Origin of the sequence: Aeromonas sp. 97A (assembly GCF_051919185.1) — a bacterium.
Taxonomy (GTDB): Bacteria; Pseudomonadota; Gammaproteobacteria; order Enterobacterales; family Aeromonadaceae; genus Aeromonas; species Aeromonas veronii.
This window is the reverse complement of record NZ_JBQBFF010000001.1, coordinates 3,780,001-3,895,343: the sequence shown is the minus strand read 5'-3', so window position 1 is coordinate 3,895,343 and position 115,343 is coordinate 3,780,001. Positions and strand designations below refer to the sequence as shown.

Sequence of the window (115,343 nt, the reverse complement as noted above, 5' to 3'; positions counted from 1 at the left end):
AGGTGGCAGGCTCGCCCCGTTTGAGCGGCTGCAGCACGGCGGGCATCCCCTCGCGGGCCACTCGCGCCTCGGGCTCCTCATCGACCGGGCCATGATATTTGATGGTGCTCTCGGCAAGCACCGGCTCGCCCACCAGCCCCTCCTCTTTAAGCTGCAGCCAGATCAGCCCCCAGCCCGCCAGCACGCACTGGCTGTAGACACTGCCGGCAAACATGCTGCCATGCACGTTGAAGTTGGCCGCCAGATTGGCCTTGAGGTGGAAAGTCTGGCCATCGTAGTGGCTGATGTGCATCCCCATCTTCTCGCTGATGGGTACCCCGCGCGACCAGCGGGTGGTGAGATCCTGACACCACTCCGGCCGGTACTGGATAGTCTGCAACGGGCTCAGGGATTTGATCATCTGGCGATGGGGAATCCGACCAAAGGAGACGGGGCCGCCCCCCACTTCGAGAAAGCCGCACTTGCGATAGAACTCCACCGCTTCCTGACGGGCGTTCATCACCAGCCGTTTCACCTTCTCGCTGCGGGCCAACTGCTCGAGATCTTCCACCATTTGGGCACCCAGCCCCTGGCCGCGATATTCGGGCCGCAGCGCCATAAAGCGGATCTGCGCCTCGTCACCGCCGATAAAGAGGCGGCCTACCGCGATGGGAGTGCCATCGGGTGCCAGCATCAGCCGGTGAATGGCGACCGTATCGTACTCGTCCCGCTCGGAACCAACCGGCAGATTGAAGGGCTTACGCAGAAGTTCCCAGCGCAACTGGTAGTAGGCATCCAGCTCGGCGACTGTCTGAGGGGTGACTACCCGGTACATAGTTTCATCCTTGAGTTACACTGGTCGGAAACCATCTTGCCGTGCAAATTCATGGACTTCAATCTGCAAGCGTACCAAGCCGATCACTTGTTGCACCTCAGCGTCAAACCCCAGCGCCGCCTCACGGTACAGGAAAATGACCAGCACCGCTGGCTGGAGATAGACGGCGTGGTGCAATCCGCCATGTCGCTCGCCGACCCCGCGACCCTCTGTCTGCCCCATCAACGGGTCATCGCCTGCCTGCTGCCGGAGCAGGCCACCCGGATCCTAGAACTGGGTCTGGGGGGCGGCGATCTCACCCGCCATCTCTGCCAACGCTGGCCAGATGCTCGCCACGAGTGCGTCGACCTCGACGAAGAGGTGCTGACCGTTTATCAGCAGTTTTTCCAGCATCAGGAGAGCGATGAACGCGCCGCTCCGGCACTCCATCAAGCCGATGCCCTCGCCTTTCTGGAGCAGAGCGAACAGCAGTACGATCTCATCCTGCTCGATCTCTTCAGTCAGGATGGCAACCCGCTGCTGCTGTTTCAGGAGCGGATCTACCGGGCGCTGGCACCCCGGCTGAACGGCACTCTGGTCATCAACCTGTTGCCACGCACCGAACTGGAGCTAACCCACGCCCTGACACTGATAGAACAGTGGATTGGCCCCGCCACCCCCTATCCGGTTGCTGGGCTTATCAACGTGATCGTCCACGTCACACCGCGGGACGACACATCCTCAGACCTGTAGCCAGAAGGTCGTTGGCCCCTCGTTGACCAGCGCCACCTTCATGTCGGCGGCAAAACGGCCGGTTTCGGTCGGGATGCCGCTGGCTGAAGCCTTGGCCACGAAGTAGTCATAGAGCCGCTCGGCCTCGCTCGGGTGAGCACCGCAGGAGAAGCTCGGGCGCATCCCTCGCTTGGTATCCGCCGCCAGCGTAAATTGGGAGACAACCAGCAGACTGCCGCCGATCTGGCCGACATTGAGGTTCATCTTGCCCTCCTGATCCGGAAAGATGCGATAACCACTGACCCGATGCAGCAACTTGTCGGCCTTGGCCTCGTCATCCCCCTGCTCTACCCCGAGCAGTACCAGCAATCCCTGACCAATGGCGCCGGTCACCTCCCCCTCGACAGTCACGCTGGCCTCGCTGACCCGCTGAATCAATGCAATCACATCCCTCTCCTCTCAAAACAGAACGACCGCCCCCTCGCAGGGGCGGTCGTCGATGCTACCAATAAACCGGTGGGCAAGGCGATGGCTTAGCCCAGCTCTTCACTGGCTGGCTTCTCGTATTCACCGAGGCAGGCCGTGGTTTCAGCCCCCAACAGCACCACCAGCCAACTCAAATAGACCCAGACAAACAGGATCGGGATGGTGGCCAGCGCGCCGTAGATGGCCTGATAGGAGGGGAAGTTGGTGATGTAGATGGCAAAGCCGCGCTTGGCCAGCTCGAACAGGGTCGCCGCTACCAGTGCGCCGATAAAGGCGTGGATCAGCCGCACCTTGCAGTTCGGCACCACGGTATAGACCAGCAGGAAGGTGAGCACCGAGAAGAGGAACGGCAAACCGCGCAGCAGCAGATAACCGATACCGAACAGGCTCTCGGCGCCAAACAGCCGTAGCGAGAAGATATAGGAGGAGATGGCGATACTGGCCCCGATAAGCACGGGCCCCAGGGTCAGGATCATCCAGTACATGGCAAACGCCTGCGCCAGCGGGCGGCCCTGGGTCGAACGCCAGATGTAGTTGAGGTTCTTGTCGATGGCGGAGATCAGCATCAGCGCCACCACCACCAGCGCCCCTATCCCCACAGCCGTGGTGTTGGTTGCATTGGCGACGAAGCCGTCGATGTACTCCTTGAGCATATCGCCCGCGGTCGGCACGAAGTTGTGGTAGACGAACTGCTCCATCGCCTGCTTGAGGCTCTGGAACACCGGGAAGGCGGACATCATGCCAAAGACCACGGCGATCATCGGCACCAGCGAAAGCAGGGTGACATAGGCCAGATAACCGGCGGTAACCGTCAATCTGTCCTGCTGGAAACGGCCCCAGACAAACTGGGCAAAGTGGCGACCATCATGGCGCAAGAAGGAGAGGGCGTGGGCCAAACGGCCGCTGACAGGCTGCTGCATCTTGATTCTCGTTAGCGTCATAGTGGCAATATTGTGTCAGAGGAGAGCGCTGTTTGACCACCTTTGAACCCGATTTGCCTCCATCTGCCCCAACCTGTTACCCGGCTGGCGTCTCTGGCTGTCGCCAGAAGCAGAGATAAAAACGGCCCCGCTATGGGGCCGTTTGCAACGCCGGATTACAGCATGTAGTCCGCGGGCAGCTCGATGCGGGCGACGCCGGAGGCGACCGCTGCCAGCGCCACGGCGCGGGCTACGCACGGCAGCAGACGGGCATCCATCGGCTTGGGAATGACGTAATCCTTGCCGAAGGCGAGCTCGCTCACCCCGGCGGCGGTCAGCACCTCGACCGGCACCGGCTCCTTGGCCAGTGCGCGGATCGCCTCGACCGCAGCAATCTTCATGGCATCGTTGATGCGGCTGGCGCGGGCGTCGAGGGCACCGCGGAAGATGAAGGGGAAACAGAGCACGTTGTTGATCTGGTTCGGGTAGTCGGAGCGACCGGTCCCCATGATGAGGTCGCTGCGCACCGCGTGGGCCAGCGCAGGCTTGATCTCCGGGTCCGGGTTGGAGCAGGCGAAGATCACCGGGTTGGGCGCCATCAGGGCGACCGCTTCGGCGGGCAGCACATCGGGGCCGGAGACGCCGACAAACACATCCGCCCCTTCGATGACATCCATCAGGGTACGCAGCGGGGTCTCATTGGCGAAGCGCTGCTTGTACTTGTTGAGATCGCTGCGGCCGGTGTGGATAACACCCTGACGATCCAGCATGAAGATGTTGTGCGCCCTGGCGCCGCACTTGATCAGCAGGTCCATGCAGGCGGTGGCGGCAGCCCCCGCTCCCATGCAGACGATGCGGCTGTCACTGATCTGCTTGCCTTGCACTTCCAGCGCGTTGAGCAGACCGGCGGCGGTGACGATGGCGGTACCGTGCTGGTCATCGTGGAACACCGGAATGTCGCAGCGCGCGATCAGCGCCTCTTCAATCTCGAAACACTCCGGCGCCTTGATATCTTCCAGATTGATGCCACCGAAGGTATCGGCGATGGCCGCCACCGTGTCGATGAACTGCTGGCTGGTCTCGTGCTTCACCTCGATGTCGATGGCGTCGATACCGGCGAAGCGCTTGAACAGCAGGGCCTTGCCCTCCATCACCGGCTTGGAGGCGAGCGGCCCCAGATTGCCCAGACCCAGAATGGCGGTGCCGTTGGAGATGACGGCCACCAGATTGCCCTTGCCGGTATAGCGATAGGCATCGGCCGGGTTGGCGGCGATCTCGCGCACCGGCTCGGCAACACCCGGGCTGTAGGCCAGCGCCAGATCGCGGGCGGTTTCGGCAGGCTTGGTCAGGGCGATGGCAATTTTGCCCGGTACGGGCTGGGCGTGGTAATCGAGTGCTTCTTGACGCAGATCGGACATGGGGGACCCCGATGTGGTTGGTGCAAATGAGGTGCCGACAGGGGGCACGCAGAAGGGCGGGGATCATAAAAGAAAGCAGGGGTCATTCCCAGCAGATCATGCTACCGCCAGCCAGATCAGACCAGTTATTTCAGCACCTTACCCCACCCAAACCTACCACTTTAGTTATAGATCCTGCTGCATGGGGGTAAAAATGGCACAAAAAGGGCGGCAAGTTGGCCTTGCCGCCCTTTCTGTCAGAGCTGTAGACCTGACTCAGTTGCCCAGATAGACCGGCAACAGATTTGCCATCGACAGGAAGTGGAACAGCGCGGTCGCCAATCCGAACAGGATCAGCAGCCAGGCCATCAGCTTGCCACCAGGGGTAACGAAGTGGGGTGTCACTTCGCCCCGCTCGGCCCGCGCCCGGGTGCGCAGCACCAGCAGTGCCGGAATGATGCAGGTCCAGATGGTGGCGGCGGCACCGGCATAACCGATGGCCAGCAGGAAGCCGAACGGGAAGAGCAGGGAGAGCAGCAGCGGCGGCAGGAAGGTGACCGCCCAGGTCTTGCAGCGACCGGCGCGGCTGTTGTCGAACTTGAACAGATCGGCCAGATAGTCGAACACCCCGAGCCCCACCCCGATAAAGGAGGAGAGAATGGCCGCCATGGAGAAGCCGTTGATGGCGCTGGCCACCTTCTCCGATTCGATCACCCCTGAAAGCGCGGAGAGCAGCACACTCACGTCCCCCCCTTGGCAATCACGGGGGCAAAATCCTGACGGGGCAGGTTGCCGAAGATCCCCAGCAGCCAGAGCACGTAGAGCGCCAGCGCGATCAGGGTTCCCCCCAGAATGGCCCACTTTGCCTGCCGCTCGTTCTGGTAGTAGGCGCGCAGGGAGGCGACCGAGTGGTGATAGCCAAACGAGGTGAGCGCAACCGGCAGCATCGCCATGGCATAGGGGGCGTAGTGACTCTCACCACCAGCCAGATCGAGCAGGGTCGGCAGCTTGATATGGCCGAGCAGACCGGTCACGCCGAGGGCGAAGCTGATGATCATGAAGGCGATCAGCACCACAGAGATGCGGTCAACGGCGCGGGTCGAGTGCCAGACCACCAGCGAAAACAGCGCCACAAACAGCACGGAAGCGAGCTTGCTGTCGATCCCCAGAATCCCCTGCAGGATGGCGCCGGAGGAGGTGATGTAGGCGTAGAGCAGAATGCCGCCGACAAAGTAGACCGAGAGATTGTTGAAGAAGTTGAGCCGCTCCCCCAGCAGTTCGCGGGTCACGGTATTGAAGGAGACGCGCATGTCGTGGTGCTGGAAGGCTTCCAGCAGCATCCAGCCGGAGAGGGTCATCATCACCATGGTGACGGTCAGTGCCAACACCGACCAGAGGGTCCAGGCCCCCGCCCCCGAACTCGGCAGACCGAGCATGCCAGCCCCCACGCAGACGCTGGCGATAATGCAGGCGCCCCCCAAAATTGATGGTTTTTTCTTCATAATCCCTTCTTTTTCTGACTGGTTATCTATCCGCGGTAAACAAGACCGCGGCATGATGCCAGCCTTTGCCCGGGGAAGCACCTCAATATGGGCCAAAGGGAGGGCCTGACGTGTACAGCCAGCGCCATCCGAGCGAAGAAAGGAGGCTCAATCCATTACGGGGATACCGGCTTTTGCCTCCGCCTCTCTGGCGATGGCCTCGGTCATCCCCTGAAAGATGAAGAGGTGGAACGGCAGCATGGCAAGCCAGTAGGCCAGCCCCCATGCGCCCTGCGGATGCCAGTGAGCGGTGACCCGGATGCGGGTCAACCCGGACTCCTCCGGCAGGATGTTGAACTCCAGCCGGCCGACGCCCGGGGCCTTCATGTTGAACAGCAGATCGAGCCTGCGCCCCTCATCCACCCCGAGGATCTGCCAGGAGTCGAGCATGTCACCTTTCACGAAGCGATCGGGATTGCTGCGACCACGGGTGCGGGCCGGACCACCGATAAGATGATCCATCCATTCGCGCACCACCCACAGCTGGTTCATGTAGAAGTAGCGCTTCTCGCCCCCCAGCTGCTGCAACACCTGCCACACCACCTCGGGAGAGGCGAGGCAGATGGCCTCGCCGCTGGCGGTACGGTCATAGAAGCCATATTCGGGATGGCGCCAGCGCAGGCCGAGCGGCGTCTCCTGCCCCTGCTGTTCGGCACCCAGCTTCTGCTCCAGCGCCAGACTCTCCGCCAGCGCTTCGTCGAAGCTGAGCAGAGTCTGGGGCAGCAGGGCACGCAGCGGGCCGTCGTCGGCCGGGATATCGTGCTTGAGACCGCCCACCAGCGCCTTGGCCACCGGCTGCGGCACCGAGGTGACAAATTGCAGCCACCAAGCGGAGAGGCGCGGACTCAGAAACGGGATGGGAATGATGGGGCAGCGCTTGCCGATATGGGCGGCGAACTTCTGCAACTGCTGCTGATAGCTGAGCAGCTCGGGGCCGACCGCATTGAAGATGCGTCCATCCACCTCGTCGGCTTCCACCAGCCCGCCCAGATAGTGCAGCAGGTTGGACAGCGCAATCGGCGGCGTGCGCGAGCGCACCCATTTCGGCGTCACCATCATCGGCAGGTTGAACACCAGATCCCGCATCACCTCGAAGGCCGCCGAGCCCGGCCCTATGATGATGCCGGCGCGCAGCTCCACCGTCGGCACACCCGAGTCACGAAACAGCTCACCGCAGTGGCGGCGGGAGTTGAGATGGCGGCTGTTGCACTGCTCGGGCTGGATCGCCCCCAGATAGATGATGCGGCGCACCCCGGCGGCACGGGCGGCGGCAGCGAAGTTCTTTACCCCCTGCTGCTCCAATCGGTGAAAATCGGCCCCCGCCCCCATGGCATGCACCAGATAGAAGACGGTATCTATGCCCGCCAGCGCAGGCAGCAAGGTGATCGGCTTGAGGCTGTCGGCGAGGCGAAACTCCACCCCCTCAGGCAAGCGACAGGGACGGCGCGCCCCGGCAATCACCTTGTAGCCGAGGGTCTGCAGGTGGGGCACCAGATAGGAACCGATATATCCTGCCGCTCCCATCACCAGACAATTACGCATGAGTGCAGCCCTCAGCATCATTGATGCAAGGGGCGCCAGACAGGAATCCACCATGGCCCGCCACGTCCATCACCAGACAATTTTCATGTAATTCTCCCTATCCTTACCGATGCTGCTTGTCAGTCAGCGTGCGCAGCGCTACCTGAAAATGTTCAACTAGAGCGCCACCATCCAGTCTCTTGCCATCCTGCCACGCCACCACCTTGCAACCTAGTACTAACCACCTCTCTGATTAGTCCGATTTGGTGTTAAGCCCTGCTCATTGACTGGTCGATAACTGACCAGATGTATAGCACCGAGGGCGAACGTATGCGCATCGATCACTACGACCTCCAGGGGGAGGTGCAATACCGGCAACAGCAGGCCCAGAGCCGCAAGGTGCGCAACCTCGGGCCAGTGCCACCCGCCGTCAATCCACCGGAGGGCAACAACACGGCCGCGGCCGGCGAACGCAGCAGCACCCTGACCCTCACCAGCGCCCTGACGCTGCAAACCGCGAGGCAATCCGCCACCAGTCAGCAAGCAGCAACACCTCCCGCCCCGCCCGCAGCGGACGTCGGCAAAGAGCAGGATGGTATTCCCGACGATGGACTGGATAACCGCCAGCGGCTGATCAAGCTGATGATTGAGGCGATGCTGGGCCACGAAATCGAGCTGCCCAAGCCGATCAAACCCTCCGAAGAGGGAGGCGATGGAGTGACCCAAGGAGACGCCGCGGCTCAAGCCGCCGAGACGGATCAACTGGTGGAGGTGACTGACACCCTGCTGCAACAGGAGCAGCTCAACGTGGTGGCATCGGCCAGCGTAGCGACTCGGGATGGTCAGACTATTCAGCTCGATCTCGGCTTTGTGCTCGACTGGCGCCAGCTGGAGGTGAGCCAGCGGCGCACCACTCTCAATGCCCTCAAGGATCCGCTGGTACTCAGTCTGGATGGCAAGATCGCCGACCTGACCGAGGCTCGGGTCACTTTCGATATCGATCAGGATGGCAAGGAGGATAGCCTGCCGGGCTTGAGTGAAGGCAGCGGCTTTGTAGCGCTGGATCGCAACGGCAACGGCGCCATAGACGATGGCGGCGAGCTGTTCGGGGCCCGCTCCGGCAATGGCTTCGGCGAGTTGGCCACCCTGGATGAGGATGGCAACGGGGTGCTGGATGAGGGGGATAGCCAGTTTTCAGCGCTGCAGTTCTGGCATCCGGAGCACGCACCTATCGCACTGGTCGAACTGGGGATCGGCGCCATCCTGCTGCGCCCCCTCGACACCCCCTTTAACCATCTGGGGGAGAACGGCAATCAGGGGGTGCTGCGCCAATCCGGCCTCTATCTCACCGAACAGGGTAAAGGAGGCTGGGTGCAGCAGATCGATCTGCGGGTCTGAGCCTTTAAACGGAATCAGCAGCCCGGTCGCTGACGAGCTCTGCCAGCGACCGGCTCCGGCACCATCAACTCAGCTCGGTGGGGTCGATATCCAGACTCCAGCGCACCCTTTTGGTCTCAGGCCAGCCTTCCAGCTCCTTTACCGCCCAGTCCAGCAGTTGTGCCAGCGGTGCCCGGTTCGGCCCCTGCACCAGCAACTGCATGCGAAACTTGCCCGCCTTGCGCTCCATAAAACCGCTGATGGGCCCCAGCACCTGAACATGGGGATAGCGGGCACTACGCAAGGTATCGGCGAGACGGGCGAGGAACAGCTGCACCTCGTCACGACCGTTGGCCTCGGCCCGAAACAGCCCCTGATAGCTGAAGGGCGGCAGCCCCAGCAGGCGGCGCTCTTTCAGCGCCGTATCGGCGAAGTGGCCGTAACCGTTCTGGGTCAGATCCTGCAGCAAGGCGTGCTCCGGATGGTGGCTCTGCAGCACCACCAACCCGGGTTTGCTGGCGCGACCGGCACGGCCCGCCACCTGGGTGTAGAGCTGGGCCAGTTTCTCAGCAGCGCGAAAATCGGCGCTGAACAGGGCACCATCCACATCCAGCAGGCCCACTAGCGTCACATCCGGGAAGTGGTGGCCCTTGGCCAGCATCTGGGTGCCGATCAGGATCTTGTACTTGCCCGCCTTGATGTCGCCGAGATGGGTCTCCAGCTCCCCCTTGCGGCGGGTGTTGTCCCGATCGATGCGCACCACCGGATATTGCGGGAACACCGTCGTGAGCAGCTGCTCCAACTGCTCGGTGCCCACTCCCGATCCGATCAGTTCGTTGCTGCCACATTCGGGGCAGTGGTGAGGCAACGGGCGCACGCTGTCACAGTGGTGGCAGTGCAGCCGTCGTCCGGCCTGATGCCAGGTGTACCAGGCATCACAGCGCTCACAGGCGGCGCTCCAGCCACACTGGTGGCAGATAAGAGCCGGGGCATAGCCACGGCGGTTGAGAAACAGCATCACCTGATTGCCCGCCGCCAGATGCTCCGCCATCAGCTGCTCCAGCTGGGGGGAGAGCCCGGCCTGCAACCGCACGTTCTTGATATCCAGGATCACCTGACGGGCGGTCTGGGCGTTACCGGCACGGCGAGTCAGGGTGAGATGGTGATACTTGCCGGTGCGGGCGTTGTGCAGCGTCTCCAGGGACGGGGTGGCCGAGCCAAGCAGGATGGGGATACCGGCACGATGAGCCCGCATCACCGCCAGATCCCGCGCGTGGTAGCGAAAACCGTCCTGCTGCTTGAAGGAGCCGTCGTGCTCCTCGTCGATGATGATGATGCCGAGGTTGTGAAACGGGGTGAACACCGCGGAGCGGGTACCGATCAGGATGGCGGCGCCGCCGTCGCGACAGGCGAGCCAGGCGTCGAGCCGCTCCCTGTCGTTCATGGCGGAGTTCATCGCTACCACCGGCACGTTGAAGCGGCGCCGGAAGCGGTTGATGGTCTGCGGGGTGAGGCCGATCTCCGGCACCATCACCAGCGCCTGTTTGCCCGCCTTGAGCAAGGGCTCGAGGATGCTTAAATACACCTCGGTTTTGCCGGAGCCAGTGATGCCATCCAGCAGAAAGGCGCCGAACTTGTCGCTCTGGCTGGTAACGGCGGAGACGGCCAGTGCCTGCTCGCCGTTGAGGCGCAGCCCCTCCCCCGGTTCAAAGCGGGCAGCCCAGTCGCCATCGTGGCTCGGCTCCAGCGAGCGCTTCTCCAGCAGCCCCTTCTTCTCCAGCGCGGTGAGAGCTGCGCTCTGGATCTCCTCCTGCTTGAGGGCGGAGGGGGTCTGCGGCCCCTTGCGCAGCAAGGCGAGCGCCTGCTGCTGCTTGGCCGCCCGCTTGAGCTCGTTAAGGTCGATGGCCATGCCAGCCTCGGTGGCAAACCAGAACTCCAGTTCGCGATAAGCGGCAGGCTCCCCCTTGCGCACCAACACCGGCAGGGCGTGGGGCAGCACTTCCCCCAGCGGATGCTGGTAGTAGCTGGCGCTCCAGTTCATCAGCGCCAGAATATCCGGCCCCAGCACCGGAGCCGTGTCCAATACCCGTTTGATGGGCTTGAGCTTGTTGCGGGGCACTTGGCTGTCGGCCGGATGATCCACCACCAGCCCGACCAGGGTTTGGGGACCGAAAGGGATCTCGACCCGGCAACCGGGGGCAGGTAACGGCAGGGGAGAGAGATAGTCGAAGTGACGGCGTAACGGTACCGGGACAGCGACACGAACCAGATCCAGCGTTTGGGAAGAATTCACCAGGGGTTGCCTATTTTTTCTGCGAAGCCACTTGCCTGATCTCAGGCATTTCCTATATTATTCGCAGCCTTTGAAACTGTGTTCAACAATCGTGTGGTGTCCGACAAGAGATCGGATGGCGACACGGCCTATTAATTGAGGTTGTCCATGAAAGCTGGTATCCATCCTGACTACGTAGCCATCACCGCCAAGTGCTCTTGCGGTAACGTCATCAACACTTTCTCTACCATCGGTAAAGATCTGAACCTGGACGTGTGCTCCGAGTGCCACCCGTTCTACACCGGCAAGCAGAAAGAAGTTTCTAGCGGCGGCCGCGTAGACAAGTTCAACAAGCGTTTCGGTGCGATGACCACCAAGAAGTAATTTTACTTCTGAAGAATTCTGAAAAAGGCGCCCAATGGGCGCCTTTTTTACGATCCCTGTTTTTCATCCTTCATGTTCCCGCAGCCAGACGCACTCTCCCCTACTGGCCAAACCCTTTGGAACGACGCAAATAGACATACCCCTCACCCGGGCTACCCCAGCGCGGACTCCCTGCGTTGTCATAGGCGCGATCCAGCAGTCTGACGCTGTCGGGGCCAATCCAGATATGCTGCACCAGCGTCGTGGCACCACCAAAATCGGTAGAGCAGTGGCCCACCCGGGTATGACCGGCATATTCGCCGGAGGGGGTACGGGTCAGCCAGATCTCGCAACCGTGGCGCAAGGAGAGCTGCTGTGGGGTCAGACTGTCGAGCAGGGCGGGATCATGCCAGGCACCGGCAAAATCGGTGGCTCGGGGCATGGTCAGCTCTGCCATCAGGATCCGCCCGTCAGGGGCGGGGGAGAAGCGATAGATGCGCTGGCGGAAAGGACGGACGGAGCGCATGCTCAGGTACTGCTCGGCATAGACCCAGCGATAGCCCTGATAGCCGGGCCAGATCTCCATCAGGCGCAGCTCGGCACTGGTAAAGCGGCTGTCGTAACTGGCCTGCTCCCGGCTCGTAAATGCCCCGTTGAACCAGCTGAGTAGCGGCTCCATACCGGGCTTGAGTGGGGTAGCCTGGGGCGCCGAACCTGCCAACACCAGACAGGAACAGAGCAGCCCGAATACGGCCACCAGCAACTTTGCCATCGAATCCTTCCGAATCATCATAGTGGCGGCGATTATATGAGCGAATTACCCCAATAACAGCCATTACGATCAAATCATTGCCACTCTGGTGCAAAAACCTCACAAGGATGCCAGTCTGCTCACTAAACCCGATATTTTGCCACTGCCTTGTTGAGCAGCTGGGCCTGCTCGTTGAGGCCCTCGCTGGATCTCGCATTTTCCTCCGCCATGATGCTCGACTCCTGGGCGATGTCGCGGATGTTGTTGACGTTGCGGTTCACCTCGTTGGCCACCAGACTCTGCTGTTCGATGGCGGCGGCAATCTGGGTGCTCATGTCCATGATGTGGGTAACATCCTGAGTGATCTGCCCCAGCAACTCCCCTGCAGTACTGGCCTGATCCGAGCTGCGGTTGCCCTGCTCGCGGCAGGTTGCCATCACCTCGACGATGCTGCCGGTCTGTTTCTGCAGCGAGCTGATGATGCCGGCAATCTCCTGGGTCGATTTCTGGGTACGGATGGCCAGATTACGCACCTCATCGGCCACCACCGCAAAGCCGCGCCCCTGATCCCCTGCCCTGGCTGCTTCTATAGCCGCGTTGAGGGCCAGCAGGTTGGTCTGCTCGGCAATGCCGCGGATCACGTCAAGCACGGAGCCGATGGTCTCACTCTCTTTTTGCAGCTGGCTCACCTCGCGAGATGAGCTCTCCAGATTGCCCGCCAGCGAGCGGATCTGCTCGACAGTATTCTCGACCGCAGCCCGCCCCTCCATCGCCTTGTTGTTGGTTGCCTGCGCATTGTTGGCCGCCTGCTCGGTGTTGCGGGCGATCTCTTCGATGGTGGAGCCCATCTCGGTGGAAGCGGTCGCCACCATATCAGTCTCCTGCAGCTGGCGCGCCGCCCCTTCACTGGTGCGCTTGACGTTGGCCGAGAGGTGATCCGCCGCTTCGGTCAGGGTGTGCACGCTCTGCTTCACATCGCCAATCAGGTTGCGAAACCCGCCCAGCATCACGTCGAGATTGCCTGCCAGCTGGGCCATTTCATCGGCACCGCGCAGCTCTATCTTCAGGCGCAGGTCATTATCCTGACGAATGCGGTTGACGGTGTCATTCACCTGAGTAATGGGACGGTCGATGCTGCGCCCCAGCAACACGCTCATGATGCCGATCAGCACCACAATCACCCCACCACAGACCAGCATCAGGCTGTTGAGGCGAGCGCTCTGCCGCTCCAGCTCAGCGACAATGTGCTGATCGACGGCGGCAAACCCCTGTTCGGTCTGATGCACCAGATCCCGCATCTGGTTGCGCAGCCCCTCATCCTCTTTCAGCCCCAGTACCTGCATCCCCTGCACCAGCGCCACAAAGTCCTGCCGGTACTGCTTGCTGGCCTGCTCCAGCTTGCCGCGATCCGCCTCCGGCAAAGTGGCAAGGCTATCCTGAAAACTCTTGTGCAAGGTTTCAAAACGCTCCAGATACTGGATATCGGAACGCAGCATGAAATCTTTCTCCGCCCGCCTCAGTTGCAGCATGGTGATGAGCAGCCCCTGCTGATCCAGCTGCTTGAGCCCATTCTCCACCTCATGCACCGCCGCCCGCAGCTTGCCATAGAGCCCCTCCTCCGGCCCCAGACCAATCTTCTGCTGCTGGGCCACCAGATCGTTGAAGGCTTTGCCATAACCGCTGATCTGCTGATCCAGTCTGGTCAGCTCCCCCTCGACAGCCGCCAGATTGTCATCGGTCACCAGCTCCCGATTGTGCTGGTGAAAGTCTGACAGCCCCTGATTGAAGCGCTCGACGAAGGTCATATCCTTGCGGATCAGAAAATCCTTCTCGGCCCGCCGCAGGTTGAGCATGGCGATCTCCAGCTGGTCGATATTACGCTGGGCTTCGGTCAGATGACGGTGCACCTGGCTGGAGTAGATAAACAGGCCGCTCAGTACCAGCATGGCAACGGCAACCAGCACGGTATTCAGGATCAACTTATGACGGATAAGCACGATGGACCTCTCGCAAACTGGCAGTGAACTGCATTGAGCTTATGCAGAAAAGCGGCGACAGGTGATCTGTGCAAGGAATATTCATTGAAATGCCACACCCACTCCTTATACTGGTTGCACCTGTTTCCAGCCGTGGATTTGACACTATGGAATACAATACTTCTGAACTGTGCGACATCTATCAGGACATGGTGGATGTGCTTGAACCCATGCTCTGCTCCTTCGGCGGCCGCGCCTCTTTCGGCGGCGTCATCACCACCGTCAAATGCTTCGAATCGAATGGTCTTATCCGTGAACTCGTCAAAGAGAACGGACTGGGACGCGTCTTGCTGATCGATGGCGGTGGCTCCATGCGCCGCGCTCTGATCGACAGCGACATCGCCACCACGGCGGCCGAGAATGATTGGGAAGGGATTGTCTGCTACGGCTGCGTCCGCGAAGTCGATATTCTGGAAGATCTGGATATCGGCATTCAGGCACTGGCAGCCATTCCGGTCGGTGCCGACAGCAAGGATGTAGGGGAGACCGATCTGCCGGTCAACTTCGGTGGGGTGACCTTCCTGCCTGATGACCACCTCTACGCCGATACCACAGGGGTGATCCTCTCCCCCGAGGCACTCGATATCGAGTAAGCCATAGACAGCGTGACGACGGGAGCCTTGGCTCCCGTTTTTTATGCCTGCAACTTGCTGAAAAATGACAAAAAAAGAGGGCCAGATAAACTGGCCCTTAACTGGAAGCAATGTGAGCAATGTCGTGCCTTCACAAGAAGTCCATCACGTTGGAACGAATGAAGTCTTTCCCGGAAAACAAGTTAACAATAATCATTCTCATTTAACTAGGCAAGCGCTATTTGCAGAAAGTGCAAAAAAATTGACCACCGCGAAGGGTGGTCAATCTGGTCAGGCTTGCCGGGTGGCCGCTTGCAGGCTGGATAATCCGGCCTCGCCCACCAGCTTGCGGCTGAGGTAGCGCAGCAAGACACCGTAGAGCGGCACGAACAAACCAAGGCTTATCAGCAACTTGAATACGTAATCGACGGTTGCGATCTCGACCCAGTGCTCTGCCATGAAAGGATCTGTGGTGCGCCAGAAGGCCACACTGAAGAAAGCGATGGTATCAACCAGATTACCGAACAGGGTGGAGGCCGCTGGCGCAATCCACCACTGCTTGAGCAGACGCAGGCGGTTGAACACCACCACATCCATGAACTGCCCTACCAGATAGGCCATAAAGCTGGCCAGCGCGATACGAGCCACGAACAGGTTGAATTCAGCCAGATGACCAACGCCCTGAAAGCTCCCTTCGAAGAAGAGCACGGAGAGCGCATAGGAGACCGCCAGCGCTGGCAGCATCACGGTCTGGATAATCTTGCGTGCCAGACCGGCACCGAAGATCCGCACCGTCAGGTCAGTGGCCAGGAAGATAAACGGGAAGCTGAACGCACCCCAGGTGGTATGGAAGCCAAACACGGTGATCGGCAGCTGCACCAGATAGTTGCTGCTGGCAATGATCAGGATGTGGAACAACGACAGGCGAACGAGCGCCGTTTGGTACTGCGCAGGGGTCAGATTCATCTTGTGACCTTTTTGGTTAATGGGGTTAGGGAACCCATATCGCCACCATTGGCGATAATCGAGGGGCGAGATTATACGCCCCCAAACCGATAGTTCAATCTTTATGCGATTACGCTTGTCCAGGTTGGCCAGCGGCAGAGCAGGCCTTGCAGGCGATAGTCACACCTTGTGCTGTCTGGCGAGCCAGAGCAGCGCCTCCCGATCCGCCGGGCGCACCGCCTCCAGCCAGCAGCCGCTGTAGTGTTCGTACTCCAGCCGAAACTGGCTCCCTCAAACTCCAGCAACCAGCTATGGCGGTCGGCACCCGTATCCTGCTCGAGCGGCTGCAGCTCCCACTCTCGCAGCAAGGTCTGCGCCAACAGCGGGAACGTGTCCCAGTCGAGTGCCGGACAATCCAGCGTCACCACGCCAGCTTCGCTATCTGCCTGTTTGATTTGCCAACTCATTCCCTGTCTCTCAGCTACTGCAGGAGAGCTCACCACCGCAATACCATGCCGGAGTCGGGGTGGCGAGATCCTCATATTCGGGTTGTTCATCATAGGGGTGCTGCAAGGCGGCGAACAGCCGCTCGAACGGCTGCATATCCCCTACGTCGGCGGCGTCGATCACCTGCTGGGCCAGCGCATTGCGCAGCACATACTTGGGGTTGATGGCATCCATCTGCGCCTTACGCACAGCATCCTCGCTGCCTTCGCGCATTAGCCGCGCCCGATAGCGTTCCAGCCACTCCTGCCAAACACCAGGTTCAGACAACAGGGCCAGCAGAGACGCAGGCCACGCCCCCTCTTGCGTTACCTCACCGAGACGACGAAGGAACAGGTGGTAATCCACCTTGTGGGCCGCCAGCAACCGGAACAGCTCGCGGAACAGAGCCGGGTCATCCTCCTCCCACACCGCCAGTCCGAGCTTGGCCCGCATCAGCTCGGAGTAGTGCAACATCAGCTGCTGCTCGTACTGGGCCAACGCTGCAGCCAGCGCATCACCGTCTACATGGCCAGCCAGCGCCTGCGCCAGTTTTTGCAGATTCCAGTAACCGACCGCAGGCTGCTGATCCAGCGCGTAGCGGCCCGCCGGATCCGAGTGGTTGCAGACAAAGTCCGGCACATAGGCATCGATAAAGCCGTAGGGGCCGTAATCCAGCGTCAGGCCGAGCAGCGACATGTTGTCGGTGTTCATCACCCCGTGACAGAACCCCGCAGCCTGCCATTTGGCAATCAGCCGTGCGGTACGACGCACTACCTCGGCAAACAGTTCGGCACCACTCTCCAGCTCGGAGAAGTGGTGGCGCAGCAGATAATCGATAACCAGCGGGATCTTCTCCCCCTGCCCGCTCCAGGCGAAATACTCGATATGACCGAAGCGCAAGTGGCTCGGGGCGGTGCGCAGCACGGTCGCCCCCGTCTCTACCTGTTCGCGGTAAACGGGCTCTTGGCTGCCCACCAGCACCAGCGCCCGGGTGGTCGGGATGTCGAGGGCATGGAGCGCCTCGGAGGCCAGATACTCGCGAATGCTCGAGCGCAATACGGCGCGGCCGTCACCAAAGCGGGAAAACGGGGTTTTACCTGCTCCCTTCAGGTGCAGATCCCAGCGCTGACCATCCGGCGCCAGCTGCTCACCCAGCAGCAGTGCGCGACCATCACCAAGCCGCGGGCTATAACCCCCGAACTGATGGCCCGCATAGACCTGCGCTACCGGCTGCATGCCTGGCAGCACTTTTCCCTCGCCACAACAGGCGATCCAGTCAGCCTCGCTGACGCCTCCCAATCCCAGCTCATCCAGCAAAGTCCGGTTGAGATGAAGCAACCGGGGTTGCTGCAGCGGCTGGGGGACCACGGGTTCACAGGCCCAAGGCAGCTCGGTCGCAAAAGTGTTGATCAACTTCATGGTTGTGCCATTCGTCCCTGCGTATGCTCGTGTCACTCTTTATACTGCCGTCAGCCATGCTTGTGCTCACTGGCAACCATCATTTTTCAATTCAAGGAGAAGAAGATGCAAAAATGGGTATATGCCCTGCCCTTGCTGGCACTGGCGTGGGGTCATCAGGCCAAGGCTGCAGATATCGAGGCAGGCAAGGCCAAGGCGGCGGTCTGTGCCGCCTGTCACGGCGTAGAAGGCAAGGCGATGATCCCCAACTATCCCCATCTGGCGGGTCAGAATGCCGCCTATCTGGTGAAACAGTTGAAAGCGTTCAAGGATGGCACTCGCAAAGAGCCCTTGATGGACCCCTTCATGGCGCCGCTGACCGATGCGGATATCGACAATCTGGCGGCCTTCTACGCCAGCCTGAAATAACCTCGCGTCTGACCCCAGGTTCTTCCGAGCCGCGCTTACCGTGGTCGATTAGGCTGCCTAATCGACCCTAACGACGGCAGTAGTCGATGATCAGGTCCATAAAGGCTTCGCCAAAACGTTCCAGCTTGCGGTGACCGACACCGTTGATGGCCAGCATCTCGTCCTCGGTCATCGGCATCAGCTGTGCCATCTCCACCAGGGTCGCATCGTTGAACACCACGTAGGGCGGCACCTCTTCATCCTCGGCAATCTGCTTGCGCAGACCGCGCAGCTCCTTGAACAACCGCTTGTCATAGTTGGCATTGTCGAGCAGACCGTTGCGCTTCTCCTTGCGGCTGGAGATAGGCTGCAGGCGGGGTACAGCCAGTTCCAGCTTCACATCGCCACGCAGTACCGGACGGGCCGCTTCGGTCAACTGCAGCACCAGATTGCGAGTGATGTTCTGAGTCAGCAGCCCCTTGTGGATCAGCTGGCGGATCACGCTCATCCAGTATTCGTGGCTCTGATCCTTGCCTATGCCATAGGTCGACAGCTTGTCATGGCCGTGATCCTTGATGCGCTGGTTGAGGGAACCGCGCAGCACCTCCACCACATAACCCACCCCGAAATTCTGCCCCACCCGCCAGACGCAGGAGAGCGCCTTCTGGGCATCTTCGGTGCCGTCATAACTTTTGGGCGGATCGAGGCAGATATCGCAGTTGCCGCACGGCTTGTCGTTGTACTCGCCGAAGTAGTTGAGCAGCACCTGACGGCGGCAGGTCTGCGCTTCGGCAAACGCGGCCATCACGTTGAGCTTGTACTGCTCCACCTGCAGCTGCTGCGGGTTCTCGATGTTGTCGAGCAAGCGGCGCACCCGGCCGATATCGGCGGGATCGTAGAGCAGCAGCGCCTCGGCGGGGGTGCCATCGCGACCGGCGCGGCCGGTCTCCTGATAGTAGGATTCGATGTTCTTCGGAATGTCGTAGTGCACCACGAAGCGCACATTGGGCTTGTCGATGCCCATACCGAACGCCACCGTCGCCACCACAATCTCGATGTCATCCTTGAGGAAGGCATCCTGGGTCTGCTGGCGCTGTTCGAGCGGCAGCCCCGCATGATAGGGCGCCGCCTTGCAGCCGTGGCGGGATAGCCGCTCGGCCACCTCCTCCACCCGGTTGCGGCTGGAGCAGTAGACGATGCCGCAGTTGCCCTTCTGGCTCTGCACGTAGCGCAGCAGCTGCTCAGCCGCCTTGAACTTCTCCACCAGGCTGTAGCGGATATTGGGACGATCGAAGCTGGCGGTGTGGATGAAGGGATCGTTCAGCTCTAGGCGGTGCAGCATGTCGCTGCGGGTCGCCTCGTCGGCGGTGGCCGTAAGCGCTACCACCGGCACCTGCGGGAACCACTGCTTGAGGCGCCCCAGCGCCGCATACTCAGGCCGGAAATCGTGGCCCCACTGGGAGACGCAGTGCGCCTCGTCGATGGCAAACAGCCCGAGCGGCAGCTCGGCCAGCCGATCCATAAACTCGTGCTGCAACAGTCGCTCGGGGGAGACATAGACCAGCTTGATCTCGCCGCGGCGCATGGCGGCGAAGTTCTGGATCATCTCCTCCCGACTGAGGGCCGAGTTGATGTAGACCGCCGCTACGCCGTTGGCGCGCAGGCTGTCGACCTGATCCTTCATCAGCGAAATCAGGGGAGAGACCACCACCCCGAGCCCGGGCCGCAGCAGTGCCGGGATCTGGTAGCAGAGCGACTTGCCGCCGCCAGTGGGCTTGAGCACAAGCGCATCGCGCCCCGCGACGATCTGCTCGATGATTTCGAGCTGACCCGGCCGAAACTGCTGATAGCCGAAGACCGCCTGCAGCAGGGCAAGCGGACTCTCTGGCTGAGGATCTGGCAGGGTTTCGGCAATCGCGGTCATGGGCTCTCCTTTGGGGTCGCCATTCTAAAGCAGCCGCCGCCCACAATAAACCTGCCATTGCGACTGTTAAGGAACTGTTGCAGACTGGCTGGAGTTTTTACTCGGCTTTGATGACAAGGATTGGGATCAGAGAATGAAACAGATGCTCAAGAAGATGGCGCTCAGTGGCATTGCCAACCTGTTTGCCGAGAAGATGCCCTTCAACAAGCTGATCGGCATGCAGGTGACCCACTACGACTTCGACAAGGTGGAGTTGCGCATCAAGATGGACGAGAAGCTGATCGGCAACCCCTTCCACAACATCCTGCACGGCGGCGTCACCGCCACGCTGCTGGATGTGGCGGGCGGCATGATCGTCGCCGCATCCTGCATCGACGAGCTGGAGGAGTTCTCCCCCAGCTATCTCAAGGAGCGCTTCGCCCGCCTCGGCACCATAGATCTGCGGGTGGATTACCTGCGCCCAGGACGCGGCAACGAGTTTATCGCCACCGCCCACATCATCCGGGCTGGCAGCAAGGTGGCCGTCGCCCGGATGGAGCTGCACAACGAAGAGGGCACCCACATCGCCTTCGGCACAGGTACCTATCTGGTGGGTTGAACCAAGTTAGTGCATAAAAACCACGCGGCTAATCCACTTTTAATCATTAGATTCCTTACCCCCTCTGGCCGAACAAGGTCCATACTGATAGTCGGGATTGTGTGCAGAGGGAGGATTGCAGGCGATGAGTGCGAAACTGGCCATCAAACCATCCAGAGCCTTGTTGACACAGCTCGAGTCCATGCTCGACGAGGTGCAGACACCCGAGTGTCGCCACTGGTTGGAACAGGAGCTTGAGGGGTATTCTCTCTCCTCACCCTTGCCTTGGTATCGCATCGTTCCCTGTCGGCAACGCGGCCACTTTCTGGATCTGAAAACGGGAAAATATTTGACCTGTCACATCAACAGTCAAACGCTATGCCAACGCGATCTGGCCCAAATTCAGTTCATTTATGCCCGTGAACCCGCCGCCCACTATTTGCTGCAACGCAATTCCGGTATTGAACCCTGGCCAGAACAGCTGCTGGAAGATTATCAGGAGCAGTTGATCCCCGGCCATCTATGCCTGCAAGCCTGGCATGAGCCCGTTATTTCATTACGTGCACAACTGATGGAGGGAATAGAACATTTCATTAGTGAGTACCCCAAGCACGCGGCCTTGCTGCCTCAACACAGTTTCAAGGCTTTGCGGCATCAGCACTGGCATATCTGAGTAAGCGCCTGGCGCGCAAGGAGGGCACCATAGACAAGACCCATAGCGAGATTGCCACAATCTAGAGTGCCGGAGTCAGGATCAGACTCCACCGATGGGCCACCGAGCGGTGGCCCTTTTAATGTTTGTGGTCTTGCTTCGCCCCTGCATACTGCAAGTCAGATCACTTGGCCAGGTAACAGGTCAGCAGCTAAAGAAAATCGGGAAAACAGGAAGGATAAATGCAAAAAGGCCGCTCTATTGAGCGGCCTTTTCAAATTTGGTCGGTGTGAGAGGATTCGAACCTCCGACCCCTTCGTCCCGAACGAAGTGCGCTACCAAGCTGCGCTACACACCGATGTCTGCGGGACGGGAATTTACCGAAAGCCCAGACCCGACACAAGCCTTTTTTGCGTTTGGCAGGAAAAAAAGTGCCGTTCGCTCAACTATTCAGCACTCTTTTCATCCGTTTACCGGGCTGCAGCCAGCTGGTGACATTCCGGCAACCGGCCGTCAGGCCAGGCGCAGGGATGCCGGCCCCAGCAGACGGCGCTGCCAGTCAGCCACAGTGCCATGCTCCAGCCAGTCGGCTGCATGCTGGCGCCAGTTGGGCGAGAGGGCCGGATTTTCCAGCAACAGCAGCAGATCCGCTTCATTGCGCACCTGATTGAACAGGATATCCGCCGTGCGCTTCACCGTCAGTTCGGGATAGGGTCTGTCTACCAGCTCCATGGCCGTATCAAGCGCGATCATGCCCTCCTCCAGCACCCGTAGCAGCCAGCCACAACGGCCATTCAGCTGCATCACCTGGGACATCTGGCCATAGCCAAAGCGCTGGTTGAGCTTGAAGCAGGGGGATCTCGGCTGGCTGATCTGGATCAGCGCCTCGCCGAGTCGATAGACATCGCCAATGCAGGCTTGCGTCTCGGTCAGCCCGATACCGGAGAGGTTCTCGCCAAAGGCGGCAGGTTGCCAGGGTGTACGTGGCGCAGGCAAGTCCAGCGCGGTTTGCCAGGTATGCCACCAGAGATAGTGATCGGCAGGATAGTAGTGGAGCGCCCGATCCGGGCCACCGTGGTGGCGCAGGTCACACTGCTCATCCCCTTCCAGACCGGCAAAGGTACAGCGAACTGGTGCAGAGATCGGTTGCTTGTGAATGGCGCTGGTGAGGCCGGGCACCAGCTCGGTGCCACGACCGCTAAAAAGGGAGATCCGCATACTCATCCTCCAGGTTGACGAGAGTAGGCGGATCTTATCATGGCGTCAGACGACGGCCTGCATCTGGGTGGTCATGGCGATCTCGGCACGACGGCGCTTCTCCGCCTTGGCCATCAGATACCAGCTGCCGAAGGTAAAGAGCGATACCGACAACAGGATCAGGCTGGCCACCGCGTTGATCTCGGGTTTCACCCCTAGCCGCACCGCCGAGAAGACCTCCATCGGCAACGTGGTCGAGCCCGGGCCGGAGACGAAGCTAGCCAGCACCAGATCATCCAGCGACAGGGCGAACGACATCATGCCGCCTGCCGCCAGCGAGGGGGCGATCATCGGGATAGTGATCAGGAAGAACACCTTCCACGGCTTGGCGCCGAGATCCATCGCCGCCTCCTCGATGGAGAGATCCAGCTCCCGCAACCGCGCCGACACCACGATCGCCACGTAGGCGGTACAGAAGGTGGTGTGGGCGATCCAGATGGTCAGCATGCCCCGCTCGGCGGGCCAGCCCACCAGCTGGGCCATGGCAACGAACAGCAGCAGCAGCGACAGACCGGTGATCACCTCGGGCATCACCAGCGGCGCCGTCACCATGCCACCGAACAGGGTGCGACCACGGAAGTGGGGAATACGGGTCAGCACGAAGGCCGCCACCGTCCCCAGCGCCACCGCGGCGATCGCGGTGTAGAAGGCGATCTCCAGCGAGCGGAACACAGACCCGATCAGCTGCTTGTTGTCGAGCAGGCCGAAATACCACTTGAGCGACCAGCCACCCCACACCGTCACAAGCTTGGAGGCGTTGAAGGAGTAGATCACCATGATGATCATGGGCAGGTAGATAAACAGCAGCCCCAGCCAGAGCATCAGTTTGGCAAAACCGAAACGCTTCATCATGCCTTGCCCTCCAGCTCTTTGGCCTGGTTACGGTTGAAGAGGATGATCGGAATGATCAGCACCGCCAGCATCACTACCGCCAGCGCAGAGGCAACCGGCCAGTCGCGGTTGTTGAAGAACTCCTGCCACAACACCTTGCCGATCATCAGGGTCTCCGGGCCGCCCAGCATTTCTGGAATAACGAACTCCCCCACCACCGGAATGAACACCAGCATGCAGCCGGCGATGATGCCGTTCTTGGAGAGCGGTACCGTGATCTGCCAGAACCGGGTCAGGTTGCGGGCCCCCAGATCGGAAGCGGCCTCCAGCAGGCTCTGATCGTGTTTGACCAGATTGGCGTAGAGCGGCAGCACCATGAAGGGCAGGTAGGAGTAAACGATGCCGATATAGACCGCCAGGTTGGTGTTGAGGATCTGCAGCGGCTCGTCGATCACCCCGATCCCCAGCAAGACGCTATTGAGCAGGCCGTTGTTGCTGAGGATCCCCATCCACGCGTAGACCCGGATCAGAATGGCGGTCCAGGTCGGCATCATGATAAGCAGCAGCAAAACGGTCTGGGTCTCCTTGTTGGCCCGGGCGATGGAGTAGGCCATCGGATAGCCAATCAGCAGGCAGAGCAAAGTGCTGACGAAGGCCATCTTGAGGGAGCCCAGATAGGCCGCGATATAGAGCTCATCCTCCTGCAGCAGCAGGTAGTTGCCCATATTGAGCAGGATGGTGAGCTGATTGTCGGCCCAGCTCACCACGTCGGTGTAGGGCGGGATCGCCACATCCGCTTCCGCAAAACTGATCTTCACCACAATGACGAAGGGCAGCAGGAAGAAGAGGAACAGCCAGAAGAAGGGGATGCCGATCACCAATCGGCGCCCCCCGACCCGCTTCAGTCGTTGCAAGAACTTCATGATTGCAGCACCACGCCGCTGTCATCTTCCCAGTAGAGGAACACCTGGTCATCCCAGGTTGGCCGCTTGCCGTGGCGTTCGGCATTGGCGATGAAAGCCTGAACGATTTTGCCCGAGGGCAGCTGAATGTGATAAACCGAGTGACCGCCCAGATAAGCGATGTCATAGACCTCACCCTTGGTCCAGTTGAAGTCCGGGTGCTCGATCTCCTCCGGCTTTTGCAGACTCATCAGCAGTTTTTCCGGCCGCAGGGCGTAGGTCACCTTCTTGTTCTCGGCGCGGGAGCTGATGCCGTGGCCCACATAGATGGGCTGCTCCAGATCGGCGCAGGCGATGGTGGCGTGGTCCTGCTCATCCTCCACCAGCAGGCCGTCAAACAGGTTGACGTTGCCGATGAACTCGCACACCAGCCGACTGGCCGGAGTCTCGTAGATATCCATCGGGCTGCCGATCTGCTCGATGCAGCCGAGGTGCATGATGGCGATCCGCTCCGCCATGGTCATGGCCTCTTCCTGATCGTGGGTCACCATGACGCAGGTAACCCCGACCCGCTCGATGATCTCAACCAGCTCCAGCTGCATCTTGGATCGCAGTTTCTTGTCGAGCGCCCCCATGGGTTCATCCAGCAGCAGCAACTTGGGACGCTTGGCCAGGGAACGAGCCAACGCCACCCGCTGACGCTGGCCACCGGAGAGCTGATGCGGTTTGCGACGGGCATACTGGGTCATCTGCACCAGCTTGAGCATCTCCTCCACCCGGGCGTCGATCTCGGCCTTGGGCAGGCCATCCTGCTTGAGGCCAAAGGCGATGTTCTGGGCCACCGTCATATGGGGGAACAGGGCGTAGGACTGGAACATCATGTTGATGGGGCGTTCATAGGGGGGCATGTCGGTGATGTCGACCCCGTCGAGGAACAGCCGCCCCTCGGTCGGGCGCTCGAAACCGGCCAGCATCCGCAGCAGGGTCGATTTGCCGGAACCGGACCCGCCGAGCAGGGCGAAAATCTCTCCCTTGTGAATATTGAGAGATACGTTATCGACCGCCAGCGTTTCGTCGAACTGCTTGCTTACCCGATCAATTTTCACCAGCACTTCTTTGCGCTGCTGACTGCCCTCGAGGGCTTTCTTGTAGGCACTGGAGGCTATCGCCATTACCAAACTCCCCAACGTGATACCGGCCTTGCGGCCGATCCATAAAAGCGATTTGGCGCCCCCGAACGGGCACCAAGGTTAGGTACCGGACTTGATCTTGGTCCAACTCCGGGTGATTAGACGCTGTACCGAGCGGGGATGTGCTTCCTGCACATAGAGTCGCTCCAGCACGGCTTGAGGGGGATATACCTCCTCATTGTTGCGCACCGCCTCATCCATAAACTCGCCCGCCCTTGAGTTGGGATTCGCGTAGCCCACATAGTCGCTGACCTTGGCGATCACTTCGGGCTGCAGGACGTAGTTGATGAGAGCGTGCGCCTCTTTGACATTGGTGGCATCGGACGGGATCGCCATCATGTCGAACCAGAGATTCCCCCCCTCTTTCGGAATGCCGTAGGCAATTTTCACCCCCTTGCCAGCTTCATCGGCGCGGGCAGCGGCTTGCAGGATGTCGCCGGAAAAACCGGCCGCCACGCAGATGTCGCCATTGGCGAGATCGCCGATGTATTTGGAGGAGTGGAAGTAGGCCACATAGGGCCGCACCTTGAGCAGCAGCGCCTCGGCCTGCTTGATATCCCCCGTCGCATGACTGTTGGGATCGAGTCCGAGGTAGTTGAGGGCAGCAGGGATCATCTCGTCGGCAGAGTCGAGAAAGGCGACGCCACAGCGAGAGAGTTTCGCCATATTTTCCGGTTCGAAGATGGTGGCCCAGGAGTCAATCTTGTCGACCCCCAGCACCGCCTTGATTTTGTCGACGTTGTAGCCGATGCCGTTGGTCCCCCACAGATAGGGCACCGCGTACTGATGACCCGGATCCACCTTGTCGAGCTGCTTGAGCAGCACGGGATCCAGGTTGGCCAGATTGGGCAGCAGGGATTTATCCAGTTTCTGGAAGGCTCCCGCCTTGATCTGCTTGGCCAGGAAATTATTGGAGGGCACCACCAAATCGTAACCGGTCCGCCCCGTCAGCAACTTGCCTTCCAGGGTCTCGTTGGAGTCAAACACGTCATAGACGGTCTTGATCCCGGTCGCCTGCTGGAAATCGCTGAGGGTGGTCTCGCCGATATAGTCAGACCAGTTGTAGAAGTGCAGCACAGGGGCAGCCTGGGCCACATTCGCCAATCCCATGGTCAGCGCTATGGTTAGCAATCTGGTTGTATTCACGGTGTCAGTTCTCCTGTTTCAGTGGTTGACCGTCTGCGCATCCATTCGCGCGGCCCATCCGGATGGATGGCATCACTACCCTCCCGGCCGAACTGCGGACCGGGAGGGGCATTCGTTACTTACTTGCCGGACTTGATCTTGGTCCAGCTGCGGGTCATCAGACGCTGCACCTTGGCCGGCAGATCCGGGAAGGTGTAGATCTTCTGCAGGGTCGCCGCATCGGGGTAGATACCCGGATCGGTGCGGATCGCCTCATCCACCAGCGGGGTCGCCGCCTTGTTGCCGTTCGGGAACTGCACCACGTTGGTGATGTTGGCGATCACCTCGGGCTTCATCAGGTAGTTGATGAAGGTGTGGGCCGCCTCGACGTTCTTGGCATCCGCCGGAATGGCGATCATGTCAAAGAAGCTGCCTGCCCCCTCTTTCGGAATGGTGTAGGTGAGCGCGACGCCATTCTTGGCCTCGGCTGCCCGCGCCTTGGACTGCTGCAAGTCACCGGAGTAACCGACCGCGACGCAGAGGTTGCCGTTGGCCAGATCCGAGATGTACTTGGAGGAGTGGAAATAGGCGGTATAGGGACGGATGGAGAGGAACAGCTCCTCAGCCTTCTTCAGCTCGGCCGGTTTCTGGCTATCCGGTTTGAAGCCCAGATATTGCAGGGCAGCCGGCAGCATTTCGGTCGGTGAATCGAGGAAGGAGACGCCACACTCTTTCAACTTGGCCATGTTCTCCGGCTTGAACACCAGATCCCAGGAGTTGACCGGGGCATCGGCCCCCAGCAAGGCTTTCACTTTCTCGGCGTTGTAGGCATAGCCGATGGTGCCCCACAGATAGGGGATGGAGTACTGGTTGCCCGGATCGCTCGGCTCGAGCGCCTTGAGCAGGTCGACATCCATGTTTTGCCAATTGGAGAGCTTGGACTTGTCCAGTTTCTGGAACACGCCCGCCTTGATCTGCTTGGCCAGGAAGGGGTTGGATGGCACCACGATGTCGTAGCCCGAACTACCCGCCAGCAACTTGGCTTCCAGTACCTCGTTACTGTCGAACACGTCATAGACCACCTTGATCCCCGTCTCCTTCTGGAAGTTATCCAGGGTATCCGGCGCTATGTAGTCGCTCCAGTTGTAGACGTGCAGCACCTTCTCTTCAGCCATTGCTCCGGCACTTGCCATGACCAGAGCCACAGAGGCAGCGATCACTCCTGTTTTGAAAGACATCATCCTTGTCTCCTAAGCAAATTGTATGCGCATGCCAACCTGCCCGACCCACCTCAACCCTTCAGCTTTGCGGCTGTCAGATCCAGACTGCGCCTGGCCAGATCGACCAATTCATCAACCTGTTCCTCGGTGATGACCAAGGGGGGCGATATGATCATGGTATCGCCTACCGCCCTCATCACCAAGCCATTGTTAAAGCAGAACTCCCGGCAAGTCATCCCCGCATTTTCCTGAGCCGGGAAACGCCGGTTGGTCTGCTTGTCCTCAACGATTTCCAGCGCGGCGACCAATCCTTTGCCTCGGGTTTCTCCCACCAACGGATGATCGGCCAGCTCCGCCCAGCGGCGCTGCAAATAGGGGCCGATAGTATCATGCACTCGCTTAACTATGCTCTCTTTCTGCATAAGTTGGATGTTGGCCACCGCCACGGCGCAAGAGACCGGATGACCCGAGTAGGTGAAGCCGTGGTTGAACTCACCCCCCTCCTCCACCAGCCCCTTGGCAACCCGGTCGCTCACCATCACTGCGCCGAGCGGCAGATAACCGGAGGTGATCCCCTTGGCCAGACACATCAGGTCCGGCTTGATGCCAAACCCTTCGCTGGCAAACCAGTGGCCGGTACGGCCAAAGCCGCAGATCACCTCGTCGGCGATCAGCAGGATGCCGTAGTGATCGCAGATGCGCTGGATCTCCGGCCAGTAGCTGTCAGGCGGAATGATGACGCCGCCCGCCCCCTGGATCGGCTCGCCGATAAAGGCAGCCACCTTGTCCACCCCCAGCTCCAGAATCTTCTGCTCCAGCTGACGGGCCCGCTCCAGCCCGAACTCGTGGGCACTCATCCCCTGCCCCTCACCGAAGTGGTAGGGCTGATCGATGTGCACTATGCCGGGAATGGGCAAGCCGCCCTGGGCATGCATCCCCTTCATGCCACCCAGACTCGCCCCCGCCACGGTGGAGCCGTGATAGGCGTTGTGGCGGCTGATGATCACCTGTTTGTCAGGCTGCCCCTTGCTGGCCCAGTAGTGGCGCACCATCCGCAGCACGGTGTCGTTGCACTCGGAGCCGGAGCCAGTAAAGAAGACGTGGTTGAGATGGGCGGGTGTCACCTCGGCCAGCAGGGTCGCCAGCTCGATCACCGGCGGGTGAGCGGTCTGGAAGAAGAGGTTGTAGTAGGGCAACTGCTGCATCTGGCGGGTAGCGGCATCCACCAGCTCCTGGCGGCCATAGCCCATATTGACGCACCACAGGCCCGCCATGCCGTCGAGAATGCGTTTGCCCTCGGAATCTTCTAAATAGACGCCGCTGGCTTTGGTAATGATGCGCGAACCCTTCTTGTTCAGGGCCTGAAAGTCGGTAAAGGGGTGCAGGTGGTGGCTGGCATCCAGTTGTTGCCACTCACGGGTTGTCTGCTGCATTTGTTGCTCCTCGGTTCCTTCGATTTAGCAAGATTCAGTCGTCAAATAGTCAGGTGAGTCGGCACGTTCGCAGCCACAGTCACTCACGGCGTGTCTGCTGCATTCGTTACTCCCCTGCGCCTTCGATTTGGCAAGATTCAGTCGTTAATCAGTCCAGGTGGCAGCGCTCTTTCGGCCACAACCACTCACAGGTGGCTGCCGCCACCTGACTCGCGTTCCGGTCTCTTCGATACAGGGATCGGGGAGGCCGACTCCGACCTCCCCGTTACAGGGGGATCAGACGTTCAGCAGCAGGAACTCCCGCTCCCAGCGACTGATCACCCCGAAGTAGGTCTCGTACTCTTTGCGTTTGACCGCGACAAAGGCGCGGGTGAAGCGCTCCCCCAGCATTTCCTTGATGGGCTCGCACTGTTCGAGATGGCTGAGTGCCTCCTCCAGCGAGCGGGGCAGGCTGTAGGGCAGGTCATAGGCGCTCGACTTCATCTCCGGCAGCGGCTCCAGCTTCTCCATCATGCCGAGATAGCCACAAGCCAGAGTGGCGGCCAGCGCCAGATAGGGGTTGGCATCGGCACCGGCGAAGCGGTTCTCCACCCGCCGTGCGCTCGGGTCGGAGAAGGGCACCCGCAGGCCGCAGGTGCGGTTCTCCACACCCCACTGGACGTTGCGTGGCGCGCTCTCGCCAAAGGTGAGGCGGCGGTAGGAGTTGACGTTGGGGGCCAGCAGGGCGGTCACCGCCGGGGTGTATTTCTGCAGACCGGCGATAAAGTGCATGAACTGTTCGCTGTTACCGCCGCTCGAGGTGCCGAACAGGTTGTGGCCGTTCACATCTTCCAGACTCTGGTGGATGTGCATGGCCGACCCCGGTTCGTCACTCATCGGCTTGGCCATGAAGGTGGCATAGATGCCGTGGCGGTGAGCGGCTTCACGCATGGTGCGCTTGAACAGGAACACCTGATCCGCCAGATCGATGGCATCACCATGCAGGAAGTTGATCTCCATCTGGGCGGCGCCCGACTCGTGGATCAGGGTGTCCACTTCCAGTTCCTGCGCCTCACAGTAGTCATACATGTCTTCAAAGATGGGGTCGAACTCGTTGACCGCATCGATACTGAACGACTGGCGGGCGGTCTCCGGGCGGCCGTTGCGACCCACCGGCGGCACCAGCGGATAGTCGGGGTCTTCGTTGCGGGTGACCAGATAGAATTCCAGCTCGGGCGCCACCACCGGCTTCCAGCCCTGCTTCTCGTAAAATGACAGAACCCGACGCAGCACGGAGCGCGGCGCGATGTCGATCAGCTTGCCGTTGACGTCGAAACAGTCGTGGATCACCTGTGCAGTGGGCTCCAGCGCCCAAGGGACAAAACGGATGGTGTTGGGGTCGGGATAGAGCTGCATGTCCCGCTCCAGCGGGTCGATCATGCTGTCGTCATCCGGATATTCGCCGGTCACCGTCTGGGTGAAAATCACCTCGGGCAGACGCATGCCCCCTTCACGCAAAAACTTGTTGGCTGGGATGATCTTGCCCCGGGCGTTGCCGGTGAAATCCGGGAACAGGCACTCCACTTCCGTGATGCGATTGCTCTCCATCCAGCCTTTGATACTGTCCATGTTAAACCCCGACTTTACGGTTGCCATTGGCAAGGGTGTCTAATATATGGAACACCCTTGTTATAAAATTGTAACCAACATCACCATAAAAGCCCGCTATCAAGGGCAATGTCAAGCGGGCGTGTTTAAAAAACTATAAATAACGGCGCATATAATGACCAAGGCGGCACCAAATACTAAACACTCAAATCCGTACGAAGCCCAGCCTTCTCATCGTTGCAAAGGCGATGCCAACAGAGGGTGAAGCAGGCGCCAGATCCCGACCAATGCCCCGCAGAAACGGACCATTTTTTTGCAAGGGCGCACAATCCTTATCCTATTTGCTTTGCTTGGCTGCATTTTTTTGGTACAAGGCCCGCCCTGATTTGCACTCTCTTGCATGAAACAGGTGCAAATCGGGATACAAGGGCTTGGTCTGTAGGCAGACAGCCCCCATAAACAGGGATAATTGGGTTAGTAAACTGACTGGTAGTTAATCGTATGTGTGATTTCATGACTGAAGACCAACTGGCCTTTTACAAGGGGCAGATCGAGCGACAGATCGTCGAGCTCGAAGAGCGCCTGAACTCCCAGGCCAGCCAGGCCATCGCCACCGACACCAACGAGATGGCTGATGAAATTGACCGTGCCAGTATCGAGGAAGCCCGCCGTCTGGAGCTGAACCGCATCGAGCACGACAAGCTGCACCTGCGCAAGCTGCGGGGCGCATTGAAGCGCATCAGCGAAGGAGATTTTGGTTACTGCGAATCTTGCGGTGACGAGATCTCCCTCAAGCGGCTGCATGCCCGTCCGGAATCCCGTTTCTGCGTCGAATGCCAGAGCACCAAGGAATTTAACGATACCCACGTGTTCCGTCGCGTCGCCTGATTCTTCGAAGAACCGTCACCATTCTGGTGCAACAGACGCCAGCAAGGCAGGGCCCTGCGCTCAAACCTTGCACAACGCCTCGCAGCAAGATGGTGACAAGTTCTGTTAGACTCCGGACACCTTCCGGAATCTACAGGAGAACAGAGAGTGAAATGGCTCATCAAGCTGTGTTTGTGCCTGCCACTGCTGGCACAAGCACAGGTTCTGACGGTCAAGGTCCCCAGCCGTCCCGTCAACAATCTTGACCAGGAGTACCAGTACAAGCTGCTGGAACTGGCCCTGACCCGCTCCGGGCAACCCTTTCGCATCCAGCCTGTCGAACTCGACCTCAACCAGTTCACCCTCCAGCAGCAGCTGAGCAAGGGCAAGACCATCAACGTCTTCTGGATGGGCACCTCCAGCGCACTCGAATCCTCCCTGATTGCCGTCCCCATTCCGCTGTTTCGCGGGCTGGAAGGATTGCGGCTGTCCTTCATCCACGCGGATGCTCAGGAGAAGTTCAACCAGATCAATACCCTGGCCGACCTCAAACAGCTGAAGGCGGCGCAAGGGGTCGGTTGGGCCGATAACAAAATTCTGGAAAATGCGGGCATCCCGACCTTCTCCGGCCGATACAGCAGCCTGTTTCGCCTTATCAACGACGGCGACAAGATCGACTTCTTCCCGCGCGCCCTGGTGGAGATCTTCGCCGAGCGCAGCGAGCTGGTGGCGCAGTATCCCAACCTCGCTATCGAGCAGCATCTGCTGATCCGTTACCCCTTCGCCCAGTTCTTCTTCGTCAGCCCCGAATACCCCAAGCTGGCCAAGGCGATTCAGACCGGGCTGGAGCGGGCCTATGCCGATGGCAGTTTTATGAAGTTCTTCAATGACAACCCCAAGATCCGCGAAGCGCTCGCCAGCGCCAACCTCGATCAGCGGGTCACCATCGCCCTGCCCAATCCGGACATGACCCCGTTGCTAAAATCCATTCCGGCCCAATATTGGGAGTATCCACCGCAGGGATAAACATCGCGAGCGCCTGACCACGAAGGTCAGGCAGCGAGAACACAGTGCGCCAGGGAGGTGTCATGAAGGGAATCCAGGAGTGGTTTGCGGAGTATGGCCAGAGTCATCGCCATCCGGTCAACGTCGCCATCCACAAGCTGGCGGTACCGGGCATCTATCTCTGCTCGCTGGCGCTGCTCTGGTGTCTGCCACACGGCCCCTTGCCAGAGCTCCTCAACTGGGCGGTAGTGGCAGCCATTCCGGTGCTGCTGTTCTATCTGCAACTGTCGTTTTCGCTGTTCGCGGGGATGGCCGGGCTGACCGCGCTCGGGCTGGCCTTCTGCCACCAATGGCAGGGGCCGCTGTTGTGGCCCGCCGTGGCAGCGTTCGTGATTCTCTGGATAGCCCAGTTTGTCGGCCACAAGATCGAGGGCAAACGCCCCTCCTTCCTCGCCGACCTGCAATTTCTGCTGATAGGCCCCGCCTGGGTGCTTGCCAGCCTCTATCGTCGCCTGGGCATTCCCTATTGAGGAGTGCCGGGCCAACAGGAGAGACCATGACACATAACCACACGCGACATAATGCCCTGCGCCGCGCCCTGCCCCTGCTGCTGGGGGCCCTGTTTGCCGGCCCGGCACTGGCCGACAAGGCCGACCCGGTCGGTGAAGTGAGCACCGCCTTCAAGCTCTTCGGTCCCAACCACAAGATCCTGGTGGAGGCGTTCGACGACCCGCGCATCGACGGCGTCGCCTGCTATCTGGCGCGCCCCAAGACAGGTGGTGTAAAAGGCGGGTTGGGACTGGCGGAAGATCCCTCCCACGCCTCCCTGTCGTGCCACCAGACCGGCCCCATCACCCTGCCCGAAAAGCTGAAAGCGGGGGAAGAGGTGTTCGATGTCAGCACCTCGCTGGTGTTCAAGGAGCAGAAAGTGGTGCGTTTTTACGACAAGAAACGCAATGCACTGGTTTACCTGACCTACAGCACCAAACTGGTGGATGGTTCGTACAAGAGTGCAGTCAGCGCCGTTCCCATTATGCCGTGGGGACAATAACCAGCCGGTTTGTCCGGTGATAGCTGACCCATTTTGTTGTAATTTGACGACACACACGCTGCGGAGCACATACCATGAAAGTCGCCGTATTCAGTACCAAGAGCTATGACAAAGAGCATTTCAACCAGGCCAACAGCCAGTACGGCTTCGACCTGGAGTTTTTCGATGTGCGGCTGGAGGCTAAAACGGCCCGACTGGCTCACGGCTTCCCGGTGGTGTGTCTGTTCGTCAATGACGATGCCGACCGCGAGGTATTGACCGAACTGGCTGCCAACGGCACCCAGGTGATTGCCCTACGCTGCGCCGGTTACAACAACGTGGATCTGGCCGCTGCCAAAGAGCTGGGGCTGAAAGTGGTGCGGGTGCCCGCCTACTCCCCCGAGGCGACCGCAGAACACGCCGTCGGCATGATGATGTGCCTCAACCGCCGCATCCATAAGGCTTATCAGCGCACCCGCGACGCCAACTTCTCGCTGGAAGGGCTGGTCGGCTTCAACATGCATGGCAAGACCGTTGGCGTCATCGGCACCGGCAAGATCGGTCTGGCCGCCCTGCGCATCCTCAAGGGCTTCGGGGTTCGCCTGCTGGTGAACGATCCTTACCAGAATCCGGCAGCCATCGAGCTGGGTGCCGAGTACGTGGATCTCGATACTCTGTTCCGCCAATCCGACATCATCAGCCTGCACTGCCCGCTGTTCAAAGAGAACTACCACCTGTTGAACAAGGAGGCATTTGCCAAGATGAAGGACGGGGTGATGATCATCAACACCAGCCGTGGCGGCCTGCTCGACTCCAACGCCGCCATCGAGGCGCTCAAGACCTCCCGTATCGGCGCGCTGGGGCTGGACGTCTACGAAGAGGAAGAGGATCTCTTCTTCTCCGACAAGTCCAACGAGGTGATCACCGATGACGTGTTCCGCCGCCTGTCTGCCTGCCACAACGTGCTGTTCACCGGCCATCAAGCGTTCCTGACCCGCGAGGCGTTGCACGCCATCGCCGATACCACCCTCGGCAATATCCGCGCCATCGAGAGCCAGGGCCGTTGCGACAACGAAGTGGAATAAGGGCTCGCCCTCTCTTCGTCACGCGCCGGGTTGTGAGACCCGGCGCCTTCGGGTAGGCTAGCCCCCCTTTTTTATTCAGGAGTCTGGCGCCCATGTTTATCGGATTTGATTACGGCACCTCCAACTGTGCCGTGGCCGTGATGGAACAAGGTAGCCCCAGGCTGCTGAATCTTGGCGCATCCCGCTATCTCCCCTCCACCCTGCATGCCCCCCACCGGGATGCTATCGCCGGTCTGCTGGCCGAAGGGCTGGCCCCCGCCCAGCAGGCGGAGTACCTCAAGCTGCGTGGCCCCGTGGTCACCCGTGCCCAGATGGTTCGCCGCCAGATGCGCGAAGAGGGACTGATCGACGAGCTGAGCTTTGGTGGCGCTGCACTGGAGCGCTATCTGGAAGAGCCGGACGACGGCTACTACATCAAATCGCCGAAATCCTTCCTCGGTGCCTATGGCCTCAAGGCTCCCCAGATCGCCCTGTTTGAAGATATCGTCTGCGCCATGATGCTCCATGTCCGCCAGCAGGCGGAGCAGCAGCTCGGCGCCCCGATCCGTCAGGCGGTGATCGGCCGGCCGGTCAACTTCCAGGGTCTGGCGGGGGAAGAGAGCAACCAGCAAGCTATCGCCATCCTGACCGAAGCGGCCCGTCTGGCCGGTTTCGAGCAGGTGGAGTTCCTCTACGAGCCGGTGGCAGCCGGGTTTGAATTCGAGGCGCGCCTCACCGAAGACGCCGTGGTACTGGTGGTGGATATCGGCGGCGGTACCACCGACTGCTCCATGCTGCGGATGGGCCCCGGCTACCGCGATCAGCTGGATCGCAGCGACGATCTGCTCGGCCACAGCGGCCAGCGGATCGGCGGCAACGACTTCGATATCCGCCTGACGGTGGAGGGGATGATGCCGCTGCTCGGCATGCACGAGACCCTCAAGACCGGCAAGCCGCTGCCCCACCCGCTGTTCTGGGATGCGGCCGCCATCAACGACGTCAGCGCCCAGAGCCGCTTCTACAGCCTCGACACCGCCCGCCAGCTGCAGGATCTGCAGCTCGACAGCCAGCCCGGCAGCAAGCTGGGGCGTCTGGCCAGCCTGCGGGCCCACAAGCTGAGCCACCAGCTGGTGTGGCGCGCCGAGCAGGGCAAGATCGCCCTCTCGGAGCAGGAGCTCAATCGCCAGTCGCTGGCCGAGCTGGAAAAAGGGCTGGAAGCGGAACTGACCCGCGAACAGCTGGCCAACGCCTCGGCCCTGCTGCTGGAGAAGATTGGCGAGCTGATGGACGAAGCGATTGCCGCCGCCGGTGTGCAGCCGGATCGCATCTTCGTCACCGGTGGTAGCGCCCGCTCGCCGCTGATCGCCAGCTTTATCCGCCAGAAGCTCCCGTCCATCCCGCTTGAGGGGGGCGATGACTTCGGCTCGGTGGCCGCCGGTCTTGCCCGTTATGCCGAGCGGCTGTTCGCCAACTGAGCTCTGAGATAGCGTAAATCGATGGCAACATCACCCGTGTGTTGCCATTAAGCGACAGTCATGCGGGACAAGGGGCGACAGAAGCGGTCGGTCGTCCCCTCTCCAACGCTGCTCCCGACTGCCCAAAAAGGGTATTCTTGGCGCTCCCCCAACCGGAGCCCCCTCATGCCCAGATTGCCCTTTTTGTTGCTGATCCCCCTGTTACTGCTCGCTGGCTGCAGCTCGACCGCCTTTGTTCAGCAAGATCTGCAACACCACCACTGGGTACTGAGCAAACTGGATGGCCAGCCGATCGAGGCCCCCCGCGACAATCCCCCCGATTTCGAGATCGGCGAGCACTTCACCGTCAACGGCATCGCCGGTTGCAACCGCTACTTCGGTCAGGGCCATCTGGAAGATGAAAAACTGTGGGTCACCAGTCTGGGCAGCACCGAAATGGCCTGCATGCCACCGCTCGACACTATCGAACGGGCCGTGCTGACCACCCTTACCGAGGGGGCGACCTTGAGCGGTACCAGTCAGAACCTGATCCTGCAGGGCAAACAGCACCGTTTGGAATACACCTTGCGCGACTGGGTGTTCTAGCGCTCACAAAGCCGCATCACAAACAGGAACATGTTGTCCGGCTGTGGCACAATATGAGGCAGAGTTCGCAATGGAGGCTGCCTCAGCCATGTCGATGGATCGCCTGTTTGACAAGATCAAACAACTCCCCACTATTCCCAAGCTGCTGCACGAGTTGATGCAGAGCTTCAACGACGAGAATGCCCGCATCGACGAGATTGCGGCCAAGATCGCCATGGATCAGGTGATCAGCGTCAAGGTGCTGCGGATGGCCAACTCGGCCGCCCTGCGCCGGGGCAACGAAGTGACCTCCATCGAACAGGCGGTGATCCGGCTCGGCTTCAACCGGCTGCGCTCCGTGGTGGTCGCTTCCGGCATCATCGGCACCTTCAAGGCCCCGCCCAGCTTCGACAAGAACAAGTTCTGGACCGAGACCTTCCAGGTCGCCACCATCGCCAAGACCCTGGCGCAGGAGGCCAAGGTGATGGATCCCGAGACCGCCTTCACCTGCGCTCTAATCCACAACATCGGCGAACTGCTTATCCAGAGCACCTTGCCGGAAGAGGCCGAGCTCATCAACATGGCGATCCAGAACGGCAGCAGCCGGGTCGAGGCCCAGCGGGAGATGCTGGGCTACGACTATGCCCAGCTCGGTGCCGAGCTGGCGCGACGCTGGAACCTCTCCGAGGCCTTCGTCGATGCCATCTCCCAACAGCTTGACCCGCTCTCCCACGATCCGGTCAGCAAGGAGGCGGTGCTGATCCGCCTCGCCGTGTTTATATCCTTCGCCTGGAACGCGGGCGTGCCTGCCCAGGCCATCATCGCCCGCTTCCCCAAACCGCTCGCCGACCAGTTGGGACTGGATCCCAAGTCGCTGGCAGGCCAGCTCGAAACATTGCATGAACAGGGTAATGCCCTCGCCGATCTTCTGACTCAATAAGCATCATGACCCATCCGTTTCTGTTTCATCCCCAGGTGGCGCCCTGGTTCAAAGAGAGCGCCGACGCACTGCAATTGACCCTCTTTAGCGAGCTGGATGCGCCGATCCGCGAGGTGTGGCTGCGCCACGAGCCGGATAACGAGGAGTACCTGATCCCGATGACAGCGGTCTCCACCCGCGATCGGCTGCAGGTGTGGCAGGCGACCCTGCCGCTCATCAAGGGACAGGATATCCACCTCTACAGCTTCAAGTGCCTCACCGACGAGGAGCAGTGGTGGCTGCACGGGGCGGGCGTCAGCGCGTCCATGCCGCCACGGGAGCAGCATTTTCGCTTCAACAGCCTGCATCAGCCACCGGCCTGGGTGCAGGATCAGGTGTTCTACCAGATCTTCCCCGACCGCTTCTGCAACGGCGATCCGTCGCTGAGCGTCAAGCATCACGAGTACGAATACCGTGGCAAGGCGGTGATCAGCAAGGCGTGGGGCGAGCCGGTCAGTCGCCACGAAGAGGGCCACGGCGCCTGCGAATTTTACGGCGGCGATCTGGCAGGCATCGATGCCAAGCTCCACTACCTGCAATCTCTCGGGGTGACGGCGCTCTACCTCAACCCCATCTTCGATTCGCCGAGCAACCACAAGTACGACACCCAGGACTACTTCAAGGTGGATGCCCACCTCGGCAGCAACGAGCAGTTCGCCGAGCTGACCCGCAACCTGCACCAGCGCGGCATGAAGATCATCCTCGATGCGGTGGTCAACCACACCTCTACCGAGCATCCCTGGTTCTGCCCGCCACTGGGAGCCCAGAGCAACCCGGACTCCCCGTGGCGCAGCTTCTACACCTTTGATAAAGAAGGGGATTACGTCAGCTGGAAGGGCATTCGCAGCCTGCCCAAGCTGGACTTCTCCTGCGAGAAGGTACAGGACGCCGTCTATCGGGCCGACGACGCCATCCTCCGTTACTGGATGCGCGCCCCCTACCAGATCGATGGCTGGCGCTTTGACGTCATCCACATGTTGGGCGAGCGCGGCACCGCCGAGGGCAATCGCAGTCACGTGCGCGCCATTCGCGGGGCAGTGAAGCAGGAGAACCCGGACGCCTATGTGCTCGGCGAACACTTCTTCGAGGCGAGCCAGTGGCTGCAAGGGGATCAGGAGGATGGCGCCATGAACTACTATGGCTTCGCCCACCCGGTCCGCGCCTTCCTGGCGGGGCAGGACATCGCCTACCACCCCATCAAGATCAGCGCCGAAGAGCTGGATCGCTGGCTCAAGCTGGCGCGGGCCCATATCCCGTTCAAGAACCAGCTGGCCCAGTTCAACCTGCTGGACAGCCACGATACCGCCCGTTTCCTCCACCTGCTGGGAGAGGACAAACAGCGGATGCAGCTGGCCGCCACTCTGCTGCTCACCTATATCGGTGTGCCCTCCATCTACTACGGCGATGAAGTGGGGCTCTCCGGCGGCAACGACCCGGACTGCCGCCGCTGCTTCCCGTGGGATACCACAGACTGGGATCATGTGCTGCACGACCACTATCGTCGGCTGATCCAGATCCGCCGCCAGCGCCCTTCCCTGCGCCGTGGCGATATCCAGACCCTCTACGCCGGGCCCCACAGCTATGTGTTCGCCCGTACCCTGCAAAGCGATCAGGTGGTAGTGGCCTGCAACCGCCATCCGAGCGAGCCGCGCACCATCAGCCTGCCTCTGTGGCAGACCGCCAGCCCCGCCAGCCGCTTCACCGACGCCTTCAACGGTGAGAAGTTTGAAGTGGTGCAGGGCGAGGTACAGCTCACCATCCCCGCCAACTCGGCGAGGGTGCTGATCTCCAGCTGAGCGGGCAACTGACGCGCTGAAAAACAAAACCGGAGCCCAAGGCTCCGGTTTTTTATTCCGTTCAATCCACCATGACGTTTGACTCTTTGCCTGCCGCCATCAGTAGTTGATGCTGACGTAGGGCACTTCCGGCACCTGCCAGCGCTGCTTGAGGTAGACGGTGAGCACGAAGAAGAAGTTGGCCAGCAGGTTGGCGAAGCGATAGAGAATGGGATCGAAGGCCACCCCGCTCTCTTCCAGCCGGACCAGCAGCCGCACCACCTTCTTGCTGCCGCAACGGCACAGATGGAGGGTGGGGATGGGCTGCGGCCCCTGTGGCAGCACGAAACCGGTGACGCTGCCGCGACTCGCCTCGTTGTAGTGGTCGTAACGGGCCTTGAGCCACTCAAGGTCTGCATCGAAGATCCCCAGCTTGCCGCGCACCGAGCCGTTGAGGTTGTAGATAAGCCGCTGCAACGCCGCGAGATCCGCCATCACGGGCCGGGTATCGGCATCCGGCGCAAGGTGTGACAGCACGGCCCCGACCTGACAGCAGAGCTCGTCGGTGGCGATTTCAAAATCACATTTGAACGAGGTTTCGAAGATAAAGGGGTAGCAGAGCTCGCGCTTGTCTCTTGGCTTCTTGGGGTTCATGGGGCAACCGGATTGGAGAAAAGGCCAGTTTGCCAGCCCCGAGAAGGGCTGGCAAACGGCTGCTCATTACTTGCGTTACGCGCTGTGGCTCAGGCGTTCTTACTGGCGGGCTCGGTGGAGGGCTGGAACTGGTTGATCATCCGCAGCGCCTCCAGCATCCGCTGGTTGAAGCTGGTGAAGCGATCGACCTGCGCCGGTTCCTCTTCACCTCTCGCGGCCAGCACGGCCGGGGTCAGCGCCTGTTGCTGGGATGGTGGCAGCAGGGTATCCGCCTGTTTCTGCACCTGATCCAGCTTGGGCAGGTAGTCGGCAAACGGCTTGATCAGATCCTGCAGGGAGCTGGCCCCCTGATAGGTCTGGCTCAGCTTGACGCTCTGCTTGAGCTTGAGGGAGTAGGAGGCCAACTGGCTGTCATCCAGTTTCAGCTCGCCCGCCTTGTCCAGCAGATCCTCGAAGTTGCCGGAGAAGAAGTTCCCCGCCAGCTCGTCGATCCCCTTGACCAACTTGCCGATGGACTCCATCTCGTCGCTGCTGAGGTCCCCCTCCAGCGAGAAGCTGAAGCTCTGGCTCGACTTGAGGCTGAACTGGCTGCCGCTCTCGCTGGTCTGGGACTTGGTCTGCCAGCTATCGTTGAAGCGCAGCACCACCTTGTCGCCATCCTTGGTCTGGATCTCCAGATAACCCTGCTGGCGACTGGCCATCTCGGCCTGTCCCATGTCGGTCGGAGAAATCTTGCCGAAGAACTCCTTCTCGAACTCCTCGAGCCCTTTCTGGATCAGCTTGTAGCTCTGATCGATACCGGTTTTGATATCGTCGTTGTCAGTCGCCCACTTGCCGAGCTGCTTCTTCGCCTCCTCAAAGCCCTTGTCGACCCCCTTGCGGGCCTGCTCCATCATCCCGGTCAGGTCGTCGTCGGATTTGCCATCGGCGCGCGCGGCACCAAGCCGCCCGGTCACGAACTGCAGCACGTTGTCCGCCACCGACTGGAAGTCGAACAGGGTCTCCGGGGTGATCTCCTCAGGCTCTTTCACCTTCGGCGCCTGATAGCCCTGGCCGTTGATCTCCAGCGAGAACTGCAACGCCTGCTGGATCAGCACCTGCGCCCACTTGGGCGGCTTGTGCAAGGAGACCTCCTCCTCGCTCTTGACCTGTTTCTGCTCCGCCTGTTGGGGCGATTTGGGAGAAACACCCACTCCCTTGGGTTGGGCTGCGCCCACGCCTTCGATCTGCATAATGTGTCCTCCCACCATGCCTGTAGATCAGCTATCGGCCTGACTGAACACTTCTTGACCACAAAATGCTGGACAATCTGCCGCTGGCTTTTAAAATCGGGCCCCTTTGGGTGGCCTGTTGCCTTCCCCCGATTTCGACCCGGCCCGGCCGGTGTGCATGTGAGGTATTTATGACCCAGTCCCAACAGCCTTCCGCGAACGCTCCGGCGCCCAGAACCGCGGCCGACTATCAGGCCCAACTCGACGAAAAGCGCGCTCGCCTCACCGAGCTGTTTGCCGGCTTCACCCTCCCGGCGCTGGAAGTACACAGCTCGCCGGCGGAGTACTACCGGATGCGCGCCGAATTTCGCATCTGGCACGAAGGGGATGACCTCTTCCACTGCATGTATGCCCCGGCGACCAAAGAGATCATCAAGATAGATCACTTCCCCACCGCCAGCCGCCTCATCAACCAGTTGATGCCGCTGCTGCTGGAGGGGCTGCGCCCGCACCCTGTGCTACGCCGCAAGCTGTTCCAGATTGACTACCTCTCCACCCAGTCCGGCCAGATCATTGTCAGCCTGCTCTATCACCGCAAGCTGGAGGCCGAATGGCAACAAGCCGCCGAAGTGCTGCAGGCCGATCTGCGCGCCAAGGGGTTCGAGCTGCAATTGATTGGCCGCGCCCACAAGCAGAAGATCTGTCTGGGGGATGACTTCGTCATCGAACAGCTCAACGTGGCGGGTCGCCAGCTCATCTACAAGCAGGTGGAGAACAGCTTCACCCAGCCCAACGCCGCCATCAACGAGCAGATGCTGGCCTGGGCGCTGGATGTGACCAAGGGGAGCGAAGGGGACCTGCTGGAGCTCTATTGCGGCAACGGCAACTTCTCCATCGCGCTGGCGCAGAACTTCCGCAAGGTGCTGGCCACCGAGATCGCCAAGCCGAGCGTCGACTCCGCCCAGTTCAACATCGCCGCCAACGGCGTCGACAACCTGATCATCCTGCGCATGTCGGCCGAGGAGTTCACCATGGCGATGCGTGGCGAGCGGGAGTTCAACCGCCTCAAGGGGGTCGATCTCAAGAGCTACCAGTGCAACACCATCTTCGTCGACCCGCCCCGCGCCGGTCTGGACGATGCCACCGTCAAGCTGGTGCAGGAGTACGACAACATCCTCTACATCTCCTGCAACCCCGAGACACTGCAGGCCAACATGGCCGTGCTGGGCGAAACCCACGAAATCGCCCGTTTCGCCCTGTTCGACCAGTTCCCCTGGACCCATCACATGGAAGCCGGGGTCTATCTGCGCCGCAAGGCCGGTTGATTCAGGCAGACAGGAAAACAACAACAGGGCCGGATGGCCCTGTTTTGTTATTGACTGAACACCGGCCTCACTCCAGCCGGAAGTGACCCACGATCTCCCGCAGCCGGTCGTAGGTCTGCTGCATCGCCGCGGAGCTGGCGACCGTCGCTTCGCCATTGTGGGTCAGCTGGCGGATCACTTCAGCGATGGCGCTCATGTTGCGATTGATCTCTTCGGCCACCGCGCTCTGCTGCTCCGCCGCCGTGGCTATATGGCTGATGAGATCGTTGATCTCCACCACTTCCCCTGCCATCAGATCCAGCGACTCGTTGACCCTGGTAGTGTTCTCGGCAGCCCCCTGACAGCTCTGCTTGGTGTTGCCCATGGCATCCACCACCGTTTGAGTGCCCCGCTGCAAACTGGCCAGCATGGTCTGGATCTCGGCTGTGCTCTGCTGGGTACGGGCCGCGAGGGAACGCACTTCGTCTGCCACCACCGCAAAGCCACGCCCCTGTTCACCAGCGCGGGCCGCCTCGATGGCGGCGTTGAGGGCCAGCAGGTTGGTCTGTTCGGCAATGCTGCCGATCACCCCCAGCACAGAGCCAATCTGCTGCACATCCTGCTGCATCGCCTCGATGGAGCGGGCAGTGGCTTCCACTTCGTCCACCAGCGCCATCACGCTGGCCATGGCCTGATCCACCACCTGACGGGACTGGCTCGCCAGCTGCTGGCTCTGACCGGTAAGCTGGGCGGTGCTGGCTGCACTCTCGGAGACGGAGACCGCGGTGCGGCTCATCTCGTTGATGGCAGTCACCACCTGCTCGGTCTCGCGCACATGGTCCGCCAGCAGAGACTGGGCGGCGCCGGTCTGGCTGGCCAGCCCTTCTATACCACTGTTGAGCTGGCCGCTCGCCTGCCGCACCTCCCCCATCATCTCCTGCAGCCGCTCGATAAAGCGGTTGATGCCGGCCGAGATCTGGCCCAGATCATCCTTGCTGGTTACCGCCAGTCGGCGGGTGAGATCGCCGCTGCCGCGAGAGAGCTCCAGCACCAGATCCCGCAGCGAGAGAATGGGGCGATAGGCCACATTGAGTGCCAGCATCGCCAGCACCATCACCACAATCGCCACGCCGCACAGCGCCATGATGATCTGGCCGTTGAGGGCTCGGGTCATGGCCCGGATGTAGTCAAGGTCGATGTAGCCGGTCAGGGTCCAGCTGTTGCCGCGAATATCCAGCTGGTTGGGGCGCGCTTCGCTCTCCCCCTGCGGCTTGCTGTCATAGAGGCTGTTGCCCTGACTGTCGACCAGCGAGAAGTAGCGGCCATCGCCACTCATCTTCTCCAGCAGGCTTTTGAACTCGCTCATGTCGAGGTAGTAGAGATAGGCGGAATCGGCACCGCGCGGCACCAGAATGGTGATGACCGGCTTGCCATCCACCTGTTGCAGCGGGCTGACGGTGATCTGGTTGTTGGCGGCGGGGATCAGCTTGCGCAGGGCATCGACCTTGGCGTTGTCGTTGATGACCCCGCTCACGTCGAAGGCCATGTCGCCGATCACCTTGACGATGTTGTGAAAGCCGGTCTCTTGCAGGGTCTTCTTGACGTTGGTCACCCCGAAGTTGAGGTTGGCGGCCAACAGGATTTTCTGATTGATGTCGCTGGCCAGCTTCTCTTTGACCAGAGTGATCTGCTCGGTGATGTTGTGGGTGGCCTGAGTGCGAATATAGCCACTGATGAAGTGATTCACGCTGAGCCCGGCGGTGCCGATGGTGACCAGAATGGCCAGTAGCAGCAAGAGGTAAATCTTGACCTTGAATGGCATGGGTTCCCTCCAGAAGAGAGGGCTGGCAACGCCAACCCTCCCTGCCAATCGTTATTTCTTCTTGGCGTACTTCATGGAGTCCAATGCCACCGCCAGAATGATGATGCCGCCCTTGATGATGAACTGCCAGTAAGGGCTGACACCGATATAGGTCAAACCATAGTTGATCAGGGTGAAGATAAGTACGCCGGTGATCACACCTGCGACCGTTCCCACCCCGCCGGCAAACGACACCCCGCCCACCACGCAGGCCGCGATGGCGTCCAGCTCGTACATGAAGCCGAGGTTGTTGGTGGCACTACCGATCCGGCCCGCTTCCAGCATGCCGCCGAAGGCGTAGAAGACCCCCGCCAGCGCATAGATCATCACCAGATTGACCGCCACATTGACGCCGGAGACCTTGGCAGCCTCGGGGTTGCCGCCGATGGCGAAGATGTTCTTGCCAAAGCGGGTCTTGTTCCACAGCACCCAGACAAAGACGCTGGCGATGGCCGCATAGAAGGTGAGATAGGAGAGCTTGAATCCTCCTATCCGGATAAACCCTTGGGCGAAGCTGGAGAAGCGAGGGTCAAACCCGGCCACCGGCGAAGCCCCTACCGAGTCAAAGTAGAGGGAGTTGATACCGTAGACGATGATCATGGTGCCCAGGGTGGTAATGAACGGGGTAACGTTCAGGTAGGCCACGATCAGACCGTTGACCAGACCAATCAGCGCCCCCACCACACACACCAGCAGGATCACCGCAGGAATGGGCACCTCCCCCAGCGTCGGGAACACCTTGTTGACGTTGGTCAGCGCCTGCAACATGGTTGCCGCTATGAGTGCCGCCAGACCGACCTGACGACCGGCCGAGAGATCCGTCCCCTGAGTGATGATGATACCCGCCACCCCCAGCGCTATGATGACCCGCACCGAGGACTGGGTCAGGATGTTGCTGAAGTTGGTGAGGCTCAGGAAGGAGGGCTCCTGGATCACGATGACCATGAGCAACACCAGCAGCACCAGATAGATGGCGTTTTCCTTGAGCGCCTGCATCAGATTGAAATTTTTAGCCGACTCCATAAATGTCTTCCTGTCTCTAGAGGTACAGAGATGCCAGGCGCAGTATCTCGCTCTGGTCAGTTTCTTTGGTATTGACGATCCCGGCGACCCGGCCATTGCTCATCACCATGATGCGGTCGGTGATCCCCAGCAATTCCGGCATCTCTGACGAGATGATGATGATCCCCTTGTCCTTCTTCGCCAGCTCCAGAATGAGCTGATAGATCTCGAACTTGGCACCCACGTCGATGCCGCGGGTGGGCTCGTCGAGCATCAGGATCTCCGGCTGGGTCAGCAGCCAGCGACCGATGATCACCTTCTGCTGGTTGCCCCCGGAGAGGGAACCGATCTGGGTCTGCTGGGTCGGCGTCTTGACCCGCATGGAGTCGATCACCCACTGGGTATCGCTCTTCATCTTGTTGTCGCTGAGCAGCCCCATGGAGCCCTTGTAGTTGTCCATGTTGGCGATCAGGGAGTTGAAGGCGATATCGAGACGGGAGTAGATACCGGTGGAGCGGCGCTCCTCGGTCACCAGCGCAAAGCCGTTGCGTATCGCTTCGTGAGCGTTGTGGTTGGCCACCTCTTTGCCGTGCAGCTTGATGCTGCCCTGGCTGCGATCGCGAATGCCGAACAGGGTCTCAACGATATCGGTGCGCTTGGCCCCCACCAGTCCGGCGATGCCGAGGATCTCCCCCTTGTGCAGGTTGAAGGTCACATCCTGAATGGAGGGCTGGTTCTTCGCCGTCAGGTGTTCGATCTCGAGGATCACCTCTTTCGGCTGGTTGGTTTTTTCAGGGAAGCGCTGGGTCAGTTCACGGCCGACCATCATGCCGATGATCTGATCCATGGTCATGCCCTTGAGCGGCTGGGTTGCCACCCACTGGCCATCCCGCAATATGGTGATCTCGTCACAGAGCTGGAAGATCTCCTCCATCTTGTGAGAGATGTAGACGATGCCGCACCCCTTCTCCTTTAACTTGTTGATGATCTTGAAGAGGTGATTCACCTCTTTCTCGGTCAGCGAGGAGGTGGGTTCGTCCATGATGACGATCTTGGCATCGTAGGAGAACGCCTTGGCGATCTCGATCATCTGCATCTGGGAGACCGACAGGGTCGCGACCTTCACTTTGGGGTCGATGTCGATATCCAGCTCATCGAAGATGCGCTTGGTGTCGTCATACATCTTGCCGTGGTCGATAAACCACCCCTTGGTGGGGTAGCGGCCGAGCCACATGTTGTCCATCACGGTACGCTGCAACACCAGGTTGAGCTCCTGATGCACCATGGAGACGCCATTTTCCAGCGCCTCTTTGGAGGAGGTGAAGTTGATCTCCTGCCCCTTGAAGAAGATCTTGCCCTGATCCTTCTCGTAAATGCCGAACAGGCACTTGAGCAGTGTGGATTTTCCCGCTCCGTTCTCGCCCATCAACGCATGCACAGAATGAGGACGGACCCGTAAATTGACATTATCGAGTGCCTTGACGCCGGGAAAACTCTTACTGACGTCAATCATCTCCAACAGCCATTCTGATTGTTGCTGTGTTGTCATATCAGCCATCACATCTGGTTGAAAAAAGGGCAAGGGGATCTCCCTTGCCCTGGAGGAGGGAATTACTCGAATTGGGACAGGTTGTCTTTATCCACACCGACGTAGGCAACACGTACTACCTTGTCGACGATATTCCACTTGGTGCCTTCACCGGCCGGTTTGCCTTCAGCCAGGTTCTTGGTCAGCTCGAAGGTGGCTTTGGCCTGGTTGGCCGCATCGTTCAGCACGGTACCCGCCATGGCACCGCTCTTGACCATGGCCAACGCTTCCGGCAGCGCATCGACGCCGAATACCGGAATGGCAGTCTTGCCCTGGGCTTTCAGTGACTCGACTGCACCCATTGCCATGCCGTCGTTGTTGGCGATGACCACTTCGATCTTGTTGGCGTTGGGGCCGGAGATCCAAGCATCCATCTTGTCTTTCGCCATGGCGGTATCCCACATACCGGTATCCATGTGCAGTTGTTCAGTCTTGACGCCACCATCGTTCAGGGTCTTGACCACGTAGGAGGTGCGCGCTTCGGCATCCGGGTGGCCCGGCTCCCCTTTCAGCAGCACGAACTGGATCACGCCATCCTTGTTCAGATCCCACTCCGGATGGGCTTTCCAGTGTTTGGCAATCAGTTGACCCTGGATGATCCCTGACTCCTTGGAGTCAGTGCCCACGTAGTAGGCCTTGTCGTAGCTGGCCAGATCGGTAGCGCTCGGCTCCTTGTTGTAGAAGACCACCGGGATATCTTCGCCACGGGCTTTCTCAATCACCACCGGTGCCGCAGCCGGGTCTACCAGGTTGATGGCCAGCGCCTTCACCCCTTTGGCCAGCAGCACGTCGATCTGGTCGTTCTGTTTGGACTGGTCATTCTGGGAGTCGTTCATCAGCAGCTCCACCCCCGGAGTGGCTGCCGCCTCCTTCTCGATGGCCTTGCGCACGACCGCCATGAAGTTGTCGTCATATTTGTAGACGGTTACCCCGATACGGGTGTCAGCCTGGGCATTGGCTCCAGCCATCATGCCCATCAGCAGGGCGGCAACTGTGGTCAGTTTTTTCATTATGTGTGCTCCGATGTGTCTATCTGTGTTGTAGGGTGGCGAGCAATTGAGCAAGCGCCAATCAATGTAATCAGTTTGTTGTCATTTCTTCTGTGATCATGACGACAAAATGAAAACGTTTACACTCTGTTACATTGAAACTTTATATTTATTTTTCAAATACATATAAATAAAAATCAGATTTGAGACTCAATCTTTCCCACAGCATTGAGGCTAGTCGTTACTGGTCTGTTGTCAAAATGGCGCACTGGCTAGACAGTCGCTTCAATAGCTGGATTAGCGGAGAGTGCAGCCCCAACGGTAACGACGCTCGAGCAGTTGATACTCGGGACGCACGCTCTGACTCCAGGAGTCATCCCCGCCCACCCCCATGTGGGCGCCATCGAGACAGACCCACAGCCCTGCTTCAGCCACCAGATCGCTCTGGTGACGGGCGGCGGCCAGCTGCTGCTGACTGAAGCGGCTGGCACTGAAATGGAAGCTGCCGCTCACCGTCGTGCTGCCCAGCTGCAACTGGCGGGTATCGCAGCGCAAGCCGTTGTCACTCGGGAAAATGTAAGGGGTATGCATCGCCTCCAGCGGCAGACTCCAGCGCCCCAGATCGGCGCCCAGCAGGCGATCCGGATAGTTCTCGTGCGGCCCACGCCCCAGCCATTCGGCTCGCGCTGGCACCTCGGCCAGATGAAGCAGCAGGCCGATCCGCGGCAGCGACGGCAGCACCTGTGCCAGCTCGGTCTCTATCTCGAGGCTCATGGCGCCATCGTCGGTAAAGCGGTGATGCCAGTGACTCACCAGCAGCAGCTCATCACGGTGGAAGTAGCCATGACTGACCCGGATATCCCCTCCGGCGACCGCGATCCCCAGACAGCGGTGCTGCCACTGACCGAGGCCACAGCCCTGCCAGCGAGCAATCCAGGAGTTGGGGTCGGCGTGATCCGCTTCGCTGGTGCCGATGTCGTTGTCGAGCGGCGCCCGATAGAAGTGATCCATGATCGGCGCCAGCAACTGCTCCTGCCCCGATTTTTGCCAACTGGTGATACGACCGCTCAGTTTGTCGAGCCACCACTGGCTGTTTGCGGCAGTGACCAACCAGCCATCCGGCTGCTCGCTCAGGGTAGCGGCAGCGACCGGCGCTGGCAGGGCAAGGGGGGTCGGCAGGGTGAACTGCTGACGGGCGACCTTGTGATCCGCCTGCGACCAGAGGGTGGCCTGGGGCTGAACGATGGCCAGATCGAGCCAGGCCAGTGAGCCTGCCGCAAAGGGGGGCAACGCCTCGCTCAGGGTCAACTCGACCACCCCCTGTGGCGCCAACTCAAGGGAGAACTCCCCCTGCTGCTGCACATGGCCGTTCTCACACAGCTGCCAGCAAAGCCGCTCGTTGTCGGTTTCCCGAAACAGGTATTCGCTCTCGATCCTCATCCGCAGCGGGGTGTGCTCAAGCAGAGTGAAGCGGAACGGCTGCTGGGCCCGCTTTGCCTCGAACAGGGCAGGATGGGGGGTGCGATCCGGGAACAGCAGGCCGTTGCAGCAGAACTGACGATCGTTTTGCACATCACCGAAGTCGCCGCCATAGCCCCAGTAGTGGCGACCATCGGCGGTGTATTTGTCGAGCCCCTGATCGACCCAATCCCAGACAAACCCGCCTTGCAGGCGTGGATGATCGCGAAACGCCTGCCAGTAGTGGGCGTAGCCCCCTAGGCTGTTGCCCATGGCGTGAGCATATTCGCAGAGGATCAGCGGCCGGTGCTCGCCGGGCAGGCCGATCCACTTGGCCAGCGCCCACTTGGGCACCGCCGGGAAAGGTTGATCCTGATGGGTTCTGGCATACATGGGACAGATAATGTCGGTCGCCGGGGTATCGGCCCCGCCCCCCTCATACTGCACCGGACGGCTCGGGTCGCTGCGCTTGATCCAGCCATACATGGCATCGTGGGCCGGGCCGTAACCCGACTCGTTGCCGAGCGACCAGATGATGATGGAGGGGTGATTGAAATCCCGTGCCACCATGCGGGTCGCCCGCTCCAGAAAAGCGTTGCTCCAGGCGGGATCCCGCGCCAGCTGCCCCATGGGGGTCATGCCGTGGGTCTCCAGATTCGCCTCGTCCACCACATAGAGGCCGAGCCGATCGCAGAGGCGATAGAAGTCGGGGTGGTTGGGATAGTGGGAGCAGCGCACCGCATTGAAGTTGTGGCGCTTCATCAGCAGCAGATCCCGCTCCATGGTGGCGCGATCGATGGCATAACCCTTGGCGGGGTGATGCTCGTGACGGTTGGCACCGCGAACAAGCAGCGGCTGCCCGTTGACCCGCAGCAGACCACCACGGATCTCCACCACCCGAAAGCCCACATCGCACGCCTCACTCTCGATGGCGCGGCCCTGCTCGTCCAGCAGGGTCAGGGTCAGGCGATAGAGATGAGGCGTCTCGGCGCTCCACTTGCGCGGCGCAGCCACGTCGAGCCAGAACTCGGCGCGATCGTCATACGCCCCTTTTTCATCAATGGCTTGGGTACCGATCGGCTGGCGCAGGGTCGCGACCCGCTCGCCACCGTCATAGAGATTGGCCTCTACCGACAGCCCAGCCCCATTGGCGACTTGCAGGGCAATCTTGAGACGGCCATCCCGATAGCAGGCATCCAGCTCGGGGGTCACCCGCATATCCATCAGATGGCGGGACGGTTTGTGCAACAGGCTGACGGAGCGGAAGATCCCCGACAGCCACCACATATCCTGATCTTCCAGATAGGATCCGTCGGACCAGCGCAGCACCAGCACCGCCAACCGGTTGCGACCGGTGTGCAGATAAGGAGTCAGATCGAATTCGGCGGGCAGGCGGCTGTCCTGGGAGTAACCGACCCAGCGGCCGTTGCAAAAAAGGTGGAAGGCACTGCTCACCCCGTCAAAGATGATCCTGCTCTGTCCGCTTGCCAGCCAGTCGGCGGGCAGTTCGAACTCGCGTGAGTAGCAACCGGTGGGGTTCTCTGCTGGCACTCGGGGCGGATCGCAGGGAAAGGGGTACTTGATATTGGTGTAGATGGGGCCATCGGTGAGCGGCCGCGCAGCCGGATAGGCGGCATCCAGCTGCCAGTTGCCCGGCACGGTAATGGGAGTGGCATCCGCCAGATCCCGAGCCAGCCAACTCTCGGGCACCAATTCGGGAGCGGCAAAGAAGGAGAAGCGCCACTCGCCATCGAGCAAGAGACGGGAGGAAGAGGCCAGATCACCCCAGGCATCCGCTTCGCTGCGCCAGCTGAACATGGGGGTATGGGCAGCCAGCCGGTTTACCGACGTAATGGCCTGAGTCTGCCAATCCTGACGCGCCACTATCTCCCTGAGCATTCACACTCTCCCTGCTGATTAGAAAACGTATTCAGTCTAGAGAAGTATGACGCAGGGAACGGCGATCTCGCTCACACAGATGTAAACGATTACACTAATTTTGTTAAGTAAAGCGGAGTAAAAATGATTAAAAATAGGTAAAACAATAACTGTGCAAGAAACGGCCCCGAACAGGGCCGAAAAAGGGGGCTATCCGGCCCGAACCGGTGCCACCGAGTGGCGATTGATCAGGGTGGGGGTATAGATCCGGCTCTGGGTCGCGTCACTCTCCCCCGCCGCCAGCTGAATGGCCAGCTTGGCCGCCTGGGCCGCCATCAGCTCGATGGGATAGCGCATGGTGGAGAGCTTGGGGCGCAAATATCTGGCATAGATGATGTCATCGAAGCCCACTACCGAGACCTCCTCCGGCACTCGCAGGCCGTTGTCGGCCAGCACAGAGATGGCGCCCGCCGCCATGGCATCGTTATAGGCTACCACGGCGGTCACCTTGAGCCCCTTGGCCAGCAGATTGAGCATGGCGCGCTCGCCCCCCTCCTCGTTTGGCGTGCCGCTCTCGATAAGCTCGGGATCGGCTGCCAGACCGGCTTCCATCAGTCCATCCTGATAGCCCTGCAGCCGCAAGGTGGCATCCTCGATGGCGTGATCCGAGCTGATAAAGGCGATATGGCGGTGACCCAGCTCGATCAAGTGGCGAGTCGCCGTAGCCGCACCCAGCCGATTGTTGAGAGCGATGCAGCGTCCCTTGAGGGCCGGAATATCGCGGTTGATCAGCACCATACCGGGCACTCGCATAGCGTAATCGTAAAGTTCCTCGTCGCTCAGCGCCTTGCTGTGCACCACCAGCGCCTCGCAGCGCTTGCCGATCAGCAGCTCGATCGCTTCACGCTCCTGACGCTCCTTGTGAAAACCGTTACCCATCAGCAGGTGAAGGTTCTGCTCGACGGCCACGCCGGAGACCCCCTTCACCAGTGCACCGAAGAAGGGATCGGCTACATCACCGACCACCACCCCCATGGTGTCGCAAGTCTGGCTCACCAGTGCCCGCGCGTTGGCGTTGGGGGTGTAGCCCAGTTCGGCCATGGCCTTCTGCACCACTTCGCGAGACGCGGCGCTGGCCTTGGGGGAGTTGTTCATCACCCGTGAAACCGTTGCCACCGACACATTGGCCAAACGGGCGACATCCTTGATGGTGCTCATGCTGTTTTCACTTCTTTCACTGTGCAATAGAGCGCCATTATACCCAGCAAACCCATTGGAAACAGGGGTGAAACGTATATCTGCCGTCAGGATGACCATAAAAACAGTGTAATCGTTTACACTGTTTTGCAAGCAAGCTCACAGTTTGGTCGCCACACCCTCGGCTAGACTCCTTCCAGACACTTTTCAGTGGAGAGCAAGATGAACGTTCTGGTCACCGGCGGTTGCGGATATATCGGCAGCCACACCTGTCTGGCCCTGCAAGCGGCAGGCATGAATCCCGTGGTGGTCGACAACCTCGGCAACAGCAAACGCAGCGTGCTGGCCCGAGTCGCTGCCATCAGCGGCCAGCAACCCCTGTTCTATCAAGGGGATATTCGCGATGCGGCCCTGCTGGACCGGATCTTCGCCGAGCAGCATATCGATGCAGTGATCCACTTTGCCGCCCTCAAGGCGGTCGGCGAGTCGACCCGCATTCCACTGGATTACTACGAGAACAACCTCGGCGGCACCCTCACCCTGCTGCAGGCGATGAAACGGGCCGGGGTGCACAATCTGGTGTTCAGCTCCTCGGCCACCGTCTACGGCGATCCCGCCAATCTGCCGATCCGCGAGGATTTCCCCCGCAGTGCTACCAACCCCTACGGTCGCTCCAAGCTGATCATCGAGGAGATCCTCGAGGATCTGCAGCTGGCCGAGCCCCACTGGAGCATGACCCTGCTGCGCTACTTCAATCCGGTCGGCGCCCACGAATCGGGCTCCATGGGTGAAGACCCGCAAGGGATCCCCAACAACCTGATGCCCTATATCACCCAGGTGGCCATCGGCCGTCGCGACTGCCTGTCTGTCTTTGGAAACGATTACCCCACCCCGGATGGCACCGGCGTGCGCGACTACATCCACGTGATGGATCTCGCCGAAGGGCATGTCAAGGCGCTGCAACACTGCGCCGGCAAGGGTGGCGTGCACACCTACAACCTGGGCACCGGCGAGGGCCAGAGCGTGTTGCAGCTGGTCGCCGCTTTCTCTGCTGCCTGTGGCAAGCCGTTGCCATTTCGCATCGAGCCGCGTCGCCCGGGCGATATCGCCGCCTGCTGGGCCGATCCGGCCAAGGCCGAGCGCGAGCTGGGCTGGCGGGCGACCCGCAACATCGACGCCATGTGCGCCGATAGCTGGCGCTGGCAATCCGCCAATCCGAACGGTTACGAGGAGTAGGCATGCCTGCTCCCTGTTAATAGACGACCCTATTTTTCAATACCTTATTCAGGAGAGATGATGTTCAACCCCGTCGATCATCCCCATCGCCGCTTCAACCCGCTGACCGGCCAGTATGTGCTGGTCTCCCCCCATCGGGCCAAACGCCCCTGGCAGGGACAAGTGGAGAAGGTGAGTCAGGCCCCCAAACAGGCCCACGATCCCGACTGCTTCCTCTGTGCCGGCAACACCCGGGTCACTGGCGACATCAACCCCGACTACAAGGGCACCTTCGTCTTTACCAACGACTTCGCTGCTCTGATGCAGGATACCCCGGCCGCCGATTGCGCCAGCGATCCCCTGCTGAAACTGGAAGCCGCCCGCGGCACCAGCCGGGTCATCTGCTTCTCACCGGATCACGGCAAGACCCTGCCCGAGCTGCCGCTGCCCGCCATCGAGGGGGTGATCACCACCTGGATGGATCAGGTCGCCGAGCTGTCGGCCCAGTGGGAGTGGGTGCAGGTCTTTGAAAACAAAGGGGCCGTCATGGGCTGCTCCAACCCGCACCCCCACGGCCAGATCTGGGGCAGCGACTTCCTGCCCAACGAGATCGCCCGCGAAGAGCAGCACCAGCGTGACTGGCTGGCCGAGCATGGCCGTCCCATGCTGCTGGAGTATGTGGAGCGGGAGCTGGCGGATCGCTCGCGCATCGTGGTAGAGACCGAGCACTGGCTCGCCGTGGTCCCCTTCTGGGCCGCCTGGCCGTTCGAAACCCTGCTGCTGCCCAAGGCGCACGTCCCCTCCATGCTCAACCTGACCAAGGCCCAGCAACAGGATCTGGCGGTGGCGCTCAAGGAGCTCACCAGCCGCTACGACAACCTGTTCGAGTGCAGCTTTCCCTACTCCATGGGCTGGCACTTTGCACCGCCCAAGTCGGATTGCCCCGAGGCGTGGCAACTACATGCCCACTTCTATCCGCCCCTGCTGCGCTCCGCCACCGTGCGCAAATTCATGGTCGGCTTCGAGATGCTGGCCGAAACCCAGCGCGACCTTACCCCCGAGCAGGCCGCCGAGCGGCTGCGCGCTCTGAGCCCCATTCACTACAACCAGACCAATCAAACCAATGAGGAGGCCCTATGACCCCGAGCCAACGCGTCAGCACCGTTTTTGCCGAGCAATTTGCCAAAGCGCCCGATCTGCTGGTGCGCGCCCCCGGCCGCGTCAACCTCATCGGTGAACATACCGACTACAACGACGGCTTCGTGCTGCCCTGCGCCATCGACTACGAGACCTGCGTTGCCATAGGTCTGCGCGATGACCGGCAAGTACAGGTGATCGCCGCCGACTACGACAACCAGCGCGACCAGTTCGACCTCGACCAGCCCATCGAGCACCACCCCAGCCAGCGCTGGAGCGACTACATCCGCGGCGTGGTGAAGTATCTGCAGGAGCTCGGTTATGCCCTGCGCGGCCTCGATCTGGTGGTCTCCGGCAACGTGCCGCAGGGGGCGGGGCTCTCCTCCTCAGCCTCGCTGGAAGTGGCCATCGGTCAGGCCTTCAAGGAGGCGCTGGGGCTCGACATCAGCCAGGCCGAGATCGCCCTCAACGGTCAGCAGGCGGAGAACAAGTTCGTCGGCTGCAACTGCGGCATCATGGATCAGATGATCTCCGCCAGCGGCAAAACAGACCACGCCCTGCTGCTCGACTGTCGCTCGCTGGAGACCCGCCTCATCCCCATGCCGGCGGATCTGGCGGTGCTGATCGTCAACTCCAATGTGCGTCGCGGTCTGGTGGACAGCGAGTACAACACCCGCCGCCAGCAGTGCGAAGCGGCCGCCCATCACTACGGGGTCAAGGCGCTGCGCGATCTCGATCTGGCCGGACTGGAAACGGGCAAGGCCGGGCTGGATGAGGCCTGCTATCGCCGTGCCCGCCACATCGTCGGTGAAAACGCCCGCACCCTGGCGGCGGCCGATGCACTGGCGAGCCACGATCTGACCCGCCTCGGCGAGCTGATGGCCGAATCACACGCCGCCATGCGCGACGACTTCGAGATCACAGTACCCGCCATCGACGGTCTGGTGGAGATCATCAAGGCCAGGATCGGCACAGATGGCGGCGTGCGGATGACCGGCGGCGGCTTCGGCGGCTGCGTGGTCGCCCTGCTGCGCCCCGACAAGGTGGCCGAAGTGATCGCCGCCGTCGAGGCGGAGTATCCGGCCATCTCGGGCCTCAAGGCCGACTGCTACGTCTGCTCTGCCAGCGCCGGTGCAGGCAAGCTATGAGCAGCGCCATGACGCCATTCGAACTGGAAAACGAGGAGGGGCTGCGCCTGCGCGGCCTCGACTTCGGCGCAACCCTCACCTCCCTCACCCTGCCGGTAGCGGGCAAACGGCGCGAAGTGCTGCTGGGTTGTGCCGACAACGCCTATCCCACCCAACAGGTGTGGCTGGGGGCGGTGGCAGGACGCTTTGCCAACCGCATCGGCGGTGCCGAGCTGGTGCGTGATGGACAGCACTGGCCGCTGAATGCCAATCAGGCACCCAACTGTCTGCACGGCGGGCAGGCTGGCTTTCATCGCCAGCGTTGGCAGATCAAGGAACTGGAAGCAGATCGGGTCAAGCTGGCGCTGCTCTCCCGAGCGGGGGATCAGGGCTTTCCCGGCAATCTGCGGGTCACCCTGGAGTACCGGCTGGAGCAGAGCGATCTGGTGGCGGATTTCATCGCCAGCACGGATGCCACAACGCCGGTCAGCCTCACCAGCCACGCCTACTTCAATCTCGATGGGCAAACTGATGGCGAAGATGTCCGTGACCACCTCATCAGCATCAATGCCGACCACTTCCTGCCGACCGACCCGAGCGGTTTGCCGATCGCCATCACTCCGGTGGAGGGGCCGTTCGATCTGCGCCGCGAGCGCCTGATTGGCCAGGATTGGCTGAACCATCCCCAGCAGCAACAGGCCAAGGGGTACGATCACGCCTTTGTGCTCAACGGCCCGACATCAGAATGGGCCGCTCGGATAGTCTCTGGCGACAAGCAGCTGGCGATGGAGGTCTATACCAACCAGCCCTCGCTACAGTTCTACACCGGAAACTGGCTGGCCAATACCCCGAACCGCAGCGGCCTGTCGCACCGGGATCACGACGGCTTCTGTCTTGAGGCGCAACAGCTACCGGACAGCCCCAATCGCCCCGAGCTGGGCAACCCCTGGCTGCAGCCTGGCGGGCGTTATCACCACCAGACCCGCTACCGTTTTATCCGCGACTGACTTAAAGGTTTCATGATTTTTACATAGCCTCAGCAGTCACTATCGAGCAAGATAAGCCGCCCCGAGACCCTCCCGGGGCGTTTTTACATCAACGAAGTTAAGGATTGTTTGTTCGATGACTGACACTTATACCCTGCTGGTCGCCTTTATTCTGGGCGTCGTCGAGGGGCTGACCGAGTTCCTCCCCGTCTCCTCCACCGGCCACATGATTATCGTCGGCCATCTGCTGGGCTTTGAAGGGCCCAAGGCTGCCACCTTCGAAGTGGTGATCCAGCTTGGCTCCATCCTCGCCGTGGTCGCCGTCTTCTGGCGCCGCCTGTTTGGCCTGATTGGCATCCACTTTGGCCAGAAGCCGTCCCGGGATCACGCCACCCTGTCGCTGATCCACGTCATCCTCGGCATGATGCCCGCCATCGTGGTCGGTCTGGCCATCCACAGCTGGATCAAGGCCAACCTGTTTGGTCCGCAGACCGTCATGTACGCGCTGGTCGCGGGGGGCATCCTGCTGATCATCGCCGAGAAGTTCCGCCCGGCCGTCACAGCTGAAACCCTGGATGACATCAGCTACAAGCAGGCGTTCGGCATCGGTCTGTTCCAGTGTCTGGCCCTGTGGCCCGGCTTCTCCCGCTCCGGCGCCACCATCAGTGGTGGCATGCTGATGGGGATCAGCCGTCACGCCGCCGCAGAGTTCTCTTTCATCATGGCGGTGCCCATGATGGTGGCGGCCAGCGGGCTTGATCTCTACAAGAGCCGCGACTTCCTCTCCATGGCCGACTTCCCGATGTTTGCAGTGGGCTTTATCACCGCCTTCGTGGTAGCGATGTTTGCGATCAAGACCTTCCTGACATTGATCCGCCGCATCGACTTTATCCCGTTCGCCATCTACCGCTTTATCGTGGCGTTCGCCGTCTATCTGGTGTTTGTCGCCTGATCGGCAGCCTGCAATGAAATGACAAAAGGGACCAACTTGGTCCCTTTTTCTATGGCGTCATGGTGCTCAGTAGAGGTGCTGGCTGATGCCGTTCAGCAGCCGCGACAGCCCCTTGGTGAACTGCACCGGCGCATCCTGCACCGTGTAGCAGAGGCAGCCATCGGGCGTATGCGGGCTGTGGGAGTGGCTGGCATCGCGCCAGATGAAATCTCCCGCCTTGTAAAGGGTATCGCCATCCTGAATATTGCCCGCCAGCAGCAGAGTCAGCTCATAGCCCTGATGGGTGTGCTCGGGGATGCGGCCACCCGCTTCGATATGGAGCAGGCTGGCGCGCGCCCCCATCTCGTCCAGCGGCAGACTCTGCTGACGAATGGCCCCGATATGGCGCCACTTGGGCGAACGGTAGCGGGCCAGCACCCGTGGCAAACGGTAGGCGTGACCGGCTACCTCCAGCTCGCCGGGCTGGGCTCGGGGCTGGTCATGTGTTGGCTCGGAGAGGGGCTCTGCCGGCGGCTGGGCCAGAATATCCGCCAGCATGGCGTCGAATCCGGCGTCCAGTCCCACTTCATCGCGGGAGTCCACCTCGGGCTCTGCTGGCGAAGCAAGATATTGCTGCGCCAGCTCCTCTTCGAATGTCTTCAGTCGGGCAGCACAATCGGGGCAGAGTTCACAGTGAGCGGAGAGCCCCACCGCCAGCGGCAGAGGGAGCTCGTCGGCGGCGAAGGCACGCAGCATAGGGTCGGTCGGATGGGCTTTAATCATGGCCTTGCTCCACTTGCTCTTTCAGTTTCTGTAACGCCAGTCTGAGGCGGGACTTGATGGTACCGAGCGGCACGCCAAGGCGCTCCGCCAGCTCCTGCTGGGAGAACTCCTGCAGATAGATGCCACGCACCACCTGCTGTTGCGGCTCCGGCAGGGTGCCCAGATAGTGGGCCATCTGACGGGTCAGCACCGCATCCTCACCGCCGCTCAGGTGCTCCTCTTCGGCCTGAAACTCCAGCACCGGCCACAGCTCCTCGGCACAGAGATCCTCCTTGCTGGCGCGACGACGGCGCAGCATGTCGAAGCACTGGTTGCGCATCACGGTGTAGATCCAGGTGGTCGGCGCCCCCTTCTCGGGGTGGTAGAGACGCGCCTTCTGCCACACCAGCAGCATGGTCTCCTGCACCAGCTCCATGGCGTTGGCTTCGCTGCCGAGGTGGCGCAGGCCGTAGCTGCGAATGCGCGGCGCAAAGTGTTGGAACAGGCGGGCAAAAGCAGCCTTGTCGGCCTGCTCTGCCACCCTGATCAGCAGAGATTTGAGGTCGCCATCCGGGTTATCCATCACGGGCGAGGTCCTGCGTATGGTCGAGTGTGGTTGGCCAGTATATGCCATTGCGCCATCCCTTTGGTGTGCTGTCGAACATGCTGTGGTGATGACTTGTACGGCGCTGCGGCAGTGGCGGATCAGCGGGTCAGAAAAAATCAGTGGCTGGCCACCAGTACCCCCTTGAGCAGGGCGATGGCGGGCTGATTGTCGGCCGCGGCCAGCAGCAGTTGTTTCTGTTCAGGGGGGATGGGCAGCACCTCCAGCCAGCGCTGGGCCACCCAGTTGCCATCGTCCCAGCGAGGGGCGGGATAGAGGGCGGCATAGTCGGGATAGTCGGCAAACACCTCCCGCAGCGCCTCGACCAGCGGCTGCTGATCAGGATGGAGCCGGCGGGGCGGCCAGGCCGTCAGCGGCGTCACCTCGCCGATACGCAGGCCATCCTGCTCCTGCCACAGACCCTCTATCTGCACCCGCTCCACCCCCTGCACCGTGATCCCCAGCATGCCGTCCGGCAGCCGGTCGAAATCGATGATGGTGACCCGGGTGGCGATGGGCAGCATGTTGCGCAGGGCGTCGGGCTGACGAGGGTCCACCATGCAGAGGGCAAAGCCGGACTCCCCCGCCTCGGCGATCATCCGCTGGTATCTCGGTTCGAAGATCCGCAGCGGCATGACGCCGCCGGGCAGCAGGTGGGCAGATAGGGGAAACAGCGCCAGTCGCATCGCAAACTCCTCGGTTGGGAACCTCTGTTGATACGCCGGGCCAGAGGGAGGAGATCATTCCCGTCAGCGGAAAGGAAAAACCCTTAACAATCAGGGGAAAATAGCCTGGACAAGGCGCTTCGATATGCAGTAGAAATGGATAAGCACCGTAATTTCCGTCCAATATTCTGGAATATGGCGCCAAACGCAGTGAAATATCCGCCCGACAGCGAGCGGCGGGTCATCCCTATAGTTTTCTCGGGCCGATGCGGGTAAAATTCACGCCCTTATATATCAGTCATTTTTCGACGCGCAACCTTGGTGGTCAGTTATGAAAGAGCATATTCATCATCTACTTGAACAAACGGTAGCCAATCTCAAGTCAGCAGGCGTCCTGCCGGCGGACCTGGAAGCCCGCGTGCAAGTAGACCGATGCAAGGAAAAAGCTCACGGTGACCTGGCCACCAACCTGGCCATGCTGCTGGCCAAGCCGGCCCGCAAGAATCCCCGTGAGCTGGCAGCGGCCATCATCGAGCACCTGCCTGCCTCCGACCTGATTGCCAAGGTCGAGATCGCCGGTCCCGGCTTCATCAACTTCTTCTTCGACCAGCGCTGGCTGGCCGGTCAGGTCGAGGCCATGGTGACCTCTGCCAACGCTAACGTACGGTTGCCCGCGCCACAAACCGTGGTGGTGGACTACTCCGCCCCCAACGTGGCCAAAGAGATGGCGGTGCACCACATCCGTTCCACCGTACTCGGTGACGTAGCTGCGCGCGCGCTGGAATTCCTCGGCCACAAAGTGATCCGTGCCAACCACATCGGCGACTGGGGCACCCAGTTCGGCATGCTGATCGCCTATCTGGAGAAGATGTCCAACGAGCACGCCAGCGACATGGCACTCAAGGATCTGGAAGCCTTCTACACCCAGGCCAAACGTTGCTACGACGAAGACGAAGCCTTCGCCGAGCGTGCCCGCAACTACGTGGTCAAGCTGCAGGGCGGCGACGAGTACTGCCGTACCATGTGGAAGAAGCTGGTCGACATGACCATGGAACAGAACCAGATCAACTATGACCGCCTGAATGTCTCCCTGACCAACAAGGACATCATGGGCGAGTCCATGTACAACGACATGCTGCCGGAGATCGTTGCAGACCTGAAAGCCAAGGGGCTGGCGGTCGAGAGCGAAGGCGCCACCGTTGTCTTCCTGGACGAGTTCAAGAACAAGGATGGCGAGGCCATGGGCGTCATCATCCAGAAGAGCGATGGCGGTTTCCTCTACACAACCACCGACATCGCCTGTGCCAAATACCGTTATGAAACCCTGGGCGCCGACCGTGTCATGTACTTCATTGACTCCCGTCAGCACCAGCACCTGATGCAGGCCTGGACCATCACCCGCAAGGCGGGCTATGTGCCGGAATCCGTACCGCTTGAGCACCACGCTTTCGGCATGATGCTAGGCAAGGATGGTCGTCCCTACAAGACCCGTTCCGGTGGCACCGTCAAGCTGGTTGACCTGCTGAACGAGGCCGAAGAGCGCGCCGCCGCCCTGCTGGAGAGCCGCAACAGCGACCTCTCTGCCGAAGAGAAGGCCAATGTGGTCAACGCCATCGCCATGGGCGCGGTCAAGTATGCGGATCTCTCCAAGAACCGCACCACCGACTACATCTTCGACTGGGATCTGATGCTGTCGTTTGAAGGCAACACTGCCCCTTACCTGCAGTACGCCTACACCCGTATCCAGTCCATCTTCCGCAAGGCCAACATCGATGCCGAGACGCTGATCGGCAACGTGACCCTGAACGAAGAGGCCGAAGAGGTGCTGGCCCAGAAGCTGATCCAGTTCTCCGACGCGGTCAACGGCGTGGCCGACAAAGGCATGCCGCACCTGCTCTGTACCTACCTGTACGAGTTGTCAGGCAACTTCATGACCTTCTATGAAGCCTGCCCGATCAACAAGGATGGCGTGGACGAAGCAACCCGTCAGAGCCGTCTGCTGCTGTGCGCCGCCACCGCCAAGGTGCTGAAACTGGGCCTCGGCGTACTGGGCATCCATACCCTGGAGCGCATGTAATAGATGGCAACCCGGGATTATGTCGGCAGCCGCCCGCGACGTCGGGCGGGTGGCCGCAATACCAAGAAAGCGGCCCCTCGCCGCTTTCCTGTTATTCCAGTGCTGCTGGTCGTGGCACTGCTGGCAGGCTTTGGTGGCTTCCTTTACATGATCAATGGCAAGGGCAACGATGCCCCCACCATTGAGGAGCAGGTAAAGGCCAACAAGCCAAAAGCGCAGAATAACGGGCTGCCTCAGGAGAAGTGGAGCTACATCGAACGGCTTGAGAACAAGCAGGTCGATATCATAGAGCCGCCGACCCAGCCGGGTGTGCTGCCGCCACCACCGGCAGATACCATGACCCTGCAACCGGAAAAACTGCCGCAGCCGGTGCCGACCGACATTCCCCAACCGGGAACACCCATCGGCCAGCCCAAGCCCTATCAGCCCAATCCGGCGACCACCCCTTCCACCTCCGGAGCGCCGGTTGCCAGCGCGCAAGAGCAGGTGATCGACCGCAAGGCCGAACGGGAACGGATGGAGCGGGAGATCCGCGCCGAGCTGGAACGGGAGCGGGCCGAAGCGGCCAAGGCCAAAGCGGCCACTCCGCCAGCCCAGACCGCAGCCGCCGACAGCGGTCGCTATATGATGCAGTGCGCCGCCCTGCGCTCGCAGGATTCCGCAGAGTCGCTCAAGGCACGTATCGCCTTCACCGCCGGCCTCTCTTCCAGCCTGCAGGTGATCAATGGCGCCAACGGCACCGTCTACAAGGTGATGGTCGGCCCCTTCAACGGCAAGGCGGCCGCCGACGCGGCCAACAGCAAGCTGCAGAGCTCCGGCATCAGCGGCTGCATTCCCAAGAAAGGGTAATCCGCTTACCTATGACGCAGGGCTGGGTGGCAACACCTGGCCCTGTTTTTTTGGTGTCACTCGCACCCACGCTGTTTACTACCCCGTTTATCCCGACCAAAGGCAGGGTTGAAAAGCCCGTTTGCCATCCCCATCTTTCTTGCCATGCACAGTCAGGCCGTCATTCGGCTCAAGCGAGGTAAGTAAAGTGACTACCATAGTTTCAGTTCGCCGCAACGGTCAGGTCGTCATCGGTGGCGATGGCCAGGTCTCTCTTGGCAACACCGTCATGAAGGGCAACGCCCGCAAGGTTCATCGTCTCTATAACGGCAAGGTGCTGGCCGGTTTCGCTGGCGGTACCGCCGACGCCTTCACCCTGCTCGAGCGTTTCGAAGCAAAACTGCAGGCCCATCAGGGTAATCTGGAGCGCGCCGCCGTGGCGCTGGCCAAAGATTGGCGCACCGATCGCGCCCTGCGCCGCCTCGAAGCGCTGCTGGCCGTGGCCGACGAACACAAATCCTTCATCATCACCGGCAACGGTGACGTGGTGCAGCCGGAGCACGATCTCATCGCCATCGGCAGCGGCGGCAACTTCGCCCAATCCGCCGCCATCGCGCTGCTGGAAAACACCGAGCTGGATGCCAGGACCATTGTCGAGAAGTCCCTCAAGATTGCGGGCGACATCTGCGTCTTCACCAACGGCAACCACACCATCGAAGTGCTGGACTACGCAGCCAAATAAGGCCGCCAGCCAACCCAATTTCCCAAGGGGCGGGCACTGCCCGCCCCGGATACAGGAACACCATCATGTCCGAGATGACCCCGAGAGAAATCGTCCACGAGCTGGATCGTCACATCATTGGTCAGGCCGATGCCAAGCGCGCCGTTGCCGTTGCCCTGCGCAACCGCTGGCGCCGGATGCAGCTCAACGAAGAGATGCGCCATGAAGTGACCCCGAAAAACATCCTGATGATCGGCCCGACCGGTGTCGGCAAGACCGAGATCGCCCGTCGTCTGGCCAAGCTGGCCAACGCCCCCTTCATCAAGGTGGAAGCGACCAAGTTCACCGAAGTGGGCTATGTCGGCAAGGAAGTAGACAGCATCATCCGCGATCTGACCGATGCCGCCATCAAGCTGGTGCGCGAAACCGAGATGGAGAAGATGAAATACCGCGCCGAGGAAGCCGCTGAAGAGCGCATCCTCGACGCTCTGCTGCCCAACCCGCGCAACACCTGGGGTGAGGAAGAGAAAGCCGACAACTCCAACACCCGCCAGATCTTCCGCAAGAAACTGCGGGAAGGTCAGCTGGATGACAAGGAGATCGAGCTGGAACTCTCCGCCTCCCCGATGGGTGTCGAAATCATGACCCCGCCGGGCATGGAAGAGATGGCCAACCAGCTGCAGGGGCTGTTCCAGAACCTGGGCCAGAACCAGAAGAAGAAGCGCAAGATCAAGGTCAAAGAGGCCATGAAGGCGCTGATCGAAGAGGAAGCGGCCCGTCTGGTCAATCCGGAAGAACTGAAGCAGAAAGCGATCGCAGCGGTCGAGAACAACGGCATCGTCTTCCTCGACGAGATCGACAAGATCTGCAAGCGTGGCGAGAGCTCGGGCCCGGATGTCTCCCGTGAAGGGGTACAACGCGACCTGCTGCCACTGGTCGAGGGCTGCACCGTCAACACCAAGCACGGCATGGTCAAGACCGACCACATCCTGTTTGTCGCCTCCGGCGCCTTCCAGATCGCCAAGCCGTCCGACCTCATCCCCGAGCTGCAGGGCCGTCTGCCGATCCGGGTCGAGCTGACCGCCCTGACCACAGATGACTTCGAGCGCATCCTGACCGAACCGAACGCCTCCCTGACCGATCAGTACAAGGCGCTGATGGCCACCGAAGGGGTCAATATCGAGTTCACCAAGGATGGTATCCGCCGTCTGGCCGAAGCGGCGTGGCAGGTTAACGAGCGTACCGAGAACATCGGTGCCCGTCGTCTGCACACCGTGATGGAACGCCTGATGGAAGATATCTCCTACGACGCCTCCGAGAAGTCTGGCGAGACCTTTGTCATCGACACCGACTACGTCAACGCCCATCTCGGTGCGCTTGTCGAGGATGAGGATCTGAGCCGCTTTATTCTGTAAGCGCAGTTCTGTTTGTAAAAAAACGCCTCCAGCAATGGGGGCGTTTTGCATTTTAAGCCCCAGCCCCCTTCTCTCTATGTCCCACTCGCACCCAGCACCAAAACTCTCAACTGGTATACCTATTTTTGTATATCTTTGAATTTTATCGAATTACCCCTGACGAGATATATAAATAGACACTTGATTTGCATCAATTGCCCGCCCCGACTGACTGGGTAGCCTAGCCCCAGAATGATGTTTTATTACTCCAAACTAGAGGCAATCATGAGCAAAGTCAGACTGGTCGTTGTGGGCAACGGCATGGTGGGGCACCGCTTCATCGAAGAGTTGATCGAGCGGGCCGACCCGGGCCGCTACGAGATCACCGTCTTCGGTGCAGAACCCCGCCCCGCCTACGATCGCGTCCATCTCTCCTCCTACTTCTCCCATCACACCAGCGAAGATCTCTCCCTCGTCAAACCCGGCTTCTACGACAAGCACGGCATCCGCCTGCTGCTCGGCGAAGCGGTGAAAAAAATCGACAGGGCCAACCGCGAAGTGCACTCCAACAAGGGCACTGTAGTCGGTTACGACAAGCTGATACTGGCCACCGGCTCCTACCCCTGGGTGCCGCCCATCCAGGGCAGTCAACACCACGAGTGCTTCGTCTATCGCACCATCGAGGATCTGAAAGCCATCCGCAGCGCCGCCAGGAGTGGCAAGAGCGGGGTGGTGATCGGGGGCGGCCTGCTTGGCCTCGAAGCGGCCGGTGCCCTCAAGGCGCTGGGTCTCGAGACCCACGTGGTGGAGTTTGCTCCGGTGCTGATGGCCGAGCAGCTCGACGGTCAGGGCGGCCAGCTGCTGCGCCGCAAGATTGAATCCATGGGCGTGCAGGTGCACACCAGCAAGAGCACCAGCGAGATCCTGATGCACGGCGGCGAGCAGGCGAAACACCGCCTCGCCTTTACCGACGGCAGCCAGCTGGAAGTGGATGTGGTGGTATTCTCCACCGGCATTCGCCCGCAAGATACTCTGGGCCGTTACGGTGATCTCGCTATCGCCGAGCGCGGCGGCATCGTCATCGACGATCACTGCCTCACCTCCGACCCCGACATCTACGCCATCGGCGAGTGCGCCGCCTGGCAGGGCCGCTTCTTCGGGCTGGTGGCGCCGGGCTACAAGATGGCCCAGATCACCGTCGACCATCTGCTCGGCGGCGACAGCCGCTTCGAAGGGGCGGACATGAGTGCCAAGCTCAAGCTGCTCGGCGTCTCTGTCGGCTCCATCGGTGATGCCCATGGCCGCACCCCGGGCAGCCACAGCTATGTGTTCCAGGACGATCAGGCCGGCGTCTACAAGAAGATCGTGGTGAGCGAAGACAACAGCCGATTGCTCGGCGCCGTGCTGGTAGGTGATGTGGAAGATTACGGCAACCTGCTGCAGATGATGCTCAATGCCCTGCCGCTGCCGAGCCACCCAGACACCCTGATCCTGCCTGCCTACGCCGGTGCCAAACCGACGCTGGGGGTGGATGCGCTGCCGGAGAGCGCCCAGATCTGCTCCTGCTTCGACGTCTCCAAGGGCGACATCGCCAAGGCGGTGGCCGAGGGTCACACCACACTTGCCGCCATCAAGCAGCACACCAAGGCCGGTACTGGCTGCGGCGGCTGTGTGCCGCTCATCAGTCAGGTGCTCAACGCCGAGCTGGTGAAGCAGGGCATCGAGGTCAACAACCACCTCTGCGCCCACTTCCCCCACTCCCGTCAGGAGCTGTTCCATCTGGTCAAGGTGGAGGGGATCAAGAGCTTCGACGAGCTGCTGGCCAAGCATGGCCAAGGCTATGGCTGCGAGGTGTGCAAACCGACTGTCGGCTCCATCCTCGCCTCCTGCTGGAACGAGCATGTGCTGAGCCCGCGCAATATCCCGCTGCAGGACACCAACGACATCTTCCTCGGCAACATGCAGAAGGACGGCAGCTACTCCGTCATCCCGCGCATGGCCGGCGGCGAAGTGACCCCGGAAGGGCTGCTGGCGGTGGCCGAAGTGGCCCGCGACTACAAGCTCTACACCAAGATCACCGGCGCCCAGCGCATCGGTCTGTTCGGGGCTCAGAAGGATGACCTGCCCGCCATCTGGCGCAAGCTGCTGGCAGCCGGATTCGAGACAGGTCAGGCCTACGCCAAGGCGCTGCGTATGGCCAAGACCTGTGTCGGCAGCACCTGGTGCCGCTTCGGCGTGCAGGACAGCGTTGGCCTCGGGGTCTTCCTCGAGAACCGCTACAAGGGCATTCGCACCCCGCACAAGATGAAGTTCGGCGTCTCCGGCTGTACCCGCGAATGTGCGGAAGCGCAGGGCAAGGATGTCGGCATCATCGCCACCGACGCGGGCTGGAACCTCTATGTGGGCGGCAACGGCGGCATGAAGCCGCGCCACGCCGACCTGCTGGCGTCTGACCTCGACCGCGAGACGTTAGTCCGGTTGATAGACCGTTTCATGATGTTCTACGTCACCAGCGCCGATAAACTGCAGCGCACCTCGGTCTGGCTCGGCAACCTGGAAGGGGGTGTCGACTACCTGCGCGAGGTGATCGTCGATGACAAGCTGGGGCTGGCCGAGACGCTGGAGCGCGATATCCAGACTCTCATCGACAGCTACGAGTGCGAATGGTCGCGCACCCTCAACGAAGAGGAGGCGCTCAAGCGATTCAGCCACTTCATCAACAGCGACAAGCGCGACCCGGACGTTCAGTTCGTCAGCGAACGCGACCAGCACAGACCCGCCACTCCGGCCGAGCGCATCCCCGTCTACCAGATCGAGGTGGAAACCAAATGATGAAACTTGCCTGTCAACTCAACGACATCCTGCCGGGAACCGGTGTGTGCGCACTCATTGAAGGTCGCCAGATCGCCCTGTTTCGCCCGAACGCGGCGGCCGAGGTGTTCGCCATCGACAACCGGGATCCCTTCTTCGCCGCCAACGTGCTGTCGCGGGGCCTGATCTGCGAACACGACGGCGAGCTCTGGGTCGCCAGCCCGCTCAAGAAGCAGCGCTTTCGCCTGAGCGATGGCCACTGTTTCGACAATCCTGCGATGTCGGTTCAAAGCTACCCCGTTGAAGTGCGCGACCAGCAGGTTTGGGTCGCCGTCTAAAGCCGATTTCACTCTCTTTAGGGCTGCCAGAGGGCAGCTCTTTCAAGGACTCACAAGATGTACACGGAAACAATCAACAAGTGCGCCGCCAACGCGGCCCGCATCAACCGCTTCGAGCGCAGCGACAAGCTCGGCTTCTGGCTCAGCTCCGCCATGGCGGGGGCCTATGTGGGCCTCGGCATCATCCTGATCTTCACCCTCGGCAATCTGGTGGATCCCGCCATCCGGCCGCTGGTGATGGGGGCCACCTTCGGCATCGCCCTGACGCTGGTCATCATCGCCGGCTCCGAGCTGTTTACCGGCCACACCATGTTCCTCACCTTCGGGGTGAAGACGGGCAAGATCACCATGGCCGACCTGCTGCGCATCCTGCCGCAGACCTGGGCCGGCAACCTGATTGGCTCCGTCGTGGTGGCGCTCATCTACTCCTACGGCGGCAGCCTGCTGCCGGACGCAGGCAGCCTGGCCCACAAGGTGGCGCTGGCCAAAACCCAGGCACCGGCGCTGACCCTGTTTATGAAGGGGATCCTCTGCAACTGGCTGGTCTGCCTCGCCATCTGGATGGCGCTGCGCACCGAAGGGGCCGCCCGCTTCATCGCCATCTGGTGGTGCCTGCTGGCCTTTATCGCCTCCGGCTACGAGCACTCCATCGCCAACATGACCCTGTTCGCCCTCTCCTGGTTTGGCGCCCACTCGGAGGCCTACACCCTGAGCGGCATCGGCCACAACCTGCTGTGGGTGACCCTGGGCAACACCGTCTCCGGCGTCCTCTTTATGGGCCTCGGCTACTGGTATGCCACCCCGAAAGCTGAACGCCCGGTCGCAGTGAGCGAGACCACCAGCACCGCCAACCAGACCCGAACCGCCTGATCCGGAGGCCCCATGGACTACTTGCCCATCTTTTGCCGACTCGACAACAAACCCGTGCTGCTGGTCGGCGGCGGCGAGGTAGCGGAGCGCAAGGCGCGCCTGCTACTGGATGCCGGTGCCCAGCTCACAGTAGTAGCGCCCGAGCTCGACCCCGAGCTGGCGGAACTGGCTGCCAACGGGAGCATCGAGTGGCTGGCCAGTGAATTTGTGCCGGAACAACTGGCGGGCAAGTGGCTGGTGGTGGCTGCCACCGATCGGCGCGAGGTGAATGCGCTGGTTTACCAAAGCGCCAATCAGGCGCGGATCTTTGCCAACGTGGTGGATGACCCGAAACGCTCCAGCTTTATCATGCCGTCGATCATCGATCGCTCGCCGCTGATGGTGGCCATCTCCTCCGGGGGCAAGGCGCCGGTGCTGGCCCGGCTGTTGCGGGAAAAACTGGAAGCCCTGCTGCCGCAACATCTGGGGGCCGTGGCGACCTTTGCCGGCAGCCTGCGGGATCGGGTCAAGGCCCGCTTCGCCAGCATGGGCGAGCGGCGCCGCTTCTGGGAACGGCTGCTCGGGGCCGACCGGCTCGGTCAGGCGCTGGCGCGGGGGGATAGCGCCTCTGCCCACCAGCTGGCCGACACCCTGTTTGCCGATGAAAGCCAGACCGGTGGCGAAGTGGTGCTGGTGGGAGCCGGCCCCGGCGATCCGGGCCTGCTCACCCTGCACGCCCTGCGCCACATGCAGCAGGCGGACGTAGTGGTTTACGACCGACTGGTCTCCGACGAGGTGATGGCGCTGGTGCGCCGGGATGCCAAGCGCATCTTCGTCGGCAAGCAGGCGGGCAACCACTGCGTGCCGCAGGAGGGGATCAACCAGCTCTTGCTGGAGGAGGCGAAGAAGGGGCAACGGGTGGTGCGTCTCAAGGGGGGCGATCCCTTTATCTTCGGCCGTGGCGGCGAGGAGCTGGAGACGCTGGTCGGCACAGGCATCGGCTTTCAGGTGGTGCCCGGCATCACCGCGGCCAGCGGCTGCGCCGCCTACGCAGGCATTCCGCTCACCCACCGCGACCACGCTCAGAGCGTGCGTTTCGTTACCGCCCATGGCAAGGGGGGCGCCCGGGATCTCGACTGGCCGCTGCTGGCCAAAGATCGGCAGACGCTGGTCTTCTATATGGGGCTCTCCTCCTGCGCCACCATCCGCGAGCAACTGCTGGCCCACGGCAAGGCAGGCAATACCCCGGTGGCGCTGATCGAGCGCGGCACCCAACCCTGCCAGCGGGTCATTCGCGGCACCCTCGATGAGCTACCCGCACTGGCGGTGGGGGTCGAGAGCCCGGCGCTGATCATGGTGGGCTCGGTGGTCACTTTGGCCGACCGGCTCGCCTGGTTTGGCGAGGCCCCACAGCGCCAGCGAGCCCTCGCCTGAGGTATCCTCGGCAACTCACCATGAGGCCACCAGCAGGTGGCCTCACTTTTACCTCCCTCTTCTCCCATCACGGTCATAACCTGTTGTTTTAAGTCTGGTATCCTATGGGCATTGAGCCCTTGGCTACCATCTCAGGAATTCATCCCATGTCTCTTCCCATCAAGAACAGCGCCCGGCAGCGCGCGGATGACAGATCCCGCATTCTCACCCTGCTGCTGCGCGATGATGCCCTCACCGACAGCCTGCTCGATCCGCAGGTGGTGCAGGATGCCGAGCAGCGCGATCAGACCAGCGAACTCACAACGCTGGTCAACGGGTTGCCCGCCGCCGACGTCGCCGATGCGCTGGAATCGCTGCCGCCCGATGAGCGTCATGCCCTGTGGGCACTGGTGGAGGAGGAGAAGCGCGGCCAGATCCTGGTCGAAGCGTCGGAGACGGTGTGGGACAGCCTCATCAGCGGGATGAGCGACAAGGAGCTGCTGCACGCCCTGCGCACCCTGGATATCGACGACCAGATCTATCTGGGCCAGTACCTGCCGCGCAACCTGATGGGGCGGCTGCTCACCTATATGGCCCCCGCCGACCGGGATCGGGTGCGGGAGGTGATCCGCTACGGCAAGCACACCGTCGGCGCCATGATGGACTTCGAGATCATCACCATCCGCCCCGAGGTGACGCTCGCCACTGTGCAGCGCTATCTGCGCCTGCGCGGCAAGATCCCCGCCAACACCGACAAGCTGTTCGTCATCGATCGCCGCAACCACCTGCTGGGGGAGCTGGCCCTCACCACTGTACTGCTACACAAGCCCGCCACTCTGGTGAGCGATGTGATGGAGCGGGATCCGGTCACCTTCGATCCGGAGGATAACGACGAAGCGGCAGCCCGCACCTTCGAGCGGGATGACCTGCTCTCCGCCGCCGTGGTGGATGGCAAGGGCAAGCTGATGGGCCGCCTCACCGTCGAAGAGGTGGTGGATCTGGTCTATGAGGAGAGTGACACCGACCTGCGCCGGATGGGGGGTATCAGCGAGGATGAAGACGTGTTCGCGCCCGTCTCCAAGGCGGTCAAGACCCGCTGGGCCTGGCTTGCCATCAACCTCTGCACCGCCTTTGTCGCCTCGCGGGTGATCGGCCTGTTCGAGCACACCATCTCCCAGCTGGTGGCACTGGCGGCGCTGATGCCCATCGTCGCCGGGATCGGCGGCAACACCGGCAACCAGACCATCACCATGATAGTGCGGGCGCTGGCGCTGCAGCACATTCAGGCGGGCAACCTCTCCTTCCTGCTGCTGCGGGAACTCGGCGTCGCCTTTATCAACGGGCTGGTGTGGGGCGGCACCATGGGCATCGCCACCTATCTGCTCTATCAGGATGCGGCGCTCGGCGCCGTGATGACCCTGGCCATGATGCTCAACCTGCTGGTGGCCGCCCTGATGGGAGTCATCATCCCCATGTCCATGACCCGCCTCGGCCGCGACCCGGCGGTGGGAGCCAGCGTGATGATCACCGCCATCACCGATACCGGCGGCTTCTTTATCTTCCTCGGGCTGGCAACCCTGTTCCTGCTGTAAACCGTGCGTTGCAAACAACAAGGGAGCCACTGGCTCCCTTGTTGTTTCAGGCGCGTTTGCCCGCCCCTGCCGTTGGGCTGCTTATCGCTTGTCAGCGGTGATCAGCAGGCCATTGGTGTCGGGGAAGCCGATGACCAGCGCCTCTTTTTTGGCATCCGCGGTATAGGTGGTGACATAGGCGACGCGGTTATCCATCGCCCGGGCCAGAGCGGCATTCCAGAGGTTTTCGATCGGCGTGGCGGCAGCGGATTGCTTGAAGTTGCACTTGCCAAACCCGGTCATGGTCAGCTTGCTCAACCCGGCAGTGGCACTCCCCTCGCCCACCAGCGTACAACCTGCCGCCGGGAACTCGATCGCTACCGTCAACTTGCCGCCGTTGTTGGTGGTATCCACCTTGCCCACCATGTCGCTGCTGAAGCCATCGCTGTCCGTGGCACCCCAGCTGGCCGTGGTCACCGCTTTGGTGGTCAGGGCCGTCACAGCCACATGACCGCTGAAACCGGAATAGATGGGGGAGTTGTCGGAGAAGGTGGTGCCGGTGCGAGTGAAATCAAAAACCCAGCGCTTGATCTCCTTGCCCTGCAGATCGATGACCGGCTGATCCTGGAAGGTGATGAGGTTGTGGTCGTTGGTCACCGAGCTGAGCGCCGTGCTGGTACCGAGCCGCTCACTGTTGCGGATCAACTGCACCGGGTAGATCCCGTCTTTGTCGGCTTTCTGGTCAGCCTGACCCAGCCACTGGCTGTTGGTCTCGACCTTGCCCACCTGATGATCCACCCAGACACCCCAGTGCTGCACAGTTTCACCCTTCGGGTAGACCAGCGCCAGACCATCCAGATCCTTGATCATGCGCGGCGTCGCCTTGTCGCCGTCGCGGCTCATCAGATTCGCTTGGTAAAGACCCGCCTCCGGCAGAGCCAGCGGCACCCGCTTGGCGATGCTGTTGGCAGCTTTTTCGCTGTCACAGGCAGACAGGGCCGCAGCGCAGGCGATGGCCAGCAGCGCTTTGTTGTGCATTTTCATGAGGTTTTATTCCTTGCTGTCGCTTTGTAATTTTTAGATGCAATCAATCGCCGCTGAATTTAAGGGAAAGGTCATCTATCAGTCGAATGGAGATCTGTAACCAACCATTACAGCCTCGCAGAAGCGCTTGGCCGCGCCGCTTGCCCCGACCGCACGGCGGTGACGACAGGGTGACTCACGCCGGAAAAGCAGCGAAAGTAGCTGCCCTGAATAAAGACAAAAAAACAGATGAAAATCAGAGTCATAACTCTATTAACAGGAGGGTAATTAGCCCGAATTGCCAGCCTGCTCACAATCGGATTCTTTTGCTGTCGATAGAATGCACCACGCTGGCATACCCATAACAAGAGAATCCAACAATGAAAACCACCCTCAAACTGAGCGCGGTGGCAGTTATCTTTTTGCTGTCCGGCTGTGACGACAACAACTCTCAGGCCCCCGGTGATCTCACCCTGCGGCTGATCGAAACCTCTGATATCCACTCCAACCTGCTGAGTTACGACTACTACCAGAACAAGCCGGATGCCTCGCTGGGCTTCGCCCGCACCGCTGTGCTGATCCGCAAGGCCCGCGAAGAGAACGCCAACAACTTGCTGATCGACAACGGCGACCTGATCCAGGGCACCCCGCTGGCCGACTATATCCACGACCAGCAGGTCAAACAGCAGTGGCTGAGCAAGCAGACCCACCCCGCCATCAAGGCGCTCAACACCATGAGCTATGATGTCGGCAACCTGGGCAACCACGAATTCAACTTCGGTCTCGACTTCCTCTCAGAGACCCTGAAAGGGGCCAACTACCCCTACATCAACGCCAACGTCTTCCAGGCCGATGCCTTCAGCCGTGATGGCAAGGGCACCATCGACTGGAGCAAGCAGAAGTTCAAACCCTATGTGGTGCTGGATCGTCAGGTGAAGGATGCCAACGGCAATACCCAGACCATCAAGGTCGGGGTGCTGGGGCTGACTCCGCCCCAGATCACCCAGTGGGACAAACGCAATCTGGAAGGCAAGGTGGTGGTGGCCGATATGGTCGAGACCGCCGAGCACTATGTACCCGAAATCCGCGCCAAGGGTGCAGACATCGTCGTGGTCGTGGCCCACACCGGCATCATAGGTGACCCGCGCGAACCCATGATGGAGAACGCCGCACTGCCGCTGGCCAAGGTGAAGGGGGTTGATGCCCTGCTGCTGGGCCATGCCCACCGCACCTTCCCGGGTGACTACCCCAACATGACCGACGTGGACAACGAGAAAGGCACCCTGGCGGGCGTACCGACCGTGATGCCGGGCGTCTGGGGCAACCACCTCGGCATCATCGACCTGCACATGACCTGGAAAGAGGGTCGCTGGGAAGTGGCTTCCAGCCAGTCCCAGCTGCGCAAAATCGACAGCAGCGCCAGCAGCACCGAAGATCAGGCGGTAGTCGATCAGGTCATTGCCGAGCACGAGCAGGCCAACCAGTGGCTGGACGAGCCCCTCAGCAAGATCACCAAGCCGATCCACAGCTTCTTCGCGCTGGTGCAGGATGACCCCTCCATCCAGATCGTCAGCGACGCCCAGCTGTGGCACGCCAAGAAGCTGCAACAGGATGGTCAGCTCAAGGAGAAATGGCCCATCCTCTCCGCTGCCGCGCCATTCCGTGGCGGTCGCAACGGCCCGACCGACTTCACCTATGTACCGGCTGGCGATATCTCCCTGCGCAACGTGGCCGACCTCTATGTCTACCCCAATACCCTGCAGGTGGTCGCCATCAATGGCGCGACCGTACAGGAGTGGCTGGAGAAGAGCGCCGTCCAGTTCAACAAGATCGATGCCGCCAGCACCGCGACCCAGTGGCTGGTGAACGAGAAGTACCGCACCTACAACTTCGACGTGATCGACGGAGTGAACTATCAGGTCGATGTGACCAAACCCGCCCGTTACGATGTGGATGGCAACAAGGTGAGCGACAGCTATCGCATCACCAACCTCACCTATCAGGGCAAGGCAATCGACCCGGCCCAGATGTTCTACGTGGTGACCAACAACTACCGCGCCAGCGGTGGTGGCAACTTCCCGGGCATCAACGCCAAGGTGATCGTCCATGAAGATCAGTTCGAAACCCGCGAAGTGCTCTCCGAATACCTCAAGGATCTGGCAGAGAAGAATCCGGCCGGTTTCGAGCCTCCAGCAGACAACAACTGGCAGCTGGCCCCCCTGTCCGCCAATCTGGATCTGCGTATCTACAGCTCGCCACGCAGCGAGGCGCAAGCCCTGACCGGTGGCAAGCTGAACTATGTGGAGACCCTGCCGCCCACCGATGCCAAACACCCCGGCTTTGGTGTCTACAAGCTGGTGCTGGCTCCCTGAGCCTCAGGGTTCATCCGGCAATAACCTCTGCAACCCCCTCCCGATACGAGGGGGTTTTTAATGGTACTGGCAGCGGGATATGCACCTGTAAGCCAGCCGCTACCCGCAGCAGATCGCGCAGCCCGTTTATCCCTTCACGCCATCGCCTCCCTCTATCACACCATCCAGATCCCGGCTGGTCTGCCCCATTCCGCCCATAAAAAAACAGGCCCACCGAAGTGGGCCTGCTGTTATCTGCGTGATCGGGAATATCGCGCCAAAGGACGCTACTCCCGCTCCTTCACATAAGGTGTACCAAGTGCCTTGGGGGCCACGGCACGGCCGATAAAACCGGCCAGCAGGAACACGGTCAGGATGTAGGGCAGTGCCTCGATGGCCTGCACCGGAATGGCGAAGCCACCGATGCTGACCCCTTGCAGACGGATGGCGACCGCATCGAGGAAGCCGAACAGCAGACAGGCTGCCATGGCATTCCAGGGACGCCACTTGCCGAACACCAGCGCCGCCAGCGCCATAAAGCCCTTGCCCGCACTCATGTTGGGGATGAACTGGGCCGTCTGGGCCACCGCCAGATAGGTGCCACCGATACCGGCCAGCAGGCCGCCGATAAGGAGCGCGGTGTAGCGCATCCGCACCACAGAGATACCGGCGGTATCGACCGCTGCGGGCGCCTCGCCCACCGCCCGCAGACGCAGACCGAAGCGGGTACGGAACATCACCCACCAGGCCAGCGGCACGCAGGCAAATGCCACGTACTCCAGCAGGGAGTGGCCGCTCAGCAGCTCGCTGTAGAGCTGGCCGATCACCGGCACATCCCACAGCTCCTTGGCATAGGGCAGATCGATGGGGGCAAAACGGGCATCACCGGAGAGTGCCGGCGTCTGGCCCCCCTGATCGAACCAGTAACGACCCAGGGTGACGGTCAGACCGGCCGCCAGAATGTTGATGGCCATGCCGCTCACCACCTGATCACCGCGATGGGTGATGGTGGCAAAACCGTGCATCAGGGCAAACAGGATGGAGACACCCACACCGGCACCCAGACCTACCCAGGCAGAACCGGAGACCGCAGCCGCCGCGCCACTGGCGAACGCCGCCGCCAGCAGTTTGCCTTCCAACGCGATGTTGACCACCCCGGAGCGCTCGCAAAACATGCCCGCCATGGCCGCCAGAATGAGCGGCGGCGCAGTACGAATGGTCGCATCCAGCATCAGGATCAGAATTTCAAACATGATCAGACTCCTTTAGCTTGCGCGGCTGAGCGGTTGGCAAACGCCAGATAGAGCTGCTCGATGCGCGGACGCATCATGTGCTCAAGGGCGCCACAGAACAGGATCACCAGACCCTGCAACACCACCACGATGTTGCGGTCGACACCGAACTCGAAGCTGAGCTCGGCGCCCCCCTGATAGAGGAAACCGAACAGCAGGCTGGCGATGATGACGCCGACCGGATGGTTGCGCCCCATCAGCGCCACCGCGATACCGGTGAAGCCGAACCCTTCCACGAAGTTGAGCTTGATCTGGTGCAGCTCACCCTGCAGCACGTTGAGGGCAAAGAAGCCCGACAGCATGCCGGAGATGACCATCGCCAGGATCACCACCTTGGGATAGGAAATACCGGCGTAGGCGGAGGCGCTTTGGCTGGCGCCGACCGAGCGGATCTCGTAACCCCAGCGGGTGTGCCAGATAAAGACCCACACCAGCGCCGCACAGATCAGCGCCCAGAAGAAGCTGATATTGAGGGGGCTGTTGGGGATCTCCATCCCGAACAGGTTAGCCAGCCCGCTCATCTTGGGCAGCCAGCTTGCCTCGGCAAACACCTTGCTCTCGGTCGCCATCGAGCCGGGCGGCTTGAACACCTCCACCAGCAGATAGGCCATCAGCGAGGCGGCGATGAAGTTGAACATGATGGTGGTGATCACGATATGGCTGCCGCGCTTGGCTTGCAGCCAGGCCGGAATAAAGGCCCAGGCCGCACCGAACAGACCACCGGCAATGATGGAGAGCGGCAACAGCAGGGCAAACGGCAGCACATCGCCGAGCATCAGACAGACCAGACCGACACCGAGACCGCCGATATAGGCCTGACCTTCACCGCCGATATTGAACAGACCGGCGTGAAAGGCGACCGCCACCGACAGACCGGTAAAGATAAAGCCGGTTGCGTAGTAGAGGGTGAAGCCGACCCCTTCACCGGTGCCGAACGCGCCGTACCACATGATCTTGGCGGCATCGACCGGGTTGATGTCGAGGTAGTAGAACAGAATGGCCGACACCAGGAAGGCCAGCAGGATGTTGACCGCAGACAAGACGCCTACGGAGACCCAGGCAGGAATACGTACTTGGCTCATCAGTGGGCCTCCTTGGCAACGTCATCGGGAACGATATTCGCCATCATCAGACCAATGGTGCGCTCATCCGCCTTGGCACCATCCAGCTCGCCGACGATGCGACCATCGGCAATGACCAGAATGCGATCTGCGAGGCTCATGATCTCGTCCAGCTCCACCGAGACCAGCAGCACCGCCTTGCCCTTGTCGCGCATGGCGATGATCTGCTGGTGGATATACTCGATGGCGCCGATGTCGACCCCGCGGGTCGGCTGGCCAATCAACAGCACATCCGGGTCCTGCTCCACTTCACGGGCGATCACCAGCTTCTGCTGGTTGCCACCGGAGAAGTTGGCGGTCTTGTGATCGGGATGGGGCGGGCGCACGTCCCACTTCTCCATCTTGGCCTGACAATCCTGCTGGATCGCCTCCTTGTTCTGCAGCCACCCCTTGTTGTATTGCGGGCGGCGGTGATAACCGAGAATGAAGGCCTCTTTCGCCTCGAAGCGGTTGATCAGCCCCATCTTGTGGCGATCTTCCGGCACATGGCCGAGGCCGTAGTTGCGCACCAGCTCCGGATCGGCCGGGTGCTCAGCGCTCACCTTGTGCACGCCGCTGCGACTGCTGATGGTGAAGCTGCCCTTGCTCGGCTTGAGAATGCCGCCAAGCAGGCTGAGCAGTTCTGACTGACCGTTGCCGGAGACCCCGGCGATGCCGACCACTTCACCGGCCCGCACCTCGAAGCTGACCGATTTGACCCGCTCCACCTTGCTGGCGTCGAAGTAGCTGAGCCCTTCGATCTTCAGCTTGGCTTCACCGGGTTGGGTTGGCCCCTTGTCGACCTTGAGGCGCACCTTGCGGCCCACCATCAACTCGGCCAGCTGCTCCTTGTCGGTATCCTTGGTGGCGACGTGGGCCACCATCTCGCCACGGCGCATGATGGAGACCTGGTCGGTAATGGCCAGGATCTCCCGCAGCTTGTGGGTGATAAGGATGATGGTCGCCCCCTGATCCCGCAGCTTTTTCAGCACCTCGAACAGGTGATCCGCCTCTTGCGGGGTCAGTACCCCGGTCGGCTCGTCGAGGATCAGGATGCGGGCGCCGCGATAGAGCGCCTTGAGAATTTCGACCCGCTGTTGCAAGCCAACCGGCAGATCTTCGACCTTCTCGTGCAGCGGCACGTCAAGGCCATAATCTCGCGCCAGTTCGCCCAGCAACTTTTCGGCTGACGCCACGCTCTGCTGAAGGTGCCAGCCGTTCTCAGCGCCGAGGATGACGTTTTCCAATACGGTGAAGTTGTTGACCAGCATGAAGTGCTGGTGAACCATGCCCACCCCTGCGGCAATCGCATCTTGTGAGCCATGGGGTTTGAAAGGATTCCCGTCGATGAACATCTCGCCTTTGTCGGCATGGTAGAAACCATAAATGATGCTCATCAGGGTGGACTTACCGGCGCCATTTTCGCCGACAATGCCGTGGATACTGCCTTTGCGAACCTTAAGGTCGATCAGCTTGTTGGCGTACACTTCGCCGAACCGCTTATCGATACCTCTTAATTCGATGGCATAGCGATCTGTCTGGTCCATGATGCAGCCCTGCGTTTCATGAAATAAGACTAAAAACCGGCCCGTGCGGGCCGGTGGTGCGTTGAGAGTCGTAGCAACTATCTAATTAGTATTTGCAGGTGTTATCGCTCATGTAGTCATGAACCTTGACCTTGCCAGCGATGATTTCAGCCTTGATGGCATCTACCTTGGCTTTCATTTCCGGGGTGATCAGCTTCTCGTTGTCCTTGTCGAGAGCCCAATCCACACCGCCTTCGGCCAGACCCAGGTTCTTGATACCCGGCTTCCACTCGCCTTTGGCAGCGTCATCCCAGGTCTGGTAAGCGGCCAGACCCACAGACTTGACCATGGAGGTCAGCATGGTGCCCGGTTGCAGGTGGTTCTGGTTGGAGTCCACACCGATGGCGAACTTGCCGCTGTCCTTGGCTGCCTGATAGACACCGATACCGGTACCGCCAGCTGCGGCGTAAACCACGTCAGCGCCCTTGGCGAACTGGGACTTGGCCAGCTCGGCACCTTTGGCCGGGTCAGCAAACGCGGCCGGGGTAGAGCCCGCCATGTTCTGGAACACTTCGATCTTCGGATTGACGAACTTGGCACCCTGCTCGTAACCGCACTGGAATTTGCGGATCAGCGGGATATCCATGCCGCCCACGAAGCCGACCTTGCCGCTCTTGGAAGCGATGGCTGCCAGCGCGCCCACCAGGAAGGAACCTTCATGCTCCTTGAAGATGACGGACTGGACGTTCGGCTTGTCGACCACCATGTCGATGATGGTGAACTGGGTTTTCGGGAATTCGGTCGCAACCTTCTCTACCGCAGAACCCATGTTGAAACCGACGGCCACGATCGGGCCGTTGCCACGGCTGGCCAGACGACGCAGACCCTGCTCGCGCTGGGCTTCGTTCTGGGGTTCAAACTCTTTGACCTTGACGCCCTTGTCCTTGTTGTAGAGCTCGACGCCGTTACGGAACACGGCTTCGTTGAATGATTTGTCATACTTGCCCGCGGTGTCATAAATGACGGCTGGCTCGGAAGCAGCCTGAGCAGAGAGAGCAGCGAGAGTGAGGGAGGCCACGGTGGCCAGCTTGAGCACTTTAGTCACGATCGTATCCTTGATTGTTATTAAGTGAGGGAACTTGCTTGCCTGTCAGAGCAGGCTATCTAGCACGCAGGCTTACTCTAAGTCAGCCCCGATGCGGGTCAAGCAAATGATAAGGGAAAAACGTTTGCGTTAACGGTTTGAATTATAAGCAAATAACCTTATAAGCAGTTGTTTTTTAGCTACTTTTCAGTTTTTTATGCTAACAACCAAAAGACCCAAACGACATTTCTCTTATTGTTCAGCAAGTTACTGTAAACCGTTTTCCCCTCTTATTCATCCAGCCCCCCGGCAAGCCCGTGATCCGGCTCGCAAAATCCCCACAAACCGCGCGAGCAAGAGTTGGCTACAGCTGGAAACGACCAAAGCTCACAGACCCTATCTCTAATACTCTCCAGTCAACATTCCCTAACCAACAATCAGCCCCCGCTTCCACTTTGTTGAGCAAGCTCACAATTCATATGAACTCGAGATCCAGATCAAGTTGAAAACCATATGAGCCCCTGTATGATGCCCGCCGCATAGATCTCAAATGAAACTAACAAAAACATCAATTGGGCTTCTTTTGCATCAATTCATGCCACCCATTCTGACTTCCTCAGCCAGGTGCCGGTGACATATGCATCGTTGTTTCAGGAAAATAAAAATGAAAAAAAATATTCTGGCTTTATCGGTTGTGACGGCGTTATCCAGCTTGGCGCTGGCTGGTTGTGGCGGTGGTGGCGACGGTGCCAGCACAGATAATGGCAATAACAGTGGCAATGGTGGAAACGCCACCAAACCTGCGTTGACTGCCACCTTTATTGATAGTGCGGTAGCCGGTTTGAACTACACCTGCGGCAATTACTCGGACGTCACGAACTCGCAAGGTCAGTTCCTCTTTAATGACGGTGACACCTGTACCTTCAAACTGGGCTCAATCCCGCTTGGGGAAACTCAGGTTAAAAAGGGCCAGACCCTGGTAACCCCATACACCATCGCCGAGAAAGGTGACAAGGATCGCGCCATTCGTATCGCCGCACTGCTGCAAACTATGGATGCTGACGGTGATGCAAGTAACGGGATTACTCTGAAAACAGAGGATGTGGTCAAGCTAGGCAACACTCTTCGTTTTGGCAGCGATAACGAGTTTAACACTAGCCTGAATGAAGCCCTGAAACAGGCGCAGATCGACAAAAAAGTGGTTGATACCAAAGCAGCCGAAGCACATATGAATGACTCGCTGGCCAAAGCTAATGGCAAATCTGCCGCCGTAGATTATGTGCTGCGCGACCTGGTGGAACAGAGCAAGCATTGGGAACAGACTGACTTCGAAAATACGCTGCGCGGCTATAAAGATCGCTTAAGCACCGAAGCAGATGAGCAAGGCAAAGCCGATCGCCAGATCATGCTGGCGATTATCGCCATGATGGAAGTGACCAACGACCCAATCGTCAGCAAGCGCTTCGATGTTACACCGTCACAGGCTGGCCAGGGTTATACCACCATGCTGGCGAAAGTGCTGGATGCAGTGGTTAACCATGCTCGCCTGACCACTAAAGAGGCCACTGGCAATACCAAGGACGTAGCAGACCTGCTGGCAAAATATGCCGTCAAGATGCAGGACACCGCCAATAGTCTGGGCAATATTGTTAACCCGGAGTACAAGGCAGCCTACGGCGATAGCGATAAGCTGACGCTCTCCTACGATCAGGTTCGCGCCCTGCGTGCCAGCGCCATCGCTATGGCTTCTGGTCTGAATATCATGGCCGCATACCACTATGGTGATGATCGCCACCTGCAGCCCAAAACGGAAGATCTGTCTGTACCCATTCTTAATTTTGAAGAGACTGGCATTGCGCACATCTACGGTAATCCAGCCTATCCATGGTTTCAGGGGAATCAAAGTAGCTGGAAATTTTCTCTCCTGAATACACAGATCACCGTAGAGTACACTGATGCAGATGTGAATCCCGCTCTGCTCTGGCAAGACCCCCAATTTTTTGTAATCAATCAGGCCGACCGTCTCAAGCTGGCTCGTACCCAACTGGCTGAAGCCGCCAAGCTGACTGCCAATCTGGGGAATGCCCTGACATCTCTGCATCTCGATGCAGAAGAGGCCAAGAACACCCTCAAGCTGGCTGAAGCACTGGATAAACACCTGAATGGTCAGCAAGCGAGCGTCATCGTCGATTCCACCAATGGTAACGGCATCTCCGTCAAACTGGATTTGAACCCCTTCTTCAGCGAAGGGCTGGATCGTAATGACGTCGATGTACTCGTTGGCGCAGGCACCTGCGAAGGCAACATGGGTTCCTACTCCGAAGAGTACTCCAAGATGATGGGCAACCCGGTTTGCGGGTTGAGTCCAGCAGAAATTGCTGCTATTCAGGAGAATCGCTTCTGGATCATGCCGCAACTGAGTTTCAAAGTTGAATACACCTCAGACTTCGTCCAAAACGAGTTCGATCAAACGGCAAGCTACATCATGCACGTCACTCGCGCTCCGGTTGTTCCCTACCATACCGAAGTCACTCTGAGACCCCGTGAAGGCTCTACCTTCGGCAAGGTCTTCCTGGAGTGCCGTCGTACCGAAAACGGCCAATCTGATGTCGTAGATTGTGCTGCGCTTCAGTAACCTCAACAGCCCGAGCATTGTGGCACTGCTTGCCACAATGCTCATCAGCTTCACTCCGGGCGCCTTGGCGCTCGGAGTCACAGAACACTACCGTGACTATTCGAACGCTGTATACGATGAGCAAGGGATGCTTGTTTATCGTATTTACGCCCGCGAATTTCATCGTGAACTCCTTCCCAAAAAGCTCTCGCTGCTCAGCCTATTCTCCATGCGCGCTGTCAATAACCAGCGATCACACTACGAGCAGGGTGTATTACTGCTGGGCGACTGCCCGCTCTATTTTGAAAAAGCCTATCTGAACGAAATGAAACTGCGCCTCTATCGAGTTCACGGCACGCTGCCCGAAGGTAACGTGGTCGCAGCCGAGATGAGTTATCAGATAGCCACCCATGAACTGGCAGGAGAAGACCTAACGCTCACCCCAACAGGTGAACAATGGCTGCTCCGAAAACGCCACTATCAAAAACAACAACCTGTGCCACCTAGGGAATCATGCATTTCAGGATCGACGGAACTTCCGTATAATCCCCGCCTGTATAAATAAACAGGAGTGGTGATGGACGTTTCAACCCTGCTCGACGGGCTCAACGACAAGCAAAGAGATGCCGTTGCGGCGCCCCGCAGCAACCTGCTGGTGCTGGCCGGTGCCGGTTCGGGCAAGACCCGGGTGCTGGTGCACCGTATCGCCTGGCTGATGCAGGTGGAACGCTGTTCACCCTTCTCCATCATCGCGGTCACCTTTACCAACAAGGCGGCGGCCGAGATGCGCGGACGGGTCGAAAAAGTGATCGGCGACGGCGTGCGCGGCATGTGGATCGGCACCTTCCACGGCATCGCCCACCGTTTGCTGCGGGCCCACCATCTGGATGCGGGACTGCCGCAGGATTTCCAGATCCTCGACTCCGACGACCAGTACCGGCTGATCCGCCGGGTGCTCAAGGCGCTCAACCTCGACGAGAAGCACTGGGCCCCGCGCGCCGTGATGGGCTACATCAACGGCAAGAAGGATGAGGGGCTGCGCCCCGGCGACATCGACCTCTATGGCGATCCCGTCACCCGCACCTATCAGCAGATCTACAAGACCTATCAGGAGACCTGCGATCGCTCCGGTCTGGTGGACTTTGCCGAGCTGCTGCTGCGCGCCCACGAGCTGTGGCTGAACAAGCCGCACATCCTCGAGCACTACCGCGACCGCTTCCAGAACATCCTGGTGGACGAGTTTCAGGATACCAACGGCATCCAGTACGCCTGGCTGCGGATGCTGGCGGGCAACAGCGGCAAGGTGATGATCGTCGGCGACGATGACCAGTCCATCTACGGCTGGCGCGGCGCCAAGATCGAGAACATCCAGCGCTTCCTGACCGACTATCAGGGCGCCGAGACCATCCGCCTCGAACAGAACTACCGCTCCACCGCCAATATCCTCAAAGCCGCCAACAGCGTCATCTCCAACAACGCCGAACGCCTTGGCAAGGAGCTGTGGACCGAAGGGGCCGAGGGCGAGCCGATCTCCCTCTACGCCGCCTTCAACGAGGTGGACGAAGCGCGCTTCGTGGTCGGCCGCCTCAAGGATTGGAAAGAAAAGGGCGGCCTGTTGGCTGACTGCGCCATCCTCTATCGCTCCAACGCCCAGTCTCGGGTGTTGGAAGAGGCGCTGATGCAGGACGCTATGCCCTACCGCATCTACGGCGGCTTGCGCTTCTTCGAGCGCCAGGAAATCAAGGACGCCATGGCCTACCTGCGGCTTATCAACAACCGCGGTGACGACGCCAGCTTCGAGCGGGTGGTCAACACCCCGACCCGCGGCATCGGCGATCGCACCCTCGAGATCCTGCGCGGCAACGCCCGCGATCAGGGGCTCAATTTGTGGCAATCGGCCAAGGCGCTGCTCAATGACAAGGTGCTGACCGGTCGCGCCGGCAACGCGGTGCGCGGCTTTGTCGAGCTGATCGACGCGCTGGAGGAGCAGGTCTCCATGCTGCCGCTGCACCAGCAGGCGGATATCGCCATCCAGAACTCCGGCCTCAAGGCGATGTATCTGGCGGAAAAAGGCGAAAAATCCCAGGCGCGGGTAGAGAACCTGGACGAACTGGTCACCGCCTGCCGCCAGTACCAGCGCCCGGACGAGCTGGAGGATATGAGCGATCTCTCCGCCTTCCTCGCCCACGCGGCGCTGGAGTCCGGCGAGAATCAGGCGGACGAATATGCCGACGCGGTACAGCTGATGACCCTGCACAGCGCCAAGGGCTTGGAGTTCCCGCTGGTGCTGCTGGTCGGTGTCGAAGAAGGGATGTTCCCCAGCCAGCAATCCACCGAAGAGTCGGGCCGCTTGGAGGAGGAAAGGCGCCTGTGTTACGTCGGCATGACCCGCGCCATGGAGAAGCTCTACATCTGTTATGCCGAGAGCCGCCGCATCTACGGCCGCGAGATGTTCCACAAGCCGAGCCGCTTTATCCGCGAGATGCCCGCCGAGTGTCTGGAAGAGATCCGGCTGCGCACTCAGGTCAGCCGCCCCACCCAGTACGGCCGCTTTAGCCAGAACGAGGTGCAGCAGAGCTTCGACGCCAGCGGCATCAAGCTCGGCCAGCGGGTGCTCCATCCAAAATTCGGCGAAGGGGTGGTACTCAACTTCGAAGGGGTCGGCCAGCAGAGCCGGGTACAGATCCAGTTCGACGACGTCGGCGCCAAGTGGCTGGTAACGGCGTATGCGAGATTGGAAGCGCTCTGATTTCTTCCACTTTTTAATGCAATCAACCCGGCTTAGGCCGGGTTGGTTTTTATATCTGTGATCGCGATAACTTTAAATTCGCGATCGTCCGAATGCGCTTCGCTATTCGAACCTACGGGATTGTGAATACACTTTACCATTCATGCCATTTTACAGATTGATGGCAAGTCTCTTCTAATTTGGATGACCATTGCTCTTGTAATTCTCGTTGAAGTTTAACTTTCTTTTTATAGTCCCCATTTGGAGAGGGGGCCCTATTACTAGGTGGTGGTGGAACAACAAGATTGATAGTCTTTATTTCTGGCTTGGGCAGTGCAGATGGCATTTTTGTTTTGTCATCCCAAATAAAAACATAACTTGATGTTGCACCAATCACGGAGAGGCATGGAATCAATTTTTTATTTGTCTCTATGCTGTATCTTGCTGAAAGCCCATTTTTCACATCCTCCGCACTATACTTCGATAGTAACAATAGAAATGCAGGGGAGCTCAACAGTCCGATGAGAAAAATTGCAACCATAAACCATTTCCATATCTCACTTAGACTTATCGCGTTGGCGAAAAATTTCTTCTTAATAGCATTGGAATAGCGATATATATTGCTGGTCTTGATGTCTGTCGACTTTTCAAGTTCAACAGATGTTGTAAAAAATATATATAATGTGACAGGGATAATTATCAGGAATTGAGAGAGTAATATTAGCTTTATAATTACCCCATGATACAAAGCCACTTGATATAAATCAGCTACACTTCCAAAAATAAAGAAATCAAGACCAAAATTAGAAAAGTATGATGTAACTATGAAATAACAGCATGATGTAAAAGTAACAATGCTGACTGTTGAAACTGCAATGTTGTGACTTTGATAAAAAAGCATGATGCCTTTTATTGTCGTCACACACCGCTGTATAAAATTGACAACCATCTAATTCCCCAAGTGATATCTACTTTATGTTTAAAATGAAATAATCAAAGCAAGTTTATCCCAGAGCAATGGTCTCGAATAGATAGTAGGTTCGATTAGCGAAGCGTAATCGGACGATCGCGTAATCGAACGCTTACAACAGAACAACCCTGTTAGGGGTTTATTCCAATCCCCCCGATGCCCCATCCACCGACCCGCACCAATCCGGCGGATAGACGCCACTCGCCACATAACGATGGAAGGTGGAATACGGCCAATCAGCCACCCGCGTGACATGACCATGCTTGAGCGGGTTGATATGGACGTAATCCATATGGCGGCGGTAATCCTGCTCATCCCGGATCAGATGTTCCCAATAATGGCGTTGCCAAATGCCCCGCTCCCCGTGGCGTAACCGGGTCTGGCTGCGCCGCTCGTTCACCGGCAAGGCGCGGGAAAAGTGGCTTTTGATCAGCCGCCAACGCAGGGGGAAATCGGTGTCCCCTTCCGGCAAAGAGAGGATGCAGTGGAGGTAGTCGGGCAACACCACCCATGCGTGAATGGCGAAGGGGTGAGCCTGCTGTACCTTGGTAACGCTTTGACGCAGCAAATCGATCTGCTCCACCAGCAACCGGTTGTTGCGCCGCTCCAGCAGGTTGACGGTAAAGAACCAGGTTCCTCCGGGCCACCATGCCCGCCGCCAATTGGCCATCCTTTTCCCCTCATCGAGACCGAAAAGCCAAGCATAGTCTTGCCTCACGTCGATCTGCTTGCGGGCTGTGATGGTGCGGATGTTCGATTACGCGATCGTCCGATTACGCTTCGCTAATCGAACCTACATGGACAGGAAATCTGGAACACCCACTTTCGGGCAAAGGCGTAACTGGTGGAGCTACGCCTTGTTTTTGGTGGAAGCCTCTGGTCACTTAACCAACTTGCTCTCCATCACCCCTTGCTTGCCCTCCTCTTCACTGACCTGACTCAGCTTGGAGCGGGCCATCAGCAGGCCCATCTTGACCTCCTGCCAGACGTAGTAGTTTTTACCCGCCTCGGTACTGAGGGTCAGAGTGGCATCGTTCTCCGACTTGGAGGTGATGGTGTGGCTGCCCGGTGTCACCTGCTTGAGGATGTAGGTGTGGGCCACGGTATCGCCGACCGCCATACCATCCACCAGCAGCGGCATTTTGACGGCGGCACCGAAGGTCTCGTTGCGATAGATATAGAGGTTGGCCGCATCCTTGGGCGCCACAAACTGCTTGGCCTGCGCGTCTGCGGTGGCATCGGCCATGGGTACGGAAGCACAACCGGAAAGCAGCGCCGCCGACAGCAGGGCGGCACTCATCATTATTTGCCTGAACATAGTCGTTATTTTTTAGTGAGTTAACGGGATTTAAAGGTTCGCATGAGCCTGCTCTGGCTGACAATCTCTCAAATCGAGCGGGATGTGACCCGGTTCAATTTTTCGGCATTTGGTGGGATGAAGAGGGGAACTCAGAAACCCGGCCGCCAGATGGGGCGCGGCGGCCGGGTGAATTGTAAAGAGTAGGGTGACAGGGAAAGGGATCAGCCTAGTCTAATCAACTCGATGGGGGCGTAGCGCTCACCGGAGTTTGCCAGCAGCACGCACTTCTCATGCTCCGCCTGATAGGGGGTCATATTGTCGGTGTGGGCCTCTTTCAGAAAGTCGACTGCGCCAGTGGCGGCAATCATCACGCGCTGACCCAGGTTCAGCACATTGCGGTTACGGTCATAGATCTTCATCTCATTCTCCTTTTCTTGTGTCCTGGCGAATGCGCAGGCGTCTGTCCAGGACAACGGCATTCAGCCTACGCCCCTGAAAAAAGGTGATTTATGTCACAGATCAAAAAAGGGGCGATAAGGGACTCGCAGGCTCAAAAAGCGAGCATGGCCCCTTGGCCAGCGGTTGTCGCGCGAAGTAGCGCAGCCCTGCCCTTTTCATCGTAGCGGGCTCGAACCCGGCAGCGGTTGGGGTATATTGGTGGCCGATTAGCCAGTCTCATTCACCGTGGCCGCGCACGCGGGCCGCTGTTTCAACAAGATGGAGAGTGCTCATGAATCGCGACATTACCGCCCAGTTCATCAAGATGCTGACCAATCTGGATCACTGTCTGGCCAAGGCCGAGGCCCACGCCGCGGCGAAACAGTTCAACGTGGAGAACTTCTTCGGCGAGCGGCTGATCGTCGATATGTTGCCGCTGTCCAAGCAGGTGCTGATCTGCTGCGATTCGGCCCGCGCCGTGGTCGCCACCGCCAGCCACAGCGAACTGCCAGCCATGGGGGATGACCCCAAGACCATGGCGGATCTGCGCGCCCATATCGGCAAGACTATCAGCTATCTGCAAGGCAAGCTGGAGGCGGACTACAGCCAGTACGCCAGCGGCCGTTACGTGCCCCACTGGGCGGGCGGCAAGGGGATGGATGGCCATACCTGCGTCCACGAGTACGGCATTCCCAACTTCTACTTCCACCTCACCATGGCCTACGCCCTGCTGCGCCGCGCCGGGGTCGATCTCGGCAAGCGCGACTATCTGGGTGGGCTCAGCCTGCAATAAGCGCTGCGCGCCACAGGCGGCAAACAGATAGCAAAAGCCTGCCACGCGGCAGGCTTTTTTATATCGGGTGGTGCAGGGCTGGTGCGCAGAAGAGCTGCGCCCTAGAAGGGGCCGTTGTTCTCGCGCAGCTTGTCGGGCAGGCCGTCGTGATCCCCCAGCTCACGCTCGGGCACATCATCCCAGTGCAGCTTGCCGAGGGTGATATTGCGCTCGGGATGCACGGCGTAGTGGATGCGGTTGTCCTCCCGATCGGTATCGCCGATGCAGAGCAGCCGGACAGTCTCTTCGGTGTTGTTGATAAAGGCGTGGGCCAGCCCGTCACCGGCCTTGAAGCCGACCGAATCTCCCGGTTGCAGCCGATAGAGCACGCCATCGAGCCAGACATCCGGCGTCCCTTCCAGCACGTGGACGAACTCATCCTCGGTCTTTTCGGCATGGGGCCAGCTGGTGCGATGGCCGGGTTCGACTATCTCGTGGTGAATGCCGATGCGGCTAAAGCCAAAGTGCTTGCCGAGGGCACAGCCGCGAGAAAGAGGCTCCTGACTGCCGGAGTAGTAGCGCGGCGTCTGCTCTTGCAGCTCGCGCCAGTGTTTGATGCAGGGGTGGCGATTCATAGCGGTTCCTTTTCCATGAGGATGCAGTCACGGGAAGGGTCATCCTGACTGTCAGAATGCGGGGAGAAAAGCAGAAATTTTCTGGTCAGATGAGCCCCTCTGACGAGGGGCTCAACAAGCAGGAATTACTTGGCCTTGACGCAAGGCAAGGGAGGAAGCTCGCCCTGTGCAGCCGTGCGGGTCATCTGGTAGTTGCCGGCAAGATCCCGATAGACACGGGTGTTCCACACCTCTCCGTTGTCGAGCTGGAACTCGATGTCGTAGTTGACCCCGGAGACCACCTGGCTGCGCACCTCGCGGATGCTCTGCAGTTTGGCGGCCGTGTTCATGCGAGCCAGCACGCTGGCCAGCGCAGCCTCTCCTTCAGCATTGGGCAACGGCTGACTCTGCCAGCCACCCGCCATCGGTGCACACTCCGGCGTGGGTGACGAGGTGCTGCAGGCACTCAACAGGCCAGCAACAAGGATGGGTAACAACACGCGTTTCATATCATTTTCTCCTGCCTGCAAAATGACCACCTTATCAACATCTTGCCATTATTGCAGCCCAAAAGGCTCCCGCTGCGCCCCGCTTGGACGCACCAATCGATCAGCGCCCCAGATTGTCCGCCAGCTGTTTGGCGCGGCTGGCCGCCCACTGGTCGATCATCTTCTCCATCTCCTCAGCGGTGATGGGCTCATCCTTGTGGGTGGTATCCGTGCTCTCGCGGGCATCCATCACCCGCACCAGCAGCTTGCCACTCTGGGAGTCGAGCAGCTGGGCCATGCTGCCCACCTTGAGCAGGTAGGGCTCCTTGCCGATCACTTCGCGGGTGACATTGATGGCGATCTTGGCCGGCAGCAGGTCACGCAGCTTGGGGTCGGGGCGAGTCAGGTCGAAGTTGGTGACGGCGGCCTGGATCCGCATCACTTTCGGGCCGGGGGCGGCGGCAATCTTGACGCCCTGCTTGATCAGCTCGCTCTGGAACTTGTCGTGGTAGTAGCGGCCAATCTGGTTCTGTTCGTTGGCGGTCAGCAGATACCACTGACCGTTCTCCTGCCGGATAAACTGCAACGGATCGAGCAGCACCTCATTGTATTGGCGCAGGTCAACACCCGGCTCCTTGTAAACGCGCTGATTGGGGTTGCTCTCGCTCTGCTGGAAGGCTGTCAGCGGGATCGCCTGCAAGCTGTGGGATACCTGATTCTTGACGGCGCAGCCACCCAGAAGGGCCGCAGCCACGGCAACCATCACGACCTTTTTCATATTTGCTCCTGCATTTTACTGTTTGTTTTTGCTGTGGATTTCGCACCACATGGCTGGAGAACCCGTGCCGGATGCCGCCAATGTCACAGAGAAATAACCTATTCATCACCTTCCCACAAGGGACAGATCAGGATTGTTCAGCTCACATCCAAGTTGTCACAATTGAGGCACTTTTGTACAGGGTCAGCCAGGGTACGAACGGCAATCTGGCGAGGGTTCGGTTGTTTAATCCGGCTAAATGGGGCTGCGGAAAGCGCTCAGTTTTTTCAAACGATGCGAGCCCGCGAGCGGCGTGAGTTGAACGGGGGAATGCCCTGGAACGGGCGATGACCGATCATCAGCCATCTTGCGCACACTTGCCTGCCGCCGAAGAAGCGGCAGGCTCATTCATCAGTTATCGGATCCCAGGGGCACTGCTTGACCAGCCCCTCTTTGCCGCTGGCGACGATCGCCTGCTGCACCATCCGTTTGTAGCGATTCTTGATATGGGCGGGCAACGCGGGCACCAGCAGCCGCTCGTCAAACTCCGGCAGCGGGCGATCCGGCAGCACCGCCTGCTCCTGCGGGCTGAGGGGTGGCCGGGAGGCAATATTGCTGGCCGAGATGGTGGGCGTGCCCACCAGCATCTGGCGTTGCAGCGGCGCGCTCAGCAGAAAATCCACCAGCAGGTAGGCGGCCTTGAGCCGTGCGGGATCATCGCCAACATGACGGGCGATGGAGATCGCATCGAGGGCATAGATGGCCCCCTCCTGCACCATGGCGATCCGCCACAGCTGATCGTTCTGCTTGTTGCACTCCACCAGCTCCAACCCCCAGGTGGTGGCAAAGGTCTGCTGGCGCAGATCCTCGCAGCGGTTGGCCTGATTGAACCAGAAGCCGCGACTGGCTCGCAGCCGCTGCGAGAGCTGCTGCTCCACCTCTTGCTGCAAGGTCTTGTCGGCCAGCATCTCGCCGCTGGCAAACAGGGCGGGCGACTTGCCAAGGGAGAGCAGCACCGAGAACAGCAGCGGTTCGAACTGGTCGCAGAACTCGGCAAACTGGCCCGGCGGCGAGCTGTTGGCGAGCACCTGCCAACTGGTGGGCGCTTGCGGCACCTGCTTGCTGTCATAAGCGAGGCTGAACATGGCGTAGGAGAAGGGCACCGAGTAGTTGCGCTCTCCCTGCTTGTCATACTCGGTGTTCTTGAGGGCGGGCTTCACCTCGGGGTAGTGCTGCAGGCGGCTGAAATCGATGGGGAGCAGCAGCTTGAACAGCGGCTGGTGATGGGCCTTATAGAAGTAGCTGGTCGGCAGCACCACATCGGCGCTGCGGGTGCGCAGGGCGCGGTAGACGCTGTCGAAATCGGTCAGCAGCGGCTCGATCCGGCTGACCGTTGCCTCCACCCCATGGGCTTTGGCGTAGTCGGCAAACTGTTGTTCATAACCCGCTGGCAGATAGCCCCACTCCAGCAACTTGAGCTGAACCGGGGCCGCCAGCGCCGGGGTCATCCCCAACAACCAGCAAAGAGGCAGTAGACGCATGGCCGGGTACTCCTGACAGGTAAACCTTGTTGCAGTATAGGCCCATGCGCCCACCCGTCAGGCCACCAGCTCGGCCCCCATGCTTGCCAGAATGGAGAGGCTGACCACCGCAAACAGCACGCCGGTCACCAGATTGAGCGGCCGCTGCACCCGCAGCAGCAGGCGCTGGGCGCGATCGGTGGAGAGGCTCCACGCCAGCAGCCCGAACCAGCAGAGGGAGATGATGAACAGCTCGCCCACCAGCAGGCTGCGGGTCACCCCGTCCACCTCTGGCGTCACCATGGCGGCCAGCAGACCGATAAAGAACACCAGCGCCTTGGGGTTAAGCAGGTTGGTGGCAAGGCCAGTGCGCACGCCCCTACCCCAGCCGCGCAGCTCGTTGGCGGCGCTGGCCATCATGGTACTGCTCTGCTGGCGAGCCGCCATCAGGGCGCCCCACCCCAACCAGCCCAGATAGAGGGCGCCGCAGCACTTGATCACCATAAACAGCAGCGGGTGACTGGCGATCAACATGCTGATCCCGGTCAGGCTCAGGGTGGCGTGCACCATGATCGCCAGCGAGATGCCCAGCGCCGCGCCAAGAGCGGTCGGCCGGTGCAGGCTGGTGCGCAGGATCAGGGCGAAATCGGGGCCGGGGCTGGCCAGTGCAATCAGGTGCATCAGGCCGAGGGTAACGAACAGACTGGTCAGCATAACAACTCTCGCTTTAACGACGGAGAGCCAGCATGGCGGATCAGCGGGGGGCGCGGCTTGTAAAAGATTGCATCTGGGCACGAAATTCGGCAGGTGTCAGACCGAATGCCTGGCGAAAGCCGTGGTGGAAGTGACTCTGATCGAAGAAGCCGACCGCCAGCGCCACCTCGCTCACCGCCATCCCGCTCGCCAGCAGCCGCTTGCCCTGCTCCAGCCGCAGCCGTTTCAGCCAGGCGTAGGGGGTCATGCCGCTGCGCTTCTTGAACTGGCGCAGGAAGGCGAAACGGTCGAGCCCAAGCAGCCCCGCCAGCTCTTCCAGCGAGTGGGGCTCGTCGAGGGCGGCCATCAGGTAGTCGCGCAGGAATCGCAATTGGGGATCCGCCAGCTGGTGTACCTCGGGGGGCAGATGCAGCAGCTCCCCCAGCAGGGCGAGCAGCTGGCTCTCGATCAGCAGGCCATCGGCCTTGGGGTTGTCGAGATAGCCGTGCAGCTGGGCAAAGCCCTGATAGAGGTCGGGGCGGCTCTGTAATCCCTTGTCGAAGAAGGGTTCCGGCTGCTCCGGCAGCCAGAGCGCCAGCTGCTGGGGATCGATGGCGAAGACCCGTACCTCATACCCTTCCGGCAGCAGGCTGAGGCCGTCGTGCACCTCATCCGGGTTGACGGTAGAGAGCACCCCGCGCACCAGATGGTGGCTGTTCCCCTTGTGGATAAACTTCTGGCCACCCCGCTGCACCAGCCCGATATGGTAGTCGAGATGGACATGGCGGCCGTAGCTGAACGCCCTGTGGTGGGAGTGTGACAGCTCGACCCCCGGCAGGTGCGGGGATTGCCAGTAGCGGATAAGGGAATCGGTGGTATTCATGGGTTATAGATACACCAGAAGCGAGCCTTGGACTTGTAGATTATTGCACGCAACCCCCTCTCAACGCCCCCACAGCCGCGGGGTTGGCTCCACCAGTGAGGCGAGCGGCACCCGCTCCACCATCTGACGCATACGCTGCACCAGTTCGGGATTGCCATCCCCCAACGACTTGTTCAGCACGATATGCACCTGCAGCGGGGTGACCGGCAGGTAGATGAGGCGGGTCGCCGCAGGGAGCTTGGCGCGAAAATGGTTGGCGGAAATATCGTTGGAGAAGAGCGCGGCATCGATGCGCCCGCGCAGCAGCTTCTGCATGTTGCCATGCTCCCAGCTGAGCTGGGAGAGGGTGTCGATATGGATCTGTGGATGCTGCAAGAGCGGCGGCACGATCGCCTGACTCGACCAGCCGATGGTGGTGCCGAAGAGATCTTCCTGCCGTTCGACCGAGTGAAGTCGCGATGGCACCAGTACCACCAGCACTGGTCGCAGCAGCAACAGGTGGGGGTCGATATAGCGGAAATGACTAGCACGCTCGGGACTGTAACTCAGCAGCGGGGTCAGATCGCACTCGCCGCTCTCGAGGTTGCTGAGCAGCCGCGCCACATTGAGCCCCTGCCACTCGATGGTGCGCCCGATCGCGGGTTCGATATGACGGCGAAAGTAGTCGATCACCGGCCCGGAGACCTCGCCCTGCTGATCGATGGTGACCAGCGGCGCCAGCTGAAAGACGCACCCCCGCAGTGGCGCGTTGATCGCCACGGCCTGGCTGATGGTCATAAGAGGGAGAAGAAGTGCCGATAGCAGTAATAACAAACGCATACCCGAACGAGAGATGCCCATAGGTGCCGACCCGATACCCTGATAGCCATCAGCATGGCACAAGGCAAAGGGGCGGGCTATCCGCTCCCGCCGCGCTTCGACCTCTTGCGCCACCTACTCCCATGACCAATGGGCCCCGTTTTATTGAAGTGAAAATCAATACTTCCGCTGCTTTGATGGATTTTGGTCTCTTGAGATATAGTGCGGGCCCACTCATCAAACCGGCGGATGAGCGCCCCGCCGGACAGGTAGATTCATGAGACTGTTTTTGCTGTTGTTGTCGTTGTTTGCTGCGACTGTAAGTTCTGATGAAAAGCCGCGCCTGCCCTATTACGACTGGGGTCGCTGCCCGTTTGAAGGTTGCACCTATAAGACATGGACCACCAAGCAAGAGGTGATTGTCAGAGCCGAGCCATCCCTGACGGCCAAAGCGCTGTTCCGGCTACCTCGCGGCCAGCAGGTGGAAGGGCTGACCGGGGTTGTCATTACCGAACACCCGGGGATCGTCGAAATACTCAGATCGGTCAAGCTGGGCTATAGCAAGGAGGGAAAAGGGCCACTGTTGAATATGAAGGCAGGGGAAACGCTTTATATCCTCGGCGAACTGGGCGAAGGCAATAGCCTGTTCTGGTACAAGGGCAAAACCTACATCCTCGATTATGACTATGCGCGCAAAGAGATCAGATACGGCCGGTCACCGCAGAACCGGTGGTGGGTAAAAGTTCGGGACAAGCAGGGGCGTGAGGGTTGGGTTGCCGAAGCCAAAAACTTCGCCCATATGGACCGTTTAGAATAGTGACAGCCAGCCCACCGAGTTCGGGGGGGGCTGGCCGTGGATGACTCACTGCTTGGGTTGCAGCTTCATCTCTTGCAGATACTCCAGCACCTGGGTTTTGTAGTCCGCCTGATAGGAGAACTTGGTGCTATCGCACGCCGCAATCAGGTTGACCGCGGTGCAGAACAGGGTGGCTGCCAGCAACCCCTTGCCAACCCACTGCGGATGACGACGGCTCCAGCGCACCAACAAAAGCAGGATCGGGAACAGGGCGTAGGGGAAGATCAGCATCAGGTGCCAGTAGTTGAAGATGATGGGCGAGAGCGCCGCACTCACCAGCACCGCCAGCACCGCCGCCAGCGCATAGAGACCGAGCCAGCTCTCGCCATCCACAGGCGCGCGGTCGCTGCGCAGCAGACGCGGCTTGAGTTCGCGCCACAGCTGCCAGTTGGCCTTGGCCGCCAGCAATACGGTCGCCGAGCCTACCCCGTAGATCACCACCCGCCACAGCCAGACTGCCGCCATCTGCAGGTATTCGTGCCCAGCCAGCCAGATGAACTGGGTGTCGTTGACCAGCTTGCTGGCAAACAGCCAGGAGCCGTAACGCAGCCAGTAGAGCACTGATTTCAGCACCGGATAGACATGCACCAGCCCCCAGCCGATATAGCGCTGGCGCGCCTCGGGATCGACGTTCTGGGTGATATGGCTGTTGCTCATCACTTCCATTGCGTAAGGGATCAGGGAGGCACCGGTCAGCAGGGTAGCCACCACCACCCCGCTCCAGCTCACCTTGAGAATGCGGCGCCAGAACAGATAGGTGGACATTACCGCCAGCAGCGGCCAGGAGTAGTGCAACTGCATCGCCATGCCGATGGCCAGCAGGTGAACAATCATGTGCCAGAAGGAGGCCCGCTCGCGCATATGCCAGGCAGACCAGCAGTGCATGGCCGAGAAGAGGAACAGATAGGAGGGGTTGTAGAGCAGACTCTCGTACTGGAACCAGGGATTGAGCCAGCAGAGCACCAGAAACAGCAGACGCACCCTGTCATCAAACACCTGACGGATCACCGCATCAAACAACAGGAATCCGACCAACCGCATCGCCAGCAGCAACACCATGGGGGCATAGGGAGAATCCCACAGCAGCAGCGGCCCGCCAATCAGCCAGGCCGACAAGCTCCCCGGCACATTGCCCACCGCACTCGCCGCATTGCCATAGCTGAGCCAGACCCCCTCATAAGCTCCAAGATAACCCTTATAGAGCATCTGGGTCTGATCGCCGGTGAGGAGTTGGTGATCGGAAAACAGCCAGGAAAGCAGCAGCCCGGCAAATATACAGGCCGCGAATAATGCGTTATGGTAGCGCCCACTAAGACCAATCATTGATCCACACCTATTGAAAAAATTGCTAACGACTTTAACAGTTGCCACCTGATTTTGCTCGTTTACGATTCACATTTTTAGTAGATTTACCAGTCAGTTATGAGACCCGCGGAGCAGTTATGACCCCACCAGTTAAAAAGTTTTTATTCATTGTTGAAGACTTGTATGGTGGTGGTGCGGAAAAGGTTTTGCTCAATACCGCATCATTGCTAAAAGATGCCGGTGCAGATGTAACTTTGTTTACCTTGCGGGAAAAAATAGACCATACATTGCCCGACAATATTCATCCTATCGATCTTGGCATTGTCACAAAACTGACCAAAGCCATATCCAATATTGCGGTTGAAAAAATACAAGCGTCGCTGATCCTGAAAAGAATCAAAGAGATTTCACCTGACGTCATCATCTCATGCTCATGTGATAAAATTACCAGACACCTGCCTGATACACTGAATATCTATTACTGGATCCACGGCAATGTCACCGGTTTTGCCAAAGACAATGCCAAAGGATATGAAAAATTCAAGCGCTTCTATAATGGCAAGAAACTGATCTGCGTATCTCGTGGCATCGCGGACGACATTTTGCAAAATGTAAAAGCTACTCCCAAATCGTGTCAGGTTATCTACAATCCGTTTGATATCGAGAAAATTCAGGCGTTGGCCAATGAGCCTTTCAGCAAGCCATTCGACAAGTATTTTATCCATGTTGGCACCTTCGAAGAACGAAAACGCCACGATCGTCTCTTGCAGGCATATCAGCTAAGTGGCGTTGATACGCCACTCGTCCTGATGGGCAAAGGGGAGCTGCGTCCTCACATTGAAGCCATGATCGAGGAGATGAACCTTGCCAGCAAGGTGAAGATCATCGATTTTCAGAAGAACCCCTACCCCTATATCAAAGCAGCTCAGGCGCTCATCCTGACATCCGATGCTGAAGGATTGCCAACAGTGCTTATTGAAGCACTTATCTGCCACACCCCGGTGATCAGCGTGGATTGTCCGTCTGGGCCGGCTGAGATCATCACCTCTGATATAGAGAGATATTTAGTTCCTTTAAATGATGTTCATAAACTAGCTCTGGCTATTTCTGATATGGATGACTACCGTGCCATTATAAATGGTAGCTTATCTAAAGCGTTCTCCAAAAAAGAAACTGTCACTACTTTTATGTCTCTATAAAAATGGTGATTTTATATTTAAACCACCATTTTTAGTTAAAAAACAATCAACGTCGAAAATTTTTAATATAGATAGCAATATTAAATAAATAGCTTAATAAATCGCCGCGAAAACGAAACACTTCTTTTCTCGCTCTCGAAAATAGAGAGCGTTTTCCTTTGTTTTCTCGTTCAGAATATCCAATTTCAGATGGCAGGTCTGTTTGCAACACGATCGGAGGCTCAATACCATAGTCACAAACACCATGAATATGTTCACTATCCATATAATCATCCACTGGCCACCACCATGACTCTGAGTAACTGAGAAATTTTTCCGCAGCTGTAGGCGACAGCGCGTATCCATGGCAGCAACTCGGCCCTCTCAAATACTTGACGAGTGAGTGCCCCTCTACTCCACTAAGATGTTGCATAGAATAATATGCGCCAAATATTGGCATCTTTTTAAGTGGTCCTCGCCCTAATCGCACATAACGATAATGTGATAAGATATCATCGAGGTCTTTGAGACAATTTAAAAACGAATCTGAAACATCTACATCATCCTCTAAAATTAATATTGGCTCTTTTAATAAAACACACTTTGCCCACAATGCTCTATGACTTGAAAAACAGCCTCTTTCACCCAGAGTTAGTGAGTGACCCTTCTCTTTTATTCTTTGCTCATCATCATATCCTGGAGTTTTTTCTACGCGACCATCTACCGCGGAGAAAAACTCAAATGCAATGCCTAAACCAGACAAATGCTTTGTGATACGCTCTCTACGCTCACTGGAACGTTCCAGACTAACAACATATATCTTCATTGTTGATTCTCATTATTAATTGAAACTGATAGTGCCAATACTAAAGAGAAGACAAAAAACGAGATGCCTGAATTATGACAAAAATAGGCTTGACTAAGATGATAGTCAGCTGTTGTTAAACAAGTGACAATAACGAGAACGCCTCCACTATATGCAGGCGACTCTTGTGCCATAATCGAGAACCTCTTCCTCACCAATAGGATAGGAACACATAGCATGGCAAGCAGTACTAACAACCCTATAATTCCACGTTTTGCCATCTCTTCAAGATATTGGTTATGTGCATGATAGTTGAAGTTATATATGAAATTAGTGATTTTATTTTCTTTTAATTGTTGTTTCTGTGACTCACGTAAACCATTTTGTCCCCACCCGAAAAATGGCTTCTCCTTAAATGAATCCCAAGCACTCCCCCACAATTGAAAACGAATGCCAAGCGATGTATCCAAGTTAGTACCATCAATGTACTGTTCTATATCAGTTTTCGCAGCATAAAATCTTTTCAACATGCCTGTTTGAGGTGTAAGCACCATAGCCATAACAATTGCAAACAAAAACAACAATCCTTTTTTTTCATTATTTGTAACAATTTTTCTATACAGAATTAATATCGAAATAATCACGAATGGAAGCAATACCCAACCACCTCTGGCCCCGGATAAGAAGCTCCCAGTAAAACCAGAAATTGCACCTAACATATAAAGGTAAGAAAAATACTTAGCATTTTTAACTCGATACCAAAAATAGCCACATAGACAAAAAAGGCCAAGTGACATGCTAATATTTCCAGATTGTATTGGCATTGAATAAAAATCGAATGCTCGCTCATATCCGAGATAGAATTTATCGTAAATTGCGGTGCTGGCTGCTATTAACGCACCACAAACGAACCCACAAAGTAAAACTTCCAACTTAACTTTATGTTTAGCAAGTATAGGGATCACTAGAGCAGCCATTAATGCCCGACTTGGTCTATCTAATTGGCTAAATGAACTACCATCGACAATAACAGATATTAAAAAAAGAACGAAGTATGATAAAAGCAATGATGCAATTATTTTATGTTCTTTCTCCATGGCAGAGAGGTACTCTTTACGCCAAAAGACAAAAAGACTCACTATTGCCAGCAACGCGGGGCCATATGAGTATCCACTTGGAACAGCAAGAGCAAGCGCGCCAAACAAAAAAGCCGAGGTTTGCACCACAAGAGGTACAAACCTCTCTTTATTCACTAAGACCATCATTCTTTTCTCACTTTCTAAAAACATAATTCCCACGAATTTTGCGCCACAACCCGAATACATCGGTACGGGGGAAGATGGCAATCCGACGGATCTGGAAAGGGTCCTGGTGCATTGCTTTGGGGCCGCTATTGGTAGCAACGGCAAAACGATACCCGGCAGCGATAGCCTGCTCCTTGGCGCTGTCGTTCATATCTCCGTAAGGGTAGGCAAACGAGAGCAATGGATGGCCAAGCAGGGCCTCCAGTTGGTGTTTATTCTCCTGAATTTCATGGGCTTGTTGTTCGGGTGTGAGCTTGCTCAAACGTGGGTGAGTCAGGGTATGACCACCAATTTCCACATGACCGCTGGCGGCCAACGCCTTGACCTGCTCACCACTCATCAATGAGACCTTGGTATCCGGATTGGTCGGATGCTCCACATCCCAACGGTTATAACCTTCGCCGGTGACCACGTACACCACAGCTTTGTAACCATATTTTTCCAGCAGTGGCAGCATGCGGGTCAGGTTGTCCTGATAGCCATCATCGACAGTGATCATCAGGTACTTCTTGCCGTATTGCAGACGGTGGATAAAGCCTTTGTCCGCCAAATCACGGAAAGTCAGGGTTTCGTAGCCTCCACTTCATCAGTCGCAGATGCTTCTCGAACATGGTGATCGGCATCCAGGTGCCATGCACTCCTTTCTCGCTATCCTGCTCGATAAAACGGTGGTACATGATGACGGGCATCTCGCGGCGCAGTGTTTCGACTACGGCATCCTGATAGATGGTTTCGAGGCCAGATACTACCCCCTGCAAGCCATACTCATCCTGAATGCGTTGACGAATGACTTCCGGCACCGTCTTGCTGGCCAGGGCGGTCTCGATTTCTCCCTTCAGGGCAGCAAAATCGATAGCCAGATCCTTGAGGCCGATATCGCCAAAATTGCTGGCCAGCGCCTCGTCCAGATTTCGTTCCGTCACCAGACCAATGGCCCTGGCTTCACCAATGGCAAAGGCGGGCCGACCACAGAGCAGTGCTTCCATCGCTACCCGACCCGCGCCGATAACCAGATCGCAACTCGCCAGCAGAGCGGGCACATCATCGACATAGCCAACAAAATCGGCGTGTCCTTCGAAACGGGCAAAGCGCTCCGGCACCTTGGTACCGCTGACAATCCGCACCTTGCAGGCATCCAGATCGAGTACCTCGTCGAGCAGACGGTAACAGAGCTCCCCTTTGGGGCCGCTCAAACGGCCAATGATGGCAATCACCAGATTTGGATTATCCGGCGCAGGCACAGGCTGGAATTTGTCGGTTTCGATACCGTTGCGCAGCACCTGCACAATCGCGGGATCCACTCCCAGATTGTCGACTATCTGATGGGCAATATCTTCACAAACGGCAACCGCCCGATAGCCGAGTGCATGGAACGCCTTGCGCGAAGCGTGCACCGGCTGGCGACCATGCACCGTGGTGATCATCGGGGTGCCAGTCAGCTTGCAAGCCACATAGCTGCTCCAGCCGGAGGCGCGGGAGTGAGCATGCACCAACTGGATATGGTGCTTTTTGATGAGATAGATAAGGTAAAAGACGTGCCAGAAACGGCGCAAGATGCTGCGCTTGTTGAATCGAAGCTTGAAGACGGGGCCAAGGGTCGGCTTGGTCAGGGTATCTGACACATAAAAGACGTTGTGACCACGCCGGGTCAGTTCGTTACCGACCGTGGTGGCATAGACCTCAGCTCCCGTTACCTCGAGCTGGGAGAGTGCCATCAATATATTCATCGCGCGGTTACCCGATAGAGAAGAGAGGAACGGCAAGCAGCCACAGAGACCAGAAACCGGAAGCAGGCGAGTGCCCACTTCCGGTTTTGCGCTCAAACTGCCGCGTTGTGCTCACCCGTTAGCGGTTGAGCCAGGCCATGTAATCCGCTACCCCTTCGGCAACGGTTTTGAACTCGGCGTCATAACCCACGCTGCGCAGCTTGGTCATATCAGCCTGGGTGAAGCTCTGGTAGCGGCCCTTGAGGTGATCTGGGAAGGGAATGTACTCAATGGCTCCCTTCTGATGATGCTTGATCACTGCTTCGGCCACGTTCTGGAACGGCTCGGCACGGCCGGTACCGCAGTTGAAGATGCCGGAGTGTTGCGGGTTCTGCCAGAACCAGAGGTTTACCTTGCAGACGTCATCGATATAGATGAAGTCACGCATCTGGCCACCGTTCGGGAAGCCATCGCAACCTTCGAACAGCTTGGGATTCTCGCCCTTCTTCACCTGGGTATTGAGGTGGAAGGCGACGGAAGCCATGGAGCCTTTGTGCTGCTCGCGCGGGCCGTAGACGTTGAAGTACTTGAGGCCGACGACCTGAGAGTTGATCTCCGGCATCCAGCGGCGCACGTACTGGTCAAACAGCTGCTTGGAGTAGCCGTAGACGTTGAGCGGCTGTTCGAACTTGGGATCTTCGATGAAGTTGTCGTTGCGGCCACCGTAGGTCGCGGCAGAAGAGGCGTAAATGAACGGGATTTCACGCTCGATGCAGTAGTGGAACAGATCCTTGGAGTACTCGTAGTTGACCTCCATGATGAACTTGCCGTTCCACTCGGTGGTAGCAGAGCAGGCGCCTTCGTGGAAGATCACCTCGATGCCGTTGTCCCACTCTTCAAACTCGTCACCGGAGACGATGCGCGCCTGAAACTCGTCTTTGTCCATGTAGTCAGCGATGGTCAGATCGACCAGGTTGACGAACTTGGTGCCGTCGGTCAGGTCATCAATGACCACGATATCGGTCCGTCCTTGAGCGTTCAGCTGCTTGACCAGATTGCTGCCGATAAAGCCAGCACCGCCAGTTACTACGATCATGGAGTTTGCCTCTCGTACGTTGATGGCTACATGTGACTGCTTGTTAAAGCTGTGTATAGTGAGCCAATTTGAAATTGCCGAAAAGTTTATCACGGGCCGTCCGGGGATTCGACCTTGTTCAAAACTGCCCCGAGCGGAACCTGTTGGAGGAATGAGTGATGAAAACCAGAGACAGGATCATTCACAGCGCGACCGAGCTGTTCAACGATCAGGGTGAACGCAACATCACCACCAACCACATTGCGGCGCACATGGGTATCAGCCCGGGCAACCTCTACTACCACTTCCGCAATAAAGAAGACATCATCCACTCCATCTTCGACCAGTATGCCCGTCACCTGAGCGAGAGCTTCGTGCCGACCCGCAACCGTGAAATCACTCTGCAGGATCTGATGGGCTATCTCGATGCCATCTTCTATCTGATGTGGCAGTTCCGCTTCTTCTACGCCAACCTGCCGGACATCCTGAGCCGTGACGAACCGCTGCAACAGAAGTACCTCAAGGCCCAGGAGCAGATGCGCTCCTCCGTGGTCGCCCTGCTCAGGAGTCTGCGCGAAGGCGGCATCATAGATGTCAGCGATGAAGACCTGCCAGATCTGGGCCAGACCATCAAGATGGTGGTGACCTGCTGGATCCCGTTCCAGATTGCCCAGGCCCCCAACACCCGCATCACCAAACCGCTGCTCTATCAGGGCGTGTTGAAGGTGCTGTTCCTGCTGCGCCCCTATGTGCAACCCCAGGTTGCCGGACAGATCCAGCAGCTGGAACAGCACTACCGCCAGCTGGCCCAACCAGCTGGGTGAGATCTGTTTCACATTTGTTGAATATCAGCACAATCATTTGAATTTACCGCAACAGATTGCAGTAAAATGTCGCCCTCTGTTGATACGCAGCTGAAATAGCCACTAAGGATCGAGGATGTCTAACGGATTCTATCGTCACCTGACCGAGCAACTGAACCAAGTGCAAGCTGAAGGGTTGTACAAGCAGGAGCGCATCATCACCTCCGCCCAGCAGGCCAGCATCGCCGTCGGCGGTGAGCAGGTATTGAACTTCTGTGCCAACAACTATCTTGGGCTGGCCAACCACCCGGATCTGATCGCTGCCGCCCATCAGGGACTCGACAGCCACGGCTTCGGCATGGCCTCGGTGCGCTTCATCTGTGGCACCCAGGATCAGCACAAAGCGCTGGAGCAGAAGATGTCTGCCTTCCTCGGCACCGAAGATACCATCCTCTACTCCTCCTGTTTCGATGCCAATGGCGGTCTGTTCGAGACCCTGTTCGGCGCCGAGGATGCCATCATCTCCGATGCCCTCAACCACGCCTCCATCATCGACGGCGTGCGGCTGTGCAAGGCCAAGCGTTATCGCTACGCCAACAACGACATGGCCGAGCTGGAAGCCCAGCTCAAGCAGGCTGACGCCGATGGCGCCCGCTTCAAGCTAATCGCCACCGACGGTGTCTTCTCCATGGATGGGGTCATCGCCGACCTCAAATCCATCTGCGATCTGGCAGACAAATACGATGCGCTGGTGATGGTGGATGACTCCCACGCCGTCGGCTTTATCGGCGAAAACGGTCGTGGCACCCACGAATATTGCGGCGTGATGGATCGGGTCGACATCATCACCGGCACTCTGGGCAAGGCGCTCGGCGGCGCGTCCGGCGGCTATACCTCCGGCAAGAAAGAGGTGATCGACTGGCTGCGTCAGCGCTCCCGCCCGTACCTCTTCTCCAACTCGCTGGCCCCCTCCATCGTTGCCGCCACTATCAAGGTGATCGACATGCTGGCGGAAGGTCACGACCTGCGCGCACGTCTGAAAGAGAACAGCCGTTACTTCCGCGAGCGAATGAGCGCCGCTGGCTTCACTCTGGCTGGCGCCGACCACGCCATCATTCCGGTGATGCTGGGGGATGCCAAACTGGCCTCCGAAATGGCAAGCCGCATGCTGGCAGCCGGCATCTATGTGGTGGGCTTCTCCTTCCCGGTCGTGCCCAAGGGCCAGGCCCGCATTCGCACCCAGATGTCTGCCGCCCATACCCGCGAGCAACTGGACAAGGCGATCGACGCCTTTATCCGCATCGGCCGTGAACTCGGCGTTATCTGATTTGAATCAAGGGGCTGCAGCCCCTTTTTTCTGCATTCATATTGAAGGAACAGCCATGAAAGCACTCTCCAAACTGCACAAAGAGGTCGGCATCTGGATGACGGATGTGCCGGCCCCCGAGCTCGGCCACAACGACCTGCTGATCAAGATCCGCAAAACAGCCATCTGCGGCACCGATATCCATATCTACAACTGGGACGAGTGGTCCCAGAAGACCATTCCGGTACCCATGGTGGTCGGCCATGAATATGTTGGGGAAGTGGTCGCCATCGGTCAGGAGGTGCGCGGCTTCGCCATCGGCGATCGGGTCTCCGGTGAAGGGCATATCACCTGCGGTCACTGCCGTAACTGCCGTGCCGGGCGCACTCACCTCTGCCGCAACACCATTGGTGTTGGCGTCAACCGCCCGGGCGCCTTTGCCGAGTATCTGGTGATCCCCGCATTCAACGCCTTCAAGCTGCCGGACAATATCCCGGACGAGCTGGCCGCCATCTTCGACCCGTTCGGCAATGCGGTGCACACCGCCCTCTCCTTCGATCTGGTGGGTGAAGATGTGCTCATCACCGGGGCAGGCCCCATCGGCATCATGGCCGCCGCCGTCTGCCGCCATGTGGGTGCGCGCCACGTGGTGATCACCGACGTCAACGAATATCGACTGGAGCTGGCCCGCAAGATGGGCGCCACCCGCGCGGTCAACGTGGCCAAGGAGAAGCTGGCCGACGTGATGAGCGAGCTGGGCATGACCGAAGGCTTCGACGTGGGGCTGGAGATGTCCGGCGTCCCGAGCGCCTTCCAGGAGATGCTCGACAAGATGAACCACGGCGGCAAGATCGCCATGCTTGGCATCCCCCCCTCTACCATGGCCATCGACTGGAACAAGGTGATCTTCAAGGGGTTGTTTATCAAAGGGATCTATGGCCGCGAGATGTTCGAGACCTGGTACAAGATGGCCAGCCTGATCCAGTCAGGGCTGGATCTCTCCCCCATCATCACCCACAGATTCCACATCGACGAATTCCAGCAAGGGTTCGATGCGATGCGCTCCGGCCACTCCGGCAAGGTGATCCTGAGCTGGGATAAATAACCCTTTTCACCCTTTGGTTACTCGAAACCCGGCGAATGCCGGGTTTCTTTTTATCTCCACCACCCAAATTGCCGTGATATCGCCCAAAACTTTGTGCGCAGAGTGTTTAACACTTCACACACAAGCGTTTAAATGGCTGTAACTATTCGGTTATAATCCCGTCGTTTACATGGATAATAAAAGACTGCTGGGAGTATATGAGCGTGTTGAAAAAACTGAGCTATTTGCTGGCTGTCGGGATGACGGCCGCCAGCTTGTCTGGGGCAGTGCTTGCTGCCGATGAAATGTCACCGGAAGCCATTGCCGAGCGGATAAAACCAATCGGTCAGGTCTATACCGCCAAGGATCTGGAAGGTATTGCCGGCGCGAGTGCTGCACCTGCTGCGACCGCCTCCTCCGGTCCCCGCGATGGCGAAACGGTATACAAGGGCGCCTGCTTTGCCTGTCACGACACCGGCGCCGCCGGTGCCCCCAAACGGGGTGACAAGGCCGCCTGGGATCCTCGCATCGCCCAGGGCATTGATACTCTCAAGAAACATGCCATTGAAGGCTTTACCGGCAAGTCCGGCATGATGCCTCCGCGCGGCACCTGTGCGAACTGTAGTGATGAAGAGATTGAAAACGCCATCCACTACATGATCGACAAGCTGTAAGTATTTGAAAGGGCCGCAATTGCGGCCCTTTCAATCTATCGGCTTCCGACTACTCTTGTAAGGTAGACATATCGGGAGTTGCACATGTCGGCCCAATCCATCGAACCCCACTACTCAACTCCCCTGTTGGCGTTGGTCTCTGCCATTATGGACTTCCCGGCGCCACAAACCGCCACATCTGACGATTACGATGCCCTGATCCAGCAGATTGACCAACTCTGCCCGCTGCAACATTTCGGCATGCTGGGCCTCTCCGATACCGGTCTGAACTGGCTTTACGCCTACAAGGTCAGCGACATCTTCAAGCAACAGCTGGGCCGGGAGCAGTCCCGTATAACCGATCAACTCACCCAGCTGGATGAGGCCGAAGGGTGGTGCGTCTTCCCCATCGAGCATGGCCAGATACAGTGGTTGCTGGCGCGTGGCACACCAGCCGACCTGCCGACCCTGCGTCTGCTGCTGGAGTGTCTGGCCAAACGGCTGACCGAAACCCAGGCGGGATCCCATCTCACCGAGCTGCCTTCGCCGCTGATCCGCAAAGACCCGAACTGGAAAAAGAAAATCGAGAGCATCAGCCGCATCATGCGGCTCGCCAATACCCTGCCGGCTCAGGCGCTCTTCTCCCAGCTGGAAGCGGTACTGCGCCAGATGCTCACCATCGAGGACATGCTGCTGGTCAGGTTAACCAGTCAGAAGCTGGAAAAGATCTACCCCGCCCATCCCCATCAGGGAGACGAGTTCATCAGCGGCTTGTGCCACAGCACCAGCAATATCGAGGTGAGCAGGGAGTCACGCTACTGGCACAGCATGCCGCTGCGGCTGCAACAACAGTACTTCGCCCACTTCATCATCAGCACGGCTCAACCGCTGGAGACCGACGACAAGCTGTTTCTCGGCTTCTTGCGTGGCCAGCTCACCCTGCTGCTGGAGCTGAGACGGATCCGCCAGCAGCTCAACGACATCAATACCGAAGACTCCATCAACCAGCGGCTACAACAGCTGCGTCAGACCAACCTCAGGCTGCAAAAGCAGCTCAAGCAGCATCAGGAGCTGGAACGGCGGCTGCAATTCGATGCGCTTCACGACCCGCTGACCCAACTTCCCAACCGCGCGCTGTTGATGAACCACCTCAACCACGCCATGACCCACTACAACCGCTACAAGTCGCCGGGATTCGCGGTAATTTTTATCGATGTGGATCATTTCAAGCAGATCAATGACACCCTGGGCCACAGTGCTGGCGATCAGCTGCTCAAGGAAGTCAGCCGCCGCCTGCAGACCTGCATCCGGCAAAACGATCTGGTGGCCAGACTGGGGGGCGATGAGTTCGTCATCTATCTGGACAGCAGCAAGAGCGACGATGACATCAGCCCGGTGCTCAACCGCATTATCAGCCGTCTCTCCTACCCGTTCCGGCTACTCGGCAACGAGCTGAGCATTACCGTCAGCCTTGGGGTATCGAGCGTATCCGAGCAAACCTCAGATATCAGCCAGCTGCTCCATCAGGCCGATCTGGCCATGTATCAGGCCAAACGCAATGGTCGCAGTCGCATCGTCAGCTACTCGGATGATTGCATCAACCAGAACTGGAATTCGCCGGAAGAGATGCTGGCCAGAGCCCTGCGGGAGGGGCGTATCGTCCCCTACTTCCAGCCTGTGATCCGGCTGCAGGATAGCCGCCTGACCGGACTGGAGGTGATGGCGCGCTGGCTGACCGAGGAGGGGATTCTGAAGGATGCGTTCGACTTTATTCCGCTGGCAGAGCAGTGCGGCCTGATTCTGGAGCTGGATTACCAGATCCTGCGCCACACCTGTCAGCAACTGAAGAACTGGCTGCCAATCTCCGGGCAGAGCAAGTTCAAGGTCGCCATCAATCTGTCGGGCAAGCATCTGGTCAACCATGACCACATCATGCGGCTGATGGGAATTATCGAAGAGGAAGGGGTCGCCCCCGGCTATCTGATTTTTGAATTCAACGAGCGGGAGCTGTCGCGGCAAGATTCCGATGCGCTGGCATCCCTGCATGACCTGAGGGCTAAGGGTATCCAGATCAGCCTCGATGATTTCGGCACCGGCTTCTCCTCCCTCAACGCCTTGTTCCACTTCCCGGTGGATTACATCAAGGTGGATGACAGCTTTACCCAGAGGATGCTGCAATCGCCCAAAGATTTGGCGCTGATCCGCGCCATGCGGGATATCTGTCAGGATCTCGATTACACCCTGGTCGTCGAGGGGATCGAGAACCAGCAGCAGTTGCAGAAGCTCATCGATATTGGCTGCCGGATGGGGCAAGGGCGCTATATCTCACCGCCCATGCCGGGAGCAGACATAGTACCGCTACTGACCCCGGCCAATCCTTAGGGTTAATCCTTCTTGAACAACGCCCGCAGGTTGGCAACACCGACCTGCCCCTTCTGCTGGCGCTCCTCGGCGGTCACCTTCTTCTGGTTTTCCCATTCAAGGTCATCCTGCGGCAGCTCCAGCAGGAAGCGGCTCGGCTCTGGCCGTACCGACTCGCCAAACTGACGCCGCTCCTTGCAGAGGGTAAAGGTCAGCTCGGTCTGGGCCCGAGTGATCCCCACGTAGGCGAGCCGCCGCTCCTCCTCCACATTGTCTTCATCGATGCTGGTCTGGTGGGGCAGCAAGCCCTCCTCCATCCCCACCATGTAGACATAGGGAAACTCCAGCCCCTTGGAAGCATGCAGCGTCATCAACTGCACCTGATCCGCGTCGTCCTCCCCTTCGTTGCGCTCCATCATGTCGCGCAAGGTGAGGCGAGTGACCACCTGTGCCAACGTCATCGACTCTTCCAGCTCATCTCCTTCCAGCATCTCGGTGATCCAGCGATAGAGAGTGGAGACGTTCTGCATCCGCATCTCGGCCGCTTTCGGGCTGGGTGAGGTCTCGTAGAGCCACTCTTCGTAGTGGATCTCCTTGATCATGTCCCGCACCGCCTCCACCGGATTGCCACGCAGCGCCTGATCGCCAAGGCGTACCAGCCAATTGGTAAATGCCTGCAGGGCCACGAGGCCGCGGCCGGAGAGGTGCTGCTCGAGCCCCAGCTCGAAGCTGGCAGCAAACAGACTCTTGCCGCGCTGGTTGGCATACTGACCCAGTTTTTCGAGGGTGGTGGGGCCAATCTCGCGGCGCGGCAGGTTGACCACCCGCAGGAAGGCGGTGTCCTCATCCGGATTCACCAGCAGCTTGAGGTAGGCCATGATGTCCTTGATCTCGGTGCGGGAGAAAAACGAGGTACCGCCCGAGATACGGTAAGGAATCCGGTTGGTCATCAACGCCTTCTCGAAGATGCGCGACTGATGGTTGCCCCGATAGAGGATGGCGTAATCCTTGAACCGGGTGCGGTTCATAAACTTGTGGCCCATCATCTCGGCGGCGATCCGCTCCGCTTCGTGCTCCTCGTTCTTGGCGAACAGCACCTTGAGCTTCACCCCCTCATCCAGCTCGGAGAAGAGCGCCTTGTCATAGACGTGGGGATTGTTGGCGATCAGGATGTTGGCGCACTTGAGGATACGCCGCTTGGAGCGGTAGTTCTGTTCCAGCTTGATCAGCTTGAGGCTGGGGAAATCTTCGCTCAGCAGCACCAGATTCTGTGGCTTGGCACCGCGCCAGGAGTAGATGGACTGGTCGTCGTCCCCCACCACAGTAAAACGGGCCCGCTCGCCGACGATCTGCTTCACCAGCTCGTATTGGCTGGTGTTGGTGTCCTGATACTCATCGACCAGCAGATAGCGGATCTTGTTCTGCCAGCGCTCGCGTACCTCCTGATTGCTCTTGAGCAGCAGGGTCGGCATCACGATGAGGTCGTCAAAATCCAGCGCGTTATAGGCCACCATCTGGCGGTGATAACGTTCGTAGAGCTGGGCCATCAACACCTCTTCCGGCCCACGGGCGATGCGCATGGCGCGGGCTGGCAGGATAAGGTCGTTCTTCCAGTTGGAGATTTGGCTGATAAGGGCCGAGAGCTTGTCCTTGTCGTTGTCGAGCTCGTCTTCAGTCAACTCTTTCAGCAGCGCCAGCTGGTCGGTGTCATCGAACAGGGAGAAGTTCGCCTTGAGATTCAGGCTCTTGTGCTCCCGACGAATGATATCGAGACCCAGGGTATGGAAGGTGGAGACCATCAGCCCCCGCGCCTCCTTGCGACCCAGGGTCTGGCCGACCCGCTCCTTCATCTCCCGCGCCGCCTTGTTGGTAAAGGTGACCGCAGCGATGTTGCGCGCACTGTAGCCGCACTGCTGCACCAGATAGGCAATCTTGTTGGTGATGACGCGGGTCTTGCCCGATCCGGCACCCGCCAGCACCAGGCAAGGGCCGGAGACATACTTGACCGCTTCGTTCTGATTGGGGTTGAGCTTCATGGGCCGGATCTCTTGGCTTATGATGAGGGGCGGCATTGTACCAGAAATCACCGGACGAGCCGTACCTGCTGCACGGCAGGCAACCGCCAATCGGGCTTATCGCGCCTTGTGTTCGGGCGCTATTTTCAGGATCATGGCCGACCTTTCGAGATGATGACTTTTTCCAGATGATGAGGGGAGCATGAATCAGCAACAGCACGACCAACTGCGCAGCCAGTTTCCGGCCTTGACGCAGGAGGTAAACGGCCACCCTCTGGTCTATCTGGACAACGCCGCCACCACCCAGAAACCGCAAGCGGTACTGGATGCCATCGCTCACTACTATCGGATCGACAACGCCAACGTGCACCGTGCCGCCCACACCCTGAGTGGCCGCGCGACCCGTGCCTTCGAGGCCGCCCGCGAAACGGTCGCCCGCTTTATCAATGCGCCCCGCAGCCACGAAGTTATCTGGACCCGTGGTACCACAGAAGCGATCAATCTGGTAGCCCAGAGCTGGGGGATGAACGAACTCAAGACAGGGGACGAAATCATCCTCAGCACGCTGGAGCACCACGCCAATATCGTCCCGTGGCAGCTGGTCGCCCAGCGTACCGGCGCGGTGATCCGGGTTATCCCACTCGATAAGCGGGGCGATCTCGATCTGGCCGCCTATCACGCCATGCTGGGAGCACGCACCCGGCTGGTGAGCGTGGCCCACGTCTCCAATGCCCTCGGTACAGTCAATCCAGTCAAAGAGATAGTGGCTGCCGCCAAGGTAGTCGGCGCTCTGACCCTGATCGACGGTGCTCAGGCGGTGGCTCATCTCGACGTCGATGTGCAAGCCATCGGTTGCGACTTCTACGCCTTCTCCGGCCACAAGCTCTATGGCCCGACCGGCATCGGTGTGTTGTGGGGCCGCACCGAGCTATTGGAGCGGATGCCGCCCTGGCAAGCCGGTGGCGAGATGATCGATCGGGTCAGTTTCAGCGGCACCACCTTCAATACCCTGCCTTTCAAATTCGAGGCGGGCACCCCCCATATCGCTGGCGCTATCGGCCTCGCCGCCGCTATCGACTTTGTGATGGGGCAAGATCGGCAATGGCTTGCCCAGCATGAGCAAGCGCTGACCGACTATCTGGTCGCAGGCCTGCAACAGGTGCCGGGGCTGCGTCTAATCGGCGAACCCAATCAGCGCGCCGGAGCGGTCTCGTTCCTGCTGGAGGATATCCACCCGCAAGATGCCGCCACCCTGCTCGATATGCAGGGGATCGCCCTGCGAGTCGGCCATCACTGCGCCATGCCACTAATGGAGTCGCTCGGTATCGGTGGCACCATGCGCGCCTCGCTGGCCTGCTACAACAATCGGGATGATGTCGACGCCCTGCTGGCCGCCCTGCACAAACTCAGTGACTTCTTCTAAGGCAGACAACCGAATGAGTGACCTCGCAAGCTATACCCAGATTGGCCTTGAGCCCAACGCCGACACCATCCGCCAGCAGTTTGCCGCCGCTCATGGCTGGGAGAACCAGTACCGGCTCATCATCCAGCTCGGCAAGCAGCTGCCAGCACTCCCCGCCGAATGGCAGCAGGAGAAGTTCCGCCTCAAGGGGTGTGAAAGCCAGGCCTGGCTGAAGGGAGAACAAAGCGAGAATGGCTGCTGGCACTTTGCCTGTGACTCCGATGCCCGGATCGTGCGGGGCCTTATCGTCATCGTGCTGGCGGCACTCAACCACCAATCGTCTGCGGCGATCCAGGCTTTTGATATGGAAGGGTATTTCACCGAACTGGGGCTGGAAAAACACTTGAGCCCGTCACGAGGTAACGGGCTCAGAGCGATCGTGCTGGCGATCCGGGAGCAGGCAGTCTAACCCGCCTTGTTCATCGGTCGATTACGCTTCGCTAATCGACCCGGCGTTTTCATTCCCGGCCTCTTTCTCGGCGCGGGCACCCCGCTCGGCAATTTTCTTCAATACCCGGGACGCGGCAACCAGCCCGAAGGTTGCCGTCACCGGCGTCACAGCGCCAAAACCGGAGGCGCAATCCATCTTCATGGTGCCATCGCTGGCCGCTTTGGCCTGACAGGTACCGCCATTGCCATCCGGATAACTCAACTGCTCGGTTGAGAAGACACACTCCACTCCGAATTTGCGCGCCGGATTCTTGCTGAAGTTGTGCAACCGGCGCAGGTCGGAGCGCACCTTGGCCGCCAACGGGTCTTGAATAGTCTTGGCCAGATCCGCCACAGTGATCTGGGTCGGATCCATCTGCCCGCCGGCACCTCCCGCCACAATCACCGGGATCTTGCTGCGCTTGCAGAAGGCAATCAGCGCTACCTTGGCCTTGACTGAGTCGATAGCGTCCACCACATAGTCAAACTCCCGCTTGATATGCTCGGCCAGGTTATCGGCGGTGACGAAATCATCCACCTCGCTCACTTCGCAATCCGGATTGATGGCGCGAATACGCTCGGCCATCACCTCGGTCTTGAGGCGACCGACCGTCCCCTGCATAGCGTGGATCTGGCGATTGGTGTTGGTGATGCAGATATCGTCCATGTCGATCAGGGTGATCTGGTTGATACCGGCACGGGCCAGCGCCTCGGCTGCCCAGGAGCCCACACCGCCGATCCCCACCACACAGACCTTGGCCTGGCTAAAGGAACGCAGGGCGTTCTGACCATAAAGACGGGCAATGCCCCCGAATCGCTGTAGATATTCTGCTTTCATACCACCACCTTGCTTGAGGGCGGCCATTATAACGGCAACCAGAGCCAGCGGCGATGGCAGAACCGGAGAAAATCGAGGAGGAAAAATGGAGAAAACGGCAGGGAAGAGGGAATAAAAGGTCAGTTATCTGACGATTTTCTAAATTGCAGGCAATAAAAAACCCCGCTCGATGAGCGGGGTTTCTTGTATTGGGTGCCTGGCAGTGTCCTACTCTCGCATGGCGAATGCCACACTACCATCGGCGCTACCGCGTTTCACTTCTGAGTTCGGCATGGGATCAGGTGGTTCCACGGCGCTATGGCCGCCAGGCAAATTCTTAATCTAGAAAGCTGACGTGAGTAGTGATGTTGCGCTTGGCTTGTCACTATCACTGAATTTGAGTAGTTCGCTTGGTATCTGTTACAAGCCTTAGAACACTTCTTGGGTGTTGTATGGTTAAGCCTCACGGGTAATTAGTATGGGTTAGCTCAACACGTCGCCGCGCTTACACACCCCACCTATCAACGTTGTGGTCTCCAACGGCCCTTTAGGACCCTCAAGGGGTCAGGGATGACTCATCTCAGGGCTCGCTTCCCGCTTAGATGCTTTCAGCGGTTATCGATTCCGAACTTAGCTACCGGGCAGTGCCACTGGCGTGACAACCCGAACACCAGAGGTTCGTTCACTCCGGTCCTCTCGTACTAGGAGCAACTCCCTTCAATCATCCAACGCCCACGGCAGATAGGGACCGAACTGTCTCACGACGTTCTGAACCCAGCTCGCGTACCACTTTAAATGGCGAACAGCCATACCCTTGGGACCGACTTCAGCCCCAGGATGTGATGAGCCGACATCGAGGTGCCAAACACCGCCGTCGATATGAACTCTTGGGCGGTATCAGCCTGTTATCCCCGGAGTACCTTTTATCCGTTGAGCGATGGCCCTTCCATTCAGAACCACCGGATCACTATGACCTACTTTCGTACCTGCTCGACCTGTCCGTCTCGCAGTTAAGCTGGCTTATGCCATTGCACTAACCTCCTGATGTCCGACCAGGATTAGCCAACCTTCGTGCTCCTCCGTTACTCTTTGGGAGGAGACCGCCCCAGTCAAACTACCCACCAGGCACTGTCCGCGAGCCCGATTCAGGGCCCTGCGTTAGAACATCAAACATACAAGGGTGGTATTTCAAGGACGGCTCCAGCGC

Annotated in this window: 97 protein-coding genes, 1 tRNA gene, 2 rRNA genes and 3 pseudogenes (2 of these 103 only partly in view); 45 read left to right on the top strand and 58 right to left on the bottom strand. The window is 59.4% G+C overall.

Annotation, left to right across the window (positions count from 1 at the left end; translation table 11 throughout):
* Positions 1-814, bottom strand: partial view of a bifunctional GNAT family N-acetyltransferase/hotdog fold thioesterase gene (locus tag ACTG27_RS17695; protein WP_439980080.1) — the 5' portion only. 95 nt of this gene lie to the left of the window's left edge; the window shows 814 of its 909 coding nt (coding positions 1-814); it begins with the start codon at positions 812-814; its stop codon lies off the left edge, out of view.
* Positions 815-865: 51 nt separating this feature from the next.
* Between ACTG27_RS17695 and ACTG27_RS17690 the strand changes: the two genes are divergently transcribed.
* Positions 866-1,546: a spermidine synthase gene (locus tag ACTG27_RS17690; RefSeq protein ID WP_439980537.1), complete on the top strand. Its 681-nt coding sequence runs from the start codon at positions 866-868 to the stop codon at positions 1,544-1,546.
* On the opposite strand, the gene dtd is transcribed toward ACTG27_RS17690, so the two are convergent.
* The 5 genes and pseudogenes from dtd to ACTG27_RS17665 all read right to left on the bottom strand — a co-directional run bounded on the left by dtd (position 1,535) and on the right by ACTG27_RS17665 (position 7,411).
* Entirely contained in the window at positions 1,535-1,972 is a 438-nt protein-coding gene (gene dtd, locus ACTG27_RS17685; RefSeq protein ID WP_439980079.1) for a D-aminoacyl-tRNA deacylase, read from the bottom strand. The genes ACTG27_RS17690 and dtd overlap by 12 nt on opposite strands.
* Positions 1,973-2,058: 86 nt before the next feature.
* A complete protein-coding gene (locus ACTG27_RS17680; RefSeq protein WP_005340664.1) occupies positions 2,059-2,931 on the bottom strand; it encodes a virulence factor BrkB family protein in 873 nt (290 codons plus the stop codon).
* A 176-nt stretch (positions 2,932-3,107) separates the two neighbouring features.
* Positions 3,108-4,349: a malic enzyme-like NAD(P)-binding protein gene (locus tag ACTG27_RS17675; RefSeq protein ID WP_439980078.1), complete on the bottom strand. Its 1,242-nt coding sequence runs from the start codon at positions 4,347-4,349 to the stop codon at positions 3,108-3,110.
* Between the two features lie 255 nt (positions 4,350-4,604).
* Positions 4,605-5,830, bottom strand: a pseudogene (locus tag ACTG27_RS17670) (aromatic amino acid transporter).
* Between the two features lie 147 nt (positions 5,831-5,977).
* Positions 5,978-7,411, bottom strand: a complete 1,434-nt coding sequence (locus ACTG27_RS17665) for a DUF2867 domain-containing protein (RefSeq protein ID WP_439980077.1) — start codon at positions 7,409-7,411, stop codon at positions 5,978-5,980.
* A gap of 285 nt (positions 7,412-7,696) precedes the next feature.
* Here ACTG27_RS17665 and ACTG27_RS17660 point away from each other — a divergent pair, with 285 nt between their 5' ends.
* On the top strand, positions 7,697-8,788 hold the full coding sequence (locus ACTG27_RS17660; RefSeq protein ID WP_439980076.1) for a hypothetical protein: 1,092 nt from the start codon (positions 7,697-7,699) through the stop codon (positions 8,786-8,788).
* A gap of 64 nt (positions 8,789-8,852) precedes the next feature.
* On the opposite strand, the gene priA is transcribed toward ACTG27_RS17660, so the two are convergent.
* Positions 8,853-11,060 (bottom strand): primosomal protein N', encoded by a 2,208-nt coding sequence (gene priA, locus ACTG27_RS17655; RefSeq protein WP_181269756.1) that lies wholly within the window; start codon positions 11,058-11,060, stop codon positions 8,853-8,855.
* Positions 11,061-11,207: 147 nt separating this feature from the next.
* Between priA and rpmE the strand changes: the two genes are divergently transcribed.
* Positions 11,208-11,423: a 50S ribosomal protein L31 gene (rpmE, locus tag ACTG27_RS17650; protein ID WP_005340673.1), complete on the top strand. Its 216-nt coding sequence runs from the start codon at positions 11,208-11,210 to the stop codon at positions 11,421-11,423.
* A 100-nt stretch (positions 11,424-11,523) separates the two neighbouring features.
* Here the strand turns inward: rpmE and ACTG27_RS17645 are convergent, their stop codons facing one another.
* Both ACTG27_RS17645 and ACTG27_RS17640 read right to left on the bottom strand, forming a co-directional pair.
* Positions 11,524-12,174 (bottom strand): chromophore lyase CpcT/CpeT, encoded by a 651-nt coding sequence (locus ACTG27_RS17645; RefSeq protein WP_021230765.1) that lies wholly within the window; start codon positions 12,172-12,174, stop codon positions 11,524-11,526.
* A gap of 122 nt (positions 12,175-12,296) precedes the next feature.
* Positions 12,297-14,150 carry a methyl-accepting chemotaxis protein gene (locus ACTG27_RS17640; RefSeq protein ID WP_439980075.1) on the bottom strand — a complete coding sequence of 618 codons (1,854 nt, stop codon included), beginning with the start codon at positions 14,148-14,150 and terminating at the stop codon, positions 12,297-12,299.
* Between the two features lie 146 nt (positions 14,151-14,296).
* Between ACTG27_RS17640 and rraA the strand changes: the two genes are divergently transcribed.
* Positions 14,297-14,782, top strand: coding sequence for a ribonuclease E activity regulator RraA (gene rraA, locus ACTG27_RS17635; protein WP_005340678.1), 486 nt, complete (start codon positions 14,297-14,299; stop codon positions 14,780-14,782).
* A 270-nt stretch (positions 14,783-15,052) separates the two neighbouring features.
* On the opposite strand, the gene ACTG27_RS17630 is transcribed toward rraA, so the two are convergent.
* The 3 genes and pseudogenes from ACTG27_RS17630 to ACTG27_RS17620 all read right to left on the bottom strand — a co-directional run bounded on the left by ACTG27_RS17630 (position 15,053) and on the right by ACTG27_RS17620 (position 17,611).
* On the bottom strand, positions 15,053-15,727 hold the full coding sequence (locus ACTG27_RS17630; RefSeq protein ID WP_127007303.1) for a 7-cyano-7-deazaguanine/7-aminomethyl-7-deazaguanine transporter: 675 nt from the start codon (positions 15,725-15,727) through the stop codon (positions 15,053-15,055).
* 159 nt (positions 15,728-15,886) lie between these two features.
* Positions 15,887-16,173: pseudogene (locus ACTG27_RS17625) on the bottom strand (DUF3630 family protein).
* 10 nt (positions 16,174-16,183) lie between these two features.
* Positions 16,184-17,611, bottom strand: a complete 1,428-nt coding sequence (locus ACTG27_RS17620) for a protein adenylyltransferase SelO (RefSeq protein WP_439980073.1) — start codon at positions 17,609-17,611, stop codon at positions 16,184-16,186.
* Positions 17,612-17,716: 105 nt separating this feature from the next.
* Between ACTG27_RS17620 and ACTG27_RS17615 the strand changes: the two genes are divergently transcribed.
* Entirely contained in the window at positions 17,717-18,019 is a 303-nt protein-coding gene (locus ACTG27_RS17615; RefSeq protein ID WP_005340687.1) for a c-type cytochrome, read from the top strand.
* Positions 18,020-18,086: 67 nt separating this feature from the next.
* Here ACTG27_RS17615 and recQ read toward each other — a convergent pair whose 3' ends face one another.
* Entirely contained in the window at positions 18,087-19,922 is a 1,836-nt protein-coding gene (gene recQ, locus ACTG27_RS17610; protein ID WP_005355462.1) for an ATP-dependent DNA helicase RecQ, read from the bottom strand.
* 133 nt (positions 19,923-20,055) lie between these two features.
* Between recQ and ACTG27_RS17605 the strand changes: the two genes are divergently transcribed.
* Together ACTG27_RS17605 and ACTG27_RS17600 are read left to right on the top strand one after the other, a co-directional pair.
* Positions 20,056-20,520 carry a thioesterase family protein gene (locus tag ACTG27_RS17605; protein ID WP_005355465.1) on the top strand — a complete coding sequence of 155 codons (465 nt, stop codon included), beginning with the start codon at positions 20,056-20,058 and terminating at the stop codon, positions 20,518-20,520.
* A 124-nt stretch (positions 20,521-20,644) separates the two neighbouring features.
* Positions 20,645-21,172, top strand: coding sequence for an AbiTii domain-containing protein (locus tag ACTG27_RS17600; protein ID WP_005356927.1), 528 nt, complete (start codon positions 20,645-20,647; stop codon positions 21,170-21,172).
* A gap of 260 nt (positions 21,173-21,432) precedes the next feature.
* Here ACTG27_RS17600 and ACTG27_RS17595 read toward each other — a convergent pair.
* The 9 genes from ACTG27_RS17595 to ACTG27_RS17555 all read right to left on the bottom strand — a co-directional run bounded on the left by ACTG27_RS17595 (position 21,433) and on the right by ACTG27_RS17555 (position 30,717).
* Positions 21,433-21,509 (bottom strand) — tRNA-Pro (locus ACTG27_RS17595).
* A 155-nt stretch (positions 21,510-21,664) separates the two neighbouring features.
* Positions 21,665-22,369: an MOSC domain-containing protein gene (locus ACTG27_RS17590; RefSeq protein ID WP_439980072.1), complete on the bottom strand. Its 705-nt coding sequence runs from the start codon at positions 22,367-22,369 to the stop codon at positions 21,665-21,667.
* A gap of 45 nt (positions 22,370-22,414) precedes the next feature.
* Positions 22,415-23,260: an ABC transporter permease subunit gene (locus ACTG27_RS17585; protein WP_372587403.1), complete on the bottom strand. Its 846-nt coding sequence runs from the start codon at positions 23,258-23,260 to the stop codon at positions 22,415-22,417.
* Entirely contained in the window at positions 23,257-24,162 is a 906-nt protein-coding gene (locus tag ACTG27_RS17580; RefSeq protein WP_005340703.1) for an ABC transporter permease subunit, read from the bottom strand. The genes ACTG27_RS17585 and ACTG27_RS17580 overlap by 4 nt, the downstream gene beginning before the upstream one ends.
* Entirely contained in the window at positions 24,159-25,313 is a 1,155-nt protein-coding gene (potA, locus tag ACTG27_RS17575) for a polyamine ABC transporter ATP-binding protein (RefSeq protein ID WP_005340704.1), read from the bottom strand. Before potA ends, ACTG27_RS17580 begins: the two co-directional genes overlap by 4 nt.
* Before the next feature lie 78 nt (positions 25,314-25,391).
* Positions 25,392-26,477: a polyamine ABC transporter substrate-binding protein gene (locus ACTG27_RS17570; protein WP_127007294.1), complete on the bottom strand. Its 1,086-nt coding sequence runs from the start codon at positions 26,475-26,477 to the stop codon at positions 25,392-25,394.
* Between the two features lie 119 nt (positions 26,478-26,596).
* Entirely contained in the window at positions 26,597-27,694 is a 1,098-nt protein-coding gene (locus ACTG27_RS17565) for an extracellular solute-binding protein (RefSeq protein WP_270817989.1), read from the bottom strand.
* 53 nt (positions 27,695-27,747) lie between these two features.
* Complete coding sequence (locus tag ACTG27_RS17560; RefSeq protein ID WP_123172148.1) at positions 27,748-29,109, bottom strand: aspartate aminotransferase family protein; 1,362 nt, start codon at positions 29,107-29,109, stop codon at positions 27,748-27,750.
* Positions 29,110-29,385: 276 nt separating this feature from the next.
* On the bottom strand, positions 29,386-30,717 hold the full coding sequence (locus tag ACTG27_RS17555) for a glutamine synthetase family protein (protein ID WP_021230755.1): 1,332 nt from the start codon (positions 30,715-30,717) through the stop codon (positions 29,386-29,388).
* Between the two features lie 480 nt (positions 30,718-31,197).
* Here ACTG27_RS17555 and ACTG27_RS17550 point away from each other — a divergent pair, with 480 nt between their 5' ends.
* From ACTG27_RS17550 to malZ, 9 genes are all read left to right on the top strand, one after another.
* Complete coding sequence (locus ACTG27_RS17550) at positions 31,198-31,584, top strand: TraR/DksA family transcriptional regulator (RefSeq protein WP_005356952.1); 387 nt, start codon at positions 31,198-31,200, stop codon at positions 31,582-31,584.
* Positions 31,585-31,731: 147 nt separating this feature from the next.
* Complete coding sequence (locus tag ACTG27_RS17545; RefSeq protein ID WP_042081792.1) at positions 31,732-32,589, top strand: hypothetical protein; 858 nt, start codon at positions 31,732-31,734, stop codon at positions 32,587-32,589.
* Positions 32,590-32,651: 62 nt separating this feature from the next.
* Positions 32,652-33,098, top strand: a complete 447-nt coding sequence (locus ACTG27_RS17540; RefSeq protein ID WP_439980070.1) for an Mpo1 family 2-hydroxy fatty acid dioxygenase — start codon at positions 32,652-32,654, stop codon at positions 33,096-33,098.
* Between the two features lie 26 nt (positions 33,099-33,124).
* Complete coding sequence (locus ACTG27_RS17535) at positions 33,125-33,619, top strand: CreA family protein (RefSeq protein ID WP_317114270.1); 495 nt, start codon at positions 33,125-33,127, stop codon at positions 33,617-33,619.
* Between the two features lie 74 nt (positions 33,620-33,693).
* Positions 33,694-34,683: a 2-hydroxyacid dehydrogenase gene (locus ACTG27_RS17530; protein WP_005340720.1), complete on the top strand. Its 990-nt coding sequence runs from the start codon at positions 33,694-33,696 to the stop codon at positions 34,681-34,683.
* 92 nt (positions 34,684-34,775) lie between these two features.
* The gene (yegD, locus tag ACTG27_RS17525; protein WP_439980068.1) at positions 34,776-36,137 is read left to right on the top strand and encodes a molecular chaperone; all 1,362 of its coding nucleotides are present in this window, start codon (positions 34,776-34,778) and stop codon (positions 36,135-36,137) included.
* Between the two features lie 165 nt (positions 36,138-36,302).
* Positions 36,303-36,722, top strand: a complete 420-nt coding sequence (locus tag ACTG27_RS17520) for an META domain-containing protein (RefSeq protein WP_439980067.1) — start codon at positions 36,303-36,305, stop codon at positions 36,720-36,722.
* Positions 36,723-36,792: 70 nt separating this feature from the next.
* Positions 36,793-37,641 (top strand): HDOD domain-containing protein, encoded by an 849-nt coding sequence (locus tag ACTG27_RS17515; RefSeq protein WP_064341032.1) that lies wholly within the window; start codon positions 36,793-36,795, stop codon positions 37,639-37,641.
* Between the two features lie 5 nt (positions 37,642-37,646).
* Entirely contained in the window at positions 37,647-39,476 is a 1,830-nt protein-coding gene (gene malZ, locus ACTG27_RS17510) for a maltodextrin glucosidase (RefSeq protein ID WP_206876819.1), read from the top strand.
* Between the two features lie 99 nt (positions 39,477-39,575).
* Here the strand turns inward: malZ and ACTG27_RS17505 are convergent, their stop codons facing one another.
* Both ACTG27_RS17505 and ACTG27_RS17500 read right to left on the bottom strand, forming a co-directional pair.
* On the bottom strand, positions 39,576-40,109 hold the full coding sequence (locus tag ACTG27_RS17505; RefSeq protein WP_439980066.1) for an ATP--cob(I)alamin adenosyltransferase: 534 nt from the start codon (positions 40,107-40,109) through the stop codon (positions 39,576-39,578).
* An 89-nt stretch (positions 40,110-40,198) separates the two neighbouring features.
* Positions 40,199-41,341 carry a DUF5610 domain-containing protein gene (locus ACTG27_RS17500; protein ID WP_439980065.1) on the bottom strand — a complete coding sequence of 381 codons (1,143 nt, stop codon included), beginning with the start codon at positions 41,339-41,341 and terminating at the stop codon, positions 40,199-40,201.
* Between the two features lie 170 nt (positions 41,342-41,511).
* Here ACTG27_RS17500 and trmA point away from each other — a divergent pair, with 170 nt between their 5' ends.
* The gene (gene trmA / locus ACTG27_RS17495) at positions 41,512-42,645 is read left to right on the top strand and encodes a tRNA (uridine(54)-C5)-methyltransferase TrmA (RefSeq protein ID WP_042081769.1); all 1,134 of its coding nucleotides are present in this window, start codon (positions 41,512-41,514) and stop codon (positions 42,643-42,645) included.
* A 67-nt stretch (positions 42,646-42,712) separates the two neighbouring features.
* On the opposite strand, the gene ACTG27_RS17490 is transcribed toward trmA, so the two are convergent.
* The 6 genes from ACTG27_RS17490 to ACTG27_RS17465 form a co-directional block, all read right to left on the bottom strand.
* Complete coding sequence (locus tag ACTG27_RS17490; RefSeq protein WP_439980063.1) at positions 42,713-44,446, bottom strand: methyl-accepting chemotaxis protein; 1,734 nt, start codon at positions 44,444-44,446, stop codon at positions 42,713-42,715.
* Between the two features lie 51 nt (positions 44,447-44,497).
* Positions 44,498-45,508 carry a galactose/methyl galactoside ABC transporter permease MglC gene (mglC, locus tag ACTG27_RS17485; protein ID WP_005342585.1) on the bottom strand — a complete coding sequence of 337 codons (1,011 nt, stop codon included), beginning with the start codon at positions 45,506-45,508 and terminating at the stop codon, positions 44,498-44,500.
* Between the two features lie 16 nt (positions 45,509-45,524).
* A complete protein-coding gene (mglA, locus tag ACTG27_RS17480) occupies positions 45,525-47,045 on the bottom strand; it encodes a galactose/methyl galactoside ABC transporter ATP-binding protein MglA (protein ID WP_245132753.1) in 1,521 nt (506 codons plus the stop codon).
* A 53-nt stretch (positions 47,046-47,098) separates the two neighbouring features.
* Positions 47,099-48,085, bottom strand: a complete 987-nt coding sequence (mglB, locus tag ACTG27_RS17475) for a galactose/glucose ABC transporter substrate-binding protein MglB (protein WP_005340747.1) — start codon at positions 48,083-48,085, stop codon at positions 47,099-47,101.
* 276 nt (positions 48,086-48,361) lie between these two features.
* On the bottom strand, positions 48,362-51,421 hold the full coding sequence (locus ACTG27_RS17470) for a beta-galactosidase (RefSeq protein ID WP_439980062.1): 3,060 nt from the start codon (positions 51,419-51,421) through the stop codon (positions 48,362-48,364).
* Between the two features lie 189 nt (positions 51,422-51,610).
* Positions 51,611-52,618, bottom strand: coding sequence for a substrate-binding domain-containing protein (locus ACTG27_RS17465; protein ID WP_139463133.1), 1,008 nt, complete (start codon positions 52,616-52,618; stop codon positions 51,611-51,613).
* Positions 52,619-52,819: 201 nt separating this feature from the next.
* On the opposite strand from ACTG27_RS17465, the gene galE reads away from it, so the two are divergent.
* The 5 genes from galE to bacA all read left to right on the top strand — a co-directional run bounded on the left by galE (position 52,820) and on the right by bacA (position 58,014).
* On the top strand, positions 52,820-53,833 hold the full coding sequence (gene galE, locus ACTG27_RS17460) for a UDP-glucose 4-epimerase GalE (RefSeq protein ID WP_439980061.1): 1,014 nt from the start codon (positions 52,820-52,822) through the stop codon (positions 53,831-53,833).
* 60 nt (positions 53,834-53,893) lie between these two features.
* Positions 53,894-54,952, top strand: a complete 1,059-nt coding sequence (locus ACTG27_RS17455) for a UDP-glucose--hexose-1-phosphate uridylyltransferase (protein WP_439980536.1) — start codon at positions 53,894-53,896, stop codon at positions 54,950-54,952.
* Positions 54,949-56,097 carry a galactokinase gene (gene galK, locus ACTG27_RS17450; RefSeq protein WP_439980060.1) on the top strand — a complete coding sequence of 383 codons (1,149 nt, stop codon included), beginning with the start codon at positions 54,949-54,951 and terminating at the stop codon, positions 56,095-56,097. The genes ACTG27_RS17455 and galK overlap by 4 nt, the downstream gene beginning before the upstream one ends.
* Positions 56,094-57,083 (top strand): galactose-1-epimerase, encoded by a 990-nt coding sequence (gene galM / locus ACTG27_RS17445; protein ID WP_439980059.1) that lies wholly within the window; start codon positions 56,094-56,096, stop codon positions 57,081-57,083. Before galK ends, galM begins: the two co-directional genes overlap by 4 nt.
* A 115-nt stretch (positions 57,084-57,198) precedes the next feature.
* Entirely contained in the window at positions 57,199-58,014 is an 816-nt protein-coding gene (bacA, locus tag ACTG27_RS17440) for an undecaprenyl-diphosphate phosphatase (RefSeq protein WP_429075910.1), read from the top strand.
* A gap of 66 nt (positions 58,015-58,080) precedes the next feature.
* On the opposite strand, the gene ACTG27_RS17435 is transcribed toward bacA, so the two are convergent.
* The 3 genes from ACTG27_RS17435 to ACTG27_RS17425 form a co-directional block, all read right to left on the bottom strand.
* Entirely contained in the window at positions 58,081-58,776 is a 696-nt protein-coding gene (locus ACTG27_RS17435; protein ID WP_429075911.1) for a ChrR family anti-sigma-E factor, read from the bottom strand.
* Complete coding sequence (locus ACTG27_RS17430; protein WP_005355542.1) at positions 58,769-59,338, bottom strand: sigma-70 family RNA polymerase sigma factor; 570 nt, start codon at positions 59,336-59,338, stop codon at positions 58,769-58,771. Before ACTG27_RS17430 ends, ACTG27_RS17435 begins: the two co-directional genes overlap by 8 nt.
* A 140-nt stretch (positions 59,339-59,478) precedes the next feature.
* A complete protein-coding gene (locus ACTG27_RS17425) occupies positions 59,479-60,045 on the bottom strand; it encodes an LON peptidase substrate-binding domain-containing protein (protein WP_439980057.1) in 567 nt (188 codons plus the stop codon).
* 310 nt (positions 60,046-60,355) lie between these two features.
* Between ACTG27_RS17425 and argS the strand changes: the two genes are divergently transcribed.
* From argS to mgtE, 9 genes are all read left to right on the top strand, one after another.
* Entirely contained in the window at positions 60,356-62,101 is a 1,746-nt protein-coding gene (gene argS, locus ACTG27_RS17420) for an arginine--tRNA ligase (RefSeq protein ID WP_181269775.1), read from the top strand.
* A 3-nt stretch (positions 62,102-62,104) separates the two neighbouring features.
* Positions 62,105-62,950 (top strand): SPOR domain-containing protein, encoded by an 846-nt coding sequence (locus tag ACTG27_RS17415; protein ID WP_005340771.1) that lies wholly within the window; start codon positions 62,105-62,107, stop codon positions 62,948-62,950.
* 187 nt (positions 62,951-63,137) lie between these two features.
* Complete coding sequence (gene hslV / locus ACTG27_RS17410; protein WP_005342555.1) at positions 63,138-63,671, top strand: ATP-dependent protease subunit HslV; 534 nt, start codon at positions 63,138-63,140, stop codon at positions 63,669-63,671.
* Between the two features lie 65 nt (positions 63,672-63,736).
* Entirely contained in the window at positions 63,737-65,065 is a 1,329-nt protein-coding gene (gene hslU / locus ACTG27_RS17405) for an HslU--HslV peptidase ATPase subunit (protein WP_005340773.1), read from the top strand.
* Positions 65,066-65,329: 264 nt separating this feature from the next.
* Positions 65,330-67,876, top strand: a complete 2,547-nt coding sequence (gene nirB / locus ACTG27_RS17400; protein ID WP_439980055.1) for a nitrite reductase large subunit NirB — start codon at positions 65,330-65,332, stop codon at positions 67,874-67,876.
* Positions 67,876-68,193, top strand: a complete 318-nt coding sequence (nirD, locus tag ACTG27_RS17395; RefSeq protein ID WP_042079916.1) for a nitrite reductase small subunit NirD — start codon at positions 67,876-67,878, stop codon at positions 68,191-68,193. The genes nirB and nirD overlap by 1 nt, the downstream gene beginning before the upstream one ends.
* Before the next feature lie 57 nt (positions 68,194-68,250).
* Positions 68,251-69,063, top strand: coding sequence for a nitrite transporter NirC (nirC, locus tag ACTG27_RS17390; protein WP_236320592.1), 813 nt, complete (start codon positions 68,251-68,253; stop codon positions 69,061-69,063).
* Between the two features lie 12 nt (positions 69,064-69,075).
* Positions 69,076-70,476 carry a siroheme synthase CysG gene (cysG, locus tag ACTG27_RS17385; protein WP_439980054.1) on the top strand — a complete coding sequence of 467 codons (1,401 nt, stop codon included), beginning with the start codon at positions 69,076-69,078 and terminating at the stop codon, positions 70,474-70,476.
* Positions 70,477-70,622: 146 nt separating this feature from the next.
* On the top strand, positions 70,623-72,047 hold the full coding sequence (mgtE, locus tag ACTG27_RS17380; protein ID WP_421209199.1) for a magnesium transporter: 1,425 nt from the start codon (positions 70,623-70,625) through the stop codon (positions 72,045-72,047).
* Positions 72,048-72,128: 81 nt separating this feature from the next.
* Here mgtE and ACTG27_RS17375 read toward each other — a convergent pair whose 3' ends face one another.
* The gene (locus tag ACTG27_RS17375) at positions 72,129-73,070 is read right to left on the bottom strand and encodes a hypothetical protein (RefSeq protein WP_439980053.1); all 942 of its coding nucleotides are present in this window, start codon (positions 73,068-73,070) and stop codon (positions 72,129-72,131) included.
* A 359-nt stretch (positions 73,071-73,429) separates the two neighbouring features.
* Between ACTG27_RS17375 and ACTG27_RS17370 the strand changes: the two genes are divergently transcribed.
* Positions 73,430-75,421 (top strand): bifunctional 2',3'-cyclic-nucleotide 2'-phosphodiesterase/3'-nucleotidase, encoded by a 1,992-nt coding sequence (locus ACTG27_RS17370; RefSeq protein ID WP_439980051.1) that lies wholly within the window; start codon positions 73,430-73,432, stop codon positions 75,419-75,421.
* Positions 75,422-75,687: 266 nt separating this feature from the next.
* Here ACTG27_RS17370 and ACTG27_RS17365 read toward each other — a convergent pair whose 3' ends face one another.
* From ACTG27_RS17365 to ACTG27_RS17350, 4 genes are all read right to left on the bottom strand, one after another.
* Complete coding sequence (locus ACTG27_RS17365) at positions 75,688-76,653, bottom strand: ABC transporter permease (RefSeq protein WP_005340795.1); 966 nt, start codon at positions 76,651-76,653, stop codon at positions 75,688-75,690.
* A 2-nt stretch (positions 76,654-76,655) separates the two neighbouring features.
* Positions 76,656-77,774 (bottom strand): ABC transporter permease, encoded by a 1,119-nt coding sequence (locus tag ACTG27_RS17360; protein WP_005357011.1) that lies wholly within the window; start codon positions 77,772-77,774, stop codon positions 76,656-76,658.
* A complete protein-coding gene (locus tag ACTG27_RS17355) occupies positions 77,774-79,339 on the bottom strand; it encodes an ABC transporter ATP-binding protein (RefSeq protein WP_439980050.1) in 1,566 nt (521 codons plus the stop codon). Before ACTG27_RS17355 ends, ACTG27_RS17360 begins: the two co-directional genes overlap by 1 nt.
* Positions 79,340-79,424: 85 nt before the next feature.
* Positions 79,425-80,423: a BMP family lipoprotein gene (locus tag ACTG27_RS17350; protein ID WP_005340803.1), complete on the bottom strand. Its 999-nt coding sequence runs from the start codon at positions 80,421-80,423 to the stop codon at positions 79,425-79,427.
* 643 nt (positions 80,424-81,066) lie between these two features.
* On the opposite strand from ACTG27_RS17350, the gene ACTG27_RS17345 reads away from it, so the two are divergent.
* The 3 genes from ACTG27_RS17345 to uvrD are packed head-to-tail and all read left to right on the top strand — an operon-like array spanning position 81,067 to position 85,765.
* A complete protein-coding gene (locus tag ACTG27_RS17345; RefSeq protein ID WP_159162673.1) occupies positions 81,067-83,037 on the top strand; it encodes a hypothetical protein in 1,971 nt (656 codons plus the stop codon).
* Positions 83,021-83,581 carry a hypothetical protein gene (locus tag ACTG27_RS17340; protein WP_439980049.1) on the top strand — a complete coding sequence of 187 codons (561 nt, stop codon included), beginning with the start codon at positions 83,021-83,023 and terminating at the stop codon, positions 83,579-83,581. Before ACTG27_RS17345 ends, ACTG27_RS17340 begins: the two co-directional genes overlap by 17 nt.
* Positions 83,582-83,593: 12 nt before the next feature.
* Entirely contained in the window at positions 83,594-85,765 is a 2,172-nt protein-coding gene (uvrD, locus tag ACTG27_RS17335) for a DNA helicase II (protein ID WP_439980048.1), read from the top strand.
* 133 nt (positions 85,766-85,898) lie between these two features.
* Here the strand turns inward: uvrD and ACTG27_RS17330 are convergent, their stop codons facing one another.
* The 4 genes from ACTG27_RS17330 to ydfZ all read right to left on the bottom strand — a co-directional run bounded on the left by ACTG27_RS17330 (position 85,899) and on the right by ydfZ (position 88,433).
* Complete coding sequence (locus ACTG27_RS17330; RefSeq protein WP_416033445.1) at positions 85,899-86,693, bottom strand: hypothetical protein; 795 nt, start codon at positions 86,691-86,693, stop codon at positions 85,899-85,901.
* A 160-nt stretch (positions 86,694-86,853) separates the two neighbouring features.
* Positions 86,854-87,384, bottom strand: a complete 531-nt coding sequence (locus tag ACTG27_RS17325; protein ID WP_323893231.1) for an REP-associated tyrosine transposase — start codon at positions 87,382-87,384, stop codon at positions 86,854-86,856.
* A 210-nt stretch (positions 87,385-87,594) separates the two neighbouring features.
* On the bottom strand, positions 87,595-88,032 hold the full coding sequence (locus tag ACTG27_RS17320; protein WP_017788673.1) for a DUF2846 domain-containing protein: 438 nt from the start codon (positions 88,030-88,032) through the stop codon (positions 87,595-87,597).
* Between the two features lie 203 nt (positions 88,033-88,235).
* Positions 88,236-88,433, bottom strand: a complete 198-nt coding sequence (gene ydfZ, locus ACTG27_RS17315; RefSeq protein ID WP_005342516.1) for a putative selenium delivery protein YdfZ — start codon at positions 88,431-88,433, stop codon at positions 88,236-88,238.
* A gap of 311 nt (positions 88,434-88,744) precedes the next feature.
* On the opposite strand from ydfZ, the gene ACTG27_RS17310 reads away from it, so the two are divergent.
* Positions 88,745-89,245: a DUF1993 domain-containing protein gene (locus ACTG27_RS17310; RefSeq protein ID WP_439980046.1), complete on the top strand. Its 501-nt coding sequence runs from the start codon at positions 88,745-88,747 to the stop codon at positions 89,243-89,245.
* A 101-nt stretch (positions 89,246-89,346) separates the two neighbouring features.
* Here ACTG27_RS17310 and ACTG27_RS17305 read toward each other — a convergent pair whose 3' ends face one another.
* The 7 genes from ACTG27_RS17305 to ACTG27_RS17275 form a co-directional block, all read right to left on the bottom strand.
* Positions 89,347-89,859, bottom strand: a complete 513-nt coding sequence (locus tag ACTG27_RS17305; protein WP_202003580.1) for a cupin domain-containing protein — start codon at positions 89,857-89,859, stop codon at positions 89,347-89,349.
* 125 nt (positions 89,860-89,984) lie between these two features.
* A complete protein-coding gene (locus tag ACTG27_RS17300) occupies positions 89,985-90,347 on the bottom strand; it encodes a cystatin domain-containing protein (protein WP_026034886.1) in 363 nt (120 codons plus the stop codon).
* Positions 90,348-90,447: 100 nt separating this feature from the next.
* Complete coding sequence (locus ACTG27_RS17295) at positions 90,448-91,104, bottom strand: DUF3313 domain-containing protein (protein ID WP_439980044.1); 657 nt, start codon at positions 91,102-91,104, stop codon at positions 90,448-90,450.
* A gap of 383 nt (positions 91,105-91,487) precedes the next feature.
* Positions 91,488-92,624, bottom strand: coding sequence for an ABC transporter substrate-binding protein (locus ACTG27_RS17290; RefSeq protein WP_439980043.1), 1,137 nt, complete (start codon positions 92,622-92,624; stop codon positions 91,488-91,490).
* Positions 92,625-92,681: 57 nt separating this feature from the next.
* Entirely contained in the window at positions 92,682-93,317 is a 636-nt protein-coding gene (locus ACTG27_RS17285) for a LysE family translocator (RefSeq protein ID WP_439980042.1), read from the bottom strand.
* A 40-nt stretch (positions 93,318-93,357) separates the two neighbouring features.
* The gene (locus ACTG27_RS17280) at positions 93,358-94,179 is read right to left on the bottom strand and encodes a helix-turn-helix transcriptional regulator (RefSeq protein WP_201948423.1); all 822 of its coding nucleotides are present in this window, start codon (positions 94,177-94,179) and stop codon (positions 93,358-93,360) included.
* A 60-nt stretch (positions 94,180-94,239) separates the two neighbouring features.
* Entirely contained in the window at positions 94,240-94,956 is a 717-nt protein-coding gene (locus ACTG27_RS17275; protein WP_439980041.1) for a substrate-binding periplasmic protein, read from the bottom strand.
* 298 nt (positions 94,957-95,254) lie between these two features.
* Between ACTG27_RS17275 and ACTG27_RS17270 the strand changes: the two genes are divergently transcribed.
* Positions 95,255-95,794, top strand: a complete 540-nt coding sequence (locus ACTG27_RS17270; protein WP_439980040.1) for a hypothetical protein — start codon at positions 95,255-95,257, stop codon at positions 95,792-95,794.
* Between the two features lie 45 nt (positions 95,795-95,839).
* Here the strand turns inward: ACTG27_RS17270 and ACTG27_RS17265 are convergent, their stop codons facing one another.
* The gene (locus ACTG27_RS17265; RefSeq protein WP_439980535.1) at positions 95,840-97,039 is read right to left on the bottom strand and encodes a 3-deoxy-D-manno-octulosonic acid transferase; all 1,200 of its coding nucleotides are present in this window, start codon (positions 97,037-97,039) and stop codon (positions 95,840-95,842) included.
* 236 nt (positions 97,040-97,275) lie between these two features.
* Here ACTG27_RS17265 and ACTG27_RS17260 point away from each other — a divergent pair, with 236 nt between their 5' ends.
* Positions 97,276-98,337, top strand: coding sequence for a glycosyltransferase (locus tag ACTG27_RS17260; RefSeq protein ID WP_439980039.1), 1,062 nt, complete (start codon positions 97,276-97,278; stop codon positions 98,335-98,337).
* Between the two features lie 46 nt (positions 98,338-98,383).
* Here ACTG27_RS17260 and ACTG27_RS17255 read toward each other — a convergent pair whose 3' ends face one another.
* The 4 genes and pseudogenes from ACTG27_RS17255 to rfaD form a co-directional block, all read right to left on the bottom strand.
* Positions 98,384-99,142 carry a glycosyltransferase family 25 protein gene (locus ACTG27_RS17255; protein WP_439980038.1) on the bottom strand — a complete coding sequence of 253 codons (759 nt, stop codon included), beginning with the start codon at positions 99,140-99,142 and terminating at the stop codon, positions 98,384-98,386.
* Positions 99,139-100,410: an O-antigen ligase family protein gene (locus tag ACTG27_RS17250; RefSeq protein ID WP_439980534.1), complete on the bottom strand. Its 1,272-nt coding sequence runs from the start codon at positions 100,408-100,410 to the stop codon at positions 99,139-99,141. The genes ACTG27_RS17255 and ACTG27_RS17250 overlap by 4 nt, the downstream gene beginning before the upstream one ends.
* Positions 100,394-102,152 (bottom strand): annotated as a pseudogene (locus tag ACTG27_RS17245) (polysaccharide deacetylase family protein). Before ACTG27_RS17245 ends, ACTG27_RS17250 begins: the two are co-directional and overlap by 17 nt.
* 118 nt (positions 102,153-102,270) lie before the next feature.
* Complete coding sequence (gene rfaD / locus ACTG27_RS17240) at positions 102,271-103,227, bottom strand: ADP-glyceromanno-heptose 6-epimerase (RefSeq protein ID WP_005340846.1); 957 nt, start codon at positions 103,225-103,227, stop codon at positions 102,271-102,273.
* A 158-nt stretch (positions 103,228-103,385) separates the two neighbouring features.
* Between rfaD and ACTG27_RS17235 the strand changes: the two genes are divergently transcribed.
* The 5 genes from ACTG27_RS17235 to ACTG27_RS17215 all read left to right on the top strand — a co-directional run bounded on the left by ACTG27_RS17235 (position 103,386) and on the right by ACTG27_RS17215 (position 109,434).
* On the top strand, positions 103,386-104,030 hold the full coding sequence (locus ACTG27_RS17235; protein ID WP_005340848.1) for a TetR/AcrR family transcriptional regulator: 645 nt from the start codon (positions 103,386-103,388) through the stop codon (positions 104,028-104,030).
* A 115-nt stretch (positions 104,031-104,145) separates the two neighbouring features.
* Positions 104,146-105,336 carry a glycine C-acetyltransferase gene (locus ACTG27_RS17230; RefSeq protein WP_005342487.1) on the top strand — a complete coding sequence of 397 codons (1,191 nt, stop codon included), beginning with the start codon at positions 104,146-104,148 and terminating at the stop codon, positions 105,334-105,336.
* Positions 105,337-105,391: 55 nt separating this feature from the next.
* Positions 105,392-106,420 carry an L-threonine 3-dehydrogenase gene (gene tdh, locus ACTG27_RS17225; protein WP_005340852.1) on the top strand — a complete coding sequence of 343 codons (1,029 nt, stop codon included), beginning with the start codon at positions 105,392-105,394 and terminating at the stop codon, positions 106,418-106,420.
* A gap of 197 nt (positions 106,421-106,617) precedes the next feature.
* Positions 106,618-107,073 carry a c-type cytochrome gene (locus ACTG27_RS17220; protein ID WP_058056430.1) on the top strand — a complete coding sequence of 152 codons (456 nt, stop codon included), beginning with the start codon at positions 106,618-106,620 and terminating at the stop codon, positions 107,071-107,073.
* An 84-nt stretch (positions 107,074-107,157) separates the two neighbouring features.
* Positions 107,158-109,434, top strand: coding sequence for a putative bifunctional diguanylate cyclase/phosphodiesterase (locus ACTG27_RS17215; RefSeq protein WP_439980037.1), 2,277 nt, complete (start codon positions 107,158-107,160; stop codon positions 109,432-109,434).
* A 2-nt stretch (positions 109,435-109,436) separates the two neighbouring features.
* On the opposite strand, the gene rep is transcribed toward ACTG27_RS17215, so the two are convergent.
* Positions 109,437-111,449, bottom strand: a complete 2,013-nt coding sequence (rep, locus tag ACTG27_RS17210) for a DNA helicase Rep (protein ID WP_005340859.1) — start codon at positions 111,447-111,449, stop codon at positions 109,437-109,439.
* 181 nt (positions 111,450-111,630) lie between these two features.
* Between rep and ACTG27_RS17205 the strand changes: the two genes are divergently transcribed.
* A complete protein-coding gene (locus ACTG27_RS17205; RefSeq protein ID WP_439980036.1) occupies positions 111,631-112,851 on the top strand; it encodes an aminotransferase class V-fold PLP-dependent enzyme in 1,221 nt (406 codons plus the stop codon).
* A gap of 13 nt (positions 112,852-112,864) precedes the next feature.
* Complete coding sequence (locus ACTG27_RS17200) at positions 112,865-113,299, top strand: SufE family protein (RefSeq protein WP_362785747.1); 435 nt, start codon at positions 112,865-112,867, stop codon at positions 113,297-113,299.
* 21 nt (positions 113,300-113,320) lie between these two features.
* Here the strand turns inward: ACTG27_RS17200 and tcdA are convergent, their stop codons facing one another.
* The 3 genes from tcdA to ACTG27_RS17185 all read right to left on the bottom strand — a co-directional run.
* Positions 113,321-114,157 carry a tRNA cyclic N6-threonylcarbamoyladenosine(37) synthase TcdA gene (gene tcdA, locus ACTG27_RS17195; protein ID WP_362785750.1) on the bottom strand — a complete coding sequence of 279 codons (837 nt, stop codon included), beginning with the start codon at positions 114,155-114,157 and terminating at the stop codon, positions 113,321-113,323.
* A 194-nt stretch (positions 114,158-114,351) separates the two neighbouring features.
* Positions 114,352-114,466: ribosomal RNA gene (gene rrf, locus ACTG27_RS17190) — 5S ribosomal RNA — on the bottom strand.
* A gap of 122 nt (positions 114,467-114,588) precedes the next feature.
* Positions 114,589-115,343 (bottom strand): 23S ribosomal RNA (locus ACTG27_RS17185); it runs 2,135 nt beyond the window's last position.

Coding starts and splice junctions, on each gene's coding strand:
- ACTG27_RS17690 (WP_439980537.1), top strand. CDS start 866: ATGGACTTCAATCTGCAAGCGTACCAAGCCGATCACTTGTTGCACCTC.
- ACTG27_RS17680 (WP_005340664.1), bottom strand. CDS start 2,931: ATGCAGCAGCCTGTCAGCGGCCGTTTGGCCCACGCCCTCTCCTTCTTG.
- ACTG27_RS17675 (WP_439980078.1), bottom strand. CDS start 4,349: ATGTCCGATCTGCGTCAAGAAGCACTCGATTACCACGCCCAGCCCGTA.
- ACTG27_RS17665 (WP_439980077.1), bottom strand. CDS start 7,411: ATGCGTAATTGTCTGGTGATGGGAGCGGCAGGATATATCGGTTCCTAT.
- ACTG27_RS17660 (WP_439980076.1), top strand. CDS start 7,697: ATGTATAGCACCGAGGGCGAACGTATGCGCATCGATCACTACGACCTC.
- rpmE (WP_005340673.1), top strand. CDS start 11,208: ATGAAAGCTGGTATCCATCCTGACTACGTAGCCATCACCGCCAAGTGC.
- ACTG27_RS17645 (WP_021230765.1), bottom strand. CDS start 12,174: ATGGCAAAGTTGCTGGTGGCCGTATTCGGGCTGCTCTGTTCCTGTCTG.
- rraA (WP_005340678.1), top strand. CDS start 14,297: ATGGAATACAATACTTCTGAACTGTGCGACATCTATCAGGACATGGTG.
- ACTG27_RS17630 (WP_127007303.1), bottom strand. CDS start 15,727: ATGAATCTGACCCCTGCGCAGTACCAAACGGCGCTCGTTCGCCTGTCG.
- ACTG27_RS17620 (WP_439980073.1), bottom strand. CDS start 17,611: ATGAAGTTGATCAACACTTTTGCGACCGAGCTGCCTTGGGCCTGTGAA.
- ACTG27_RS17615 (WP_005340687.1), top strand. CDS start 17,717: ATGCAAAAATGGGTATATGCCCTGCCCTTGCTGGCACTGGCGTGGGGT.
- recQ (WP_005355462.1), bottom strand. CDS start 19,922: ATGACCGCGATTGCCGAAACCCTGCCAGATCCTCAGCCAGAGAGTCCG.
- ACTG27_RS17605 (WP_005355465.1), top strand. CDS start 20,056: ATGAAACAGATGCTCAAGAAGATGGCGCTCAGTGGCATTGCCAACCTG.
- ACTG27_RS17600 (WP_005356927.1), top strand. CDS start 20,645: ATGAGTGCGAAACTGGCCATCAAACCATCCAGAGCCTTGTTGACACAG.
- ACTG27_RS17590 (WP_439980072.1), bottom strand. CDS start 22,369: ATGCGGATCTCCCTTTTTAGCGGTCGTGGCACCGAGCTGGTGCCCGGC.
- ACTG27_RS17585 (WP_372587403.1), bottom strand. CDS start 23,260: ATGATGAAGCGTTTCGGTTTTGCCAAACTGATGCTCTGGCTGGGGCTG.
- ACTG27_RS17580 (WP_005340703.1), bottom strand. CDS start 24,162: ATGAAGTTCTTGCAACGACTGAAGCGGGTCGGGGGGCGCCGATTGGTG.
- potA (WP_005340704.1), bottom strand. CDS start 25,313: ATGGCGATAGCCTCCAGTGCCTACAAGAAAGCCCTCGAGGGCAGTCAG.
- ACTG27_RS17565 (WP_270817989.1), bottom strand. CDS start 27,694: ATGTCTTTCAAAACAGGAGTGATCGCTGCCTCTGTGGCTCTGGTCATG.
- ACTG27_RS17560 (WP_123172148.1), bottom strand. CDS start 29,109: ATGCAGCAGACAACCCGTGAGTGGCAACAACTGGATGCCAGCCACCAC.
- ACTG27_RS17555 (WP_021230755.1), bottom strand. CDS start 30,717: ATGGACAGTATCAAAGGCTGGATGGAGAGCAATCGCATCACGGAAGTG.
- ACTG27_RS17550 (WP_005356952.1), top strand. CDS start 31,198: ATGTGTGATTTCATGACTGAAGACCAACTGGCCTTTTACAAGGGGCAG.
- ACTG27_RS17540 (WP_439980070.1), top strand. CDS start 32,652: ATGAAGGGAATCCAGGAGTGGTTTGCGGAGTATGGCCAGAGTCATCGC.
- ACTG27_RS17535 (WP_317114270.1), top strand. CDS start 33,125: ATGACACATAACCACACGCGACATAATGCCCTGCGCCGCGCCCTGCCC.
- ACTG27_RS17530 (WP_005340720.1), top strand. CDS start 33,694: ATGAAAGTCGCCGTATTCAGTACCAAGAGCTATGACAAAGAGCATTTC.
- yegD (WP_439980068.1), top strand. CDS start 34,776: ATGTTTATCGGATTTGATTACGGCACCTCCAACTGTGCCGTGGCCGTG.
- ACTG27_RS17520 (WP_439980067.1), top strand. CDS start 36,303: ATGCCCAGATTGCCCTTTTTGTTGCTGATCCCCCTGTTACTGCTCGCT.
- ACTG27_RS17515 (WP_064341032.1), top strand. CDS start 36,793: ATGGAGGCTGCCTCAGCCATGTCGATGGATCGCCTGTTTGACAAGATC.
- malZ (WP_206876819.1), top strand. CDS start 37,647: ATGACCCATCCGTTTCTGTTTCATCCCCAGGTGGCGCCCTGGTTCAAA.
- ACTG27_RS17505 (WP_439980066.1), bottom strand. CDS start 40,109: ATGAACCCCAAGAAGCCAAGAGACAAGCGCGAGCTCTGCTACCCCTTT.
- ACTG27_RS17500 (WP_439980065.1), bottom strand. CDS start 41,341: ATGCAGATCGAAGGCGTGGGCGCAGCCCAACCCAAGGGAGTGGGTGTT.
- trmA (WP_042081769.1), top strand. CDS start 41,512: ATGACCCAGTCCCAACAGCCTTCCGCGAACGCTCCGGCGCCCAGAACC.
- ACTG27_RS17490 (WP_439980063.1), bottom strand. CDS start 44,446: ATGCCATTCAAGGTCAAGATTTACCTCTTGCTGCTACTGGCCATTCTG.
- mglC (WP_005342585.1), bottom strand. CDS start 45,508: ATGGAGTCGGCTAAAAATTTCAATCTGATGCAGGCGCTCAAGGAAAAC.
- mglA (WP_245132753.1), bottom strand. CDS start 47,045: ATGGCTGATATGACAACACAGCAACAATCAGAATGGCTGTTGGAGATG.
- mglB (WP_005340747.1), bottom strand. CDS start 48,085: ATGAAAAAACTGACCACAGTTGCCGCCCTGCTGATGGGCATGATGGCT.
- ACTG27_RS17470 (WP_439980062.1), bottom strand. CDS start 51,421: ATGCTCAGGGAGATAGTGGCGCGTCAGGATTGGCAGACTCAGGCCATT.
- ACTG27_RS17465 (WP_139463133.1), bottom strand. CDS start 52,618: ATGAGCACCATCAAGGATGTCGCCCGTTTGGCCAATGTGTCGGTGGCA.
- galE (WP_439980061.1), top strand. CDS start 52,820: ATGAACGTTCTGGTCACCGGCGGTTGCGGATATATCGGCAGCCACACC.
- ACTG27_RS17455 (WP_439980536.1), top strand. CDS start 53,894: ATGTTCAACCCCGTCGATCATCCCCATCGCCGCTTCAACCCGCTGACC.
- galK (WP_439980060.1), top strand. CDS start 54,949: ATGACCCCGAGCCAACGCGTCAGCACCGTTTTTGCCGAGCAATTTGCC.
- galM (WP_439980059.1), top strand. CDS start 56,094: ATGAGCAGCGCCATGACGCCATTCGAACTGGAAAACGAGGAGGGGCTG.
- bacA (WP_429075910.1), top strand. CDS start 57,199: ATGACTGACACTTATACCCTGCTGGTCGCCTTTATTCTGGGCGTCGTC.
- ACTG27_RS17435 (WP_429075911.1), bottom strand. CDS start 58,776: ATGATTAAAGCCCATCCGACCGACCCTATGCTGCGTGCCTTCGCCGCC.
- ACTG27_RS17430 (WP_005355542.1), bottom strand. CDS start 59,338: ATGGATAACCCGGATGGCGACCTCAAATCTCTGCTGATCAGGGTGGCA.
- ACTG27_RS17425 (WP_439980057.1), bottom strand. CDS start 60,045: ATGCGACTGGCGCTGTTTCCCCTATCTGCCCACCTGCTGCCCGGCGGC.
- argS (WP_181269775.1), top strand. CDS start 60,356: ATGAAAGAGCATATTCATCATCTACTTGAACAAACGGTAGCCAATCTC.
- ACTG27_RS17415 (WP_005340771.1), top strand. CDS start 62,105: ATGGCAACCCGGGATTATGTCGGCAGCCGCCCGCGACGTCGGGCGGGT.
- hslU (WP_005340773.1), top strand. CDS start 63,737: ATGTCCGAGATGACCCCGAGAGAAATCGTCCACGAGCTGGATCGTCAC.
- nirB (WP_439980055.1), top strand. CDS start 65,330: ATGAGCAAAGTCAGACTGGTCGTTGTGGGCAACGGCATGGTGGGGCAC.
- nirD (WP_042079916.1), top strand. CDS start 67,876: ATGAAACTTGCCTGTCAACTCAACGACATCCTGCCGGGAACCGGTGTG.
- nirC (WP_236320592.1), top strand. CDS start 68,251: ATGTACACGGAAACAATCAACAAGTGCGCCGCCAACGCGGCCCGCATC.
- cysG (WP_439980054.1), top strand. CDS start 69,076: ATGGACTACTTGCCCATCTTTTGCCGACTCGACAACAAACCCGTGCTG.
- mgtE (WP_421209199.1), top strand. CDS start 70,623: ATGTCTCTTCCCATCAAGAACAGCGCCCGGCAGCGCGCGGATGACAGA.
- ACTG27_RS17375 (WP_439980053.1), bottom strand. CDS start 73,070: ATGAAAATGCACAACAAAGCGCTGCTGGCCATCGCCTGCGCTGCGGCC.
- ACTG27_RS17370 (WP_439980051.1), top strand. CDS start 73,430: ATGAAAACCACCCTCAAACTGAGCGCGGTGGCAGTTATCTTTTTGCTG.
- ACTG27_RS17365 (WP_005340795.1), bottom strand. CDS start 76,653: ATGTTTGAAATTCTGATCCTGATGCTGGATGCGACCATTCGTACTGCG.
- ACTG27_RS17360 (WP_005357011.1), bottom strand. CDS start 77,774: ATGAGCCAAGTACGTATTCCTGCCTGGGTCTCCGTAGGCGTCTTGTCT.
- ACTG27_RS17355 (WP_439980050.1), bottom strand. CDS start 79,339: ATGGACCAGACAGATCGCTATGCCATCGAATTAAGAGGTATCGATAAG.
- ACTG27_RS17345 (WP_159162673.1), top strand. CDS start 81,067: ATGAAAAAAAATATTCTGGCTTTATCGGTTGTGACGGCGTTATCCAGC.
- uvrD (WP_439980048.1), top strand. CDS start 83,594: ATGGACGTTTCAACCCTGCTCGACGGGCTCAACGACAAGCAAAGAGAT.
- ACTG27_RS17330 (WP_416033445.1), bottom strand. CDS start 86,693: ATGGTTGTCAATTTTATACAGCGGTGTGTGACGACAATAAAAGGCATC.
- ACTG27_RS17325 (WP_323893231.1), bottom strand. CDS start 87,384: ATGGCCAATTGGCGGCGGGCATGGTGGCCCGGAGGAACCTGGTTCTTT.
- ACTG27_RS17320 (WP_017788673.1), bottom strand. CDS start 88,032: ATGTTCAGGCAAATAATGATGAGTGCCGCCCTGCTGTCGGCGGCGCTG.
- ydfZ (WP_005342516.1), bottom strand. CDS start 88,433: ATGAAGATCTATGACCGTAACCGCAATGTGCTGAACCTGGGTCAGCGC.
- ACTG27_RS17310 (WP_439980046.1), top strand. CDS start 88,745: ATGAATCGCGACATTACCGCCCAGTTCATCAAGATGCTGACCAATCTG.
- ACTG27_RS17305 (WP_202003580.1), bottom strand. CDS start 89,859: ATGAATCGCCACCCCTGCATCAAACACTGGCGCGAGCTGCAAGAGCAG.
- ACTG27_RS17300 (WP_026034886.1), bottom strand. CDS start 90,347: ATGAAACGCGTGTTGTTACCCATCCTTGTTGCTGGCCTGTTGAGTGCC.
- ACTG27_RS17295 (WP_439980044.1), bottom strand. CDS start 91,104: ATGAAAAAGGTCGTGATGGTTGCCGTGGCTGCGGCCCTTCTGGGTGGC.
- ACTG27_RS17290 (WP_439980043.1), bottom strand. CDS start 92,624: ATGCGTCTACTGCCTCTTTGCTGGTTGTTGGGGATGACCCCGGCGCTG.
- ACTG27_RS17285 (WP_439980042.1), bottom strand. CDS start 93,317: ATGCTGACCAGTCTGTTCGTTACCCTCGGCCTGATGCACCTGATTGCA.
- ACTG27_RS17280 (WP_201948423.1), bottom strand. CDS start 94,179: ATGAATACCACCGATTCCCTTATCCGCTACTGGCAATCCCCGCACCTG.
- ACTG27_RS17275 (WP_439980041.1), bottom strand. CDS start 94,956: ATGACCATCAGCCAGGCCGTGGCGATCAACGCGCCACTGCGGGGGTGC.
- ACTG27_RS17270 (WP_439980040.1), top strand. CDS start 95,255: ATGAGACTGTTTTTGCTGTTGTTGTCGTTGTTTGCTGCGACTGTAAGT.
- ACTG27_RS17265 (WP_439980535.1), bottom strand. CDS start 97,039: ATGCTCTATAAGGGTTATCTTGGAGCTTATGAGGGGGTCTGGCTCAGC.
- ACTG27_RS17260 (WP_439980039.1), top strand. CDS start 97,276: ATGACCCCACCAGTTAAAAAGTTTTTATTCATTGTTGAAGACTTGTAT.
- ACTG27_RS17255 (WP_439980038.1), bottom strand. CDS start 99,142: ATGAAGATATATGTTGTTAGTCTGGAACGTTCCAGTGAGCGTAGAGAG.
- ACTG27_RS17250 (WP_439980534.1), bottom strand. CDS start 100,410: ATGTTTTTAGAAAGTGAGAAAAGAATGATGGTCTTAGTGAATAAAGAG.
- rfaD (WP_005340846.1), bottom strand. CDS start 103,227: ATGATCGTAGTAACTGGCGGTGCTGGCTTTATCGGCAGCAATCTGGTC.
- ACTG27_RS17235 (WP_005340848.1), top strand. CDS start 103,386: ATGAAAACCAGAGACAGGATCATTCACAGCGCGACCGAGCTGTTCAAC.
- ACTG27_RS17230 (WP_005342487.1), top strand. CDS start 104,146: ATGTCTAACGGATTCTATCGTCACCTGACCGAGCAACTGAACCAAGTG.
- tdh (WP_005340852.1), top strand. CDS start 105,392: ATGAAAGCACTCTCCAAACTGCACAAAGAGGTCGGCATCTGGATGACG.
- ACTG27_RS17220 (WP_058056430.1), top strand. CDS start 106,618: ATGAGCGTGTTGAAAAAACTGAGCTATTTGCTGGCTGTCGGGATGACG.
- ACTG27_RS17215 (WP_439980037.1), top strand. CDS start 107,158: ATGTCGGCCCAATCCATCGAACCCCACTACTCAACTCCCCTGTTGGCG.
- rep (WP_005340859.1), bottom strand. CDS start 111,449: ATGAAGCTCAACCCCAATCAGAACGAAGCGGTCAAGTATGTCTCCGGC.
- ACTG27_RS17205 (WP_439980036.1), top strand. CDS start 111,631: ATGAATCAGCAACAGCACGACCAACTGCGCAGCCAGTTTCCGGCCTTG.
- ACTG27_RS17200 (WP_362785747.1), top strand. CDS start 112,865: ATGAGTGACCTCGCAAGCTATACCCAGATTGGCCTTGAGCCCAACGCC.
- tcdA (WP_362785750.1), bottom strand. CDS start 114,157: ATGAAAGCAGAATATCTACAGCGATTCGGGGGCATTGCCCGTCTTTAT.